A 91713-nucleotide genomic window follows, 5' to 3' on the forward strand; every position below is an offset into this window, starting at 1 on the left:
CGGCAGCCCCGCCAAGGCCTGGAACTTCTGGCAGGCCAACGGCTGGTACTGAGCCGACAGCACACATCACCGCTTCCGCACCCCCGCCCACCCGGGCGGGGGCGCGCGCGTATATCGCCTGCTGGTCCGGTGTGGTGGCTGTCGGGGCGCTCTGGTGGCGGGTGTGCGGGTGGTTTTGTCAGAGCTTGGTGTGGTTGCCTGCCCATATGGGGGGAGTGCGGTCTACCCAGGGGTCCGCCTGTTCGAGTTGGCCGGCGAGGCGGAAGAGGAGGTCTTCGCGGCCGTAGCCGGCGGCGAACTGCATGCCGATGGGGAGTCCGGTTCTGCTGTCGGTGGTCACGGGTACGGACATGGCGGGTGTGCCGGCGGTGTTGAACGGCATGGTGAACGGTGAGCGGCTGAAGACGTGGTCGATCCAGCCGGGACCGTCCGGTGTGTGTGCGCCGTCGGTGTGGGTGCCCAGGGGGGCGGGCAGCTCCGGCAGGGTGGGGGTGAGCAGGATGTCGTGGGTCTCGAAGCAGTGTGCCAGGCTCCGGGCGACGCGGTTGCGGACCGTGAGCGCGGCGGCGAACTGGGCGGCGCTCGTCTGCTGCCCGTAGTGGTAGCCGGCGAGGGTCACCGGTTCGAGGGTGGAGGGGTCGACGGGCCGGCCGAGGGCGGTGGCGACCTCGTCGACCGTGGCGGCGAGATGCGCGGTGAACAGGCGGGCGTGGGCCAGGACGTACTCCTCCCAGCCGGCCCCGAGGGGGACGTCGGCCTCCTCGACCTGGTGGCCGAGGGACTCGAGCAGTCCTGCGGTGCGGGAGAGGGCGTCGGTCACGGGCGCGGTGGTGCGGCGTCCACCCCATGCGTGAGTGAGGACCGCGATGCGCAGCCGGCCCGGGGGGCGGGTGACTTCCTGCGCGTACGGCCGGGACGGCTGACGGGCGGAGTAGGGGTCGCCCGGCTCCGGGCCCAGGATCTGGTCGAGCAGTACCGCGCTGTCGCGCACGGTGCGGCTGACGCTGCCGTGCACGGCCAGGCCGCTGAAGACCTCGTCGGAGTCGGGGCCCATGGAGACGCGGCCGCGGGTGGGCTTCAGCCCGAAGAGGCCGTTGCAGGCGGCGGGGATGCGCAGCGAGCCGGCGGCGTCGGTGGCGTGCGCGATCGGGACGACCCCGGCGGCCACGGCCGCCCCCGCGCCGCCGCTGGATCCCCCCGCGCTGCGCTCGGGGTCCCAGGGGTTGCGGGTCGCGCCGTACAGCACCGGTTCCGTCGTGATGCTGTAAGCCATCTCCGGTGTCGCGGTACGCCCGAACGTCATGAGGCCGGCCCGGCGCAGGCGCACCGCCAGGAAGGAGTCGGTGCGCGCGACGTTGCCGGCCGCGAGGCGGCTGCCCAGTTCCATGCGTCTGCCGGCCATGGAGACCCCGATGTCCTTGACCAGGAAAGGGACTCCGGCCAGCGGCGCGCCGCCGGGGTGGGGTGCCTCGCCGACCGGCCAGGTCTCCACGACGGCGTTGATCTGCGGGTTGACCGCCTGCACGGCTTCGTGTGCGGCTGCCAGCAGCTCGGCGCAGGTCACCTCCCCCTGGGCCACCAGCTGCGCGAGTCCGACCGCGTCGAAGGTCACGTACTCGGTAACTCTCACTGTCACTCCACCAGAAGGAACGATACTGACGAGTCCCGAACGATACCCGACGGTATCGTCCGGGACCGGTTGGTACCCTGCTGGGAGGGGGGTGATGGGCCCCGCACCCGAGTGGACGTCACGGAGAAGTCATGGCATCGACCGCCGCAAGACCGGGCAGGGTGGCGGCACTGCCGCCGCGCGAGCGCATCCTCGACGCGGCGGAGGAACTCTTCCTGAGTGAAGGGATCCGGCGGGTGGGCGTCCAGGCGATCGCCGAGAGGGCCAGGACCACCAAGATGGCGATCTACCGGCATTTTGCGACCAAGGACGCGCTGGTCGCGGAGTGGCTGCGGATTCTGGCCGCCGACTACCAGGCGGCCTTCGACCGGGTGGAGAAGGAGCATCCTGGCCGACCCAGGGAGCAGATCCTGGGTCTGGCCCGCTTCATCGCCGAGGGGCTGCCGGCCGTCTCCCACCGGGGCTGCCCGTTCATCAACTCCCTCGCCGAACTGCCCGACCGCTCCCATCCCGCCCGGCAGGTGATCGAGAACCACAAGGCCCACCAGAGGCGCAGACTGGTGGACATGTGCGCCGAGGCCGGGCTGCCCGACCCGGAGCAGGCCGCAGCCGAGATCACCTTCGTACTCGAAGGCGCGCAGGTCAGCGTGCAGAACGGCAGCATCGACCGGGCGGGGGAGCGCCTGATGAGAATCGTCGAGGGGATCGTGGACCGGCACCGCCCCGCTGGCGCGCTCCGTCCGGCCACCGGCTGACAGCCCCGCATCCGGACTCTCCGGTACCGAAGAGTCCGGCGCGCGGACGTGGGAGACCTGCGCTCTGACCGGCGGCCGGTCGCGCGCGGCGGACGGGGGCTGCGCGGTGCGGTCTGCCCATGCCCACGGAACCCGCCCCCGTCTCTCCCTGCCCGCGGCAGAGGCCGCTCGTGGCGCTGGCGGGGCTGGAGCGTGCGGGTGACCACCCGGATCGCCCCGGTCGGCATCGTTCCGGCTGTTCCGGCTGTTCCGGCTGTGCTGGCGCCGCCACTTCGAGCACCTCACCGGCACCACGCCACTGCAATGGCTCCACGCCCAGTGCATTCGCCACGCCCAGGAACTGCTGGAACCCACCGATGCCACCGTGGACACCATCGCCGCGACCACCGGCATGGGCACCGCCACCACCCTGCGCCGCCACTCCCACCGCAGCGTCGGCGTCCCACCCGACACCTACCGCCGCGCCTTCCGTCCCTGACTGACCGTTCTCCGTCCGTCCGGCCACACGGACGGACGGAGAACGGTCAGTCAGCGTGTGGCGTAGGCGCGGATGAAGGCGCGGACTCCGTCGATCATGATCTGGCGGACCTTCTCCGGGTCGGCGGTGGCGGGGACCGGCTGGCGTTCGAAGGCCAGCAGGACGGTCAGGGCGGTGAAGTGGTCGGCGGCCAGGCGAGTGTCGTCGGTATCCAGGAGTCCGGCGTCCGCGAAGTGAGCGAGGCGGTCCGCCAGATCCTGCGAGGCCGCGTCCGTGGCGAGGTCGTCCGTGGTCGTCGGCGTCTGCAGGCGCTGTTGGGCGACGAGGGCGAAGGCGGCGGCGTAGTCGGCGGAGCCGACGATCGACGTGCCGAGGTCGATCGCGAACGCCGTGAGCGCCTTCTCCAGTTGCGGCACGGTCGTGATCCGCGCGTCCGTGGGAAGGTGTTCGTCCAGTGCCCGGCGGCTCGTGGCCAGCATCGAGTCGGACGCGGCGGTGAGGATGGCAAGGAAAAGCCGCCGTTTGTCGCCGAAGTAGTCGTACACGGTCCGCTTCGACACCTCTGCCCGCGCCGCGACGGCGTCCATGCTGACGCGGTCCACCCCCTGCTGCACGAACAGGTCCCGCGCGGCGGCGAGGATCGCCGTCCGCTTCTCCAGGGACCCTTCGCGGACCGGCTTTCGTTCACCGTCCGTGTCCATCTCCACCTCCAAGAAGACTCTACACGGTGCAGTTTACCAATTGCACTGCACGGTGTAGTGTTCATCGAGTGATCGAGTGATCGAGTGATCGAGTGATCGAGTGATCGAGTGATCGAGTGATCGAGTGATCGAGTGATCGCGGCAGCCATGGCCCCACAGACCGCACGGCCGGTGCGGTCGTACCGGCCGACGGCGAAGAAGGGCCTCCAGCGCCCGCCGGCACGAGTACGAGCCGGACACGGCAACGGACCCGGCTCCAGGCGGCGGTACGACTCCCCGGCCCCGCCATTGAGTACCCCGCAAGACTCCACACGTCCACCATCCGGCCGACCGCCCTATCGGCGCGGCGCGGCGCGGCCAGGAAGGATTCACCATGACCCAGACCCACCCCAGGCGCTCCGCGCTCGTCTGCGGCGCGAGCATCGCCGGCCCCGCGGTCGCCTACTGGCTGCACCGCTACGGCTTCGACGTGACCGTCGTGGAGAAAGCGGGCGCCGTGCGCGGCGGCGGATATCCCATCGACATCCGCGGCACCGCAGTCGAGGCGGTACGGCGCATGGGCCTCCTGCCCCGGTTACGCAAGGCCCACGTCAACACCCACCGCATCACCTTCCTGGACGCTGACGGTGGCACAGTCGCCGCTCTGCGCCCTGAGAGCATGGCCATCGGCGCCGACGGCGACCTCGAAGTACGCCGTGGCGAACTGACGCAGATCCTCTACGACGCCGTCCGGCACTGCGTCGCCTTCGAGTTCAACGACTCCATAGCCGCCCTCGACGACCGCCCCGACGGCATCGAGGTCACCTTCCGCAGCGGCGCCCGACGTTCCTTCGACGTCGTCATCGGGGCCGACGGGCTCCATTCCCACACCCGTCGGCTGGTCCTCGGCCCCGAGGAGGGATTCCACCACTACCTCGGAGCCTGTTTCGCCGGCTTCACCCTCCCCAACCACCTCGGCCTCACCTCCGAGGGAATGTTGTGGAACGTCCCCGGCCGCTCTGCCGCCCTGTACGCCGTCGGCTCCCGCCAGGACGTGTTCGGCCTGCTCACCTTCAGGCTCTCCGACCCGCCGTTCGACGCCTTCCGAGACCCCGACGCGCAGCGCGAGCTGCTCGCCGCCACCTTCCCGGACGACCACTGGGAGATCCCGCGGATCGTCGCCGAGGCGCACGCCGCGCACGACCTGTTCTTCGACGCCGTCAGCCAGATCCGGATGACCCGCTGGTCCGCGGGCCGGGTCGCGCTGGTCGGCGACGCCGCCTACGCACCGTCCTTCCTGACGGGACAGGGCACCAGCCTCGCCCTGGCCGGCGCCTACGTACTGGCCGGCGAACTGGCTGCCCGCGCCGACCACGCCGAAGCGTTCGACGCCTACGAGAGGGTGATGAGGCCGTTCGTCGCCCTCAACCAGGCACTCGCGGGCGACGGCGACACGGAGCTTTTCCCCGCCACCGAACAAGCCCTCCAACGACGCAACACCGCCCTGCGCACCCTCTCCGCCCTCCCCGCCGACCGGGTGCACGCCGAGTACAGCGCACTCACGCTTCCCGACTACCACTGACCCGCGGCCCGCGCTCCACGGGGACTCGGTCGGAGCCACGAACCGGGTCCGCTTCGGAACGGCCGTGACCATCCTGCCGTACCACCACCCGCTGCACACCGCCTGCCACGTGTCGAACATCGGCCAGCTCGGCGGTGGGCACCTTCGTCAGAATCCTGACCACACCCGCTGGCCTGCACCCCACCCCGTCACACGCCGGGCAAACGATCTCCGCAAGTCAAAGGCAACTGCATTGCCCCAGACGGACCCCTGGTTCGGGTAGTGCATGTCGTCTCTTGTGTTGTGTTGCCTGCTTGACGCCCAGCGGATCCGCAACGCTCAGGTCAGTGAAGGCAGTTGGTCGAGTTCGTTGCTGATCGCATCTCGTACTGCGTCGTGTTGCGGGCCGAGTCTGAACCGTTCGTCGCTCCACCGTTCGCGTGGATAAAGCCATACCGGTCTGCCCGCCGCGTCGGCTCCCTCCCACGCGAACCGCGGCCACACATGCGCGTGCAAAAAGGGGTCCGTGTTTCCCAGGATCTCCAGGTTGACCCGGAGAAAGGCCGTATCCAGCCGCCGGCAGGCGCGCTCGACTGCTTCACCGAGCCGGTCCATGTCGGACAGGAACGACAGCCGCTTGGCTCTCGGCAGGTCCGACAGCCGCTGCACGTCCGGCTCGTCCACGAGCAGAACCGAGTAGCCCGGCAGAAACTGGACATCCCCGATCACCGCGAATCCGGACGTCAGCCGCCGTAGCACGGTCGGGTTCTCGCCCCTGAGCGCAGCCCCGATCCGATCCGTGCGCCAGTCACCCGTCATGGCTGTAGCCTCCGTTCCAGCGTGCAAGAACCTCTCTTGGGTTCCCACCCTTCCCGCACCCTTCGAAGACCAAGCGAGCATGGGCGGCTGCAGGGAAGGACTTCTCACCGGCGTACCCATGATCGCCTGAGCACGGCCGCTTCCCTTCCCCCGGTCGGCGCCGCCCTCGCCCGAGGACCCGCACATGCACGACGACGGACTTGGTACTGGTGGGCTCGCATATTCAGCTGTCGCTGATTGCCCAGTCCGAACGCTGTCCTGACGGACAGTGACCGAGACACATGGAAAAGCATTGTTCCGCATCGGGGTGAGGCTGGTAGGAAGTGATGATGATCGGTGAAGCGCTTGACCCCATGGACCGCTTGTTCGCGGAGCGAGCCTGCGAACGTCTGATCATCGACTTCGTCCGCCGCCTCGATCTCGGAGATCCTGGTTCGGTGGCGGATCTGTTCACCGCCGACGGAGTCTGGGAGTGGCCCCAAGGGAGCCGTCGCATCGAGGGCCGGGAGGCTCTGCGTGTGTACTTCGGCTCTCGGCCGGCGGACCGGTTGTCGCGTCGCATGATGACGAACATCTTGGTCACGGTGGACTCCGCGACGACGGCGACCGTGACCTCGTATCTGGCGACTTACCGTGTCGACGGTTATGCCGGCGGCATGCTCCCACCGCGGCTCCCCGCCAACGTCGGCCACTACGAGGACACGTTTCAGAAGGTCGACGGCGACTGGCTCCTGGCTTCCCGAGCCGTGTTCCTGCCCTTTGGCGGAGATACAGAGCACCTGTCCATCTCGCCTCGTGGCGCGTGAACGGACTACCCCCGGCGCGGGGCCCAACCTTTCGGGGATCGCGTGTGGTCGCTGGAGGCGTATCGGCTCCAGGTCCCGCCGGCCTCGTCGTACCTGAGCGTTGTCCCGCAAATGATCTACGGTGTGCCTGTTGACCAGCGTTGTTTTCCGGTCATCCAGCAAGGGTGAGGTTGTGGAGGCGGGCGATGCCGAGCATGGCCTGTTGCACCCCCTCGCCTTTCAGGTGGCGGCCGCGGAGGCCCACCGCCTGACTGTGGTGACGATGCCGGGCAGATCCCCTCCCCTTCCGGGTCCGTCGCGGCCGAAGACCGGGGGACGGCCAGCCGGGATGGTCAGGAATGAGCGAGGGCATCAGCACGAAGGCGCGCGAGCAGGGCCTGCACCCCCTCCGGATCGTCGCGTCCCATGAACGACAGCGGTGCCCGCAGGACGTGGCGGGCGAGGTCACCGCTCGCCCGGACATCCTCGCCCGCGCTCACAGCCCACCCGGACATCAGACCCGATGCCCCACCGATCAGATGCGGAGTGAGGCTCTGCCTGTACTCCGCCACCGCCCGCTCCAGCTCGGTGCCCTCCAGGCCTTCGTCCCCGGTGACGGCCGACACCATCTTCAGCTCCGGCCTCCGCCCGCCGCTATGGCTTCGACCCCCGCCGCCCGGTGCAGTGGGAGGTGGAGGCGCTGGAGTCGGCCGAACTCCAGCGCTTGGTCCTCGCCGCCGTCGCCCCGTACATCGACCGCGACGTCCTCGTCCGGCAGATCGCCCGCGAGGAAGAGCAACGCCGCGCCCTGGCCGCCTTTCTGGACGGCTGGGACGCGGCGGGCGGGGGAGCACCGCCGTAGCGCTGTGCGGACGCCCGCAGGCTCAGGCGGTTGCCGCCGCCGGTTCCGGGCGCAGGGAGGCGAGTGGGGAGCACCGGCCTTTCTCCACGGTACGCAGCTGGTCCGCCAGGTCCTCGCGCCGACAGACCTGGTCGACCTGGCCGGGGTGGTGCAGCGTCCCGGCCGGGTTCGCGCTCAGGACGACCGGCATGCAGCGGTCCACGAACTGGCGCACCACGAACGAACGCAGTCACGGTCGCCTTCTCGCCATACGTGGGCGGGTTCGGAGTGCCGAGCGCGTCGGCGACCCGGTCGGCCGCCGCGCCGCCGGCGATCGGCGGGACGGGCATCACCGACAGGACCGGCCGTCAACATCCCTCAGCCGGGTGAATATCCCAGCCCCGGCCGAACCTGGCGTCACCCTTGGACGTCGGCCAGAGCATGGAGCCGATCAGGGACGACCACATCACGGAACCAGGGCTCGTCGTCGTAGACGGCGCGTCCGCGGACGACGCCATCGCTTCCGCTTTCCCGGACGGTGAGGGCGCCGGCATCGGTGCGGTGCGTCAGGCGGTGATCCTGGCCGGTGGCGTCGGAAGCCGGATGCAGCCGCTCACGCTGACGAGACCGAAGCCGATGGTCGAGGTGCACGGCACGCCGATCCTGCGGCATCAACTCGACTGGTTCGCCGGATCGGGAGTGGAGCGGGTCGTCATCTCAGCAGGCCACCGGGCACAGGTGATCAATGACTACCTTCTCGCCTGCCCGTCGCCCGTTCACACGGAAGTGGTGGTCGAGCCGCGGCCCCTGGGCCGCGGCGGAGGCATGAAGCTGGCCGCCGCTGCGCTGGAGTGGCCCGACGAACCGTGGCTCGCAGTGTACGGGGACATCTGGACCCGGTTCCCGCTCACCGCAATGTTCGCTTACCACCAGCGGCACGCTGCGCTGGCCACGGTCGCTCTTTCCCGTCCCTGGCTGCCCAGGGGGACGGTCCACTGTGACGAACTGGGCCGGGTGACCGTACTCGCCTCGCAGGCGCCTGCGCCGCTGCGGGTCAATGGCGGTGTCTTCGTGTTCGAGCCGCAGGTGAGGGAGATGCTGCCGGACGAAGGCGACCATGAGGGGATTACTCTTCCCAGGCTGATCCGGATGCAGCAGCTGATGGGTTATCCGGTGGACAGTCCGTGGAGGGCTATCAACACGCCACGGGACGTGCACGACATCGAACGCGAGATCGCTGCCCAGGGGTGACGGCGGAGAGGGCCGGTTCGTGCTGACCGGGCAGTGGCAGCCGGCGGCCGGGCAAGCCTGAACAGCCGCCGCAGGCCTCGCCCGTGCGAGGGAACCGGCGGCTTGTGGCTTCGGCCGGTGCTGCCGCGCCGGTTGGCATCCTGCCCGGCTAGTGGCGTACCGCCGATCACCGCCCGCTTCCGGAGGCACGCCGCCGGATGTGGAGGTCAAGGTCCTGCGGGGCCCGCTCCCCACCGTTGTGCGTTCCGTCGTGTCTACGGCAGTCGTACGAGCCGGTGCCGGGGGCTTGGCCCGGTCCGGCCAAGGAGTACGAACCTCTACCACCTGGTCCCTCTACCACCTGGTCGGCGGGATCGCGGCGGCCTGGGCAAACAGTGGTCAGTGGGTCCTGCTCCTCCAGGAAGCCGAGGACTGCTGGCGCTGGACCATGAGCGGCGTGGGGCGCAGCCGGAGCCGAAGCAAGAAGGAGACCGGGCCGGCCGCCCCCGCCGGAGCTGGCCACCAGCACGCTGTGGGCCTCGCCGGACGGTCCTGGCCTCCTGACGCGCCACACCTGCATGTGGAGACCCGCCACCCGGTACAGCAGAACAACCGCGGCTTCCCGCACACCGACCGTAGCCCGCTCGCGGCGGCGGTGGCCGATGCCATCGACGCCCACGACGTGATCGTCCTCCTGCCGAGGCACTGGTCCTGCCCCGAGCGTGAGATCGCGACGGCGCATGCCGTTCTCGGCGAGACCGACATCCTCTCGGACACCGGCTGCAGGACTGTGCTCACTGGCCCCGGAGGTGAGGCCGGCCGCGGTAAGCAGGCCTGGCGGGGGCGTATCAACGTGGGAGTGCCGGGCCTCAGCCTCGCGCTGTTGCGCGGTGGTGCGTCTGACGGGTGACCGTGGACGAAGTCGATTTTCACGCCGTACAGATGGTCAGGCTTCGGGTGCGAAGGCCGTGATCAGGGCCACTAGGTCGGCCGGAGCTTCCAGTGGAATCAGGTGACCAGTGTTCGGAATCACCGCGAAGTCGGCACCGGAGAGGTAGGGCACCAGGTTGGTGACGAGCACGTCGACGGGCTCGACACGGTCGTTCTCTCCGGCGACGACGAGGACGGGGACGTTGATCATGCGGGTGTGCTCGCAGACGTCCTCCGCGATGCCACGCAGCGGCCATTCCGTGCGGGCGGCGTCGGTGCTGGCCCGCGAGTCGGTGGCGATCCGAGACTTGATCGATTCGGGCAACTCGGTCGCGGTGAGGATGTGATCCCGTGCGCCAGCGACGGATTCGTCGGAGTCGTAGGCATGGGAAAGGCCTTCCCGGTACTCAGGAGTGATCCCTGCGGCGGGCTTCGCCGGAGCGGAACCAACGAGGACGAGCCCGCGGAGGCCAGCTGGCCGGGCCGCCGCTATGAGCTGCGCGACCTTGCCACCCATGGAATGTCCGACGAGGACGTAGTCGGTGACACCCGCCTCGGCGATCACGGCGAACGTGTCGTCGGCGAGTTGGCCGAGGGTGTAGGGGCCGGCCAGGTTGATCGAGCGGCTCCACCCGCGGAAGTCGACAGTGAGCATGTCGCGTCCCGCGAGCCCATCGACGACGAGGTCCCAGGTGCGGGCGGACCCACCCCAGTAGTGCAAAAACACCAGGGTCGGTCCGGTCCCCGGCCGGTGGTCGTAAGCGGGCAGTTGCGGCTGCTGCGTCGTGTTCATCGTGACTCTCTCCACCAGTGCTCTGGGGCGGGTTGTTCTGTGTGTGTCCATCGAATCTCTTCCGCTGTGCCCGGGGCATCGGCATGACTGGTCGTCCGATGGTGGAAACTGGACAGATGACCGTGATCCGGCAGATGACCTACCAGCCCGTCGGGCGCCGCGCCGCCACTGTCGAGACCATGACGTTCGACCGCCTTCGCGAGCTGAACGACGGCGGGACACAGCGTGCCGACTTCCACGTACTCGCCGTCGTCGATGCCGGGCACGGATCCGTCACCGTGGACTTCCTCCGACACCCGCTCCAGGAGCGGTCCGCGGTGTGGGTCGCCCCTGGAGCTGTGCACCGATGGGATGACATCGCCGGCGTGGCTGGGCACGTCGTGCTGTTCGTGCCGACCGCGCCGGTCACCCACGCCACCCGGGAACTCGTCGCGACCCCGGACCTGGTCGCACACTGGAGCATTCCCGACGCCGACTGGCCGTACGTCGACACCGCGCGCAACCATCTCCTCCTCGAAGCATCCGCCCCACCCGGGGACATCCCGACGGGGCTGCCCGAGATCCTGCTCTCCGCGTTCATCGCCCGGCTCCGGCCACCCCACGCCGAAGCACGGTCGATCAATCCGGTCTTCCGACGGTTCCGGTCCAGCGTCGAAGCGCACTTCCGGGAACATCACGACGCCGGCTACTACGCCCGGACACTGGGATACGCGCCCCGCACCCTCACGAGAGCGGTGCAGCAGGTCACCGGCCGGAGCGCGAAGGCGTACATCGTCGATCGGATCGTCCTGGAAGCCAAACGGCTCCTCGCACACGACCGCCTCACCGCGGCCGCCTGCGCCAACACGCTCGGCTTCCCCGACGCGTCCAATTTCTCAGTGTTCTTCCGGAAGGCGACAGGTATGCGCCCGGGCGCGTGGCAGGCGACGGTGGCGGGCGCCGGGGACGGGGAGGCACTCCATGAGTAGCTGGCTTCCCTGCGAGCTCACCGGGTGGAAGCCCGCCTTGGCCCAGGCCCGGATGGCGCGGGTGTTGGACGCTTCTGGATCGACGGTCACCCGCGTCCAGCCCAGGACCGTATGGAGATGCCGGATGAGCGCGCGGGCGGCGTCGGGTCCGAGGCCTCTGCCCTGGGCCTGGGGCAGTAGGACCATGTCGATGCCGCCCTGGCGGGGCCCGTCGGGTGCGTACTGGGCATAGCCGACCGGGACGGTCTGAGCGAGGATCAGGAAGGACTCCACCTCGGGGCGGCGTCTTCCTGTGTACTTCGCGGCGACTTCCTCGCGGGTCAGGGGCTGCCCGCCCCAGTTCCGCACGAATTCAGGATCGGCGAACCAGCGGGCGAGCAGAGGCAGGTGTGCATCAGTTGCCGGGATGAGGCAGGTCAGGTCTCCTGCGATGACGCCGTCATCCGGCTTGCAGTGCATTGCTGTGCCTCTTTCAGCAAGGGTTCTTCCGGGTTCATTGTCCCGGGAAGAGGGTGCCTTGAGTGACTTGGAAGCGGTAGGAATCGGTTATGAGAGCCCGCGGCGCCTCACGACGAGAACGGCGAGTGCGACCGTGATCAGCGGCCAGAGCGTGTACACGATCCAGGAGCCAGAGACCGTGGCGGTGTAGCCCAAGGATCCGGGCTCCGGCTCCCAGGTTTGGATCAGGCGGTTCCAGGCGGCCGACACCAGCGCGTGTTTGATGCTCGCCGACCAACGGCTGCTCTCCGAGAACATGGGGGGGCAGCATCACCAGGGTGAAGACGCTGGTGATCACGGTCCCGGCGGCATGCCGGAGCAGAACTCCGAAACCCAGACCGGCTAGGGCACAGACCAGAGCCAGCAACGCGGATGCCACCAGCGCCCGGAACACACCGGGGTGGGTGATTGGAAGGCCGGCGTGGTGCCCGTCCAGGATGGCCTGGGAGACCAGGAGGGAACCGGTGGAAGCGGCCGTGCCGGCCGCGGTCCACGGCGCAGCGGTGACGGCTGCCTTGGCCAGCACGACCGAGCCGCGGGCCGGGACGGCCACGGTAGTGGTGCGGATCAGCCCGCTGCTGTACTCGCTCACGACGGTGAGGGCGCCCATGCTGCTGGCGACGAGGATCAGCGTCCAGTAGCCGGCCGGCGGATAGGCATCGTAGGGCCGGAAGTCAGCGGGGCCGGAGGGCGAGGCCTTGTCCGCCAGCGTGGCCACGGCGGCGGACCCGAGGACGAACAGGAGGGTGAGTGCGATAGGGGCCTTGACCCCGGATCCTGGACACTCGAGACACTTGGATCGTGAGTCCAAGGAGAACGGATGTCCCGTGGTCATGAAGCACTACCCGCCGGAGTTCAAGGCGGACGCGGTCGCGTTGTACGGGTCGCGGCCTGGAGTGACGGTCAGGTCGGTCGCCGCTGATCTGGGGGTCAACCCGGAGACGTTGCGGAACTGGGTCAGGCGGCCGGCGCGATTCGGCCCCGGGGTCGCCGGGCGGAGGTTCCGGTCGAGCCGCCCACACCGCTGGAGGCGGAGAACACCGTTCTGCGCAAGAAGGTCCGCGAGCTGGAGGAAGAGCGCGAGATCCTGCGGAAGGCGGCGAAGTATTTCGCCGGGGAGAGGCGCTGGTGAACCGCTTCCGGTTCGTCGCCGACCACCAGCGCCGCCACGGCGTGAAGCGGCTGTGCATCATCCTGGGCATCGCCCGCTCCAGCTTCTACTACTGGCGCCGAACGGCTGCGGACCGGGCCGCACGGCAGGCGGCCGACGCCCGGCTCGCCGTCCGCATACAGGCCGTGCACCGGGAATCCGACGGCACCTAGGGTGTCCCGAGGATCACCGCCGAGCTCCGCGACGGGGGCGAGCGGGTCAATCACAAGCGGGTCGTCCGCGTGATGCGCCAGGCCGGCCTGGCGGGTCTGCGCTTGCGCCGCAGGCACCGCACCACGGTGGCGGACCCGGCCGCGGCGAAGGCTCCGGACCTGATCGGCCGCGACTTCACCGCGAGTGAACCGAACACGAAGTACGCCGGCGACATCACCTGTCTCCCGCTGGGCGGAGGGAAGTTCCTCTATCTGGCCACCGTCATCGACCTCGCCCCGCGCCGCCTCGTCGGCTGGGCGGTCGCGGATCACATGCGAACCGACCTCGTCCTCGATGCCCTGGCAGCCGCCCAACGGACCCGCGGCAGTCTCACCGGGGCAGTCATGCACACCGACCACGGCGCCCCAGTACACCAGCCGGGCGTTCGCCGACACCTGCCACCAGGCCGGCGTCCGTCAGTCCATGAGCGCGATCGGCAGCTCGGCGGACGACGCGCTCGCCGAGTCGTTCAACGCGACGTTCAAGCGAGAGACGCTCCAGGGCCGAAGGAACTGGTCCAGCGAGCGCGAAGCCCGCCTCGACGCGTTCCGCTGGTTGCACCGCTACAACACCCGACGCCTCACTCCCGCCTCGGACATCGCAGCCCCGATCGCCTACGGGACAACGTTCCGAGCAGCATCAACTACGCTGACACCAGCCGCATAACCCGTGTCCTGGATTCGGGGCCAAGGCCCCCCGACGCCTCACCCGCTATCACGCACCAACTCGTAAGCCGAACAGACCCCGTGAGTGGATGAGGTAGGTCTGCAGCGGCTAAACCTCGGCCTGGGGCGGTCTGCGATGACACGGGCCGCCCCAGACACACGGCAGCAGTCAGGTGATGTTTGTGGCATTGCTGATTCGAGCGGCGATCTGGGTGAAGCTGGGAACGCCCAAGAAATCGGGGAGTCTTTCTTCTTCTGCTGTGTATCGAATCGTTGCCGCCGGGGCCTCGTCGGGACCACAGTCGAGTGGTGCGACAACTCGTTCGATCGGGGCTGAAGACGGTCGGTTACCGTTCGGCTGAAGCGCCGGCGAGGAAGAGAGTGATCGCGTCGTCGATGAGCGCCTCGCTCTGGGGCATCGTGATCCGCCGGGACGTGACGAGCGCCGAGATGCCCTGAACGGTCGCGGACAGCAGCAGTGTGAGCCGGCCGACATCGTGTGCGTCGTACGCGCCGGTTTCGACACCCGCGTTCATGAGGTCGGTCATGGTGGCGAACAGGCGTTCCGCAGCGCTTTGTACCGCCTCCGAGGGCTCGTCGGTCTTGGTCGCGAACATCAGGTCGAGCAAGGCCGGCTCCCGCACGGCGAACGTCACATATGCCGAGGCTGCCGCGTGCAGGGTGCGCGTGTGGTCGTCCTTCACTTGGGAAGCGGCCTTGTGGATCTCGTCGGCGAGCCGGACGAAGCCACGTTCCGCGAGCGCGTCGAGCAGGGCGTTCCGGTCGGCGAAGTGGCTTCGAGGAGCTCCGTGGCTGACACCCGCCTCACGCGCCAGTTCGCGCAGGGACAGCGCGTCGATGCCACGCTCACGCAGCACCGCCTCCGCCTGTTCGAGTAGCACGGCGCGGAGGTTGCCGTGATGGAAAGGCCGATGAGACATGGCTTCATCTTATCCGGAAGTAGACGTTGACTAGTTACTAGGCATTGCCTAGTCTCGGTACGCCGGACATCGTCCGGTTTCACCCGCGGCGTGTGCGGCCGATCCGACGGACGACGCGGCCGAGCGATCCCGACCTGCGACGGAAAGAGGCCCGGAGATGAGCCCTCAGAACACCGCACTGTGGCTGCCGAAGCCGGGCGCGCCCTTCCAGGTGGGGCCCGCGCCCTACACGCCCCCGGCGGCGGGCGAGGTCGTCGTCCGCGTGCGGGCGGTCGCCGTGAATCCCATCGACGGCTTACCGGGCTTCCTGTACCGCCTGGCCCTGCCCTGGCTGTCCTTCCCTGCCGTCGTGGGCTCGGACGTCGCCGGCGAGGTCGTCGAGACGGGTGCGGGCGTGATCGGTCTGCACCCGGGCGATCGCGTCCTCGGGCACGCGTTCGGGGTCGACAAGTCCCGCAACCGTGCGGCCGAGAGCGCCTTTCAGCACTATGTCGTGCTCATGCGGCACATGGTTTCCCCCATTCCCGACTCGCTGACCTTCGCTCAGGCGGCTGTGCTCCCGCTGGCTCTGTCGACCGCTGCGACCGGCATGTTCCAGCAGGACCATCTCGGCCTTGCGATGCCCGGCGCCGAGCCCGTCGACCATGCGGAGACGGTGGTCGTATGGGGTGGTTCGACCAGCGTGGGAAGCAACGCGATCCAACTGGCCCGCAACGCGGGTTACCAGGTCGTGGCCACCGCGTCGCCGCACAACTTCGACCATGTCCGCGCCTTGGGCGCAGCCCATGCCGTCGACCGCAACAGCCCCGGCGCCGTCGAGGAAATCCTGGAACGGATCGGCGGCGGTCCGCTCGCGGGCATCCTCGCGATCGGATCCGGGTCGCTCCCGAAGACGGTCACGCTCGCGGCCCGGGCACCAGGCGGCAAGCGGATCGCCTCGGCACAGCCCGAGCTGTTCACGCGCATCACGCGACGACGTGCTCGGCGGCACGGCGTGCGGGTGAGCAGTATCTGGGGCGGCACCCTGAAGGACAACGAGGTCGGACCCGCGATCTACACCAACTTCCTCCCGACCGCACTCGCCACCGGCGCCTACCGGGCCGCACCGGAAGCGACCGTCGTCGGCCACGGCCTCGCCCGCATCCCCCACGCCCTGCGGGAACTCAAGAATGGCGTTTCCGCGAAGAAACTGGTCGTTACCCTCTGAGCCCCGGTACCCCCAGCACCTTTTCGGGCCGAGCGTTCGATGCCGCCCTTGGGCAGGGTGGCCGCCAGGGCGTCGACGTGGTCCTTGGTGCGGGAGACGAGCGCGAGGCCGAAGCCTTCTCGGCCGAAGCAGCGGGCGACGGCGGCGCTCAGGCCGGGGCCGGCACCGATGAGGGCGAAGGTGGTCACGGGAACGCTCGGGGGAAAGAACGGAGGGGGTGGGGGCTGGTCAGGTCCGGGGGTGCAGGCGCAGGGTGGTGGCGCGGGCCCGCTCGCTGATCACGGGCTCGACGCAGCCGGTGCAGCGGCCGTACTTGGCCCGGTAGGCAGCGTCGACGCGGTCGTTTACCGCCGCGTCGTCGACGGGGGTGAAGGTGACGTCGGTGTCCACGCCGCCGACGCTGATGTGCCCGGCCCGGCGCGCGCGAGCGGTGTTCCACCAAGCGCCCGCGGTGTCGCGCCAGGAGCGGACATACAGGCCGTCTCCGTCGGTGACGACCCAGATGGTGGTGGATCCGCGCAGGGACCCGTCGTTCGGCGCGGGGCGATGCGCAGTTCTTCGGCGTCGGTGACCTTCCGGAATGCCCACGGAGTCCATGTGCTCATGGACCAGACACCTTCACGGTGCCCGCATCGCGGTGGCCGGACGACCGGCCGCCCGTCAGGGTCCTGTGGCTGTTGACCCGCCTGGCCGTCGACTGGCACGACGAGTACGACCTCACCACCGGCCGGCTGGCGCGCCGCTGCCGCCGAGTACTCCCCGGAGAAGCTGCTCCCCTGGTACGAGGAACAACTGGCCGCGGCGACCGACGATGACCAGCGCACGATGCCTGCGGGAGATCCGCGACTGGGTGGCGGCCGGCGAAGTCGAGCCGCATCCGGATCAAGGTGATCGTGTGCATCGCCCGGTTGAGCTGCCGGTCTCCACTGCGGTTGAGCCGGTGCCGGTTGGTGAGCCCGGAGGACGTCGTCAACAAGTGGGCCCTCCTGATCATCGAGGCGCTCGGCGAGCACACCCTGCGCTTCAGCGAGCTGCGCAACGAGGTCGAGGGCGTCAGCCACAAGATGCTCACCCAGAACCTGCGCATGCTGGAGCGCAATGGCCTGGTCGACCGGAAGGTGCACCCCACCGTGCCGCCGCGGGTCGAGTACACCCTCACCGAGCCGGGCCGGGCCCTGCGCACCGCGGTCGACGCCATTTGCGGCTGGACCCACCAGTACCTCGGGCACATCGAGAGTGCACGCGGTCGTTTCGACGCTTGACGGGCCGGCAGCGGCACCCTCGCGCGTTGCGCGATTCCTTGATCGATCTCGCTTCGGTGGCACCGACGTGGCCCGCGCTTCACCTGGTCGCCGATACCGAGCCATCCCGTGCCACAGGGAAGTTCAGCCCATCCCGAACGCACCGCCGAGCTGCGCCGGGTGTTTACTGGGCGGTGTAGCCGCCGTCGATGGGGAGCGCGACGCCGATGACGAAGCCGGCGCCGGGGCTGCACAGCCACAGGACGGCCTGGGCCATCTCCTCAGGTGTGCCGAGCCGGCCTATGGGCTGGTTGGCTTCGGCTGCGGCGCGGTCGAGTTCTCCCTTGGCGATCATGTCGCTGACCATGGGGGTGTCGATGGTGCCGGGGCAGATGGCGTTGATGCGGATGCCGCGCGGGGCGTATTCGAGGGCGGCGCTGGTGGTCAGGCCGATCACGCCGTGCTTGGAGGAATGGTAGGAGGCGCGGCCGGGCAGGCCGACGAGGCCTCCGAGGGAGGAACAGTTGACGATGGCGCCGCTGCCCTGCTCGCGCATGTGCCGCAGTTCGTGCTTCATGGACGCCCAGACGCCGCGCAGGTTGATGGCGTGAACGCGGTCGAACTGGTCTGCGCCTTCGTCGGCGGCGTCGGCGGGCGGTATCTGGATGCCGGCGTTGTTGTAGGCCATGTCGAGACGGCCGAACGTGTCCACCGTGCGGTCGACGGCGGCTGCGACCTGGTCCTCGTCGGTGACGTCGCAGACCAGGGCGAGGGCCTGGTGCCCGGCGTCTGTGAGGTTCTTGGCCGCCTCGTGCACCGCGGCCTCGTTGACGTCGGCAAGGGTGACGGCGGCGCCGGAGGTGGCGAAGGCGCGGGCGGCGGCCAGGCCCATGCCGGAGCTGGCGCCGGTGACGAAGGCGACCTGGCCGGTGAAGTCGTAGGTGGGGTTCACGGGGTTTCCTCCTGGTGGACGGAGTGCCGGATGGCCGGACGGATTCAGGACCGCGTCGATGTCGCTTCGGTGGTCTGCCGTGGTGCCGGGATCTGAGCGTCGGGGCTGTTCTGGGTGACGATCCGCATCGTCCCCCGCTGGGCGGCGGTGGCCAGGGCGATCAGCGGCAGCAGGGTCAGGCCCGTGAAGAGGGCGCCGATCAGCGCCGGGCCGGTCACGCCGAGAGAGGAGGCCAGGGCCTGGCCGGCCAGCGCGGAGCCGGCGGCGATGCCTGTGTTGTAGGCGGATGTGGTCAGCGCCGAGGCCAGGGTGGGCGCGTCACCGGCGAAGCGGACCGCGAGGGCGGTGACGACCGGGTTGATCGTGAACCCGGTCAGGGCCATCAGGAAGATCAGGAAGACGGCAGCTGGCGGAGTGGTGGACAGCGGGATCAGCGCGAGCAGGGCCAGAGCGGTCGCTGCGGCGGCCGGGATCGTCGTAGCCATCGGGCGCCGGTCGCCGAACCGGCCGCCGATCGCGGTGCCGCCCAGCGCGCCGGCGCCGAAGGCGACGAGGACCAGCGGCACGGCCCCGGCCGGGATGCCGGCCCGGTCGGTCAGCAGCGGGGTGATGTACGTGTAGGTCGCGAGGACCCCGCCCATGATCAGGACGGCTGCGGCCAGCGCCAGCCACAGACGGCCCTGGCGCAGTGCCCGGATCTCGTCGCGGACGGACACCTGGGCGCGCTGCGGGGTGCGGGGCAGGAAGCGGCCGATGACGGCGGCGGCCAGGGCGGCGAGGGCGGCCAGGACCCAGAACAGTCCGCGCCAGCCGGTGACGTGTCCGGTCAGGGAGCCGGCGGGGACGCCGACGACGTTGGCCAGGGTCAGGCCGCCCATCATCACGCTCACGGCCCGGGTGGCGTTCGCCGGTCCGGCGGCGGCGGTGGCGATGACGAAGCCGACGGCCCAGAACGCCCCCGTGGCCAGCGCGGTGACGAAACGGGCGGCCAGGACGACGGTGAAGGAGCTGGTGAGGGCCGCGAGGATGTGACCGGCGGCGAAGACCGTCAGGGCGAGAACGAGGGTGAGGCGCTGGGGCAGGCGCAGGGTGGCCAGGGCCATGGTCGGCCCGCCGAGGATCATGCCGACGGCGAAGGCCGTGACGAGCAGGCCGGCGTGGGAGACGCTGGTGCCCAGGTCGGGGGCGATGTCCGGGAGGATCCCGGCGATGACGAACTCGGTGGTGCCCATCAGAAAGGTGCCGGCCGCGAGCATCCACACGACGAAGGGCAGCTTGCCCGGCGTTGGAGCGGCGGGGTGGGGCATGAAGAACTTCTTTCCAGGCTTGGAGAAGGGGTGGTCAGGTGGCGGGCTCGATGGTGATCCGCTCGGCCTTGGCCAGCTGCTCGACGGAGGCGTCGAGGTGGCCGAGGATCAGCAGGTCGGCCGAGGGGGCAGGGCCGTTCTGGTAGAAGATGGCCAGGTTGCCCCATGGCGCGTAGTAGGCCAGGTCGCCTGCCTTGGCCGCGGACGGCCGGGGGGCGCCGTCGGTGGTGAGCTTGCGCGGCGGATAGCCGATCCGCTCCGTGCCGTGGAAGTCCTCCAGCTTCAGCGTGAGCGGCAGCAGGCCGGCCAGGTCGCGGGCGGCGGGGCTGTCGTTCAGGGTGCCGTCGGCCGGCTGGCCGTCGATCGTCAGGCGAATGCGCATGGCGTGGTTCCTGTGGGACGGTGTGGATATTCGCGCGTCGTAGCCGACGGGTGCGGGGACGGCGCAGCAGGCGGCGGCTGATCGTTGCAGGCCGTCATGGGCCCGATCAGGACGGCGAGCAGGACAGTGCGCGGGAAGGCGCGAAGCACGGGCCTGTTTCTCCAAACTCCGCTGGGTCGGATGAGCTGCCGGGCCGCGCACGCGGCAGCGCCGGGGACGGGCGCCGGCAGGGCGTCGTCGCGCGGCGCCGGGTTTCAGGCGGTGGCCGGGGCGGCTGCGTACTCCTCGTCGGTGACGGGGGTCAGCCAGTGCACGAGGGCGTGGTCGTCGTCGCCCTCGTTGATGGCCACATGCACCATCAGCCGGTTCGGGGCGGCGCCGTGCCAGTGTTCCTCGTCGGCCTCGAACAGGACGCGGTCGCCGGGGCGGATGACCTCCACCGGTCCGCCGCGGCGCTGGCACAGACCGATGCCCTCGGTGACGAAGACGGTCTGGCCGAGCGGGTGGCGGTGCCAGTGGGTGCGGGCGCCGGGCATGAAGTGCACCAGCGAAGCGGTGACCCGGGATGGGGCGGGCGCGGCGGCGACGGCGTCGATGTAGACGTCGCCGGTGAACCAGTCGGCCGGGCCCTTGACGGTGTCGATCGAGCTACGGGTGATCTGCACGAAAGCTCCTTGTACGGGTGGCGGGGTAAGGGGCGCGGGTCAGGGCTTGAGGAGGGTCTTGACGGCGCGGCGCTCGTCCATGGCCCGGTAACCCTCGGCGACCTGGTCCAGGGGCAGGGTGAGGTCGAAGACCTTTCCCGGGTCGATCGCGCCGGTCAGGACCCGGTCGATGAGGTCGGGCAGGTAGCGGCGTACGGGGGCGGGGCCGCCGCGCAGACCGACGTGGGAGAAGAACAGCTCCTGCCCGTCGACTGCGACCTCATGGGGGACACCGACAAAGCCGACGTTGCCACCGGGCCGGGCCGAGTGCAGGGCCTGGCTCATGGCCTCGGCGGTGCCGACGCACTCCAGGACGGAGTCGGCGCCGATCCCGTTCGTCATCTCCTTGATTCTCTCGACACCCTCGTCACCGCGCTCGGTGACGATGTCGGTGGCGCCGAACTCCCGGGCGAGCTTCTGCCGGGACTCGTGCCGCGACATGGCGATGATCCGCTCCGCCCCCATCTCCTTGGCCGCGATCACGCCGCACAGGCCGACCGCGCCGTCGCCGACGACCACGGCGGTCGACCCGGGCTTCACCTCGGCGGCGTCGGCAGCCCACCAGCCGGTGCCCATGACGTCGGACACCGCCAGCAGGCCGGGCCAGAACTTCTCGTCCGGCACCTCGTCGGTGGCGACCAGGGTGCCCTGGGCGTTGGGGATGCGGACGTATTCGGCCTGGCAGGTGGACATGAACTCGCGGTGCAGACAACTCGACTGGAAGCCGTTCTTGCAGTTCGCGCAGGTGTTGTCCGAGGTCGCGAAGGAGCCGACGACGAACTGGCCCGGCTTCACCGAGGTGACTGCGGAGCCGACCTCCTCCACGAAGCCGACGTACTCGTGGCCCATCGGGTGCGGGTCACCGATCGGCTCGGCACCGCGGTAGGGCCACAGGTCCGAGCCGCACACGCAGGTCACGGCCGTACGGATGACGGCGTCGGTCGGCTTGAGGATCTTCGCGTCCTCCACGGTCTCGAAGCGGACGTCGCCGGGGGCGTAGATCATTGCTCCGCGCATGAGAGAGGTTCCTTTGCTTGCCGAGGCGTGCGATCCCGGATGCCGGGGCCGTCGCCGAGTGCAGGGCCGGATGCGAGCCCGTCGTGATGACCGGGCGGAAAGCACCACGTCATCCAGGTAACCCGTTCTTCACACCGGTAGCGAGACATCATCAAGGGGTGTACTGCCAGTACATCCCTGCGGACACGGGCAGGACGTACCGTCGAAAGCGTGGACAACCGAGCACAGGTCCGCGAGTTCCTCACCTCGCGGCGAGCGAAGATCACCCCCGAGCAGGCCGGCCTGCCCTCCGGGAACCGCCGACGGGTACCCGGCCTGCGCCGCAGCGAGGTCGCCGCCCTGGCCGATGTGAGCGTGGAGTACTACGCCAAGCTCGAGCGCGGCAACCTCGCCGGCGTCTCCCCGGCCGTCCTTGAAGCCGTCGCCCGCGCCCTCCAGCTCGACGACGCCGAACGCGCCCACCTGCTCCACCTGGCGCAGGCCGCGGACGGCTCCGACGCGCTCACCCGGCCTCGTCGCCGCACCACCCGGACCTGGACCGCACACCGGAGCCTGCAGTGGGTCCTGGACGCCGTCACCACCGGCCCCGCCTTCGTCCGCAACGGCCGCATGGACCTCCTGGCCACCAACCAGCTCGCTCGCGCCTTCTACGACGACGTCTACGCCACGGCCGGCAACCAGGCCAACCTGGCCCGCTTCCAGTTCCTCGACCCCGCCTCCCGCCGCTTCTACCCCGACTGGGGCGAGGCCGCCGACATCGCCGTCGCCATCCTGCGCACCGAAGCCGGACGCAACCCCCACGACAAAGATCTCCACGACCTCGTCGGCGAGCTCTCCACCCGCAGCGACGACTTCCGCACCCGTTGGGGCGCCCACAACGTCCGCCACCACGGCACCGGCACCAAACGCTTCCACCACCACACCGTCGGCGACCTCACCCTCGCCTACGAAGGTCTGGAGATGACCGCAGAACCCGGCCTCACCCTCACCATCTACACGGCCGAACCCGGCTCACCCTCCGAAGAAGGCCTACGCCTGCTCGCCTCATGGGCGGCCACACCCCAGTCCCTCACACCACACTCCGGCGACTGACACCGCGCGCCGGAGCGAACGTCACGCAATTCCCCAGGCGTGCGGTAGCGGCTGTGGCCGATGGGTGCCCGGGCCGTCCGGCGTACTCGGATCGGCGCGGCTTCATGCCGCCTGGCATTGCCTGTCCCGCCACCCGACATCTCTAAACGGATAGCTCATCCGATTGTGTGCTACGGTCCCCGACAAGCGGATGAACTATCCGCATGACTGGGTGGAGGAGCGCATGGCGAAGAGGGCTGTGGTCACGGCGGGGACGGCCGGCATCGGACTGGAGACGGCCCTGGGGCTGGCCGGCGCCGGGTTCTCGGTCACCGTGGTCGGACGCAACGCCGACCGGGGTGCCCGGGCGGTCGACCGGATCAACGCGACGAACCCGTCGCATCCCGGACGGTTCCTGCCCGCCGACCTGGGCTCGCTCGACCAAGTGCGCGCGCTCGCCGACCGGATCGCCGCTGAGCACGCCGCATCCGGCGACCCGCTGACCGTACTGGTCAACAACGTCGGGGCGATGTTCCCGCAGCGGCAGACCCTGGATGGCATCGAGGCGTCGTTCGTCGTCAACCACCTCTCGCCGTACCTGCTGACGGAACTGCTGCTGCCCACACTGACGGGCGGGGCGCCGAGCAGGATCGTGAACGTGACCTCGGGCGCGGTCGGGCTCGCGAAGAGAGCCTTCGACGCCGTCGAGCCCCCCGGCGGCTACTACGGCTTCCACTGGTACGGCCGCGCCAAGCTCGCCAACCTCGCCTACACGCTCGACCTGGCGAACCGACTGAAGGGCACGGCCGCCTCCGTCTTCGCCGCCGACCCGGGAGGCGCCGCGACCGATATGACCAACGGGACCCTGACCGATCCGAAGGTCGTCTCACCAGCCCTGCGCCTGCTGTGGCCGCTGGTGCGTCGCAAGTTCGAACGCTCCACCTCAGGTCCGGCGTCCGTGGCTGCCCGGCCCTCGATCGTCGCCGCCACTGACGAAGCCCTCGCGGGCCGGACCGGCATCGTCATCGGGGCCCAGGGGCACCCGGTGACGCCGCTGCGAGCGGCGACCGACCCCCGCATCGCCCGGGACGTGCGCCGGCTCAGTGAACGGTACGCACCGCTCACGGTTTCCTGACCCGCCAGGCGGTGCGGGTGCTGTCGGCGGCATCATCTGGATGGAGAATCCGGTTAGCATGTCCCCCATGACGATGCCCCTGCGCAAGGACGCGGCCCGCAACTGGGGCCGGATCGTCGCGGTCGCCCGTGCCCTGGTCGACCAGGGCATACCCTTGCAGCTGAACGACGTCGCCAGCCGCGCCGGACTCGGAGTCGGCACCGTCTACCGGCACTTCGCCACCCCCGAGGCGCTACTGGAGACCGTCGCCACTCCCTGCCTGGAAGCCCTGGCCAACTACGGCCAGCAGGCTCTGACCGGCACCGACCCCTGGCGCGCGCTCGAAGGTTTCCTGCTCCGCACCGTCGAGGCGCAGGTCACCGACGCGTCCCTGGCCCCGGTCGCCGCCGCAGCCACCGACACCCTGCCGCGCACCACGGAACTCAAAGAGACGCTTCGGTCGGTCGGCACCGCACTCCTCGGCCGGGCTCGCGATGCCGGAGCGGTCCGACGTGACGTGGCCGACGCCGACCTCGTCCCGCTCATGTGCGGCATCGCCTACGCCGTCAACGTCCACGGCGGCACACCCGCCGACCGGATCGACACCGCCCACCGCTATCTGGCCGCACTCCTCGAAGGACTGCACGCGACCCCACCGCACGCGTGAGAATCCTGCCCGCGCACCAACCGGGATGACCCACACCTGCCGCCCCGACCCGTATGGCGCACCAGTCCGCGATCGCCGTCCCCCTGGGGAACCGTGACCGGGCGGCGGTCATCTCCCGTCCCCGGATCAACCTGCACCGCAAGATCGTCAAGCACGCGGCGTTCACCGGCCAGTACCCCATCGCGATCCTGTCGGACTACGTCGTCTACGCCGCCGGCCCCTCGCCGCTGGACTTCCTGCCCTACCGGGACGGCATCGCGCTGCCCGGCGGCTTCAAGCTCGGCATCAACCCGGGCCTGGTCAAGCACGAGGGCATCCAGTCCGTGCTGTGGGGCGAGGAGGTCCGCGAGCGGTTCAACGCTCCGGAGCTCGACCTCGCCCGGTACATCAAGGACGGCACCGTCACCGACGTCGACAGCGGAGAGTAGGAGCAGACCACGATGAGCCCGTTCGGGGACGGCCTGGAGGGCGCGGTGCAGAAGGCGTTCACCCGCCCGGCACCCGAGAGCGCGCCCGCGCGGATGCGGTACCTGGTCAAGCATCTGAAGGGCACCAGGGCAGTCGCCCAACTGCTGCGGGTCTCCCGGCGCACCGTCGAGCGGTACGTGGAGGACCGGATCAAAAAGCCGCGCCCGGATCTCGCCGCGCGCCTGGAGCGCGAGGTGAAGAAGCGGTGGCAGCCGCAGATCCGGGCCAAGGCCCGGCAGTAGGCGGCCGCCACCGGCGGCATCGTCATCGACACCCGCGGCCGCATGGGCTACACCGCGCCCATCGGGGCGACGGACCAGGACCGCATCCGCCACCTGACCGTCGCCCTGCCCCCGCAGTACGCCGCCCGCCTCTTCGACGCCCAGACGGCCGGCGCCAGCGGCCAGCAACTCCGACAGATCGCGTCCGAAGGGATCAGGAAGGTCTACTTCCAGGACGGCGGCCGCCGCGCCGGCTCCCTGGAGGAGGTGCACTTCACGGACATCGAACACCTCGAGTTCGAGCTGTAGCAGCTGCGCCCCGAACAGCTCGCGAGCCCGGACCGCTGCATGCCGAGTGACTACTGCGCGGTGTAGCCGCCGTCGACGGGCAGGGCGATGCCGGTGATGTAGCCGGCGCCGGGGCTGGAGAGCCAAAGGACGGCTTGGGCGATCTCGTCGGCGGTGCCGAGGCGGTTGATGGCCTGCCCGGCTTCGGCCTGGGGCCGGTCGAGTTCGCCGCCTTCGATCATGGCGTCGACCATGGGGGTGGCGATGGTCGGAACGCTGCTGCTCTCGCGGGCCAGCGACGACGAGGAGCTGTCCCGCGCCTTCCTGAAGGCCGCGCACAACCGGCTGAACGAACATCCCGCTCCGGCGGGCGAGTCCTCCGTGACGCCCGCTCCCGCAGTCTGACATCACCAGCGGGCCCAAGAAGCACGACCGGGTCCGGGGCGAGGGGCCGTCGAGCGTCGCGGTGTCCGGGCGTTGGGTGGGCAGCACGTGAACGGGGGAGGCTGGGCTGCGCGCACTTTCTGCGGAGCCAGCGATCCGGTCTCAGTCAGCCAGGCGGGCGGCGAGAAGTGCCGTGGTCGCGTCCCACAACTCCCGCTGTACGCGCGGATCCCGGCCCGGGGCGGGGCACTGCAGAGGGCGGGCGTCGTCGACGGAGAAATAGCCGCCGGTGGTTTCCGTCAGAGCCGGGTCGGTGGCGAGCCGCACGATGATGCCGGCGCCCTTGCGGGGATCACCTATCCGCAGAGTACGCAGCACCCGCTCCAGGACGGCGGAGCCGGGCAGGTCCCGGCCCAGGCCAGTGGTGTTGAAGCCGGGATCGCAACAGTTCACGGTGACCTTGGCCGCGTCCAGACGGCGGGCAAGTTCCTGCGTCCACATGATGGCCATCAGTTTCGTGCGCCCGTACACGGCCATCGACTCCCGGCGGGTGTAGGGCGCGGTGCGCCGCAGGTCCTGAGCCGGGTCGATCGTTCCGGCCCGCTGAGCGGCTTCGGAAGCGACGTTGACGATCCGGGCCGGCGCCGAGGCGCCGAGCTTCGCGATCAGTGCCTCGGTCAGGACGTACGGGCCGAGGTAGTTCACCGCCGTCATCTCCGCGAGGCCCTCAGCGGTGACGCGCTGCGCAAAGGCGTGAAGGCCCGCGTTGTTGACCAGAACGTCTATGCGCGGGTAATGAGCGGCGATTTCCTCGCCCGCGCGGCGGGCGTCGCAGAGCAGGCCGAGATCGGCATGGAAGACATCGACGGGCTCGTCGGTCACTGTCCTCAGTTCGGTGACGAGGGCCTCGGCCCTGCTGCGGGAGCGGGCCACAGTGCCGATGCGGTAGCCCTGGCGGGCCAGCTGGAAGGCGGCGATGCGGCCCAGTCCGGACGTGGCTCCGGTGATCACGGCGACGGGACGGTCCATCCCACAACCCCTTTCATGAGGTACCTCATGATTGCGTTGTGCGAGGATAACCCGAACCATGGAGCGGCACGAAGCAACAACAACGGGCAGCACTCCGGAGCAGGTGGGGCTGTCCTTCCTCACCCTCGCCCACAGACTGCGCGAACAGGTCGACCAGCACATGCTCGCGACCGCCGGCCTGTCCCTGTCCCGCACCAAGGTCCTTCGGATCCTGGCCGGCCGGGGCGCGCTTCATCAGGCGGAGCTGGCCGCCCTTCTCGGCCAGGCGCCGCGCTCCGTCACGCAGATCGTGGAGGGCCTTGAGCGCCTCGATATGGTCGCCCGGACCGGCGACCCCGAGGACCGTCGCCGCAAGACTGTCTCCCTCACGGACACGGGTCGCACGGCCCTGGACGCCGCGGAACAAGCCGGCTCGAACGCACTTCGACAGTGTTTCGGCTCGCTCGAACCGGACCAACTGCGCACGCTTGACACCCTGTTTACGTGCCTGGAGGCTGCCCTCACCGGCGACAGGACCGGCAGAAGGGATGAGTTCGGTGCAGGAGCAGAATCGCCGTCCCGGCGAGGCCACGGGCCTCGATAAGCGGGGTGCACCATCACACCGCACTCATCCTCGTGACCCGTTGCGATGCGGCATTGTCTGCGACCAGCGCGTAGAGAAACCGGCCGATGAGTGTCAGCTGCCCCAGCCACGGCACGACGCGCGGCGCCACGAACCCTAGTTCTTCCACAGCCCTGCGCAGTTCCCACCGGAGACTTGCCCCTGGGGGGACGGGCATGCCCGCATCGACTTGGCACTGCGGGCTGTGGCCCCCGTGCGGCTCGAGCCGCACCAGTGCCGCACATGCGACAAAGCTGGGTCGGAAAATGCCGGGTGCGAGGCACGGGGGCGCCGCACGAGGGAGGTGCGGCCGCACTGTGGTCGGCCGCGAAGTGCGCGACTCCTGTGACGCGAGTCCCCGCCTCGTGGACGCAGCTCGAGGCGGGGACTCGTTGGCGAATCCTTCGCGATGCGTGCCCCGCTGCCTGATATCGCGGACGGCCGCGAGGAGCACGACATCAACACGAGGCGAGGCGCGCCTCAGTCTCCTCGATGGGCACGTCGTGCCCGGCCTCGCACCGCACCGCGGGCACCAGCAGGGCGCCGCAGTCCGCGTGAGCGAGTTCCACCCCGCCGTGCGCATCACCCTGGATGGTCCGCCCCCACCGCATCAGCGCGACGAGCAGCGGGAACAGCGCCCGGCCCCGTTCGGTGAGCACGTACTCGTAACGGGTGCGCGCGCCCGGCTCGCGATAAGGGCTGCGCTCCATGAGCCCGTCGGCCACCAGCTGCCGCAGCCGCTTGGAGGCCACCGTCTCCGCGAGACCGGTGCGCCGCACCAGGTCATCGAAGCGCCGCCCACCGTAGAACGCCTCTCTGACCAGCATCATCGCCGAGCGGGTGCCGACCACCTCCAGCGAGCGCTCCATGGCGCACCAGCCGGCCGCCGTGAAGGCGTCCCGGTCGGCGAACTCGCCCGCGCGCGTGAACACTGTGCCTTCGTCCTGCTGGTCAACGCGTTCCATGCCCCCATCCTAGCCTGGCTGGTTTTTTGCGCAGTCAGCCTGCTACGTTCCTGGCTATGCAAAACAGCAGTCAGCCGTCCGCGGTGCCGTCCGCGCGCCCGCCAGCCCACGCCGCCGCCTTCCCGACCCCGCTCGCTGAACACAGCGGCACACCCGCCCACCCCTGGCGCGGCGTGCTCACCGTCTGCCTCGGGGTGATGATGGCCTTCGTCAACGTCTCGTCCACGATCGGCGCCCTCGGCGCCATCCAGCAGGACCTGCACCCCTCGGCCAGCACACTGGTCTGGATCACGAGCGCCTACTCCCTGGCCGTCGCCAGCCTGGTGATGTCCGCAGGCACGCTCGCCGACCTGATCGGACGCCGTACCGTTTTCCTCAGCGGAGCAGTCGTCTTCACCGCCGGCAGCGTGCTCGCCTTCACCGCCGACCGCACCACGCTGCTGATCACCGCGCAGGCCGTCATGGGCCTGGGCGGCGCCGCCGTCCTTCCCGCCAGCCTCTCGATCGTCAGCCACTCCTTCACCGACGCGCACCAGCGCACCAAAGCGATCGGCGCCTGGGCCAGCTGCTCCGGCCTCGGCCTCGCCGTCGGCCCGCTCGGCGCCGGACTGCTCCTGAACCACTTCACCTGGCACGCGGTGTACCTGATCGACGTCGCCATCGGCGCGATCACCATCATCCTCACGCCGTTCATGGTGGCCGAGTCCAAGCATCCGACCCGCCGGCTCGACCTTCCCGGCGTCCTCCTGGGCACCATTGCGATCGCCTCGGCAACCTACGCGATCATCGAGGGCGGCTCCTCCGGCTACACCTCCGGCCGCATCATCACCATGTACGCCGTCTTCGCCGTCTCCCTCGCCCTCTTCCTGGTCGCCGAGGCACGCCACCACGACCCCATGCTCGACCTGCGCCTTTTCCGCAACCCCTCCTACACCGCGGTGATGGGCGTCGCGGCAGCGTCCATGTTCGGGTTCGTCGGCACCTCGCTGCTGGCCGTCCTGTACATGGAACGCGTCCAGCAACTGTCCGCCCTGGCCACCGGCGTCCGGCTGCTGGCCATGTTTGCCACCTACATCGTCGTCAGCGCCCTGGCCGGACGCCTCGTCCAACGAGTCGGCTTCACCCTGATGTTGACCGCGGGCCTCGTCATCCTGGGCGCCGGAACCCTCTCCCTGCTGGCCGTCGGCCCTTTCACCGGTTACAACGCCCTGTGGCCCGGCCTGCTGATCGCCGGCGTCGGCTCCGCGCTGCTGACCGCCCCCTCGACCGCCGCCGCTGTCAACAGCGTGCCGCGTCTGCAGGCCGGCATGGCCAGCGCCACGGTCAACATGTTCCGCCAGATCGGATCCGTCCTTGGCCCCAGCATCCTCGGCACCATTGTCACTACTCGGTTCCCCGACTACCTGCAAGATCAGCTGACCACCGCAGGCATACCCGCCCCGGACGCCTCTCGGATCACCGACGGCGCCGTCCAGGGCGACGGCGCGGGCGCACTGCCATCCGCACTCACCCGCACCGTCATCGACGCCGCCGCTCGCGCCTTCACCGACGCCGTCCACCTGGGCCTTCTTGTCGGAGGCATCACCCTGCTCGTCATCGCCATCCCCACAGCGATCTTCGTACGACACCGCCACACGGCAAGCTGACGCAGCGAAGAACCATGGGTTACCGCACGACAAGAACGACTGTCGTGTGCGATGCGCGCGGCGCCGACAAGGGCGAAGCCGGCCCATGGGCTGGGCGAGGGCCCCGTGCTGCCGTAGGTGATCCGCCGGACGGGGGCGCGTCGGTGCGGCCGAAACGCATAGGTGCGCCCACCCGCAAAGTCGATGCGGAGCATCCTGCTGAATGCGGCCCGCGCGCGGGGCCGCTCGAGTGCACGGGGCCAGGGGCACCGGTCAGGCGTTCCTGCGACCATGGCTGACGCACTCCGTCCGGACCAAGGTCACCTGTTGCTCGAGACCGACGGACGCCGACGGTTCATCGGCTGCCACCACCCCGCACGGCACCGACGCCACGGCGACGAACGCGCGCGTCGGGGCGATCCGCGGCTCGCGTCGGTTTTGGGCGCGGCGACGCCGGCGGCGAGCGCCGGCCGGTCTCCATCGCGCGCAACTGCTCTCGCTGATCGTTTCAGAATGAGTTGAGCTGCGGGTCTTGTGCTCGACGATCTTGGTCAGCAGGGTGTCCAAGGTGCGTGCTGATCTTGTCCCGAATGACGTGTGGGAGCGGGTGGCCCCGCTGCTGCCGCCCACTCACGAACGTCGCCGCCGCCACCCCGGGCGGCTGCGTGTTCCGGACCGCGTGGCACTCGCCGGCGTCATGTACGTGCTGCGGACCGGTGTCGCCTGGCGCGATGTCCCCGCGGAGATCTTGGGCTGCTCCGGGGTGACGGCCTGGCGCCGCCTGCGGGACTGGACCGAGGCCGGCGTCTGGCTCCGCCTGCATGCCGTCCTGCTGACCGAGTTGCGCCGCGTCGGCCTGCTGGACCTCGACGACTGCGCGGTGGACGGCTCTCACATCCGGGCTCTCAAAGACATCTCAGGGGGATAAGAAGTCAAGAGGGACCGCGAGTCTTGATCGCTACCGAGGCCGCTGATTGGCTGGCCAACATGAATGATCTCGGACCCGTTGCATGGCCGCCTGCACCCATCAAGACCGAAAGGCTCGTGCTGCGTGAGCCCGAGAGCCGGGACCGTGCTGCGTTCATCGAGCTGCACGCCTCACCGGAGGTGCACACATACCTCGGCGGCCCCCGCCCGCGTGACGAGCTTGAGCATGACATGCCCGAGGTGCCCGGGCGGCGGCCCGGGAGTTTCGTCGTCGATTTCGAAGGGGAGATGATCGGCCAGATCCTCCTCAGGAGAGTAACGGAGCACCTTTGCCCCACTGCCGTGGGGAAGGTCGATCTCGGCTACCTGTTCCTGCCGCGGGCGTGGGGATTCGGGTATGCCGCCGAAGCGTGCGCGGCGGCACTGGACTGGCTCGAAGCCGTCCTTCCGGGTGAGCCGGTGGTGCTCGCCACCCAGACCGCCAACGCCCGCTCGATGCGCCTCGCGGCAAAGCTGGGGTTCACCGAAGCGGAACGGTTCCGAGCCTGGGACGCCGATCAGTGGCTCGGCCTGCGGACCCCGGTCACGCCCTCTGATTGAGTTCGCGCTCGACAGCGTGGCTCTGTCGAAGTGCCGTTGTTCTCGTCGACGAAGTCTGTCGGGTTGGCGGGGCATGCAGGCGCTGGAAGGAGCGGTGCGAAGGCCTGCTGTTCGTCGAAATGCTGCTGAGTCTTGCGACAGGGGTGGAGCTGGCCGAGGAAGCGGTTCAGCAAGTGCCGTTGTGCGGCGGCATGCCGGTCTCCGTGCTCGTGTCGGCGGCGGTAGTGCGCATTCGCTCCCGGTGAGGCGGTGAGGGTGGCGAAGGCCCAGAGGAAGCCGGCGTTGATGAGGCGGTTGTTCTTGACGAAGCGGCGGCCGACGAAGCGCTTCTTGCCGGAAGCCCGGGTGATGGGGGCGGATCCGGCGTACGACTTGAGCGCTCTGGCGTCGGCGAACCGTGCCCGGTCGTCGCCCAGCTCGGCGAGGACGCGGGCGCCGAGCACGGGCCCTAGACCCGGAGAACTGAGCAGGATCTCGCTGTCGGCGTGCTGGTGAAAGGCGGCTGTGGCCGCCTCCGCAAGATCGTCCGCGGCCTGGCAGGTGGCGTCCATCTGCTTGAGCAGGGCCAGGAGCTGGTGGCCGAAGGCGTCCTCGACGCCGGGCAGCTGGTGGGCGTACTCGGCGCGGAAGACGTCCCGCAGCCGCTCGGCTTCCGCGTCACAGCCGCGGAGGCGGCCACTGCCGGCAACGTCACCTCCATCACCGACGCCACCACCCTGGGCGGCACGGCCAGGCCCGACAACCAGTGCTTCACCTGCGACGGCAACCGCCGCCTGACCGAAGCCTGGGCCCCCAAGACCGCGAACTGCGCGGCATCGGGTCGCACGGTCACCAACCTCGACGGCGCGGCCCCTACTGGGCGTCGTACACCTACACCGCCGCTGGCCAGCGCAAGACCGAAACCCAGCACACCACCACCGGCGACAAAACCACCGCCTACACCTACAACGACCCCGCCGACAACAGACCCCACACCCTCGACAAGACCACCGGTACCCGCGCCGCCACCTACACCTACGACGCCGGCGGCAACACCACCTCCCGCCCCGGCCCCACGGCCCAGCAGACGCTGACCTGGAACACCGAAGGCGACCTCGCCAAACTCACTGAGGGCACCAAGGAAACCGGCTACCTCTACGACGCGAACGGCGACCTGCTGATCCGCCGCGCCAAGGGCGACGGCGATACCATCCTCTACCTGGGCGCCGGCACAGAACTCCACGTCACAACCAAGGGCACCACGAAGACCACCTCGGCGACCCGCTACTACACGGCCAACGGCCAGACCATCGCCGTCCGCACCGCCACCACCGGCGTCACCGGCACCAAGCTCAGCTTCCTGGCCGCCGACCACCACGGCACCTCCAGCATCGCCCTGGAAGCCGGCACCTACGCCCTCACCAAGCGCTACAGCACCCCCTTCGGCACCCCACGCGGCACCAAACCCGCAACCTGGCCCGCCGACAAGGCCTTCCTCGGCAAACCCGCCGACGACACCACCGGCCTCACCCACATCGGCGCCCGCGAATACGCCCCACCACCGGCCAGTTCATCAGCGTCGACCCCATGCTGGTCCTGGACCAGCACCAGTTGCTCAACGGCTACGCCTACGCCAACAATGCTCCGGCTACTTTCAGTGATCCGGCCACCCACCTGCCCGGGCATCGGCGCAGCCTGGGCGCGTTCGTCGGCGAGCTGCCCGGTCATCCGTTCGAGGACGCGTTCGGCGACGGCGAGTTCGTCCCGCTCGGCCCGCACTGCCGCCAGCTGTTTGACCAGCTGATCTTCGAGTTCGTCCAGTTCCGCACGCCGCGCGGTGATCCGTTCCAGCAGCTCGGGATCCAGCATGCACCGGATCGTCGACGGCTGCCGGACTACGGCGAGCAAGACCGGACACTTCAGCTACCTACTTCTGCTGACGACCGCCTGTTCAGGGCTCAATCGCCACGAATGTCGCTTCTGGCCGGGCCGACCATGCGCCAGACGCTGAGCTTCGGCCGTGACCTCGGCATCGAGATGGGCCAACGTCCTGTTCCCGTACTCGACGATGTCGTACTCGTCATCAAACTCAGCAAGGCGCTCGGCGAAGGACTACAGCCAGGCCGTGCCGGTCGTCTTCACCCCCCTGGACCAGCTCCAGGAGCACGGCCCGGGCACGGAGCTGTGGCGGCGCCCGGGGCGCCCGGACGAGCAGACGCTGACGGTCGAGCTCAGCAACCCCGACGGTGACGTTCTCTACTGCCACCAGGCCGCCCGCGCCGAAGCGGAGGAAGAACGGCGCCAGGCGGCTGAGCGGGAGGCGCGGCGGCCGGTGGGCGGGTGATGCGGGCAGAAGTTCACCGATCAGCGGTGGGAGAAGCCCACCATGCACGGTGCCGAGGGCCGATGACCGGGACGTGCCGCGCCGACGACATGGCCCGGCAGGAAGCCGCCGCGCGGCCGGAGCCGGCCAGGCCCGGCCGCGGCCGGTGGCGCTGGCGTCCTGACCGGGCAAGCCCGTTGTGCGGCCGGGGTCATCAGGCCGTACGGCGGGACGGAGACCGAAGTGACCGCGTCCCCGGGCGGGGCACCGTGGCGGGGAGCGGTTGGCGGCGGCATTGGCGTTCGGGCATGTGATCGATTTAGGCTGCGTCGGTTCGTGCCGTTCACGGCGGCAGCCCATCGACGGAGGAGAAAGCCGATGATGCAGCATGCGTCGGCCGCCGACCCGGCTCCCGGGCGTCGCCCCGAGCTGGTCCCGGACCCGGATGTGGAGGCGGCCCGTATAGCGGCGGTACGCCGCTACGACATCCTTGACACGCCGCCCGACGGGGCGTTCGACCGGGTGGCGGCGATGGCCGCCCGTCTTTTCGACGTGCCGGTGGCGACGGTCACGATCGTGGACAGCGACCGCATCTGGTTCAAGGCAGCCCACGGCCTGGAAGGTGTCAAGGAGATCGGCCGCGATCCGGGCTTGTGCGGCTCGGCGATCCTGCGCGATGACGCGCTGGTGATTCCCGACACACTTCGTGATCCCGTGGCGGCGGACAATCCGCTGGTCGCGGGAGAGATGGGGGTGCGCTTCTATGCCGCCGCGCCGATCATCACCCCCGACGGGCATCGGCTGGGCACGGTGAACGTCCTCGACACCAGACCGCGTTCCATCACCGAAGACGACACTGCCACTCTGGCTGATCTCGCCGCGATCGTGCTGGACGAGATGGAGCTGCGGCTGTCGGCGCTGCGCGCCCTGCGCGACGAACAGGAGCGGCGGGAGGCGGAAAGCCGTCACGCCGAAGCGGAACGGGCGCGTGCCGAGGCGGAACGGGCGGCACGGGAGCAGGCGGAGCAGGACAAGGCCGCCATCGCCGCCTTTGCCTCCACCCTTCAGCGCACCCTGCTGCCCCCGGCGCTTCCCGTGGTGCCCGGCCTGGAGCTGGCCTGCCATTACCGCACCGCCTCCGTCCACGATGTGGGCGGCGACTTCTACGACGTCTTCCCCCTCGACGGCGGCCGGTGGGCGTTCTTCCTCGGTGACGTGTGCGGCAAGGGCCCTGAGGCGGCGACCGTCACCGCTCTGGCCCGCCACACCCTGCGCGCCGCGGCCCAGATAGACCCGGACCCGGTCAGCGTCCTGAGCACGCTCAACACCGTCCTGCTCACTGACGTCACCGCCGGCAGCCGCTTCTGCACCGTCCTCTTCGGCCTCCTCGAACCTCGGGAGGACGGCGGCTTCACCGTCACCATCGCCACCGGCGGTCATCCGCCGGCCTACCACGTGCGCCCGGACGACAGCGGTGCCGTGTGGGTCAAGGCGGTACGTCCCAAGGGCGGCATGCTCGTCGGTGCCTTCCCCCAGGCGCCCTTCGCCCAGAACACGTTCTCCCTGGCTCCGGGGGAGAGCCTGTTCCTCTACACCGACGGGCTGACCGAAGCCCGCACCGCCGAGGGCGCCATGCTCGGGGAGGACGGTCTGACCGGCTTCCTCCACCAGCACACCGGGCCCGTCACCGCAGCCTCCCTGGTCGAGGACACCGTTACACTGCTGGCCTCGCTGCCCGACGAAGCCGGCGACGACGTGGCCCTGCTCGCCCTGTCCGTGCCCGGCCCTCAGGCCGCACTCGACAGCGGTGTCGCCGCCACCGCCCGCACCGCCGCCGCACCCGAACACATCGGCCAGGAGTGATGACCGACGTGACCGACACGTTCCACCTGACCGTCCAGCACCCTCGCCCCGGCCTTGCCGTCGCCACGGTTGTCGGGGAGGTGGACATGCACACCGCGCTCACCCTGCACTCCGAAGCCCTGGAGATCATCCAGCGCGGGCACCCGCGCCTGGCCCTGGACCTGGCACAGGTCGGATTCTGCGACTCCGCCGGTCTGAGCGCGCTCATCCGCATCTGGCACGCGGCCCAGGCGGCGGGCGGCTTGCTCGGCCTCGCCGCTGTCCCCGACCGTCTGCTGCGCATGCTCAGCATGACCGGCGTCGACTCACTCCTGCCGGTCCATGCCACAGCCGCCGAAGCGGTCGCCGCCATGTCCGCCGGCCAGTCCACGTGCGCAGACGTGCACGGCTCCGTCACCAGCTCCTCCACCGGGGGCGGGCACCGCGACCTGACCGAGGGCGAGCCGGCGGCCATCGACAACGCGCAGCGGCAGGAGGCATCCCGGGCAGGAAACGTCGTACAGGGCTGAGCGGACAGGCGGAAACACAGAGCGGGGCGGCTGTCCGGTCCGGCAGGCGCCCACTCATGCGTACGACATCGACGGCGAACTGCAAGCCGCGAACCGACCGCTGCACTGCACGCCGCCCTGTAAGCAGCTCTCGCACCTCCCCCGGAACCCGCCTCACGGGCTTATGGTTCTGCCGAGACTGCTGGTGTGCTGCGGTACTACGGACAGATGGGCGATGATCCGCTTCCCATAGTGCGCAGGGCGACGACAGCTTTCTTGCTGACGGTCTCGACCAGAGGCAGGGCCATGACCACCATCGCGGCGCGAATCGGCCTTCTTCGGCGTCGGCTTCTCGGTGGAGCTGTCCCACACGGTGATCGCCCAGGGTCTGGTGGCCGCCGCGCAGCTTCTGCCAGGTGTAGCCGCCCCAGTAGTCGTGCCGGTCGCCGTAGAAGGCGGCGTACTGCTCCATCGCGCACTCCTCCCACTCCTGCGCGTCCAGCCAGGCCGCGCGGCCGCGTGCCGCCCGGTGCCGTAACGAGGGTGCTGGGTGAAGTCGACCGTGCCCAGGGCCTGGTGGCGAAGGTGGAGCTCCCACAGCAGCCGGCCGGTGTCGTCCTCCCGGTTGTAGATCACGAACCGGCGCCCGGCGAGGGCCTCGGTGAGGCGGGGGAGGATCTCGGAGAAGGTGGGCGCGCGTTCGGCGTCACGGCCGAACCTACCTGGGGCTGCCCAGCTTCAAGTCAGCGATTGGCTTGAGTGTTGACGGACAGGCAGGTCCGGTGACACCCTAGGTCGCGTTCGGCCCTTGCTGCTCAGCATGCCGGTTGGTTTCCCGGTGAAGCAGTACAGGGCCTACTGGTGTTTCCCCTACCTCTTGGCAAGAAGAGGTAGGGGCTCTTCTGTTTTCGCAGGTGGGCCATGGGATGAGCTCGTTGGGGGACACCCCAGACGGCGAGCTTCGGATGCCAGAGAGGCCAATCGTGAACGGTCAGATGGAGATTCGGACGTTCATCCTTCTTGCTGCGGGCGTCACCGCTGGTGTGATTGCTTTCCGTTCTCCGGCTATTGGCGCAGCTGTCCTGGTGGGGGTGGGGGTGGTGGCTCTGCTTGACGTGCTTCTTCGACGTTGATGAACACAGATGATCCCACCACGCTCGGTTCGGATAAGTCCTGGACCATGGCGTCGGTGATGTGGTGAATCGCCGTGGCCTGCGCCGGGATCGGCTCGCCCGGGTTGAGCAGCGTGTCGCGCAGCACCGTCCCCGACACCGTGCTGACGGCGATCTCCACGATCCGTGCGGTCCCGGTCAGGCCGATCGTCTCGGTGTCCGGGACCGAGTACGCCTCCGGATCGGCGAGGAAGTTCTGCGCCCACGCGATGGCCGGCCTGAGGCCGTCCCACCGGGCACGGTCCGCTTGCCGCTGCGCCTGCGCGCGCTCGCGTTCGATCTCCCGGTCGCATGCGGGGCAGTGCCAGTCGGCCATCGCCTGCTCGCGCTCGCTCATCGCCGCCCACACCGTGAGCGGGTACAGCTGCGCCAGACACCGCCGGCACGAGCGCTCCGCCAGCGACCGCGCCACCCGCCGTCCCCGCTCAAGGCGTTCGTGGCACGCCAGACACATCCCGTCGCCCCAGTTCCTGGCCGGCGTGGGCGTCTGGAAGATGGTGCCGCAGTCCTGGCACGTCCGACTGCACAGATCGGCCCGGTGCCGGACCGCCCGGTCCTCGCACACGCCGCACATCCCCCACACCGGAACGTGGAACACCTCGCCACAGTCGGTGCAGGTACGGCGCTGCCGCATCTGGCGGCGCCGCCGAGCCGACAGGGGCCGCATCTTCACCGACTTCTCCGGATCCCACAGGGCGATCCGGGTCCCGTACCAGCGGGCGTAGACGTACACCGCCGGCTGCTGTCCCGCAGCGGGCCTGCGCCGCACCACGCCCACTGGGTCTTCGTCCGCAGGTACGCCGGCGCCCTGCCGCTTGCGTCCGAGCAGCTCACCCGCTGGTTCGGGCTGCCCCTGGCCGCCACCGGCGTCGCGGCCGGCATCCTCCTCCCACGCCTCGTCACCACCACGAGCGCCCCGGCCCGTGTGGACGACGACCGCAGCACACACATCACCGCCGACGTCTTCGTCACCTCCAGCAAGGAGCGCTACCCCGACCTCTTCGGCCTCACCGACGGCCACCACACCGGAACACCCAGGGCCCGCGACGAGGTCCTCCGGCTCCTGAACCGTCTGCCCCGGCAAGCCATCGACCTCACCACGACCAAGCCGCCAGCACACGACTGCTCACCACGCTCACTCCAGCGCTCGCAACCGTCCAGCCGGCCGAGCAATGACCGGGACGGGCGGCAGGCCCACCCAGGCGGTCACCTCGGCGGTGGTCGCCGGCAGCGCCCGGACGAGGGCGGTTGCCGGCGCCCGTGAGGTGCGGGCGACATCGAAGTACGCGCCGTAGACGGTGTCCGACGGGGCTCGGCCGGGCCCGGCGGGGAGGGCGTTGACCGGGCGCCGTCCCACGGTGCGGCAGGGGAGAAGGGCAGCAGTTCGAGCGGAGTCAGTCATGGGAGGCTCGTACGGGTGATCACGGGCTCCGCGGGTGGGGGTGTCGCAGGTGCCACGTCTAGCGTCGGCGTATGAACGACGAGGTCTTCCCTGCCGCCGCCGCCGACGCCGCCGAGCGGCTCGCGGCCCACTGGCGGGCTCTTGCCGCCGCGGAACTCCCCGTGGTGCCGTCCGGCCCGCCGGGCACCACGTTGAAGGCGCTCCCCGAGGAGGCGCCCGAGGAGGGCGAGGACCTGGCGCAGATCCTCGACGACACCTGGCACACGATCGTGCCGCAACTGGTCCACTGGCAGCATCCCGGATTCCTCGGCTGGTACCCGACCAGCAACTCGCCCGCCTCGGTACTGGCGGAGCTGGTCACGGCGGGGCTGGGCGTGCAGGGCATGATGTGGTCGTCGTCGCCGGGCGCGACCGAACTCGAGCAGCGGGTCTGCGACTGGCTGGCCCGGGCCCTCGCCCTGCCGCAGCGGTTCACCCACGCCTCCGGCCAGGGAGGCGGGGCGATCCAGGACTCAGCGTCGTCCGCCGTGCTCGTCGCGGTGGTCGCGGCGCTCAACCGGGCGTCGAGCGGACGCTGGCGCACGCATGGTACGGAGGGCCGCTGCCGGGTCTACTGCACCGCACAGACCAACGCGTCCGTGCCCAAGTCGGTGCGGATCGCCGGTGCCGGAGAGGCCGTCCAGGTGCCCCTGCTGCCCGGCACCCACGAGATGGACCCGGCCGCGCTCGCCGCCCGGATGGACGCGGACCGGTCGGCGGGACTGGTTCCCGCGGCCGTCGTCGCCACCGTCGGTACCACCACCACCTGCGCCACCGACCCCGTGCCCCAGATCGGCGCGGTCTGCCAAGAGCGCGGGGTGTGGCTCCACGTGGACGGCGCCTACGCCGGCAGCGCCGCCCTCTGCCCCGAGTTCCGCGACGGGAACGCCGGGCTGGAACACGCCGACTCCTACGCGGTCAACGCCCACAAGTGGATGCGAACCGGCATCCCCTGCGACGTCCTGTGGGTCGCGGACCACACGGCCCTCACCGACGCCCTCAGCCTGACCGCCTCCTACCTGCACAATCCGGCCAGCGAGTCGAGGACCGTAGTCGACTTCAAGGACTGGCAGGTGCCGCTCGGCCGCCCGATGCGGGCCCTGAAGCTGTGGTACGTCATGCGTGCCCACGGCCTCGAGGGGCTGCGGGAGACGATTCGTCACGATGTCCGCCTCGCCGCGCTGCTGGCCCGGCTGATCGAGGCGGAAGTGGGCTTCGAGGTCGTCGTGCACCGCCTCGGCCTGGTCGTCTTCCGCCGCGACACCGACGCACGGACCCGCGACCTCGCCGAACGCCTCACCAAAGACCCCGTCGTGCTGTGCACGCCCGCCACCGTCGACGGCCGGCCGGTCCTGCGGGCCGCGCTGGGCTCCCCGTACACCGACGAAGCGGCCGTTCACCGGATCTGGTCGACCATCCGGACCTACGCCGCAGCGCAGGACTGAGCCGGCCGGCACACCCGGCAGCGGACAGGGCCTGCCGGCTCGTCATCCGCCACCGCGCTGGCCAGGAAGCTGAGCCGGGTGTGCGCCGAGGCCGACGCCCGCGCGGGGGCGGACGTCGCTTGGCGCACCAGCTCGGTTCCCAGGAAACCGCTGCCTCCGGTGATCAGCACCGTCATGCCGGTACGCGGTAGTGGGTCCGCACACTGCCTGCGGTGAAACGGGCAAGCCGGCCCGCAGCATGCTCGGTCGCGGGCGCCGCCCCGATTCCACCCGGGACCTGGCTGACGACCACCGGCTCATCCAGCCCGGCGGCCCGATCGACACCTGGTACCTCCAGCACGACCTCGCGGTGACCGACAACCGCACCGGCGGCCAGGTCCTCGCACGCATGCTCACCGGCTACGCCGCCCCCCTCAACGACGCGGTGATGCCGCTGGACGTCCCCGCCGCCATCGAAGGCGCCCGCGCGGCGGTCCGCCCGGAGGGACGCTGGGGGCCTCTGCCGTCACCCAGGGCGATGCGACCGAGTCCCACGTCGCCACCAGGGCCGCGGGGGCCTGCTGGCTCGATTACGTGAACCTGGTGGGCCTGCTCAGTGTCGCCGACGACCTCACCAGTAACCTGGCGGCGCTGAAGATCGGGATGCAGCCCTACGACCGGAGACTGCGCTCGCCCGCAGGGAGAGGGCCCGGAAGAACCCGGAGAGGGGCGAGGCGTCCTCGGCACGGACTCCAGGACGAACTGCTCCAGCGAGCGTGCCAGTCTCCAGCTCAACATCTGGGACGACACCACCGCCGGGACATCATCGAAGGCGGCACCACCGGCTGCGTCACCCACACCGTCGAAGTCGCCCGCCGGGCCGACAGGTTATTGCCGCAGCGATGCCCCATCCGGTTGCGGGCGGTGTTTGCGGTGACTGTCGTTCCGTTTGCGGTCGTGGGGCGTTATCCAGGTGAGGGGAAGAAGGGCACGCAACAGACGCGTGGTCAATGCCCCGATCGACAGGGGAGGTGTTTCACGGGTGCCACGGCGAGAGCGTCCGCTGGATGTCGAGGCCGGTCCGCTGCTGGATTTCGCCGCGGGGCTTCGCAGGGTGCGGGAGGAGGCGGGCAGCCCGACCTACCGGGACCTCGCACGCCGGGCGCACTATTCGATCGCGACGCTTTCCGCGGCTGCGGGGGGCCGTCAACTGCCCACCTTGGCTGTCACTCTCGCCTACGTTCGTGCCTGTGGTGGTGACGAGCGGGAGTGGGAGCGGATCTGGCGCAGGACGGCGGTCGAATGCGCCGCCGGGAGGGCGCCGGCGCGGAGCGAGGAGACGGCCCGTGCGCCCTATGTGGGCCTGAGGCCGTTCCAGCAGGCGGACGCCGGCATGTTCTTCGGACGGAAGGATCTCACCGACCGGCTGGTTGGGCACCTGGAGCGCAAGAGGCTGCTTGTTCTCCTCGGGGCCTCGGGGTCCGGTAAGTCGTCCGTGCTGCGTGCCGGAGTGCTTCCCCGGTTTCCGGCAGCTTTGCCCCTGGTGTTCGCCCCGGGTGCGGACCCTTTGGAGGAGTGCGCGATCCAGTTGGCGGCCAGGGCGGGCATCGCTTCGGGCCCGTTGCGCGCCGAGCTCGCCGCTGATCCGTACACGCTGCACCGCATGGTGCGGCAGATCCTCGCCCGCTCGCCGGAAGCCGGGCAGGAACTTCTGCTCACCGTGGATCAGTTCGAGGAAGTGTTCACCCAGTGTGGCGACGCGGGGGCACGTGATGCCTTCGTGGCCGCGCTCCTGCACGCCGCGCGGACTCCCGACAGCCGCTGCCGCGTCGTTCTGGCCGTCCGTTCCGACTTCTACACGCACTGCACCCGGGTTTCCGGCCTGGTCGATGCCCTGGCCGACGCGAGCGTCCCCGTCGGGCCGATGACCGTCGACGAACTGCGCGCGGCGATCGTCCGGCCCGCCGCCACTGCGGAACTCACCATCGAGGGCGCTCTCGTGGCGGCTCTGACGACCGCCGCGCACGGCCGGCCCGGCACCCTGCCCCTGCTGTCCCACGCCCTGCTGGAGACCTGGCGCCGTCGGCGCGGCAACGCCCTGACCCTGGCCGCCTTTCAGGCGGCGGGCGGTTTCGAAGGTGCCCTCGCGCAGACGGCCGAAGACTTCTATTCCGCTCTGAGCGACACCCAGCAGCGGATCGCCCGGCAGCTCTTGCTGCGGCTCATCGCTCTCGGTGAGGGCACCGAGGACACCAAACGCCGTGTGCCGCGCCAGGAACTCGACGACACCTCGGACGTCGCTCATGTCCTGGAGCAGGCTACTCGGGCACGTCTGCTGACCGTGGACCGGGATCGTGTCGAGATCGTTCACGAGGCCCTGATCGGCTGCTGGCCCCGCCTGGGCCGCTGGTTGAGCGAAGACCGGGTGCAGTTGCGCCTGCAGCGGATGCTCACCGAGGCCACCGCAGTCTGGGAGTCGCTGGAGCACCATCCCGACACCCTCTACCGCGGGGTGCGCCTGGCCGCTGTACGAGAACTTCCCCGGGACGTGCTGACCGCTCGGGAACGTGCCTTCCTCGACGCGAGCCAGGGGGCGGAGGAGGCGGAGGCACTGCGCGTGCGCCGTCATCTGCGTCGTCTGCGCCGACTCGTGGCGGCTCTTGTCGCACTGCTCATCTGCGCTGTGACGGCCGTCGGGGTCGCCGTGTACTTCCAGAGGGTCTCCACGGCGCAGCGTAACCAGGCTGTCGCGCTCAAGGCTGTCGACACCTCGGCCGACTTGCGAAGCCGTGACCTTTCGCTCGCCACCCAACTGGCTCTGACCGCGCACCGCCTGAAACCGGGCATGCACAGCCGCAGCGGGCTGTTCAACGTGATGTCGCGCCGCCTGAGCAGCCACGTTTTCTCGGTGAGCGTCACCCGCGACGGGCGCACAGCGGCCGTTGCATACGACGGCGACCGTCTGGAACTGTGGAATTTCGCAGACCCGCAGGCCCCCGCCGTCCTGGGGAGCTTCGACGGCCACGGGGAGGGTATCGGCCTGGCGATGGTGAACTTGAGCCCGCGGGGAAAGATCATGGCCAGCATCGGCTGGAAGAACGAGATCCGGCTCTGGGACGTGTCCGACCCCCGTTGGCCACGCCCGGGGCGGGCTTCCCCCACCGGCCACAAGGAGCGCATCTTCTCGATGGACGTGAGCCCGGACGGCCGGATGGCCGCCACCGGCAGCTACGACGATACCGTCCGGCTGTGGGACATGACCGACCCGGCCGGCCCCCGACTCCTGAAAAAGCTGACCGGCCACACCAGCGACGTCAAACCGGTCGCTTTCAGCCCCGACGGCACGACACTGGCCTCCGGCTCCAACGACCGCAGCGTCCGCGTGTGGGACGTGAGGAACCCGCGCGACGCGCGACTGATCACCGTGCTCAAGGACGGCCACAAGGACTTCGTCGACGCGCTCGCCTTCAGCCGCGACGGTCACATGCTCCTGTCCGGCAGTGACGACGCAACCGCGCGCCTGTGGGACCTGACCGATGCGAAACATCCCATGCGCGGCCGTCTCAAGGGTCACACCAGCGTAGTCAGCGGCGTGAACTTCCTCGGCCCTGACGGCCGGACCGCCATCACGGCCTCCCGGGACGGAACGGTGCGGATCTGGAACACGACCGACCCAGCGCACCCCGTCGAACGGGACACGCTCCCCCTCTCCTCGGGAGGAGTGTTCTCCGCTCTCCCTCTCTCGGCGCACGGCACGATCGTCACCTACAGCCAGGACATGACCGTCGACATCTGGAACACGGACCTGCCCTGGACGCTTGCTCATGCCTGCGGACAGGTCCGCGCCCCCATCAGCCGTGCCGAGTGGTCCCGCCACTTCCCGGGCCTCGACTACCGTCCGCCCTGCGTCGGCCTGCCACGTCCGGGGCACAGCGTCGTCGGCCGGGGCACGTCCGGGACCGGGTCACCTGCTCACGAAGGGCGGTGACTCAACCTCCCAAGCCCCGCACACGGAACTGCATGACGTGATAGGGCCAGTTCACCTTCCCGTCGTTGTTCCACTGGCTCACCGACAGGTGGAGGTCGTCAAGTGTCGAGCCCGGAATGATGTAACCGCCGTACAGCTGAGCGACGTGGGCATCGTCCTCATGGCCCCAGGCACCGCCGTGGATCAGGATCTCGCGGCGGGCGGTGGAGAGGTTCGATGTGGGGTGGTCCGCGATGATGCCGTCGATACGGTAGTCGCCCTGATTGAACCAGGTCAGCGCCCACTTCCCGCCCAGCGGACGCAGACACAGCTCCCCGAACCTGCCCTCCAGGACAGGAGTGGGCGAGTTCCCCCATCCCCACGCTCCGTCGCGCCGGCCCCATGGCTCGTAGGCGCCCGGATCGGTGATCCGGCCGCGAGGTACGCGGTGCAGGATGATCGGCTTGTCGCGCTGGTTTCCCGTCGAGTACACGTACACGTACCCGTCGTCGCCCAGTCCCCAGGTGAGCATCTGGAACAGGCCGCCGTGCAGGTCGGCAGGGAACTTGGCGCCGGTGTGGGTCCAGGTCGCGCCTGAGTCGTCCGAGCGCCAGATCTCGGTCCACACCACGTTGGGGTAGGGCTTGTTCACCATCACGTGCAGATAGATCGTGCCGCCGATGGTGATCACGTCGGTGGGCAGCACGGTGGAGAACTGCGGGTTGTCGTGCTCGTAGGCCCACAGCTGCTGGGCGTGTTCCCCGCCCACCGCGCCGGTCCATTGCACGCGCTTGGTCAGCGGGACCGTTTTCCCGTAGAGGGCGACGGGCGAGCGCCACCAGCCGCCGCCGGCCCGCGCATGCTCGAAAGTGTCACCGAAGACGAACAGCAGCCGGCCGTCGGGTGTACGTACGGGCACTCCGAGGTCGGTGGCCTCCATGCGGAAACGAGTGGTGATCTCGGGGCCCGTGAGATCGGCGACTTTGCTGACCTGGAGAGTCCCCGCCCGCGTCCGCGCCGGCTGGGCGCCCTGTGCTCCCGGGGCGGAGACCAGGGTTGAGGCGCCTGTGAGCACGGCTCCTGCTGCGGCCCGCAGGAACGTCTTGCGGCTGACTACCGCGTGCTGTGGGCCGGCCGGCATGTTCTGCGATTTTGCGATGCTCATGAACACTCCTTGCGGGAGACGTGAGGATAAGGATCAGCCGCTCGCCAGGGCGGCACGGGAGACAAGACGCTTCAAGATCTTCGGGAAAGTCGCCGGTAACCCGGCGGAACCCCGCGGGTCCCGCGGCCCCGGCCGAGCCGGGTGTTTCCCGGCTCGGCCGGGGCGGGGCCCTGCGGGTCGTGTCCGCGTATCCGCCGTCCGATACGTCCGGGGCGGGCTCGGTGGCGTCCTGCGCCCGAGCCCGTCCCGTCCCCCGATCGGTTGTGGCTGCGGTAACCGGGTTACTGCCAGGCCTGGAAGTTGAGCTGGTTGCAGGCGAAGAGGCGCAGGCCGATGTTGCTGTCGTCCAGGCACGTGCCGCTCGCCTGGTTCTTGAACGTCAGGCCACCGCCTCCCCGGCCCACAAGCCAGCTGACCTCCCGAGAGCTGTCACACCCCCTCATCGTCAGGCCCCCGCCGCCGCTGGCGAGGCACTGGCCGGTGGCGATGTTCCTCAGGCGCCGGGTGTTGTCCTGGAAGACGTGCACCTCCCACTTCTGGAAATCCATCTGGTTGCAGCTGAAGGTGCGCACACCCGCGCTGCTGTCGTCCAGGCACCTGCCCGTGGCCAGGTTCCGGAAGGTCTGGACGGGGTCGGCCGCGCGCGGCGCGGCCTTGGTGACACGGGTCCCCGCGCCGGTGGCCCCGCGCCCGTCGGCCGCGGCCGTACCGGCCGCCGAGGCGGACAGCAGAGCGCCGGTGGTAACCAGTGACAGGAGTGCGGCCTGGAGCAGCTTCACGCGCTGAGTCATCGTGATCGCGTTCCTTTCGTCGTGCGCCGCCGCCGGAGCGCTGATGCCCGGCGGTCATCGCCAGGACCTGTCTAGCCGATCTTCGTTGTTCAGCTTCGGGAGCTTCCGTCCGAACAAACAAAGCCTGAACACACGCGACGCACCCGTCTGGGAGCTGAACGGAGGATCGGATTTGCGGCGTGACGCGGCCCCCCGGTTGCCGGCGGGCTGTGGCGAGACCAGCACCGTCTCCTCGACGCCCTCCCCTTCCTCCAGGACACCGGGGCGGTGCGGGTGCTGCTGATCGGCTCCCGCAACGGGTCCGACCCCGGCTACCTCTGCCGTCTCCAACGGCAGGCCGCCGCGGCCGGCAGCCAGGTCACGCTCCTTGCCGACTGCCCCGACCCGCTGCGCGACCTCGCGCTGGACGCCGGCGACATCCTCACCCAGCCCAGCCCCCACGAAGGGCTCGGCCTGGCCTGCGTGGAAGGGATGCGCCACGCCCTGCCCGTCGTCGCCACCGACACCGACGGGCTGCGTGAAGTCGTCACCGCCCACACCGGCATCCTCACCGACACCGCCGACCCCCGCGGCTACGCCGTCGCCCTGGCCCGCCTCGCCACCGATCCCGGCCTGCGAGACCGGCTCGGGCAGGCCGGGCACCGGCGGGCGGCCGAGACGTTCGGCATCGACCAGTGCGCCCGGCGCACCCTCGACGTCTACCGCGAAGCGATCCGCCGTCGCACAGCAGGAGCAGCATGACCCGCAAGACACTCGGCATCTACGGCCCGCTGCCCGACGACCGCAGCGGCGCGGCCGTCTACATCACCGACTCCCTCGCCCCCTGGCCGCCTACTACGAGCCCGTCCGGGTCACCGAACCCTCAACCGGCCCCCACCAGTTCGACCAGGTCCTCTACCACCTGGGCAACAACGCGATGCACCACCAGGTGTTCCGGGCGCTCGCCGCCCGCCCCGGGCCCGTGTTCCTGCACGAGTACAACAACATCGACTACTACCTCAGCTGCTGGGACCGGCTCCCGCCCGCCGAGCAGGACCGCTTCCTCACCCTGGCCGGCCGGCACCTCGGCCACCGTTTCGACGACCGCGAGGCCCTGAACCGCTACCTCGACGCCCGGCCGGAACTCGACCCGTACAGCATGGACATGGGCGTGGAGAGCATCGCGATCGGCCAGGCCACCGAGATCCTCGTCCACTCCGCCGAAGCCCACCATGTCCTCGCCCGCCGCTACCCGCAGGTCCGCATCCAGTGCATCCCGTTCGGCGTCCACCCCACCACCCCGCCGTACCACAAGGACCTGCTCGCCGCCCACGGCCTACCCCCGGGCGCCTTCGTATCGTTTTCGCGCGGTTCGGGCAGTCGTGGCGGCTGCGCGACATCGTGCACCTCCAAGGCCAAGGTGCACTCGTGGCCGGTGGGCACACCGAGGCAGACGAGGACCCGTCCACCACCACGATCCGCAAGGTACTCGAAAAAACAGGCCACCGAGTGAGGCTGCTGCCACCGCCGCTTCTGCAGGACACTTCACCTCCCGGGAACGTGTCCGTGTGACGTGCCGTGTCGACGCCGGTCGAGGCGGACAGCCGATGTGAAAGGCGGCATGTGCACCAGGAGAGCACGGTCGTCGGAGTGGTGGACAGGCTATTTGCCGCCTACAGGACGGCGAAGTACTCAGCCCGCTGGGTCGAGCGCGGTGAACTCGAACAGCTCCACCTTCCCGCGATCGTCCGGGTGCTGGCACGGGGGCCTGTTCGACGTCATCGATCGGACAGCTGGGGTGCAGCCCCGGCCAGGATCCGACCAGGAACTGCGCGCGGAATTGCTCCGCCGCCAGGCTGAGGACCAGGCCGTCCGTCCGGTGCCGGCGGCTGAGCGTACGCCGGAGCTGTATGAACGATGGCGGGCCGTGGACGAAGCGAACACCGCGTGGCTGCGCGAAGTCATTAGGTCACACGGACGGCCGGGAGTGTCCTTGGTCGGCCCCGACGCGGCGTCGGCCCCGCATGGCTGGTCGCCCAACATGCCGACCAGCGACCGGCCTTCCAGCGTGAGTGCATGGAGCTGCTCACCGCGGTGGTGACCGCTGGGGACGCCGACCCTCGGCACGGCGCCTTGCTGGAGGATCGGGTGCTGGTCGCCCAGGGCCTCCCACAATTCTCGGTACCCAGCTCCAATGCGGTCCTGACGGGAAGCTCACCCAGCAGGTCGCAGCCAGCAGCTCGCGAAGCGCAGTGTGACCTGCGCCCCGGGACGGGTCGGCCGAGGACCTTCTGGCGGCGACGGGCGAGGAGTTTGACGCTTCGTGGGAGCATGGGCGGGGAGTGCTTGGACGTCATGTGCTGTATGGCGACGGAGGGGCACAGCCGCCGCTTCGTTCAGATGACCACGACGTCCTCACTACTCGTCGTCGCAGCCGGTGAGGCGGTTGTGCGCTTGCCGGGTTCGATCGAACGTGTCGCGGTATTCGCTGCGGGCTGTCTGCCAGTTGGTGATCAGATCGTCTGTACCGCGTTCGGTGAGGCCGCAGTGAGAGGGCTCAGTGAGTGCCTTGACTGCAGCAGCACGGTCCATGTCGTCTGCGGCAACACCCGGCCGAAGAACTCGATGTCGTCCGCCAGTGCCATGGTCGGTGTCCTCAGGTCTCGGTGGCGTCGTCGGTGGAGTCGGGGTCCACGAGAGCGGGCGCGGCGCACAGCGGCAAGGGCGTCAGGCAGCACACCCCTCGTCATCAACTTACAGGCGCGTCCTGCCCAACCCGGGGGCCGCCAGCGAGTGTGCCTTTTCAGCCGTTGGCTGGCTATTTCCGGCATCTGGAGGACAGTGCCTGTCGCAGGCCTCACCGTAGAAGGGCCATCTTTCCTGCCGATCTCGGGGAGAGAGCGATGGGTAATCACGAAAAGCCGCCGGCCGACCCGGGTACGGGCACCCCGCCGCCCGGCAACAGCGACGGACAGGTCCCTCCGCCTCCGCCCAGTACCGGAAAACACAAGAAGTAGCAGGTCATGGTGCTGACGACCGCACCCGGCATCGACAGGCTGCGGCGATCGCTGGCCGCGGCCATGGAGCAGCGGGGCGACTGGCCCGAACGGTCCCCCTGGATCCGTGAGGCCGTCGAGGCCCTGCCCCGGCACCGGTTCGCCCCCACCCGCGTCTGGCGGTGGGACGGACACGCCTACGTGCCGGTGGACCAGCGGATCGATCCGGCCGGCTGGGCGAGGGAGGTGTATCCCGGCCCCGACACGGCGACCGTCACCGAGGCCACGGACGGACTGCCGACATCGAGCCTGTCCAGCCAGGCCGTCGTGGTCGACATGCTGGACTCCCTGCTCCTCGAGCCCGGCCAGCGCGTCCTGGAACTGGGAACAGGCAGCGGGTGGAACGCAGCCCTGCTCAGCCGGCGGGCCGGCCCCGATCGCACCGTCAGCGTCGAGGCGAGCCCCGACCTGGCACAGGCGGCACGCCAGATCTTGGCAGAAGCCGGCATGCGTACACGGGTTGAAGTCGGTGACGGAAACCAGGGATGGTCCCCTGCGGCGCCCTACGACCGGGTCATCGCCACCTACGCGGTCGAGCGGATCCCGTGGGCCTGGGTCGCACAGACCCGGCCGGGCGGACGCATCGTCACCCCCTGGGGCCGGCTCGGACACCTTGCGCTGACCGTCGCCGACGACGGCCGGTCCGCGACCGGATGGGTCCAGGGCCTGGCACAGTTCATGCCCGACCGCGGCGCGCTGCGCCGCGAAAGCGACTACGCACAGGTACGCGCCCGCAGCGAACCGGAGGAGGAGCGCCCCTTCCTCCGCGATCTCACCCCGCTCCACGACAACACACACCTGCGGTTCGCGCTGCGCGTCGCCCTGCCTCATCTACGGACGACGCTCGCCTACGACGCTGACGGCCTCAACGCCTGGATCCACGACACCGAGCAGTCCTGGGCCACGCTCTCGGCCATCGGCGGCCGCCGGACGATCGCCACCCAGGGCGGCCCCCGACGTCTGGCCGATGAACTGGAGACGGCCTGGGACGCATGGCTTAGCCTGGGCAGCCCCGACCTGTACGACTTCGGCATGACCGTCACCGACAACGGCGCAACGCAATACATCTGGGTCAACGACCCCACGGCCGGACCCCACTGGTTGACCCCCTGAAGCTGCCCGTGCGGACGATTGACGGGGCGCCGGCGCAGACGGGGGTAACTTCTCCCCAGCAACACCGGCTGGGGCAAGGGCGCGGGGCGACATCGTCGGCAACGGCTACTGATGGGCGGCCCCGGTGTTGGCACGGTTCGAGAAGCCGTACGGGCCTGGGCGTCAGGCGGCCTTCGGCCGGTGGGGTTCGCGTCAGCGTTCAAGCAGGCCAGAGGGGGGACACCGCGGTGCGTGCCGCGTAGTCGCTCAGGCCCGGCAAGTCGGGGCGCAGCTCGGAGACCCGTGCGGTCAGCGCCCGCACCTGGTGCTGAAAGCCGGGGTCGCGGTCGGCGTGCTGGGCCATTTACTAGTCAAGCCCCCTGTCGGACATGGTGTTGTCGGATGCCCGGGGACGTGAGGGACGACGTACGAGCGGAGCCTGCCTGTTCACGGTCAGCCTGCGCGCCCCGCTTCGCAGGTCGCAGGCATGCGCGACAGCAGGGGCCAACGGGCGGGCCGGGTCGGCCCGCCCGTTGATCTTCCTTCACGACGGCATCAGGGACCGGCTTTGGCTGCTGCGTTCCTCGCGCCGTCGCCGCGATCCTTGAGGACGGACCTAGCCTGCGGTCCCGGCTGCCTCGACCAGGGCCTCAGCGGCGAGCAGACCGAGCTTGTGGGAGGCGAGGGGGCTGTCACCCGTCAGGAGCTTCCGGTCCCGGTGGGTCTTGCCGGTCATGTCGTCGTTGATGACGTTCAGTCCCTGCTTGCTCAGCAGATCGGCTACCAGCCAGGGCAGGCGGCCGGGAAGATAGCCGATCTCGATGTTCGGCCCCTCGTCGAGTGCGTCGGGGAAGACGCAGACCGAGTATCCCTTGAACAGCGACTCGTCCCTGTCCAACGAGGCAGCGAGCAGCGCCGCCGGGCCATGGCACAGGGTGATGACGAACTTGTCGTTGGACAGGGCCCACTCAAGCGTCTGGCCCACCGCCTCACTGGCCGGCAGCCCGACGACAGCTCCGTGTCCGCCCGGGATGAAGACGGCGATGTAGTCCGAATCCTCGCCAAGTTCCTTGGCGACGACCTCGGAGAGCTTCTTGGGCTGCTTGAGCTTCGGCTTGAGGGCTTCGTACGTCCCCATGACCGCTCCGTCCTCGCGAGGCATCGCCCACAGCTCGAGCTTCGCCGGATAGCCTTCCAGCGTGGCGACTTCGACCTCGAAGCCCGCCTCCATCATGTGATGGAGCGGAAGCAGCATCTCGACCGGATGGTTGCCGGTGGAGAACATCTTGCCGTTCTCCAGCAGGACGTAGCGCTCCTCCGCCGCGATCATGAGCACCTTCCACCTCCCCTGGGTGTAGGCGCCCTTGTGTCGCACCCCGTCGAAGTCGGTCTTCGCCGACGTGTACTGACTGAGTGAGTACGGCGACGGGAAGTACGCGTTGTCTTCGGCCGGATCCGGCGTGGGGGTCTTGCTCAACTCGTTTGCGGCCTGGGACATGACGACCCACTTTCGTTGATGTTGTGCAGGGGTTGCGTTGCTTCCGGTCGCTCTGACGTCGACCCTGGGGCTCCGCCAGGATGCGCCGTCCCCCTTGCGGGGGTCCGAGCACGGGGGTTCACCGCTGCGCGGGGGCGAAAGGCACCCGTTTGAATTGACACTTCACATACTGCCCAGCGGCCCCGCCCGACGCGACCGGGCCGCTGCGGTCGGTTTCCCCGAGGCGGCCTCTCACCAGGGCTTTCCCCGATCCCGTTGGCGACAGCGACAGCGAATTCTGTGTCGGCCCACAAGCCGCCGGAGCCTCCACGGCAGATCGCCGTCGCCTAGAGCGCCGGGCCCGGTTGCCGTCGGCGTGGGCACGGAAGAACCGGAAAGCAAAGAAGTTTGCTTTTACAGGATCCCGGCGTTAGCGTGAGAGCTAAAGCAATGATCGTTGCTTTACAGTCCGTCGCGCAGCGTCCCTTCAGACCCCTGGCAACGCCTCGCCAGCCCCCATGGGGAGGCCTGCGAAGCGCCGGCTGTCCGTCATGGAAGAGAGACTTCCCGTGCCCCCCGCCCTCCCCTTCGTCCGTGCTGCCCGGTGGCCAAGGCTGTCCCGCGGCACATCGTTCTGGCTGCTCGGCGCGATCCAGTTGCTCCTGCTGTTCGCCGCCGGCGCCCCGTCCCCGCTCTATCCCCTCTACCAGGCCGAATGGGGTTTCGGACCCACTGCGGTGACCCTGGTGTTCGCCCTGTACGCGTTCGGCCTGCTGGCCGCGCTTCTCGTCGTCGGATCGCTGTCCGACCACATCGGACGGCGTCCGGTGCTGATCGCTTCGCTCCTGGTGGAGATCGCGGCGATGGTGGTCTTCACCGAGGCCGCCGGACTTGGCTGGCTGCTCGTCGCCCGCGGCATACAGGGCCTGGCCACCGGCGCCGCGATGGGCGCCATCGGGGCCGGTCTGATCGATCTGCAGCCCTCGGACAAGCCGCGCCTGGGCCCCCTGGTGGGCGGCACTTCCATCTTGCTGGGGCTGGCGCTGGGCGGCCTCGGTACCGGCCTGCTGGTGCGGTACGCCCCGGCACCGACCACGCTGGTCTACCTCGTCCTCATCGCCGCGTTCGCCGTCACCCTCGCCGGCGTGGTGTTCATGCCGGAGACGACCGAAGGACGGCCCGGCGCTCTGAACTCGCTCCTCCCCCGGGCGTCGCTGCCCCGTCGGCTGCGTCCGCATGTCCTTGTCATCACGCCGAGCCTCGTGGCTCTCTGGGCGGTCGGCGGCTTCCACCTCTCGCTGGGCCCCGCACTGACCACCTCGGTGCTGGGCGAGCGGAGCACCGTGGTCACGGGTGCGGTGATCGCCGTACTGACCGGCGCCGGTGCCCTCGGGCAGTTGTTCCTCCAGCGTGCGACACCGCTGCGGATCCTGTCGTACGGATCGGCGACGCTGATCGCCGGCATGCTGATCACCTTGATCGGCGTGGCGGCCACGTCTGCGGCGGCTTATCTGATCGGCACGGCCCTCGCCGGCTTCGGATACGGTGCGTCGTTCCTCGGTGCCATGCGCTCCCTGGCCGCGCGGGCCGAGCCCACGGAACGAGCCGCGGCCCTCTCCGTCATGTTCCTGATCAGCTACCTGGCGTTCGGCCTGCCGGCCGTCGTCGCGGGAGTGTCGGCCACCCGACTGGGACTGGCCCGTACTGCCGACGGGTACGCGGCGGCGGTCATCGCGCTGGCACTCCTCGCACTCATCGGCCTGTACGTGCAACGCCGCCGCGGCACACCCCAGCCCGAAGAGCTCTCACGCCCCCACTCGGCGCATCAGAGCGTCTGATCGTTCGGGACAGGGCTCGCCACAACCGGGCGTCCGCGCGGAGCGGGCGCCCCGCCCGCAGGCCTCGCCTCAGCCGGCGCGGTCGTTGCGCACGGCTTCCATGGCCACGACCAGGTCGGCGATCGCGCGGGGTTGGGTGAGCGAGCGACCGGTGAGGTCCTGCAGACGGCGAAGCCGGTAACGAACGGTGTTCGCGTGAACGTACAGCCGTTCGGCGGCACGCTCGGCCGAGCCGTCGTGGTCGAGCCAGGCTTGCAACGTGCCCAGCAGTACGGCACGTTCCTCACCGGGCAGGTCCAGGACCGGGCCGAGGACCTGCCGGGCGATGCGGCGGCCTTCGTCGGGATCCCGGGCCACGAGACCGGCCAAGGGCCCGGCTCCCAGGACATTCACCCCGGCGTGGCCCGCCGGCAGGCGGTGCAGCGCGGCGCAGGCCAGGCGCAGCGCCCTCGGTGTCTCCCCCCACGCCCGGAAGACGGGACTCACACCGGTCCGCGCCGACGCGCTCTGCCGTACCAGCTCGATCACCTGGCTGAACTGCTCCGGACGCAGCGACACCACCCCCATCTGCGCGGTAGGGGTCAGCTGCCACGCAGAGGGGATGCCGCGTTCCGCCAGCCGCTGCTCGATGCCCGGCAGGCTCGGGTCGGCCGGTCCGACGGTCTCCGCCGCGACGACGATGTGGTCCGCGTCCGAGGGTAGCCCCAGGAGCTTGGGTACCTCCCAGGGCGGGGCATCGGGGCCCGGTTCTCCCGCGAACAGGGCCTCGACCAGGGCCGAGCGCCGATGCTCGCGCTCCACGAGCATCTCCGCGGTGGTCGACCGGTACGCCTCGGTGAGCGCGATCGCGTACTCGTCGCTGAGCTGCCATACCCGTGTGGCCGCCGAGAGGACCGTGTCGATCACCGCTCGGTCCGGCATGCGGCGGCCCCACTCGGCCAACAGCTCCCACAGCGCAGCGAACCCCGTGCGGTATGCGCGCAGAAGCTCCGGCAGCGGCGCACCCTGCCGTGCGCGCCGCCGACCGGTCAGTTCCGCCATCGAATGGTCCTGGCGGTGGGCCGGTTCACGCAGGGCGGCGACCATCGACCGCATGTTCTGGTCCACCGACTGCCGGAGGTCGGCGCGGGACACGACTTCACCCTCCCGATAGAAGTCGATGTCCTGGGCAATGCGGGCCGGCACATCGTCGATCAGGCGCGGGAGCTGTGACTCGACCCACTCGGACAACTTCATCAGGTTCGGCTCTGTCACCGTGCCCACCCGTCCATCGATGCCGCGCCCGTCACTCGCCTGGGCCGCCGTCCACGGCCGGGGCGGTGGCGAGGAGAGAGTCCACCAGGGCGCGGGCACGGGCGGCGTCCGTCGGTTCGATGCCGAACAGGACACGGAAATGCAGCGGAGCCACGACCTGGTCCATCACCTGCTCGGTGTCCGGAGGCATCTCGCCGCGGGCACGGGCGCGAGCGCGGATCGAGTCGATCTGATCCACCCGCCTGCGCAGGCAGCGGTCCCGGACCTCGCCGTCACCGATCGCTTTGACGACGGTACGCAGGGACGCGCTGCCTTCAGGCGTGCTGATGTGCTCCAGCACAAGCTCCGCCCACCTGCTCAGATCACCGCGGAGGCTGCCGGTGTCCGGCGGCAAGGAGTCCGACGTCAGGCGGCTCTCCGCGACCCAGGTGAGCAGCTGATGCACATCGCCCCAGCGCCGATAGACGCTCGTCGGGTTGACCCCCGCGCGCGCGGCGACAGCGGGGATCGAGACCTGTTCGAGGCCACCCTCGCAGATCAGTTCAGTGGCAGCCTGTTCCACTGCGGCCAGGACACGAGCGCTGCGCCCGCCGGGGCGGCTCGCGGTCCGCTGCTGTTCCGAGGTGGCCATGAAACAAGTGTAGAGCAAAGATATTGGCTTTAAGGTGTCGTCTCTTCTGGAGAGTCGAAAGTCGGTGGTAGCAGATCAGGCTGCGGACAAGGGTGTGGTACCTCCTTGGCGTCCGCACTGAATGAACCGAGGGCGGGGCGGCGGCCAGGCGACAGGTGATCATGGGCATGTGAAGTCGTCCGGGCTCTGTCGGGCGGTGAGCGGGGTGACGCGTCGCTGTGCGGGGGCTGGTGGCCGCGTTCGATGACGTTGAGGTCCCCGGCCACGATGACGGGCATGCCGGGGAAGGCGGCGCCGAGCTGGGGCAGGGCCTTGGTGACCGCGTCCTGGAAGGCGCGCTTGGCGACGTTGCGGTGCGCCTTGGGGCCGTGGGAGGGGACGTACAGGCCTACGACGCCGATGTCGTGGCCGCCGACGGTGACGCGGGCGGCCGGTGCGCGGTGGGGTGTGACGAGGACCGGGCTGTGCACCTGCTGGGCGGGAGTGCGGCAGGCGATGACCGTGCGGTAGTCACGGTCGGGCGGCTGCGGCGCGATTATGGTGGCGTATCCGCGGTCGGCGAGTGCGGTGACGAGGGCGTCGCCTCCGCGGGTGGGGGAGACCTCGGTGAGCACGGTGATGTCGGCGTTCTCCTGGCCGGCGATTCAGGCCGGTGCCGCGGTAACCGCCGTCGGCGATCACCGCGGGGGTGGCGTCGACAGCGGCCTTCGCACCGGACTCCGGCCAGGCCCGGCAGTCGTTGCGGTTGCCGGGCAGCGGTTTGCCGACGGCGACGACCAGGCGGGTGCCGGCGTCGATGACGACCTGGTGATTGGTGGAGTAGCGGTAGTTCTTGCGGGACGGCAGGCACGGTCCGGTCGCGGGCGGGCACCAGCGTGCCGTCCACGATGAGCACGGTGTCTTTGCGGAACCGCCCTCGGGGCTGGAGGGCGAGAGCCGGCCCGAGGGTGCCGACGATCCGGTCGGCCGCCGACTTGGAGACGCCGAACAGCGGGGGCGAGCTGGCGCAGGGTGAGGTTGGTGCGCCAGTACGCGGCCACCAGCAGCACCCGGTCCTCCAACGCAGCGACCACGGCCGGCCCCTGCGGCCCGGATCGGCTCCCTGGCGCCGCAGCGCGGTGATCAGCTTGTTGAACTGCCGAGGGCTCAGCCCGGTGAACGGGCCTATCCAGGAGGGCTCCGAAGCCGTGATCACACCAGCCACAGCAAGATCATCGCACCTCCACCAGCAGTTACGGGACGACCTCTACCCGCCAGCGACGCCGACCTCCTCCGCCAGCTCTTCAACGAACACACCGAACTGGCCTGGCCGCGTCCTCTTCCACCACTCTGCCTGACCCCTGGCACGGTGACGCCACCCCACCCGCCGGGGAGGGGCGGCGTCACCGGGCAGCGGTACAGGTCAGGCCGGGGCGGCCTGCTTCGCCGACGTGGCGAGCGGGGAGCGCCGGCCTTTCACCACCGCGCGCAGCTCGTCCCAGTCGGCTTCCGGGTGGGCGGCGGGGATCGCGTCGACGGAGGCGGTGGTGGTAGTTGCGGTGGGGCAACTATGGGGGCGCGACTGATGTCGGTTGCGGGGCAGCGGCTGTGGTCAGGCTGTGGTGCAGGTCCTGCCGTTGAGGGTGAAGGTGGTGGGGGCGGTGTTCGTGGCGCCCCTGTTGGCGATGAAACCGAGAGTGACGGAACCGCCGGCGGTGATGGTGTCGGTGTAGGAGGCGGGGGTTACGCTCACGGAGCCGCCTGTCTGGGTGGGGGTACCGCCCCACATGTTGTTGATGGTCTGGCCGTTGGTGAAAGTGAAGCCGAGCTTCCAGTTGCTGACAGCTGCGGCACCGGTGTTGCGGATGGTGATTTCGCTCTGGAAGCCGCTTCCCCAGTCCCCCACCAATCGGTAGCCGACGGAGCAGGCGCCTGCCGGGGTGCCGGTGGTGGTAACGGTGACGGTGGCCGAACGGGGGGAGCGGTTGCCGGCCGCGTCCTTGGCGTAAACGGCGAAGGTGTAGGCCGTGTTGCCGGACAGCCCTGTGACTGTGGCCCGGTTGGACGCCGAGCCGGTCACCTGCGTCTCAGTGCCGCCGGTGACACGGACGACGTCGTAGCCGGTGACACCCACGTTGTCCGTGGAGGCCGCCCAGCTCAAGGTCGCGGAGGTGGCCGTCACCTCGGAGGCGGTGGGAGTCCCCGGAGCGGTGGGCGCAGCGGTGTCACCGCCGGGGTCACCGGGGTTCTGGCTGAGCAGGTGCGCCTTGAACCCCTCACCGTAGGTGCTGGTCGGTGTGCCGTTCCAGTTCTCGATGAGCACACTGCCACCGCTGCAACCCCAAGGGTTCCAGGTCCAGGCGGTGTACCCGACCTTGTTGGCGTCCGCCCAGGCCATCACCTGGTCGATGTAGTCATGGGCGCAGGTGTCCTGACCGATCTCGCCGGCCTGGACCGGCACCTGGGCGGCGACCGCTCCGATGCTGCTGTCCCAGCATGAGGTGGTCACGCAGCCGTTGAAGTTGTAGGAGTGCCATGAGGCCATCAGGTTGCCGGTGGGGTCGGTCGGCTTGAATTCCAGCCACCGACTCAGGTTGTTCGTCCACTCCAGACCGCCCGACATGATCACGTTGGTGGCACCGGTGGCGCGTACCGCGTTGACGAGGGTCTGCATGCCGGCGACCGGGTAGGTGATCCCGGCGCAGGTGCCGCCGTCACGCAGACAGGTCCATGCGGCCGTGGCATCGGACCAGTTGTTGGCCGCGTCCGGGTACGGCTCGTTGAACAGGTCGAAGATGACCGCTCCGTTCCCCTTGAACATCGTGGCTACCTCGGACCAGAACGTGGGGGTGTAGCGCGCGTCCGGCATCGGCTTCTGACAGGTGGCCGCGACATCCGGGCAGCCTCCACCGGGACCGGTGTACTCCCCCCAAGTCCAGTGCAGGTCGAGGATCACGTTGATGCCGTTGGCCACCAGGAGGTCCGCGTAGGTCTTGACCGCCTGCTGGTACGCCGCCGCGCTGGGCGCTGTCGGAGGTAAGTTCCCGGTGCCCAGCCAGCACTCCTCGTTCAGCGGGATCCGGACAGTGTTGATCTTCCACGCCTTCATCGCGTCGACGGCCGCCTGGTCCGTCGGCCCGTCGAATATCTCCTTGCCCTGGACACAGCCGAACTCCCCGCCGGACCGGTTGACGCCCAGTGGGCGGAACGTGGAATTGGACCCGGTGACCAGACGGTTGCCCGACACGTGCAGTGCCGGCGCCGCGGCGACTGCCGATGCCCTGCCGTCTGCGGCGGACTGACCGGCCGCCGGCGAGGCGACCGCCGAGGCCGGGCCGCCGAATCCGGTCACAGAACCCGCCATAAGCACTCCAGCAACGCCGAAAGCCCGAAGGGCTCTTATGCTCATCGCACTCTCCCTCAACGCACGTATATGACCGATCACTCCAAATGGCACCGCCTGGCGAGAGACCGGCCTCGAAGCGGGGTCCACAGTGGGCGATGCGTCTCTACCTGGCTGGATGACCTTCGCCACTGCGCATAACGCTGATCCGACGGTCATGGGAGCGCTCCCATAAGTAGTGAGCCTAGATGCGCCGGGCAACCGGACGGAAGCTCTCTGCAGGACTTGTTTCTGCCGCCGGACCCTGAGGCTTCGGAAGCGGGCAGAGGAGGGAGGTCTAGGATCCGTCTTCAAAGATCATCGGGTGGTGGATCATGGTGGGGTGATGCGCCGCCATGAACTCAAGGATCAGGAGTGGGAGTTGCTAGTTCCGCTGATATCACGGGTCTCGACAGGCCCACCCCGGGTGTCAGACCGTCAGGTCGTCAACGGGATGGTCTACAAGATCCGCACCGGGATCTCCTGGCGTGACCTGACCGAACGCTACGGGCCGTGGCAGACGGTCTACGCCCGCTTCCGTCGCTACGCCCTGGACGGCGTGTTCACCCGGGCCCTGCAGCAGATACAGGCCCGGGCCGACGCCACCGGTGACATCGACTGGCTGGTCCGGATCGACTCCACCATCGTCCGCGCTCACCAGCATGCTGCCGCCGCCGGCCGGAAACGGGGAAGCGCCGGCCGGACGAACCGGACGGTCACGCCCTCGGCCGATCCCGAGGAGGACTGACAACCAAGGTCCACCTCGCCTGCGACGGAAGGGGCCGCCCTCTCGCGCTCCTCATCACACCAGGCCAGCGCCACGACAGCATCTGCGCACAAGCGCTGCTGGACAGGATCCGTGTTCCTCGCACCGGCCCGGGCCGGCCACGCCGCCGGCCTGGCCATGTGATCGCGGACAAGGCATACAGCTCTCGCGGCTTCCGCAGCTACCTTCGGCAATGCGGCATCCCGCACACGATCCCCGAAAAGGCAGACCAACTGCGGCACCGGCGCAATCGCGGGAGCGGCGGTGGCCGGCCGCCAGGTTTCAACCGGGAGACCTGCCGCCGACGGAACGTCGTCGAACGCTGCTTCAACAAGCTCAAGGGCTTTCGCGCATCGCCACCCGGTATGACAAGACCGCTACTTCCTACGAAGCAGCGGTCACACTCGCGTCACTTCTGCTCTGGGCAAGATCCCTTTGACGAGAGGACCTAGTGGCGGTACACACCGACCGGGCCCGGGGCCGCATTGTCCGAGCGCCGGCCTCGCTCCGAGCGCCCCGGCCAGGCCCCTGCCGCCCTCCAGCGACCGGTAGGGACACTATCCGCAGTCAGGCACACGGATCCCTTCCTCCGCCATCTGTGTCGCGTCCAGGAACGCTCGATGCCGTGCCGTCCCCGCGGGGTGCCGAAGCTCGTCCGCGACCTTCCGCCGGGTCTGGGCGGCGTCCCAGCCCTCCTCCGTGAGGCCCAACTCCTTGGCGAGGTGAACGGTCAGCGCGCCGATGATGGGGAGGAGCAGTTTCTCGTCCGGGTCGTCGATCCGCCAGGTGGACCTCTCCAGTCCCTCGCGGGCCGCGGCGAGCATGGCGTCGATGCGGCGAGTTCGGGCCAGTTCGTCCGGGACTGGTTAGCCCTGGAAGAGGGTGCAGTACTCATCCAGGCGCCAGGAGACGAATGCGCCGATTCACGATCGGTGCGCTGGCCAAGGACATGGCCTTTGCTGGCCGCCGTATCGGGCATTCTCTTGCGCAGCGCAGCGCAGCGCAGCGCGGCCGGCCTGGTCGACACTCCTGCCGCCCCCGAGCGCGCACCTAGAACTGCCGGACGAGGCAGGCCTGATGTCCGCCCCGATGGCTGTCGACACAGCACGCCACTACGACCAGGCCACCGAGGTCCAGATGGTGTCCGCCGCCCCGAGCTGTGTCTGTCCTTCATCACCCGTACCGGCGAGGTATTGCCGCTGGAGCTGCAGGCGAGCACAGCCGGAATCTCTGTCCAGCGGGTCCTCCTCGCGCAACGGCCGGCCCCGCCTATCGCAGGCGGACCCATGCCTGCACGGGTAGGTGATCGCTGGGAGCCAGGCCGTCCTTGGAGAAGACGTTGGTCTCCGTGTGATCGGTCGTGACCTTTGGATCGGAGAGGATCCAGTCGATACGGGGGCCGGGTTTGGGTGCCTTGTGTCCCGTGTGCGTGCCGTACTCATTGGCGCGTGTAGCGGCGGTTTTCCAGGTGTCGACGAGTCCGCTGCGGTTGAGCAGTCGGGTGTAGACCTGAGTCTCCTCTGCGGCGGAGTTGAAGTCGCCGGACACGAGAACTGGTTTGGAGGCGGGGAGGCGGGCGATCCACTTTCCTACGAGGTTGGCACTCTTGAGGCGTACGTTGTCCGGGTGCTGTCCCTTTCCGTTGTCGAAGTGGGTGTTGAGGACGTAGAAGTCGCGGCCGCTGTCTTGCTTGTCTTGGAAGTGGATCCAGGTGGCGGTGCGGATGTGCTTGGCGCCCCACGTGTTCGAGCCGACCTTGGTGGGTGTGGCTGAGAGCCAGAACGTGTTATGCCCGAGGACCTTCAGTCGGCGCTTGTCGAAGAAGATCGCGTTGATGATCCCCTTGTGGCCGCCGTTCTGTCCCTTACCGATCCATCCATAGTTCTTGCCGAGGTCAGCGGCGACCTGCTTCACCTGCGTGTGGTCGCCTTCCTGAGTGTCCACGATCTGCGGCTGCGCCTGCCGCAACATCGCACGCTCGATCGGCCTGCGGTGCTTCCAGCTTGGCCCGGCGGTCCCTCGACCCTCGAGGTTGTACGTCATGATCTGCAGCACCGGCGAGTCTGCTTCGCCGCCCGACGCGGTCGGCGCTATCAGAGTTGTGCTGACGAGAGGTGCGAGGACAGCCGCTGCCAACACGGCTCTCCGGCTAATACGACGGGTGGAAGGACGTAAGTCTTCCATGCAAACGCTCCTTGGCTAGCATAATCCTCTTGCAAGAGAGGCAGAGGTTACCCGCAACTTCACTTGACCAAACGGGAATCAGACGCCACGTCATTGTCAAATTTTATTGATCGGTTGAGGCGATTCAGGCGACGCTGAGCTCGGGCGCTCAACGAGCTGGCCGCGTGCGATGCGGGCTCCGCCCGGGCCAGGGCGACGAGGTGGTCCGGAGCCGAGCCGCGGAGAAGGCCGACTCGCCTTCCGGGAGCCCAGGGGCGCCGTCCCCGTCCCCGTCCTCGTCCCGACGGCCGGGACCAGGGACGTATGCCTCGGTGCGCGCGATCGCGCATCAGGCCGGGCCGCGATTCGGTAGACTCACGGTAGGAGTTGTCGTCAAATGTCACGCCCACAGCAGCAGGGATGTGAGGGTGATGGCTGCCTGGTAGGACTCGGCCGTCTTGTCGTAACGGGTGGCGATGCCGCGCCACTGCTTCAGCCGGTTGAAGCACCGTTCCACCACGTTGCGCCGCTTGTGGAGCTGCTGGTCGAAGGCGGGGGGCCGGCCACCGCAGCTGCCACGGGGAGGCGGTTGCCAACCTGGTCGGCCCGCTCGGGGATCGTGTGAGCGATGTCCCGCCGCCGCAGCCAGATGGGGATCGCCTTCGAGCTGTAGTCCTTGTCGCCGATGACATGAGACGGCCTGGTCCAGGGCCGGCCAGGGCCGTTGCGGGGCACCCGGATCGCCTCCATCACCGTGGTGAACTGGGTGCAGTCGTTGGTGTTGCCGCCGGTGACCACCAGCGCGAGCGGGTGACCGAAGGCATCGCAGGCCAGATGAATCTTGCTGGTAAGGCTGCCTCGCGACCGTCCGAGTGCCCGGCGCCCCCCTTTTCGGGCTCCGGCGGCGTGGTGGTGGGTCCGCACGACCGTGGAGTCGACCGATACCAGCCAGTCGATGTCCCCGGCCGCGTCTGCCTTGGCCTGCGCTGCCCGCAGCATCCGCTCGAACGTTCCGTCCTTGGCCCACCGGCGGAAACGAGTGTGCAGCGTGGCCCACGGTCCGTACCGCTCAGGCACCTCCCGCCAGGCCACCCCGGTACGGAACTTCCATACGATCCCGTTGAGGACCATCCGGTCGCCCAACCGCTTGCGGCCCCGCAACGAGACTGGCAGCAGCGGCCGAACGAACTCCCGGTCCGGTGGTGCTGCGGCTGCGCCGTACCGACCAGATGCCGGCCGAGCGGGATTCCGAGGGCGGGTTCATGCCGTACGTCCAGTCCGAGCCGGACACGCTCGGCGCGGAGCTGTGCGAGGTGCGGCCGGGCAGTGCGCTGAGGGAGCTGCTGCGCCAGGTGCGCCCAGCGTTCACGGACGCGCCCGCTGCTCGCGCCGCGTTGCAGGGACTCCTCGGGGCCCTTCCGACTTCGCCGTGCCCATGGGGCAGCGCGCCATCCTCGCGCCGTTACGCGGCCGGCGCTGGGTGATCGGCGCCGCGCTGTTCCTGCGCCGCCCGGACCGGCTCGTGTTCGAGACGGAGGACCTGCTGGTGGCGGCGCAGCTCGCCACGCACAGCGCGCTCGGCGTAGACCGGACGATGCCGGACAGGTACACGGCGAATATCGCCGGAAAATCAACTCGGAATCGTCAGGAGCGGTCTGCCCGCAGTGCGGCTGCAGGTCGGCAACCTGGAGCAGAAGGTGGGGACCTTGACGAAGATGAGCAGCCTCACCGAGGAGGTCCGGGGCCTGGCCAAGAAGATCGGCCGGAATCAGGCACGGACCGTGGAGTTGCTGACTCAGCTCGTGGGCCGGAACCCCGCCGCCGACTGAGCCCTTCCTGCGGGGCTGTGGCCCCGCCGGATGCGGGCGGGTTTCACGGCAGGCGGATGCCGAGATGGTTCCGGCGTTCGGCGACGAGCGTCTCCCACCGCCTGAGTACGGTCTCCTCGGGCTGGAGCCATCGGGCGATGGGGGGTGGGGGAGGGGCTGTCCGGCCATGAAGTGGACGTGTCGGCGTAGTAGGCACAGTCGCCGCTCCGGGTGAAACCGCGTAGCCGGCCGACGGCTGTGCGGTCCTTGTCGTGGTCGCCGAGGACGGCGTGGCGGAACGGCGGAGCCCGCGACAAGCGCGACCGCCGTCCCGACGCTGAGTGCGTGTTTCTGAAGGTGCGGCGTTGCGGATCAGGGGTTGGTTGGCGGCCGATTCCAAGAGCTGTCCAGGCTGAGGGGCAGAGGATCGTCAACAGCCAATGCCGTCAGATCTGGCATCGGCTGCTGTTTTGGCGGCTCGCTCGATCTTCGCGTGTTGCGCTTCCCAGAAGGCCGCGTCGTGGTCCGGGGTCGCGTATTCGGCCGCTGTCCCTGTCGAGCCGTCGAGGTGTTCGCGCAGGATGTCGGCGTGACCGGCGTGCCGGCTGGTCTCGGTGAGCATGTGGACCAGGATGTTGAACAGCTTCACGTTGGGGCGTGGCCACCAGGGCACGTAGCCGGGGGAGTCAATGACGAGGGCATTGATCGTCGCGTCTGAGTGCTCCCATACGCGACGATAGCGGTTGGTGATCTGCTCGCGTGTCTCCTGTTCAGTGGCCCACATGTCGGCGCCACGCGCCTCGGCGTCGTCCCACCGGGGCAGGGGCTCGGGAAACGGTCGGTCGAAGACCTCGCCGAAGTACCTGGACTCCCAGAGCGACAGGTGCTTGACCAAGCCAAGAAGGTTGGTGCCCGTCGAAGTCAGGGGGCGGCGGACGTCGTACTCGCTCAGCCCGTCGAGCTTCCAGAGCATCGCTTTGCGAATCTCTCGCAGATCGTTGTGCAGATACTCTTTCGCGAAGTCATCGATCATGGGCCATGAGCCTGTCATGTGCGGCTAGTGCACTCAAGTGGTGGTCAGCCGCTGGCTGGTGCGGGCTTCCTCGGCCAGCTGGGGGTGGCGCCTCTTCGGGCAAGGCGTCTGGTCATGAGGGTGATGGCTGCCCAGGTGATCAGGGTCTCGGAGTGCTGGATGAGCCGTTCGTAGTCCCTCGCGTGGCGGCGGGCGTGCATCATCCACGCGAGCGACCTCTCGACGACCCAGCGGCGGGGCAGCACGACGAAACCGGAGGCGTCCTTGGGACGGCTGACCGGCTTGATGGTGAGGTTGAGGTGCTGTTTCGCCCAGTCGACGAGCTTTCCGGCGTAGGCCGAGTCGGCCCACACGATCGTGATCTCGGGGTGCATCAGGCGCAGGCGGAACAGGACTTCCTTTGCCGCGGCGGCGTCGTGCAGGTCGGCGGGGGTGACCATGACCATCAAGGGCAGGCCGCGGGTGTCGACGACCAGGTGGCGCTTGCGGCCGTTGATTTTCTTGCCCGCGTCGTAGCCGCGGGTGGCCTTGGAGACGGTCTCTGCGGCCTTCACGCTCTGGGAGTCGATCACGATGGCCACCGCCCGGGGTCCTTTGCCCATGTCGCGGCGGATCCGCCCGACGAGGTGGTCGCAGATCTGGCCGATGATCCCGGCTGCAGCCCAGCGGGCCATGAACCCCCAGACCGTGCGCCAGGGCGGGAAATCCGCAGGCAGAGCCCGCCATTTGCATCCGGTATCCACGACGTAGCGGATGGCGTCGACGATCTCTCGGCGGGGGTGCTTCTCCGGACGGCCGCCTTTGCTGGTCTCGCAGGCCGGGGTGGGCAGCAGCGGTTCGAGCAGGGCCCATTCGGCGTTCGTGGTGTCCGAGGGATAGCGGCGTCGACGCATGACGAGGGCCTTCGAGCGTGGCGGGACCGCCCTGCAGGGCGGTCCCGCCGCAGGTCAGGAGCTGGCAATGAGGTCGAGGGTGGATTCGATGGAGTTGAGCTGGGCGACGATGTGCTTGACCCACTTGTCGTTCAGGTGGGCGGCTGCGTGTGGGGCGACTGTGCCGGTGATGAACCGGCGGAACTCGGTCAGCTTCTCCCTGACCACCGCCCGTTCGTACGCCTCCAGCACCGGCCGCTCGGCTCCGAGCTGGTAGCCGGCTGCCCTGTTCCAGGTCAGCGGGTGCCAGCCCCGCTCGGCGGCCTGGTCCTTCAACGCGGCCAGTCCCGAGCGGACCTGGCTCGGGCTCAGGTCGCTGGCCCGTACCAGCTGATGGAATTCGAGGCCGGCGGGTCTGGCCTCGAACAGAACGAACCGGAGGGTGTCCGCGTGGCGTCTGGCTGCATCGCCCCGGCGCCGTGAGGCGCGGGGCATGCCTACTCGCCCTTCAGTAGACGGGCCAGCTCGTCGTCCATGTCGACCTTGCCCGTGTCGACGGCCTGTTCGATCCAGTCCAGGGTGGCCCGCACCTTGGCGACGTTCTGGTGCACGATCGTGCGTTCGTCGTCGTTCAGGGTGCGGTCGCGCAGGCCGGGAACGGTCCGGCCGGCCGCGGCGACGAAGGCGTGGCAGGCGGTGACGAGGTCCAGGAACTCCACCGACCGGTCGATCGCGCGGATCGCCGGGGCGACGGGGCTGGTGCGGTCGAAGTCCTCGCGGGCCTGCCGGCCGCGTTCGGCCTGGGCCTGGTTGACCTGGAAGCGTGCGGTGTCATCGCTCATCGCCTTGAAGGCGACGTCCGGCCTGCGCAGCAGTCCGGTCACCGCAGTCGTGGCCACAGACTCGTCCCGGGTGAACTCCTCCACCACCCGGACCTTCTCTGCGGCCGGGACCTTGGCCGCGACCGTCGGCCGTTTCAGGAAGTCCGTGGTCACCGTCGCGGCGACCTCTTCGTCCCGGGCCAGGGAGTGGATCGCCGTAATCTTCTCCTGCGGCGACGTCGGGCGTTCGACCTGGCGGCCCACCCTGCGGTTGGCCTCGTCCACCGTCCACCGCGACTTGCCCGCGGGAGGTTTGGCGATGGTCGCGAATCGCTCCGCTTCGTTCTCGATCTGCCCCAGGATCCGGTGGACCCGGAACGACACCCCGCCTGGCGGTGTTCGTCCGGCCACCGCGACGCCGTCCACCTGGCACTTTCCACCGTCTTGTAGGCCAGGCCGATGTCCTCGGCCAGACGGAACAGCGTCTCGCGGACCGTGAACAGCTCCTGACCCGGCGCCGCATGCTGGCCACCGCGCTCACGCATCGGCTCGATCTCCAGTGCGCGGTCCCCGATCGTGAACGAGCCCCGCGTCTGCTGTTCGACGACCTGCCGCAGCTCGGCCACGATCTCGTCATAGCGGGACTGGCTGACGGAACCGACCTTCTCGGTCTCCTCGGACATGGCTCTCACCACCCCAAGTGCGGACCCGGGCACGGCACTTCGCCGCGACGGGACAGGGCCCGCGTCCGCAACCGAGAGTCAGACCGAAAATCCTAAGATCACAACGAACGACCGAAAATAACCACTTCGTGACCGGAGTTGGACTCACGATGCGTTCGCTCAGCAGTCACTGTGACCGATCCACGAACGCTTCCTTCCGACGCCGCCAAGCCCTCACCACACACCGCCGGGAGCAGTACACGGCATCCGAACGGCGATCGACGCCAGCCACCCAGCGGGCCTCGCACTCCGGGCACACCACCTCGCCGGCCTCGCCCCGGACAGCCGCCAGGCGCTTGCGCAGCCGCCGTTCCTTCCGCCACTGCCTGGACCGACACACCGACGAACAGAACACGGCCCCAGGCCGGGCGTCCGGCCTCAGCCGTTCACCACAAGCCCGGCAGTTCCTTTCCTCAGCCCGACCGGCGCCCGCGGACACCACGCCAGCGTAGGGCTCCAGGCTACTCAGAACCGGGGCTTAGAAACACGCACTGAGGGTCGCCACGGCGAACACACAGCCCAGGACGAGCCTTTGCATGGGCACGGGACCGTTTGCCGGGTCGACGAACTGTGGGAGCACGGCGATGAAGAAGACCGCGGACTTCGGGTTGGTGACCTCGACGACGAAGCCTTGGCGCAGGACAGCAGTCGCGTGTGTTCTCGTACGGACGCACCTGCGGACGCTTCGGTGCCGGCTATGGCGGATTCTGGGCCTGGGAGCCCTGCCCGCCGGTGCCTGATCGCCTGCATGCCCAACCAGGCTAGTGCTGTGACCGCATAGGTTCACCGGGTTGCTCGTTGTGCTGGTTGGAAGCGATGTCGCTTCCAACCAGCAGGGGGAGGCGGGATGGCGCAACCAGTCAGGGTCCGGAGGCTGACGGAGCAGGAGGGGCAGAAGCTCCAGCGGATTGTTCGGCGGGGCAGTACGAGCTCGGTGCGGTTTCGGGCGGGCGATGATGCTGCCGGCCTCGGCCAGCGACAGCACGGTCCCGGTGATCGCGCGGCTGATCCAGGCGGACGAGGGCACCGTCCGAGACGTGATCCACCGCTTCAACGAGATCGGGCTTGCATGCCTCAACCCCCAGTGGGCGGGAGGCCGTCCCCGCCTGCTGAGCAGTGACGACGAGGACTTCGTCATCCAGACGGCCACCACCCGTCCGACGGTGTTGGGCAACCCCTTCACCCGCTGGGCGGTCCGCAAACTTGCCGACCACCTGCGCCGGAACATAGCCAGGCCCGTCCGGATCGGCCGCGAGGCCCTGCGGTGCTTACTGGCCCGCCACGGGATCACGTTCCAGCGAACGAAGACCTGGAAGGAGTCTCCGGACTCGGCCTTCGACGCCAAGCTGGCCCGGATCGAGTACGCGGTCAACGAGCGTCCTGTCCACACGTTTGCCTTCGACGAGTTCGGGCCACTGGGCATCCGTCCCACCGCCGGCTCCTGCTGGGCCGGACAGAGCCGCCCCGACCGGCTGCCTGCCACCTACCGCCGCACCCACGGCATCAGCTACTTCCATGGTTGTTACCCCGTCGGCGACGACAAGCTGTGGGGTGTCGACCGGCGCCGCAAGGGCATCGCGCAGCTGCTCCCTGTCGGCCTTGGGGTGTTCGGCGGGTAGCGGGGGACCGGCGTCCGCTCCGGGTCCTCCGTTCAGTCTCCGCGGGGTCGCATGCTCGGCGGCTGTGAGTGTGGGTGACCTCCCAGGTGACCCGCGCGGCAGAGGGGCAGGCGTGTCGGGTCCGGGGGCCAGCGGCCCTGCTGCGGGACCGCGGAGAATGTAACGGGGGGCGCTCGTTATGGGTGGGGTCGGGCATTGTGCGCTGGCCTGATCGGGCTATGGCGTCTGGTGGTCGGGGTGCTAATCATCGGTAGCCGCGACTCACGATTTCCAGCTATCCGCCCCGGCACAGGGAGGAGTGGCTCACGGTCTGGGGCGGGTTCGTTCCAGCCCGTCTTTCACCGGAGGTAAGTGAAATGCGCAGTTCTCTCCGCAGGGCGGTCTCTGCGACCGCCGCGGTCCTGTCGGTGGGCTCTCTGGCAGCGTTCGGGACGACGTCCGTCGCAGCCGCCGATACGCCGTCCGTATCCACCTCAGCCCAGGCGCTGGTGGACATCACCTGCACCTTGGGCGTCCAGGTGACCAAGTTCAACCCCGGCCTGACGTTCGTACCGCAACAAGTCGATTTCACCGTCAGTGGCACGTTGGGCGGCTGTGTGTCGCTGACCAACCCGCAGATCGTGGGCGGCACCTTCTCCGGTGCCGGTCAGGGAGTGCTCAGCTGCACGGCCGGCAGCAGCACCTCTCGCAACACCATCCGGTGGAACACGGGTCAGAGCAGCGTGGTGGAGAGTGAGTTCGTCGTGAACGTCAAGCCTGACGGCACCACCGTGCTGGTTTCTGAAGGAAGTGTCGTGGGGGGCCTGTTCCAGGGCTCCACAGTGGTGCAGACGCGTGCTTTGCCCAACACCGATCTGACGGCGTGCGCGGAGCCGGGCGGCCTTCAGGCGACTAGTGGCGCGGTCACCACCACCATCCTGCTCTGAAGCCGGCGGGGTGCCGGTGCCGGGCGCAGCGATGCGAGCGGGGAGCGCCGGCCCTTCTCCATCGCGCGCAGCTTCCCGCCGATCGAGCTGATGACGGCGGCGACGGGACCGGGCCCGTCCAGGTGTGTGATCTCCCTGCCCACCACGATCCCGGCCCCGCGACCGGCGCGGCAGGAGGTGCCTGTTACCTCTTTTCCCGCAATGTCCGCCGCGCCAGGCAGTACAGGGCCGACCAGACCACACGCGTGCGTCGCCACAGGTCCGTGACCGGCATCTGGGGGATGGCGGGGCAGCGCTGACCGAGGGTGACGCACCGCACTTCTGTGTCGTCTGCAGGCCATGCCACACCGACGGACTATCGCACCACTCATCGCCGCCACCGCTGCCGCCTGGGCCTGCCTGGCGTCTTGCCTGGCGTCTGCTACGCCCGCAGCAGCGGGCGGCGTCATCGTCCTCGGATCCCCGTCTTACAACAACACCTGCGGCAACGGTCACAGCAGCGCCCCCCCCGCGGCGCGACCACAGAGGGCCCGGGAACAGCCAGCGGCCTGCTCGGCCAACTCCCGATCAGCAGTCCCTTCAACAACCGCGGAGGAGCCGACCTCCCCCTCCCTCAGAACCCCCTGCTCCGGAGTGACCGAGAGCTCGCCGTTGTAGGGGGTACCGGAATCTTTCGGGAAAGTCGATTTTAGGTTACCGGGTCCCGCGCACTGAGAGCGACCGGAGCGCCCGCCGGACCCCGGCCAGCACGGCCGCCCGCTGTCCAGCGCGTCATCCCTGTGCTCGGGTTCTGCGCCGGACGGCAGGCGGCCACCGGCCCCGAGTCCTGCGAGCGGCTGCTCGCGGCTGCCGACGAGCTGGCGAGCGTCCTGGCCCGCGTCGCCCCAGAACAGCACTGAGGGCCGTGTCCCCGGCATCTGCCCTGCCGGGGACACGGCCCCCTTTCAGCGCGCGGGTCCTGGCCGTCACTGTCCAGGAGCGGTGTTTGTGATCATAGGTGTGTGGTCTGGCCTGGGCTGATTAGTTTGGTGCGCGGCTTTGGTTGCTCGTGGTCAGGCCGAGCGGGTGCCTCGGTGGCAGTGCGTTTATGGGGTGTCAGGTCGTTCGTGGTCTTCTGACGTGCAGTTTTGTCACGTAGCGGGCGGTGCTGATCAGGTTGTGTCTTCTGCGCTGGCGCATGGCTCATGTTCAGTGAGCGTTGAAATGCGGCGGCACCTGGCCGACCCGCGCCGTGATCCTGGCGCGGGTCGCCGTCCTTCGGGACCACCGCCTGGTGAGGATCGAGTCGATGCAGGAGGACCAGCGGCAGGTGTGTGTGCTGACCCGGCGAGGACACGGAGAGGCGAAGAAGCTGCTGGAGCCGAAGGGCATACGGGTCTCGGCGCTGCGGGAGAAGAAGTACGACCTGGTCACCGGGAAGCTGCTCGGTGCCGGCTACGACGACCACGCCGCGGCGGTCACCTCGACGGCCGCCGAACTCCACCGCGCAGGGATCGGCCATCGACCCGGCTTCCAGACCGAGGTCGGGCACCAGCTCGCAGGCGGCTACGTGCAGCGGCGGATCTGGTGGTGCGGGCGCCGGAGGCCGGGGTGCCGGTGCTCCTGGTGGAGATCGACCGCCGCTCCGAGGACGCGCACAGCCTGGTCGTCAAGCTGCGTCGGTACTGGGAGTGGGGCCGGCTGCTGCCGAAGGACGCGGACAAGCGCACCGTGGACCTGGTCCGCTCCCGGCCGGACGCGATCGACCAGCTGGTCGACCACGAGCAGCGGCTGTGGCTCCGGGTCTACCCGCCGATCGGCCGGGAGGGGCTGGTCCCGGTGGCGTTCGTGTTCGCGGACACCACGACCGCGAAGGTCGCCAGCACGGTGCAGGTCCTCGAGGAGGCCGGCCGCCGTTATTGGGCGCCGCGCCGGTACGACACCCTCTATGCGAAGGCGGTCACCGCGCGGGACTACCGCCAGGCGGTGCCGATCGTCGTCACCACCCTGGAGCAGCTGACGGAGCACGGCGCCGGTGCGGCGGTGTGGCGGCGGCTGGGACGGACCGGGGAGCAGTCGCTGACGGACGCGCTCGACAACCCAGACGGCCACGCCCTCTACCGCGCCCAGGAGGCCCGCGCCAGCGCGGAGGACAGGCGGCGCCGCGCCGCACAGCGGGAGGCGCAGCGCCCGGTGTGCAGGCGCTGCGGGCAGAAGTTCACGGACGAACGCTGGGAGGAGATCACCGTGCACCGGACCGCCGTACGAGCCGGGGACAAGTCCGTGTGCGGCCCGTGCCGCGCCGACGACGTCGTCCGCGAGGAAGCCGCCCGCCTCGAGTCCGCCGCTCCGCCGGAGCCGCAGGACGAGCCCGGGCCGGGCCGGGGCCGCGGCTGGTTCCGTCGGCGGGCCTGACCGCACAAGGCCGCTGTGCGGTCGGCAGCCGCCAGGCCGCACAGCGGGACCGGTACCAAAGTCATCGCTCCACCGGGCGGGACGGACGGGACCAGCGGACGGCACCAGCCCACCGCAGGCCCTACACAGGCCGTATGAGACGCGGCCCGAGAAGAGACCGCACCCCAGGATCTGCCGGGCGAGTTGTGGCACGCCCTGTCCCAGCTCCAGCACACCCCCGCCCCCGTGGGCCACCTCGGGCCGCTCGCCCGCCCGGTCGCACTGCTGTCCTTCGCCGCGGCCACCGACACCGTCCTCGTGGCCCGCGTGCAACTGTCCAGCGCGGAGACGATGCACGAACTGAACGAGACGCTCAGCTCGATCACCGGGGGCATGCACGCCCACTTCACCGGCCCCGGCGTCGCGCTGGAGGTCACGCTCGGCAGACGGCAGGAGCTCCCGATCCACGAGGCCCACATCATCGGCCTCACCCGGCCCTTCCGCCACGCCGCCGGCATCATCGACGCCCGCAGCACGCCGGGAGGCGGCCGGTGCTTCCACTGCGACGGCACCGGGCGCGCCCGACCCCTGTGGGAGCCGGCCGGGCAAGCCTGAGCGCCACACAAGAAGAACGCCCGCGCCCCGGGCCGCCCTTCTCCACGGCGCGCAGCTGCTCCCAGTTGACCTCGCTGCCTCGATAGCTGTGTCTGAGGCCGACATCACAGGTCTCCGCTGGCAGGATTGGAGGCGTAGGGCAAGGGGGCATGATCCGGTGGCCGAACCACTTCAGGGCGTCGGTCAGCGCACGCTGTGACGCCGCAACACAGCAGACGGAGGCAGGGCGATGGCACAGGGCACGGTGAAGTGGTTCAACGCTGACAAGGGCTACGGTTTCATCGCCCAAGATGACGGGGGCCCGGATGTGTTCGTGCACTTCAGCGCCATCCAGGCCAGTGGCTACCAGTCACTGGAGGAGAACCAGCGGGTTGAGTACTCGATCACCCAAGGCCCGAAAGGGCCCCAGGCGGAGAACGTGGTTCCCCAACGTTGAGGCGTGCCGGACTTACTGATCGTTTCAGAATGAGTTGGGCTTCGGATCTTGTGGCCGGCGATCTTGATCGGCATGGTGTCCGGGTGCGTGCTGATCTTGCTCCTGACGACCTGTGGGAGCGGGTGGCTCCGCTGCTGCCGCCTGCTCCCGAACGGCGCCGCCGGTATCCCGGACGGCTGTGTGTTCCCGACCGTGTGGCGCTCGCCGGAATCCTGTTCGTGCTGCGGACCGGTGTCGCGTGGCGCGATGTCCCGGCCGAGACGGTGGGCTGCTCCGGGGTGGCGGCCTGGCGTCGGCTGCGGGACTGGACCGAGGTCGGCGTCTGGCCTCGCCTGCATGCTGCTTTGTTGACCGAGCTTCGTAGCGTCGGCCTGCTGGACCTGGACGACTGCTCCGTGGACGGCTCGCATGTCCGGGCCCTCAAAGGGGGGATCACGTCGGCCCCTCGCCCGTCGACCGGACCCGTCCCGGTTCCAAGCACCACCTGATTGTCGACCGCCACGGAACCCCGCTTGCCGTCACTCTCACCGGCGGCAACCGGCACGACGTCACCCGGCTCCTGCCTCTGCTGGACGCCGTCCCGCCGATCCGGGGCCTGCGGGGACGCCCCCGCCGCAAACCCGGGCATCTGTACACCGACCGGGGATACGACTTCGACAAGTACCGCCGCCTGCTGTGGAAGCGCGGCATCAAGCCCCTGATCGCCCGGCGCGGTGTCTCCCACGGCTCCGGACTGGGCAAGGTGCGCTGGGTGGTCGAGCGCGCTTTCGCCTGGCTCCACCAGTTCAAACGGCTCCGTACCCGCTACGAACGACGCGCCGATCTCCACCAGGGCCTGCTCGACCTGGTCTGCAGCCTCATACGTCTGCGTCGGCTCCAGCGGGCGGTCGATCGCGCCAGAAGCGGAGACGGGCCGCGGCCCCGTTGATACGCACGATGCGGTCCTTGAAGAGGTGCTCCGGCATCAGGTCGGGCCGGATCTGCTCGACGTACTCGCCGCCCGTGCGGCGGCGGAGCCGAAGTAGTGATCTTCAGTGATCGAGTGCCCGGCTGTCGGTCGGCAACCGAGCCCGCTGGAGGTGTTTCGCGTGGCTGCCGGGCGGTCCGCAGGAGGACCTGGGAGGTGGTGCGTCAGTCCGAGGCACCGCCGCGCCGGGCGCGGGCGGCGCGGGCACGGTCGCCGCAGCGTGTGGAGCACCAGTGGCGCCGGCCGTGGGTGCGCAGGAGGAACCGGTCGCAGGGGGCTGATCCGCAGGCGGCGAGGATGTCGGCGTCGGGACCGGTGAGCAGGTCGGCGGCGTCGGCGGCGAGGGTCGCCAGTGCGTGGTTGACGGCCTGGTCGGTGGGGTGCGCCTGGACGCGGCGCAGCCCCCGGGCCCCGTCCCAGGCGAGGAGGGGAGCGGTGGGCACGGCCGTGAGGGCCTCGTTCACCGCGCGCAGGGATTCCTCGGGCGGGGTGGTGGTGTCGACGCGGGCGGCGAACAGGGCGCGGATGTGGGCGCGCAGCGTGCGCATCCGCTGTGCGCACACCTCGTACAGCTGCACGTCCGGGGTGGTCAGGTCGTGGGCGGCGAGCCAGCGCATGGCGGATTCCGGGGCGGCGAGCAGGTCGTAGCTCTGGCTGGCGGGCAGGGTGGCGGCGGTGTCGGCGAAGGCCAGGGAGCGGTACCGGTCGGCACCCGGTGCCGGGGGCAGGGCGGTCGGTGCCACGTCGGGGGCCAGGGTGTCGTCCATGCCTCTCATGGTAGCGCTTGCGTTTTTCCGTGACGCCTGCCTAGCCTGGAATCACGCTAACCGCAGGTTTTTTTCGTGACAAACGGAGATGTGATGTCCCAGCTCAACGCCAACCAGTTCCCGGTCCGCACGTTCGGCGGTCCGACCGCCCTGTTCGAGTACGGCGGCCTGCGCTTCCTGACCGACCCGACCTTCGACGGCCCCGGCGACTACGCCTCGCCCGGTGGCCCGACCCTGACAAAGACCGCCCCCTCCGCCACTTCCTCTGCCGAGCTCGGCCCCATCGACGTGGTCCTGCTCTCCCACGACGAGCACGCCGACAACCTCGACACCTCCGGCCGCGCCCTGCTCGCCGACGTCCCCCTCACCCTCACCACCCCCGGCGGCGGCGAGCGCCTCGGGGCGAAGGCCAAGGGCCTGGCCGACTGGGAGTCCATCGAGCTGGAGCGACCGGGCGGCGGCACCATCACCGTGACCGGGGTCCCCGCCATCCACGGCCCCGGCGCGCGTGAGCAGATCGAGCCCTTCGCCGGCCAAGTCGTCGGCTTCGTCCTGACGGGCGAGGGCCTGCCGACGGTCTACGTCAGCGGCGACAACGCCTCGCTCGACGCGGTCAGGGAGATCGCCGACCGCTTCGCCCCGATCGACACCGCCCTCCTGTTCGCCGGAGCACCCCGCTTCCCCATGCTCTTCGACGGCCGACCGGTCGTCCTGGACAGCGCCCAGGCCGCCGAGGCCACCCGGATTCTCGACGCCCGCCGCGTCGTCCCGGTCCACCACGACAGCTGGGCCCACTTCACCGAGGGCCGCGACGAGTTGGAGGCAGCCTTCGCCGCCGCGGGCCTGACCGACCGCCTGGACCAGGACTGGGTGCAGCGCGCCTGAGCCCGGACCGCCACTCGGGAACCGAGACCTCGCACCAGGGTCGGGGCTCCCCACACGCCCAGCCCCGACCCTGGGAGCAACCCCCCGCGGCGTCCCCTGCGCCGTGCCGGAACGACAGAGAAGGACCCGATCACATGTCCACCGGAACCAACGCCGGCCTCGTGCACCGCTTCTACCAGGCCCTTCAGCAGGGCGACTACGACACGCTCACCGGCATGTTCCACCCGGACTTCGTCTTCTACCCCCAGATCGACAGCCCCCGGCCCGGTGCCGCAGGGTTCATCGACGCGGAGAAGAAGCACGTCGACGCCTTTCCCGGCATCCGCCTGACGGTCCTCGACACCGTCGCCGAAGCCGACAAGGTCGGCGCCTACGTCGTGGTCGAAGGAGACCAGGGCGGCGACTACTACGGCATCCCCCCACGCGGAGCGCACGTACGTTTCTCCATGTTCAACCTGTTCACATTCAAGGACGGGAAGATCATCGAAAAGCGGGCCCACTACAACCTGGCCGACATCATGAACCAGCTCACGGCCGGCTCCACCGCCTGACGACACGGCCGTGACAGGGCCACACCCTGCGCCCCTCCACCGCCGCACACCAACGGCGCGCGCGTGGAGCGAAACGCTCCGGCTGCCCACACCGAGACCCGCGGCGTCCCCTTCTGGCCGATGCCGCATCGCCCGGCGGGCCGCGCGGGCCGGGCACCGCCCTGGCCGTAACGATCACGCAGCGCTACATGTCCTTCGCCGCAGCTATACGAGCGCGATGACCGAGGGCCTCGGCGCTCTGCCGTCGTCCTCCTCGGGCACCCAGACACCGAGACCGTCACCGGCACACGTCTTTACGGCACCGCCAGGGCCCGAGCCTGGGACCGGGCTCACCACCGCCCCTCCTGGGCAGTCGCCGACGGCACCCTCCCCGTCGTCGAGGGGACGGTGGTCCGCCTGGACATCGACCACCTGCCCAGCGGAGCGACATCGAAGCCGGTCTGGCTGTGGTGGTCAGGCACCGACGCCACCGCGGCGGACGCCGCCGACCGCCTCTAGCAGGCCTACCTGCGATGCTTCGACATCGAACACACCTTCTGGCTGTTCAAGCAGACCCTCGGCTGGACCACTCCAAAGATCCGCACACCCGAGGCCGCCGACCGCTGGACCTGGCTCATCCTCGCCGCCTACACCCAACTCCGCCTCGCCCGCCCACTCGCAGCCGACCGACGCCACCCCTGGGAGAAACCCAGCCCTGCGGACAGGCTCACTCCCGCCCGCGTCCGCCGCGACTTCCGGCACATTCGCCCACAGACCGGATGCGGCGGCCGGCCACCGCGGGAGCCGAGCTTCTGACGGCCGCGTGCCTGGTCGGTCTTGTCGGGAATGGCGCAGCGGATCCCCCGGCGGCGCAGGTAGGCACGGTTCTTGCGGGAGGCGTACACCTTGTCCGCGCGGACCCTGCTGGGGCGGACGCGTGGCCGGCCCGGCCCGATGCGAGGCACGCGGACCTTCTCCAGCACAGGCTCGAACTGCGGCGAGTCGCCGCGCTGCCCAGCCGTGACCACGATCGACATGGGCTTTTGACCTTGCTCGACAGCCAGGTGCAGCTTGGTCGTGAACCTGCCGCGCGAGCGTCCCAGCCCGTGGTCTCCGGGCTCCGTGAACACACCGCTCGGCGGCTCTTTCTGAAGGTCGCCCTGATTGCGGGCTCCAGCCGCATGCTGGTGGCACGGCAGACCGTGGAGTCGACACTCAGGTCCCATGTGATCGCACCGGCCACGTCGGCCAAGGACTGGAGCCGGGTGAGGATCCGGTGCCAGGTGCCGTTGCGCTGCCACCGGCGGAACAGATCGTAGATCCGGTTCCACGGTCCGTACTGCCGTCACCCGTTTGGCCTGGTTCCAGATTCGCTCGGGCTGAGCGGGGCGTGCTTCAAGGAGGTCGGCGCGGGCCTTTCGGACAACGGGAACGGTGCCGACACCCCGGCGACAGATCGGCGTCAGCCGTACGGCGGAGCACGTCGGCATGCCCGGACATTACCCTGTTCCGTCCGTCGGAACTTTTGCCGAAGGGCCTGACGAGCCCTACATCTCGACGGAGCTTCTGACATCGGTGGTGGAGGAGTTGGCCCGGCCCGGGGGCAACTGCGGCGGAGGCCCGTTGGGGTGTGCGCTTGATGGATCACGGAGGGCTCGGTACCGGCTTGTCCGTGGACCGACTGGTGGGCGCTGATCCACCTCCGGCACGATCCGCCGCACGTGGTTCTGGGTGTCGAACGCTAGACCGTCACCCGGGCCGTCGGCGAGATGCACCGGCTGTTGGCGGAGCGGGGCCTTGTTGTACCGACAGGCATGGTCTGCGGCTTCGGGCGCTGGAGACGCGTTCACCCTGCTCAGTCCGAGGGTGTCGAACTGCGGCTGGACGCCACCGAGCTTCGAGTTGGACGGCCGACCGCCGGCCGCGACGGCAGGCGGGCATTCATGTCAAAGCGAGAAGGGCAGAGCGCGATGAAAGCCACCGTCATCGCTGACCACCGGGGGAGGCACCTTGTGGGCCGATGTCTGCGGCCGGATCGCACGCACGATGTATCACCGCCCCAGCTGCGGGGATCACCAGATGCTTCCGCCACTTCGACCTGGTCGATGTGTGCTGCCCCCTACGCACCTTGGACAGCGCCATCGAGCTTTGAGGAAGCCCTCCAGGCCGCAAGGGACGAATGCGTCCTCGACCCGTACGAAGTGCGTTGCTACAGCGGCTGGATGAGGCACATCACCTGGCCGTGTTGGCGCATGCCCACCTCGCGGCCATGGCCGCCGGAGCCGGGTGAAAAGCGGCAGAATCGGTCCCCTCCTTGCACCCCTCATCGTGGCAGAAGTTCGGCATCTCCTGGCGGCTGTCCCTCACCGTCGCCGCTCAGTAGCCCTTCTTCAGCGCACGCGCACAGAGGTGGCCACACTGGCGCAGACACCGCCAAGCCGACACCTAAGCTTGTCGTTTAACGTCCGGCGTCGAACGCGGCTCGAACTTGATCAACGCTTTCGCAGTTCGGCGGACGTGTAGGCGGTCTTCGTCTGATCCTGCGCTCCGTCACAGAGTGGATCAGCGCGGAGGCCGTGGTCGTGAGTTCGGTACATCAGGGCGTCCTGCGGCATGCGTTCGCGGAAGTGTCACACTTCCGGTCGGAGCTCTACGCGTGTCTGACCATGTGGGGCGACGCCTTGTTCGAGTTATGCGACGCGCTGCTGTGCACAGACGGGCCGGTGCGGACACTGGTCGATCTCGCACTCGCGCCCGAACACCGCCGTGGGCACGGGGCTCTGTACGGCGGTCTCAACCAGGGCCGGATCGACGTCGCCCGGCTGCGTCGTGCACTGGTCGGGATGCCCTTGCCACGGGCGGCGGACGGTCGGCTCGTACTGGCGGCGGATGTCTCGCCATGGCTGCGACCGGACGCGAACACGTGTGCTGTCCGGGCCTTTTGCCACACCTTCGGGCGGGGTGAGGGCAAGCACCAGATGGTGCCCGGCTGGCCATACTCGGTGGTGGCCGCGCTGGAGGCCGGCCGCACGTCCTGGACGGCGGTTCTGGACGCGGTCCGCCTGGAGCCCGGCGCCGACGTCGCCGCGGTGACCACTGTGCAGATCCGTGAGGTAATCGAGCGGCTGGTAGCCGCCGGCCAGTGGCGGCCGGGCGATCCGGAGGTCCTCGTCGTGCTGGACGCCGGATACGACGCCCCGCGCATCGCCCACCTGCTGGGTGACCTGCCCGTCGAGGTCCTCGGCCGGCTCCGTTCAGACCGGGTGATGCGCCAGCCGACACCCTCCCGCCAAGAGTTTCACCTGGCCAACCCCAAGGGGGGCCGACCACCCAAGCACGGCGGCGAGTTCGTCTTCGGCGACCCCGCAACCTGGGGCACCGAGCGGGCCGTGACGGTCACGGACACCCGGCTCTACGGGAAGGCGACCGCGCAGGCGTGGGACCGGCTGCACCCGCGGCTGACCCGACGGGCCGCATGGCTCGACCACGACGGCCCGCTGCCCATCATCGAGGGCACCGTCATCCGCCTGGCCGTGGAGAAACTGCCCAGCGGCGGGGTCAACAAGCCCGTCTGGCCGTGGTGGGCACGCACCGGCGCCACCGAAGCGGACGTCAACCGCTGCTGGCAGTCCTTCCTCCGCCGCTTCGACAACGAGCACACATTCCGCCTGTCCAAGCAGACCCTCGGGTGGACCAAGCCCCGGCTTCGCAACTCGGAAGCGGCCGACCGGTGGACCTGGCTCGTGATCGCTGCCTATGCCCAGCTCCGGCTCGCCCGCCCGCTGGCCACCGACCTCCGCAGGCCCTGGGAGAAGCCGATCGAGCCGAACAAGCTGACACCCTCACGCGTCCGCAGAGGGTTCAGGAACCTACGGGCGAAGGTCGGCACCCCAGCTGGTGCTGGTGTACCGAAACGCTCCCGCCCCGGACCAGGCAGGCCACCGGGCTCGAAGAACCGCCGCCCGGCCACCCGACACGACGTGGGCAGAGTCCTCGCCACCGGCGAAGCGTTCAGCCGACCCGCTCACCACAAAGTCGGTACGAAACCCCGACGCACCAGCGGTCTGTTGCTTGACAGTGAGGCAGTGAGCAGTGGGTGATGTGACTGCAAACGGCTTCGAGGGGGATCTGTGGATCTTGGTTCGGTGATCATCGCGGTGGCAGGTGTGGCTGGGACATTGGGGGGATCGTTCCTCACCCAACGCGCCTCCGAACGGGCAAAACGTCGTGAGATAGAGCTGCTTCGAGACCACGAGGCGGTCCGCGAGAACCTACTCCTCCGGCGCACCTGCTACATGGAGCTCAATCGGGATGCACGCCAGTTCACCACGGCACTCAACCGCCATCTGCATGTCATGCGGGAACGCGGTGTTGAGGAGGCAGACAGGGAGGCACTCGATGACGCAAAGAGAGTCCACCGCGACAGACACTCCGAAGCGCAGATGATCGCTCCCGACGGGGTGCTCGCACGCGCGAGTGAAGTTAATCAAGCCCTGAACAAGGTCTATGGCCAGGTCAAACGCCTTGAGCGACAAGAGCCCGAACCTGGGGAGACGATGGCTACTGCGGTCCAGGCTCAAGCGGAGATCTGGGACATGCTCCGGGCCATGAGGACCGCTATGCGCCATGACCTCGGGGTGGCTGCCCAAGAGTGACGATGCGCCGATGGGCCCACCTACCCAGCTGGCCGAGCACCGGACAGACGTTAAATGACAAGCTAAGAGGCTGTTCTCTTTCCGAACCTCGTGTGTTTGTTTTCGCTGGTCAGGCGTGAAGTGGCTGCTGCTGCGGGAGCCTGGACGTGTTGCCGGACGAGGAGTCGTGGAGGTCGTGGATGCCGTCGATGCGGGCGGTGCTGGAGACGCGGCAGAAGGCCGCAGCCGCGCAGGTGAAGCAATTTCAAGCCGAGTTGGGACGGGTGCGGGCGGCTCTGGCGGAGGCGGAAGGAGGTGCACCGGCACCGGGTGATCGGCCTGGAGCAGTATCTGGAGGCGCTGGCCGAGGAGAATGCACCCGCCGATGTGGTCGGCGAGGTGTCGCAGAGGAAGGCGGTCGGACCGCGCCGGGCGGTGCCTCACCGGCGACACGCGCGCGAGGTGACGGAGTTGTCGCCGGACTATCAGGCGTTGATGGCCGCCGCGGCCGAGGCGGGAGACGACGGGCTCGGAGCCCGACGGGCGGCGGTGGTGCTGGGCTGGGACAGTGCGTCCGCTTCCCGCGTCGAAGGCGCCAGGGCACGGCTGAAGCGGCTGGCTGGTCGAGGCGAGACCGGCCAGGTTCACGCTGCCTGTCCCGCCTTCGCAGCGGGACACTGATGCCGGGCGGCCAGGCGGCGGCTCATGAGCATGGTCATCGACCACAGAACGACGGCTTCGCTGATGTCGGGGCGGCGTTCGTAGTCCCGGACCAGGCGCCGGCTGCGCAGAAGCCAGGCGAACGATCTTTCCACGACCCACCGGCGGGGCAGCACCTGGAACCCTTGCGTGTCGTCGCTGCGGCGGACCACGTCGAGGGCGATATCGAGCTGGGCTGCGCTCCAGTCGACGAGGTGGCCGGTGTAGCCGCCGTCGGCCCACACTCGTGCCAGCCGCCCGAAACGGTCCCTGGCCGCCGGCAGGAGGATGCGGGCGGCGTCCCGGTCGGTGGTCGACGCCGGTGTGACCAGCACGACCAGCAGCAGTCCGAGGGAGTCGGTGAGCAGGTGCCGCTTGCGTCCGTTGACCTTCTTTCCCGCGTCGAAACCGCGTGTGGCGGGCCTGACGGTGGCGTCCGCCTTCACCGACTGCGAGTCGATGACCCCCGCACTCGGCTCCCGGTCACGGCCCTCGGCCCGGCGGACGGTCTCCCGCAGCCGGTCGTGCAGCTCGGCGACCAGTCCCGCATCCCGCCAGCGGAAGAAGAAGGCGTACACGCGCGGCCAGGGCGGGAAGTCCGCGGGCATCGCCCGCCACTTGATGCCGTTGTCGACGAGGTAGCGCACCGCGTCGATCATCTGCCGGTGGCAGTAGCCCTCCGGCCGCCCGCCTCGGCCGGCCAGCCATCCCGGCACCGGCAGCAGGGCCTCTTGCTCCTCGCTGGACTCGACATCCGCGAGCTACCAAGAGGCCCTTCTTCCATGCGTCCACACCGACAGACTCACCCGAACCAGGCTCCTGTTCGAAACCGTCGACCACCCAGCCGGATAGAGAACAGTCAGTTACTGAGGTTGAACTCGTGGTGTCGTAGGGGCTGACGGGCGGCAGTCGCCTGCGGCATCACCGGGGCATGCGGTATCCACAAGGGGGCGGGCTGACCGCCGAGCGGCAGCAGTTCCGCGAGGAGTTACGGCTTCAGGCGGCCGAGCGGTTCGCCCGGGGCGAGGCGAGTTCGGTGATCGCCAAAGACCTGCGCGTCAGTGACCGGTCGGTGCAGCGGTGGCGGCGGGCGTGGGACGAGGGCGGGCCGCGTGCTCTGCGGTCACAGGGACCGGCGTCGCTGCCGAGGCTGAGCGAGAGGCAGTTCGCGCAGCTGGAGGCGGAGCTGGCCAAGGGACCTGTCGCGCACGGCTGGGAGGACCAGCGCGGGACCCTGGGCCGGATCAAAACCGTGATCGGCCGGCGCTTCCACCTGACTTACACCATCCAGGGCGTGCGCAAGCTGCTGGTGCGCAACGGCTGGTCCTGCCAGGTCCCCGCCCGCCGGGCCCTGGAACGCGACGACGATGCCGTGGCCGGCTGGGTGAAGGAGACCTGGCCCTGCGCGGAAGACTCGCGGCGGCCCATGGAGCCTGCCTCGCCTTCGAGGACGAAGCCGGGCTTCTCCATGACGCCGCCGCACGCGAAGATCTGGTCGCTGCGTGGCCGTACCCCGGTGGTGCGGGTCCGCGGCCGCTCCCGCAGGCGCATCTCCGTCGCCGCGTTGACCTGCTACAGACCCGGCCACCGCTCGAGGCTGATCTACCGGCCCCGCCGCGACGACGCGATCGCGACGGACGCAAGAGCTTTTCCTGGCGCGACTACCGCGACCTGCTGACCGCAGCACACCAGCAGCCCGACGGCCCGATCCGCTCGTCTGGGACAATCTCAATGTCCACAAGACCGCCGACCTGCGGGAACGGGCGGCATCCCAGGACTGGCTGACCATCTACCACCTGCCGCCCTACGCACCCGGCCTCAACCCCGTCGAAGGCATCTGGTCCCTGCTACGGCGCGGCTGGCTCTCCAACGTCGCCTTCAGCACTCCCGAACACCTCGTCCAGCGCATCCGGCGCGGTCTCCGCCACATCCAGTACCGCAGCCACCTCATAAACGGCTGCCTTGCCGAGACAGGACTGACCATCAACCCCTGATCACCGAAGACGACATCACGAGTTCAAGCTCAGTAGAAGGGGGTCCGTCCCGCTTTGCGTGAGAACGGGTTCTGGGAACGAATCCGGGTCCGATGAGGGTTCGGTGGCCTGCTGTTGATCTTGCTCGTACAACGGACCGTTCATGCGAGATCGGATTGTCCGCGAATGGCCTGAAACATCCCTGTTGCGGTGAACGCGTTGGTGATCGGCGCGATCAGCGAGGCGAAGCGGCGGGCGCCTGCGTTGCCGATCGGTGCCCATAGCGCGGCGCAGTGCTCGTCTGTCTCCACTTCGATGCGCTCGCGTGCCGCGCTGCCAGCGTCGGTGACCACGCCGTGGGAGTCGAGCCAGCCGCGCGCGACGAGGCGTGCCGTCGCCGCGCTCCACTCCTCGTCGTCCCACCGGCGGGTTGCTCGCGCCAGAGCTGTGGGGAGGCCGCCGGTTGCGGTGTGCAGAACGAGGCAGTCGCAGGGCCCGAGGCCGTTGTCGGCGAGTACGACGAGATGGGCGTCGCCGCGCCACTCGCGCGCCACCGTGATCTGCTGCCAGAGTGCGACGAGAGGATCGGGGGGAAGCGCGACCGAGGCGTTCGCGGCGGCCAGCACCTTGCCGGCGTAGTCGGCACCGGCGACGACCGGGTCGATCAGCGAGCGCGCCTCGGCAAGGTGGTCATCCGTGAAATGTACGTTGACGCGCCGCATCGCGCGGCCGGCGGCAAGGAAGCGGGCGGCCTGCCACCGCTCCGGCGGCGCGGCGTCCCACACGCCCGCCATGGCCCGCACGGCCTGCGGGCTGAAGTTGTAGAAGGCCGCGAGCGTGACCTGCCACGGAACCGCGCCCATCGCGGCCGACCGGAAGGCCAGATACGCCGGCCCGCGGTCGGTCACGCCGAGCTCGGCCGCCTCCTCGGCTGTCTCGGGGACGAGATAGATGAACAGATGGGCGGCGCTGACGGCGCGGCTGACGTCGCGGACGGCGTTCAGGTCCATCGGGCCGTCGCCGGTGGGGGCGTCGTCGGGAAGAGTGTCGAGGTGCATGGCGGTGGTGTCTCCGGGAGTCGGGCGGCGCTGTCAGGCGAGTGTTTCGGCGGTGGCGATCAGCACGGCGCGTCCGAGGGTGTGACCGGCCATGGTGAAGCCGAGTACGGCCGGTGTGGCGTCGGCCGGGACACCTGTCGCGGGGATGTCGAGGGCGTGCGCGACGACGAAGTAACGGTGCGGGCCGTGTCCGGCCCACGGGGCGGCGCGCCGATGTGGCGGGCCATGCGGGCGTCGTTGGGTAACTGGTAGGCGCCCTCGGGCAGTTGTGAGCCGGTGTCGTCGCCGGCACCCTCGGGCAGCTCGGTGACGACGGCGGGGATGTCGGCGACCGCCCAGTGCCAGAACCCGGACCCGGTGGGGGCGTCGGGGTCGTAGACGGTGACGGCATAGCTCTTGGTGCCGTCCGGGGCGCCGCTCCAGGACAGCTGCGGGAATGTGTCCTTCCCGCCGGGCAGGCCGGAGGAGTGCTGCTCGGGCGGCCACGCGGCGCCGTCGGTGACGGTGGTGCTGGTGACGGTGAACGAGACCGCCTGGGGGAGGCGGGCGAAGGGGTCGTTGGCAGGCACAGCTGTCGTTCCTTTCCGGACGAGGACGTCCCTCATCGGCTCCTGAATCGACCGTAACACGAATAATCGATTATCTTGAGATCGTCTAGGATGGGCTCATGAATCAGACGGCGCACTCCTCGACCCCGCCGGGGAAGCAGATGCTTTCCGAACAGGTCTACGCCCACCTGCGGGATGCGATCATGCGCGGGGACCACCCCCCTGGCGCCCCTCTCAAGCCGCAGGATCTTGCCAAGGAGCAGGGTGTGAGCCTGGCCGTGGTGCGCGAGGCGCTCGTGCGGGTGGTCGGTGAGGGGCTCGCCGACCGGCTGCCCAACCGCGGTTTCGCAGTCCCGTCCTTCTCCGACCGCCGCTGGCAGGAGATCGCGGAAGCCCGTAGGACCGTCGAACCGGTCGTACTGCGCATGTCCGTCGAGCGCGGCGACGTCGAATGGGAGGCCCGGGTGCGGGCCGCCCACCATCGTCTGGTGCGCACTCCGGCATACGCGCCGGAGGAGGGTGAGTACTACACCGCCGCGTGGGCCGAAGCTCACAGAGCCTTCCACCGCACGCTGCTGGAGGGGTGTGGCAACCGCGCACTGCTGGAGACCTTCGACCGATTGTGGACCGCGAGTGAGCTGGCCCGCCGTTGGTCGGCACACCGCAACCCCGACCGGGACGGCGCCAAGGAACACCGCAGGCTGGAGGAGGCGGTGCTGGCCCGCGACGCCGACACCGCAGCCGCGGTCCTGGTCCAGCACCTCAGTTTGACCGCGGCTGCTCTGACCGACGATTCAGGCCAGGCCACCTAGGCCTAGAGTGCATCTGATCTATGTAGTTGGTAGTTAGGGATGGTTTTGTGACTGCTGGTGTTGGCGGTCGTTGGGCGGTGCGTGAGTGCTCGTCGTCCGTACCGCAGTGATGTCTCCGACGCCCGCTGGGCCTTGATCGAACCGGTCTTCGCCGCCTGGCGAGCCAGGAGAACCGGCCCAGGCGCTGCGGCTCGGGTGCACGACCTTCGGGAGATCGTCAACGCGATCCTCTACGTCAACCGCACCGGCATCCCGTGGGAGTACCTACCCCACGACTTCCCGCCGTACAAGACCGTCTACGACTACTACGCCAAGTGGGAAGCCGACGGCACCACCCAGCAAGTCCACGACCTGTTATGCGACAGGACCCGCCGGTCCCACGGCCGCAGCACGGAACCCACCGCGGCCGTGATCGACGCGCAGAGCGTGAAGACCTCGGCAAACGTGGCCGAGACCAGTCAAGGCATCGACGCCGCAAGATCAAGAGACGCAAGCGGCACATCATCACCGACACCCTCGGCCTGGTCCTGGCCGTGCTGGCAACCGCCGCGTCCGTGCACGACACCAAAGGCGGCAAGCTCCTGCTCGGCGTCCTGGCCGCAGCCCACCCGACCGTGTCGAAAGTCTGGGCCGACGGTGGTTACCAGAGCAGCATCCTCAACCACGGCGCCAGTCTGGGAATCGATGTGGAGGTCGTACAGCGGTCACGGACGAAGGGGTTCGAACCCTTGCCGAAGCGATGGATGATCGAGCGCACCTTCGGCTGGCTGATGCGGCATCGCCGCCTGGTTCGGGACTACGAAGCCCTTCCACAGAGGTCCCGAGCGATGATCCACTGGGCGATGGCTGACAAAATGTCCCGCGAGCTGACAGGAGAATGCACACCAACAAGGCGAATCGAAACGGATATGACCACTAGTGACCTGAGTCGGAGATTCTTTGGCAGTAGGCGGCGACCTTGTCGAGGATCTCGTCGGCGGTTTTCGTCCAGACGAAGGGCCGGGGGTTGTCGTTCCAGCCGGCGGCCCATGCCCTGATGTCGCGTTCAAGGGCCTGGACGGAGCGGTGGACACCGCGGCGGAGCTTCTTCTGGGTGAGCTCGCCGAACCACCGTTCCACCAGGTTCAGCCACGAGGAGCCGGTGGGCGTGAAGTGCAGGTGGAAGCGGGGATGTGTCAGCAGCCACTTCTTGGGGGCGGGTGTCTTGTGAGTGGCGTAGTTGTCCAAGATCAGGTGCACATCGAGGTCTGCGGGGACCTCCTTGTCGAGCTTGGCCAGGAACTTCTTGAACTCGGCGGCCCTGTGCCTGCGGTGGATCGGCCCGATCACCTTGCCACTGGCGACTTCCAGGGCTGCGAAGAGGGTGGTGGTGCCGACGCGGACGTAATCGTGGCTGCGGCGTTCAGGAACGCCAGGCATTGTCGGCAGAACCGGCTGAGAGCGGTCCAGGGCCTGGATCTGGGACTTCTCGTCCACGCACAGCACCAGGGCCTTCTCCGGCGGGTCGAGGTAGAGGCCGACCACGTCGCGGACCTTGTCGATGAACAGCGGGTCGGTGGACAGTTTGAACGTCTCGGAACGGTGCGGGGCCAGGGCGAAGGCACGCCAGATCCTTGAGATGGCCGACTGGGACATCCCGGTCGCCGCTGCCATTGAACGGGTCGACCAGTGTGTGGCGTTCGCCGGTTTCTCTTCCAGTGTCTTGACGATGACCCGTTCCACATCCGCGTCGGTGATCTTTCTGGGGACACCCGGCCTGGGCTCGTCGGACAGGCCGTCCAGACCGCGGTCGAGGAAGCGCCTTCGCCAGGTGCGGACCGTGTCCGGAGCGACCTGCAGCCGCCGTGACACCTCCATGATTGAGTGTCCCTGGGCACACTCGAGCACGATCCGGGAGCGAAGGGCCAGAGCCTGAGCCGTCGAGCGACGACGCACCCATCCCTCAAGCACAGCACGCTGGGCATCCGTTACCGACAACGGTGGGATCTTCGGTCCACGATGATGCAGGCGCACTTGCCGGCCGGCCTGGGCTTTTTGGTGGTCGAGGGCTACCGTCCTCCGAGGCTGCAGCGGCGCTACTTTAAGAAATACGCGGCCAGACTGCGAGCTGAGCAACCTGGATGGACCGACGAGCAGCTCCGGTCGGCGGCGAGCCGCTTCGTGTCACCACCGGAGATCGCGCCGCATAGCGCGGGAGCAGCGGTGGATCTGACACTCGTGGATGCGGACGGCCATGAGCTGGATCTCGGTACGCCGATGAACGCGACTCCGGAGGAGAGCGCCGGTGCCTGTTACACCGACGCTGCTGGGATCAGCGCGCAGGCGCGTACCCACCGGGAGATCCTGGGGCGCGTGCTGACGGCCGTGGGTTTGGTGAACTACCCCACGGAGTGGTGGCACTGGTCGTTCGGCGACCGCTATCGGGCGCTGGCCACTGGAGCGGCAAGCGCCTGTTACGGACCGAGCCAGCAAGGCGTGTACGAATGACGCTCTCGGCTGAGCCGCGGTAGCCCGTCAGGCTATCGCGGTGAGGGGGCGTCCGCCCCAGCGGATGCCTTTCTCGCTGCGGATGCGGGCGCGATCCTTGCGCTGGGCGGCGAGCACGTCGGGGTGACGGGCGTTGGCGTTGCGCCAGCGCAGATACGCGTGTAGTGCCCGGGTCTGCGCGGGGTGGCTGCGATGGTTTGAATTGGCCAGGGTGAACTGCCTCAACGGTCCGAAGTGGGCCTCGATCGGGTTGGCCCAGGAGGCGTAGGTCGGTGTGAAGCACAGCTCGACGCGGTTCTTCCTCGCCCAGCGCCGGATGGTCTCGCCTTTGTGGGCGGAGAGATTGTCCAGGATGACGTAGATCGGGGCGCCGTCGGGCCGGGCGGCACGGATCGACTTCAGCGCGGACAGCGTGTTCATGGCGCCCTTCTTCCTGCGGTTGACGCCCCACAGCCTGTCGTCGCCAATCGAGTAGCAGCCGTGGAAGTACCGCACCCCGTGGGTGCGGTGGTAGGTCGCGGGATGCCGCTCAAGGTGACCGGCAGGAGCCCAGCACGAGCCGGTGGTGGGCCGGATGCCAAGCGGCCCGAACTCGTCGAACGCGAACACGCGATCCGGGAATCGCTCCAGCACGTACTCAATGCGGTCGAGCTTGGCGTCACGCTCCGGGTCGGGTGACGCCTTCCATGTCTTGGTGTGCTGGAAGGTGATGCCGCGGCCTCAGCGCTTGGCAGCCCGGTCGCCGACGTACTCGTCCCGGCCGGCCGTTCGCCGGACATCTGGCCCGTCCGGCCGAGAACGGCCCCAGGCGCGAGGACCCGGCCTAGGGGTTCGCCGACTGGCTGGTGCTCGCCATGCACCATGTGCTGACCGTCCCCCTGACCGGACCTGTTCCGGCCGCGCCACGGGTCTCCTTGGCAGCTGCCCGTCCCCGCTCGACCACGACCCCTGCCAGGGCGGCGCCGGGCGGGCAGGTCCCGGCCAAGGCCGCGGGTCCCAGCCCACCGGCAGCAGGCTGAGCCCCGCAAGGGGACGGGACGGAGGAGCTGACGTGGCGTGAGGGGCGGGGAGGAAATGGGGAGGAAAGAGCGGGATGACGGCTGGTGCCCGGCGGAACGCGGACGTTCACGATCTGTTGGGGGACCGTTGCTACTTCCTCGCGGCCTTCAAGAGCTCCTCGATGGGGCGCTCGGTATCGACCCTTTGGATCGCGACGCCGTATGATTCCGCCTCTTGTCCGCTGATGTGCTCCTCGCCGTCCGGGACACGTGTGACGGATGCCGACAGATACGGGAGGGTGTCGTCTTTTGCGAAGGGGCGCCCTTCGTGCCATTTCGGAATTGTCCACCAAACGGTGACATAGTCCGAGGCGTGAGTAAGGTTCGCCATTTCACTTGAGTGGCTGATCGTGGAGTAGTGCCGGTAGACCTCGTCTCCGCTCTCAGCCACCCATTTCGGCGCGTCCCACTGGTGCTTCTGCTGCTGGGATTCCGTGTCCCAGGACGCTTCAATCGTCCTCATATAGTGGTTCACAGGCAGCCTGACCCTGTCGGCCCGGATATAAGAGATCGTCGCTGAGATGGTGACGCGGCCCAGTCCCGAGCGCAGGGGTACGTCCACGTTTGTATCGCTGGACTCAGCGTCTCCTGGATCGATGGGGGACCCCGGTGTAACGAATTCCCCGGCTCCCAGTAGCCGCGAGGGGCTGTAGCGCACGTGTGTGAGCGTGCTGCCGTGTTCCAACATGTCACGCTTCCACTCGTCCATCCCCTTGCCTTGAGGGTCGAATGTGGCCGGGTTTCCCGTGACGGTCCACAAGGTGCCCAGAACGTAGATCCGCACCGAGCTGGAATTCCGGAGTTCCACATGCGCCGGAAGGTGGAGCGAGGCCCCGTCCGCATTCATCGTGGGAGCGCCGAACGACACAGTGAAGGGGACGGTGACAGGAGTCACGTAAGGCACGTACATCTGCGAGTAGGAGAGACTCGCTGCTCCGACAACGCCGGACACCATCACGCTCAGGGCGACGCTCTTGGGATGCGGGACCCCCCGCCATACCCGCTGCCGGGTCAGGCCCCAAAAGGCCCAGCCCATCCAGAGCAGCAATCCGATCCACAGCCCTCGATTTGCGTGATCAGGAACATCAAGTCCGTTGCGGTCACGGTCCCGACGCCGATAAGGACGGCCGCGCCCGAGTACCGCACGGCTCGCTTTCCCCAGTAGTCGAACACCGACAGGGCGGCGATCACCTCCACCAGCGCTGCTGCGATGAAAGCGACACCCAGGACCCGTCCGCCAAATGTCAGCGCATTGAAAGCGTCAGTGAACCTCCTTCATCCTGCGCTGGAGGGTGAAATGGGCTGGTCAGCGGGTGTGGTAACGAGGCAGGGCCCCTCGTCGTTGGCGTGGTGATTCCACTCAACACACCGGCGACTGAAGGGGCCCTGTTGGTTCCATATCCCTCGGCTGCTTCAATCAGGCGTTGCTCACGCTGGTCCATCTACGTAAGAACGAGACGTTCTCGCAGCTCGGAGCAGGTTTCGGGATATCCCAGGCCACCGCCTGGCGATACGTGGACGAGGCCCTGGACGTTCTGGCCTCCTGGGCGCCTGGACTCCACGAAGCCCTCACCGGTCTAGGTGAGGGCGACCATGTCATCGTTGACGGCACCCTGATCCCCACCGACCGGATCCGCGCGGACGAGCCGTACTACTCGATGAAGCACCGCAAGCACGGCATGAACGTGCAGGTCATAGCCCGCCCGGACGGCACTCCGCTCTGGTTCTCCCGCGCGACGCCGGGCAGAACCCATGACCTGACCGCGGCTCGTGCCCACGGCAACGTCCAGGCCTGCCTCACCAGGCAGATCCTCGTCCTCGCGGACCGCGCCTACCAGGGTGCCGGTGCCACCGTCCGCACCCCGTACTACCGGCACCGCGACCTGCCCGAGCACTACCAGCAGTACAACCGCGACCACGCCCGCCTGCGCGCACCCGGCGAACGCGCCTTCGCCCGGCTGAAGTCTGGGCGAGCACCGCGCAGAGCGCGCTGCTTAACCCGACGTGTCGGTCGTACCGTCCAAGCCGTCCACACCCTCTAATGGGGGGTGAAGCCGGTGGATCGCTACCCGTTACCCGGTCCGCGAGACCTCGAAAAAGATCGCGGCCACCGGCTTCTCCTCGGTGGCGATC

77 protein-coding genes and 25 pseudogenes are annotated in these 91713 nt (G+C 69.2%); 54 read left to right on the forward strand and 48 right to left on the reverse strand.

Annotated elements, in window-relative coordinates:
• Window positions 1-178: 178 nt before the first annotated feature.
• Window positions 179-1630: an amidase gene (locus AB0E62_RS31330; RefSeq protein WP_362201397.1), complete on the reverse strand. Its 1452-nt coding sequence runs from the start codon at window positions 1628-1630 to the stop codon at window positions 179-181.
• Window positions 1631-1761: 131 nt separating this feature from the next.
• Here AB0E62_RS31330 and AB0E62_RS31335 point away from each other — a divergent pair, with 131 nt between their 5' ends.
• Both AB0E62_RS31335 and AB0E62_RS31340 read left to right on the forward strand, forming a co-directional pair.
• The gene (locus tag AB0E62_RS31335; protein WP_362201400.1) at window positions 1762-2385 is read left to right on the forward strand and encodes a helix-turn-helix domain-containing protein; all 624 of its coding nucleotides are present in this window, start codon (window positions 1762-1764) and stop codon (window positions 2383-2385) included.
• Between the two features lie 265 nt (window positions 2386-2650).
• Window positions 2651-2863, forward strand: a pseudogene (locus tag AB0E62_RS31340) (helix-turn-helix domain-containing protein); the annotation flags it as partial.
• Window positions 2864-2913: 50 nt separating this feature from the next.
• Here the strand turns inward: AB0E62_RS31340 and AB0E62_RS31345 are convergent.
• Window positions 2914-3564: a TetR/AcrR family transcriptional regulator gene (locus AB0E62_RS31345; RefSeq protein ID WP_362201403.1), complete on the reverse strand. Its 651-nt coding sequence runs from the start codon at window positions 3562-3564 to the stop codon at window positions 2914-2916.
• A 373-nt stretch (window positions 3565-3937) separates the two neighbouring features.
• Between AB0E62_RS31345 and AB0E62_RS31350 the strand changes: the two genes are divergently transcribed.
• Window positions 3938-5125, forward strand: coding sequence for an FAD-dependent monooxygenase (locus tag AB0E62_RS31350; protein ID WP_362201406.1), 1188 nt, complete (start codon window positions 3938-3940; stop codon window positions 5123-5125).
• 318 nt (window positions 5126-5443) lie between these two features.
• Here AB0E62_RS31350 and AB0E62_RS31355 read toward each other — a convergent pair whose 3' ends face one another.
• A complete protein-coding gene (locus AB0E62_RS31355) occupies window positions 5444-5923 on the reverse strand; it encodes a diadenosine tetraphosphate hydrolase (protein WP_362201409.1) in 480 nt (159 codons plus the stop codon).
• A gap of 329 nt (window positions 5924-6252) precedes the next feature.
• Between AB0E62_RS31355 and AB0E62_RS31360 the strand changes: the two genes are divergently transcribed.
• Complete coding sequence (locus AB0E62_RS31360) at window positions 6253-6729, forward strand: nuclear transport factor 2 family protein (protein WP_362201588.1); 477 nt, start codon at window positions 6253-6255, stop codon at window positions 6727-6729.
• 332 nt (window positions 6730-7061) lie between these two features.
• Here AB0E62_RS31360 and AB0E62_RS31365 read toward each other — a convergent pair whose 3' ends face one another.
• Window positions 7062-7337 carry a hypothetical protein gene (locus tag AB0E62_RS31365; RefSeq protein WP_362201411.1) on the reverse strand — a complete coding sequence of 92 codons (276 nt, stop codon included), beginning with the start codon at window positions 7335-7337 and terminating at the stop codon, window positions 7062-7064.
• Between the two features lie 50 nt (window positions 7338-7387).
• Here AB0E62_RS31365 and AB0E62_RS31370 point away from each other — a divergent pair, with 50 nt between their 5' ends.
• Window positions 7388-7570, forward strand: a complete 183-nt coding sequence (locus tag AB0E62_RS31370) for a hypothetical protein (RefSeq protein WP_362201413.1) — start codon at window positions 7388-7390, stop codon at window positions 7568-7570.
• A 22-nt stretch (window positions 7571-7592) separates the two neighbouring features.
• Here the strand turns inward: AB0E62_RS31370 and AB0E62_RS31375 are convergent, their stop codons facing one another.
• Complete coding sequence (locus AB0E62_RS31375) at window positions 7593-7787, reverse strand: hypothetical protein (RefSeq protein WP_362201416.1); 195 nt, start codon at window positions 7785-7787, stop codon at window positions 7593-7595.
• 185 nt (window positions 7788-7972) lie between these two features.
• Between AB0E62_RS31375 and AB0E62_RS31380 the strand changes: the two genes are divergently transcribed.
• Both AB0E62_RS31380 and AB0E62_RS31385 read left to right on the forward strand, forming a co-directional pair.
• Window positions 7973-8800, forward strand: a complete 828-nt coding sequence (locus AB0E62_RS31380; protein WP_362201419.1) for a nucleotidyltransferase family protein — start codon at window positions 7973-7975, stop codon at window positions 8798-8800.
• 559 nt (window positions 8801-9359) lie between these two features.
• Entirely contained in the window at window positions 9360-9689 is a 330-nt protein-coding gene (locus AB0E62_RS31385) for a hypothetical protein (protein WP_362201421.1), read from the forward strand.
• A gap of 36 nt (window positions 9690-9725) precedes the next feature.
• On the opposite strand, the gene AB0E62_RS31390 is transcribed toward AB0E62_RS31385, so the two are convergent.
• Entirely contained in the window at window positions 9726-10502 is a 777-nt protein-coding gene (locus AB0E62_RS31390; RefSeq protein ID WP_362201424.1) for an alpha/beta hydrolase, read from the reverse strand.
• 116 nt (window positions 10503-10618) lie between these two features.
• Between AB0E62_RS31390 and AB0E62_RS31395 the strand changes: the two genes are divergently transcribed.
• Window positions 10619-11470, forward strand: coding sequence for an AraC family transcriptional regulator (locus AB0E62_RS31395; RefSeq protein ID WP_362201427.1), 852 nt, complete (start codon window positions 10619-10621; stop codon window positions 11468-11470).
• Here AB0E62_RS31395 and AB0E62_RS31400 read toward each other — a convergent pair.
• Together AB0E62_RS31400 and AB0E62_RS31405 are read right to left on the reverse strand one after the other, a co-directional pair.
• Window positions 11378-11929: a GNAT family N-acetyltransferase gene (locus AB0E62_RS31400; protein WP_362201430.1), complete on the reverse strand. Its 552-nt coding sequence runs from the start codon at window positions 11927-11929 to the stop codon at window positions 11378-11380. The two genes, AB0E62_RS31395 and AB0E62_RS31400, sit on opposite strands and share 93 nt — an antisense overlap.
• A 34-nt stretch (window positions 11930-11963) precedes the next feature.
• Window positions 11964-12686 carry a hypothetical protein gene (locus AB0E62_RS31405; RefSeq protein WP_362201433.1) on the reverse strand — a complete coding sequence of 241 codons (723 nt, stop codon included), beginning with the start codon at window positions 12684-12686 and terminating at the stop codon, window positions 11964-11966.
• Window positions 12687-12795: 109 nt separating this feature from the next.
• On the opposite strand from AB0E62_RS31405, the pseudogene AB0E62_RS31410 reads away from it, so the two are divergent.
• Window positions 12796-13910, forward strand: a pseudogene (locus tag AB0E62_RS31410) (IS3 family transposase); the annotation flags it as partial.
• 433 nt (window positions 13911-14343) lie between these two features.
• Here AB0E62_RS31410 and AB0E62_RS31415 read toward each other — a convergent pair.
• Window positions 14344-14898 (reverse strand): TetR/AcrR family transcriptional regulator, encoded by a 555-nt coding sequence (locus AB0E62_RS31415; RefSeq protein ID WP_362201436.1) that lies wholly within the window; start codon window positions 14896-14898, stop codon window positions 14344-14346.
• A gap of 196 nt (window positions 14899-15094) precedes the next feature.
• On the opposite strand from AB0E62_RS31415, the gene AB0E62_RS31420 reads away from it, so the two are divergent.
• The gene (locus tag AB0E62_RS31420) at window positions 15095-16144 is read left to right on the forward strand and encodes a zinc-binding alcohol dehydrogenase family protein (protein WP_362201438.1); all 1050 of its coding nucleotides are present in this window, start codon (window positions 15095-15097) and stop codon (window positions 16142-16144) included.
• Between the two features lie 38 nt (window positions 16145-16182).
• Here AB0E62_RS31420 and AB0E62_RS31425 read toward each other — a convergent pair.
• The 3 genes and pseudogenes from AB0E62_RS31425 to AB0E62_RS31435 all read right to left on the reverse strand — a co-directional run.
• Window positions 16183-16332 (reverse strand): annotated as a pseudogene (locus tag AB0E62_RS31425) (dehydrogenase); the annotation flags it as partial.
• 40 nt (window positions 16333-16372) lie between these two features.
• Entirely contained in the window at window positions 16373-16741 is a 369-nt protein-coding gene (locus tag AB0E62_RS31430; protein ID WP_362201439.1) for a DUF2255 family protein, read from the reverse strand.
• Between the two features lie 268 nt (window positions 16742-17009).
• A pseudogene (locus AB0E62_RS31435) lies at window positions 17010-17108 on the reverse strand (transposase); the annotation flags it as partial.
• Between AB0E62_RS31435 and AB0E62_RS31440 the strand changes: the two are divergent.
• The gene (locus AB0E62_RS31440) at window positions 17095-17406 is read left to right on the forward strand and encodes a helix-turn-helix domain-containing protein (RefSeq protein ID WP_362201441.1); all 312 of its coding nucleotides are present in this window, start codon (window positions 17095-17097) and stop codon (window positions 17404-17406) included. The pseudogene AB0E62_RS31435 and the gene AB0E62_RS31440 sit on opposite strands and share 14 nt — an antisense overlap.
• 163 nt (window positions 17407-17569) lie before the next feature.
• On the opposite strand, the gene AB0E62_RS31445 is transcribed toward AB0E62_RS31440, so the two are convergent.
• The 5 genes from AB0E62_RS31445 to AB0E62_RS31465 all read right to left on the reverse strand — a co-directional run bounded on the left by AB0E62_RS31445 (window position 17570) and on the right by AB0E62_RS31465 (window position 21747).
• Window positions 17570-18337 (reverse strand): glucose 1-dehydrogenase, encoded by a 768-nt coding sequence (locus tag AB0E62_RS31445; protein ID WP_362201444.1) that lies wholly within the window; start codon window positions 18335-18337, stop codon window positions 17570-17572.
• 44 nt (window positions 18338-18381) lie between these two features.
• The gene (locus AB0E62_RS31450; RefSeq protein ID WP_362201447.1) at window positions 18382-19644 is read right to left on the reverse strand and encodes an MFS transporter; all 1263 of its coding nucleotides are present in this window, start codon (window positions 19642-19644) and stop codon (window positions 18382-18384) included.
• Window positions 19645-19678: 34 nt separating this feature from the next.
• Complete coding sequence (locus AB0E62_RS31455; RefSeq protein WP_362201450.1) at window positions 19679-20026, reverse strand: cyclophilin-like fold protein; 348 nt, start codon at window positions 20024-20026, stop codon at window positions 19679-19681.
• A gap of 254 nt (window positions 20027-20280) precedes the next feature.
• On the reverse strand, window positions 20281-20691 hold the full coding sequence (locus AB0E62_RS31460; protein WP_030794003.1) for a cupin domain-containing protein: 411 nt from the start codon (window positions 20689-20691) through the stop codon (window positions 20281-20283).
• Between the two features lie 39 nt (window positions 20692-20730).
• Window positions 20731-21747 carry a zinc-dependent alcohol dehydrogenase family protein gene (locus AB0E62_RS31465; RefSeq protein ID WP_362201453.1) on the reverse strand — a complete coding sequence of 339 codons (1017 nt, stop codon included), beginning with the start codon at window positions 21745-21747 and terminating at the stop codon, window positions 20731-20733.
• 210 nt (window positions 21748-21957) lie between these two features.
• Between AB0E62_RS31465 and AB0E62_RS31470 the strand changes: the two genes are divergently transcribed.
• From AB0E62_RS31470 to AB0E62_RS31490, 5 genes and pseudogenes are all read left to right on the forward strand, one after another.
• Window positions 21958-22839, forward strand: a complete 882-nt coding sequence (locus AB0E62_RS31470) for a helix-turn-helix transcriptional regulator (RefSeq protein WP_362201456.1) — start codon at window positions 21958-21960, stop codon at window positions 22837-22839.
• A gap of 223 nt (window positions 22840-23062) precedes the next feature.
• Window positions 23063-23953, forward strand: a complete 891-nt coding sequence (locus tag AB0E62_RS31475; RefSeq protein ID WP_362201459.1) for an SDR family NAD(P)-dependent oxidoreductase — start codon at window positions 23063-23065, stop codon at window positions 23951-23953.
• A 67-nt stretch (window positions 23954-24020) separates the two neighbouring features.
• Window positions 24021-24599 (forward strand): TetR/AcrR family transcriptional regulator, encoded by a 579-nt coding sequence (locus tag AB0E62_RS31480; protein WP_362201462.1) that lies wholly within the window; start codon window positions 24021-24023, stop codon window positions 24597-24599.
• Between the two features lie 98 nt (window positions 24600-24697).
• Window positions 24698-25027, forward strand: a pseudogene (locus AB0E62_RS31485) (transcriptional regulator); the annotation flags it as partial.
• 12 nt (window positions 25028-25039) lie between these two features.
• Window positions 25040-25597, forward strand: a pseudogene (locus tag AB0E62_RS31490) (XRE family transcriptional regulator).
• A gap of 50 nt (window positions 25598-25647) precedes the next feature.
• On the opposite strand, the pseudogene AB0E62_RS31495 reads toward AB0E62_RS31490, so the two are convergent.
• Window positions 25648-25845: pseudogene (locus AB0E62_RS31495) on the reverse strand (SDR family oxidoreductase); the annotation flags it as partial.
• On the opposite strand from AB0E62_RS31495, the gene AB0E62_RS31500 reads away from it, so the two are divergent.
• A complete protein-coding gene (locus tag AB0E62_RS31500) occupies window positions 25817-25981 on the forward strand; it encodes a hypothetical protein (protein ID WP_362201609.1) in 165 nt (54 codons plus the stop codon). The pseudogene AB0E62_RS31495 and the gene AB0E62_RS31500 overlap by 29 nt on opposite strands.
• 141 nt (window positions 25982-26122) lie before the next feature.
• Here AB0E62_RS31500 and AB0E62_RS31505 read toward each other — a convergent pair whose 3' ends face one another.
• Window positions 26123-26971, reverse strand: a complete 849-nt coding sequence (locus AB0E62_RS31505) for an SDR family NAD(P)-dependent oxidoreductase (RefSeq protein ID WP_362201465.1) — start codon at window positions 26969-26971, stop codon at window positions 26123-26125.
• A gap of 76 nt (window positions 26972-27047) precedes the next feature.
• Here AB0E62_RS31505 and AB0E62_RS31510 point away from each other — a divergent pair, with 76 nt between their 5' ends.
• Window positions 27048-27572 (forward strand): MarR family winged helix-turn-helix transcriptional regulator, encoded by a 525-nt coding sequence (locus AB0E62_RS31510; RefSeq protein WP_362201468.1) that lies wholly within the window; start codon window positions 27048-27050, stop codon window positions 27570-27572.
• 476 nt (window positions 27573-28048) lie between these two features.
• Here the strand turns inward: AB0E62_RS31510 and AB0E62_RS31515 are convergent, their stop codons facing one another.
• Window positions 28049-28555 (reverse strand): helix-turn-helix domain-containing protein, encoded by a 507-nt coding sequence (locus tag AB0E62_RS31515; RefSeq protein WP_362201471.1) that lies wholly within the window; start codon window positions 28553-28555, stop codon window positions 28049-28051.
• Between the two features lie 56 nt (window positions 28556-28611).
• Here AB0E62_RS31515 and AB0E62_RS31520 point away from each other — a divergent pair, with 56 nt between their 5' ends.
• The 3 genes and pseudogenes from AB0E62_RS31520 (at window position 28612) to AB0E62_RS31530 (ending at window position 31707) form a co-directional block, all read left to right on the forward strand.
• Window positions 28612-30201, forward strand: coding sequence for an MFS transporter (locus AB0E62_RS31520; RefSeq protein ID WP_362201474.1), 1590 nt, complete (start codon window positions 28612-28614; stop codon window positions 30199-30201).
• 547 nt (window positions 30202-30748) lie between these two features.
• Window positions 30749-31090 (forward strand): annotated as a pseudogene (locus AB0E62_RS31525) (transposase); the annotation flags it as partial.
• A 77-nt stretch (window positions 31091-31167) separates the two neighbouring features.
• Window positions 31168-31707, forward strand: a complete 540-nt coding sequence (locus AB0E62_RS31530; protein WP_362201591.1) for a GNAT family N-acetyltransferase — start codon at window positions 31168-31170, stop codon at window positions 31705-31707.
• A gap of 74 nt (window positions 31708-31781) precedes the next feature.
• On the opposite strand, the pseudogene AB0E62_RS31535 reads toward AB0E62_RS31530, so the two are convergent.
• Window positions 31782-32387, reverse strand: a pseudogene (locus AB0E62_RS31535) (transposase); the annotation flags it as partial.
• Here AB0E62_RS31535 and AB0E62_RS31540 point away from each other — a divergent pair.
• The 4 genes and pseudogenes from AB0E62_RS31540 to AB0E62_RS31555 form a co-directional block, all read left to right on the forward strand.
• Window positions 32388-33351 (forward strand): annotated as a pseudogene (locus AB0E62_RS31540) (RHS repeat-associated core domain-containing protein); the annotation flags it as partial.
• A 355-nt stretch (window positions 33352-33706) separates the two neighbouring features.
• Window positions 33707-34030, forward strand: coding sequence for a hypothetical protein (locus tag AB0E62_RS31545; protein WP_362201612.1), 324 nt, complete (start codon window positions 33707-33709; stop codon window positions 34028-34030).
• A 357-nt stretch (window positions 34031-34387) separates the two neighbouring features.
• Window positions 34388-35872 (forward strand): GAF domain-containing SpoIIE family protein phosphatase, encoded by a 1485-nt coding sequence (locus AB0E62_RS31550; RefSeq protein WP_362201477.1) that lies wholly within the window; start codon window positions 34388-34390, stop codon window positions 35870-35872.
• Entirely contained in the window at window positions 35872-36381 is a 510-nt protein-coding gene (locus AB0E62_RS31555; protein WP_362201480.1) for an STAS domain-containing protein, read from the forward strand. The genes AB0E62_RS31550 and AB0E62_RS31555 overlap by 1 nt, the downstream gene beginning before the upstream one ends.
• Window positions 36382-37425: 1044 nt before the next feature.
• Here the strand turns inward: AB0E62_RS31555 and AB0E62_RS31560 are convergent.
• Window positions 37426-38304, reverse strand: coding sequence for a 3'-5' exonuclease (locus AB0E62_RS31560; RefSeq protein ID WP_362201483.1), 879 nt, complete (start codon window positions 38302-38304; stop codon window positions 37426-37428).
• Between the two features lie 153 nt (window positions 38305-38457).
• Here AB0E62_RS31560 and AB0E62_RS31565 point away from each other — a divergent pair, with 153 nt between their 5' ends.
• The 4 genes from AB0E62_RS31565 to AB0E62_RS31580 all read left to right on the forward strand — a co-directional run bounded on the left by AB0E62_RS31565 (window position 38458) and on the right by AB0E62_RS31580 (window position 44385).
• The gene (locus tag AB0E62_RS31565; RefSeq protein WP_362201486.1) at window positions 38458-38796 is read left to right on the forward strand and encodes a hypothetical protein; all 339 of its coding nucleotides are present in this window, start codon (window positions 38458-38460) and stop codon (window positions 38794-38796) included.
• Between the two features lie 209 nt (window positions 38797-39005).
• Entirely contained in the window at window positions 39006-40418 is a 1413-nt protein-coding gene (locus AB0E62_RS31570; protein WP_362201489.1) for a pyridoxal-dependent decarboxylase, read from the forward strand.
• A 238-nt stretch (window positions 40419-40656) separates the two neighbouring features.
• Window positions 40657-40995 carry a hypothetical protein gene (locus AB0E62_RS31575; protein WP_362201492.1) on the forward strand — a complete coding sequence of 113 codons (339 nt, stop codon included), beginning with the start codon at window positions 40657-40659 and terminating at the stop codon, window positions 40993-40995.
• A gap of 444 nt (window positions 40996-41439) precedes the next feature.
• The gene (locus tag AB0E62_RS31580; RefSeq protein WP_362201495.1) at window positions 41440-44385 is read left to right on the forward strand and encodes an XRE family transcriptional regulator; all 2946 of its coding nucleotides are present in this window, start codon (window positions 41440-41442) and stop codon (window positions 44383-44385) included.
• Window position 44386: 1 nt separating this feature from the next.
• Here the strand turns inward: AB0E62_RS31580 and AB0E62_RS31585 are convergent, their stop codons facing one another.
• Together AB0E62_RS31585 and AB0E62_RS31590 are read right to left on the reverse strand one after the other, a co-directional pair.
• On the reverse strand, window positions 44387-45529 hold the full coding sequence (locus AB0E62_RS31585; RefSeq protein WP_362201498.1) for a DUF4185 domain-containing protein: 1143 nt from the start codon (window positions 45527-45529) through the stop codon (window positions 44387-44389).
• 281 nt (window positions 45530-45810) lie between these two features.
• The gene (locus tag AB0E62_RS31590) at window positions 45811-46320 is read right to left on the reverse strand and encodes an RICIN domain-containing protein (protein ID WP_362201501.1); all 510 of its coding nucleotides are present in this window, start codon (window positions 46318-46320) and stop codon (window positions 45811-45813) included.
• A 207-nt stretch (window positions 46321-46527) separates the two neighbouring features.
• Here AB0E62_RS31590 and AB0E62_RS31595 point away from each other — a divergent pair, with 207 nt between their 5' ends.
• Both AB0E62_RS31595 and AB0E62_RS31600 read left to right on the forward strand, forming a co-directional pair.
• Window positions 46528-47061 (forward strand): glycosyltransferase family 4 protein, encoded by a 534-nt coding sequence (locus tag AB0E62_RS31595; RefSeq protein ID WP_362201594.1) that lies wholly within the window; start codon window positions 46528-46530, stop codon window positions 47059-47061.
• A 175-nt stretch (window positions 47062-47236) separates the two neighbouring features.
• Window positions 47237-47812, forward strand: a complete 576-nt coding sequence (locus tag AB0E62_RS31600; RefSeq protein WP_362201504.1) for a hypothetical protein — start codon at window positions 47237-47239, stop codon at window positions 47810-47812.
• A 1000-nt stretch (window positions 47813-48812) separates the two neighbouring features.
• Here the strand turns inward: AB0E62_RS31600 and AB0E62_RS31605 are convergent.
• A complete protein-coding gene (locus tag AB0E62_RS31605) occupies window positions 48813-48944 on the reverse strand; it encodes a hypothetical protein (protein ID WP_362201506.1) in 132 nt (43 codons plus the stop codon).
• A gap of 378 nt (window positions 48945-49322) precedes the next feature.
• On the opposite strand from AB0E62_RS31605, the gene AB0E62_RS31610 reads away from it, so the two are divergent.
• On the forward strand, window positions 49323-50468 hold the full coding sequence (locus AB0E62_RS31610) for a methyltransferase domain-containing protein (protein WP_362201509.1): 1146 nt from the start codon (window positions 49323-49325) through the stop codon (window positions 50466-50468).
• A 199-nt stretch (window positions 50469-50667) separates the two neighbouring features.
• Here AB0E62_RS31610 and AB0E62_RS31615 read toward each other — a convergent pair whose 3' ends face one another.
• Both AB0E62_RS31615 and hchA read right to left on the reverse strand, forming a co-directional pair.
• Window positions 50668-50811 carry a hypothetical protein gene (locus AB0E62_RS31615; protein WP_362201512.1) on the reverse strand — a complete coding sequence of 48 codons (144 nt, stop codon included), beginning with the start codon at window positions 50809-50811 and terminating at the stop codon, window positions 50668-50670.
• Window positions 50812-51063: 252 nt separating this feature from the next.
• Window positions 51064-51945: a glyoxalase III HchA gene (gene hchA / locus AB0E62_RS31620; RefSeq protein ID WP_362201515.1), complete on the reverse strand. Its 882-nt coding sequence runs from the start codon at window positions 51943-51945 to the stop codon at window positions 51064-51066.
• A gap of 530 nt (window positions 51946-52475) precedes the next feature.
• Between hchA and AB0E62_RS31625 the strand changes: the two genes are divergently transcribed.
• Window positions 52476-53762, forward strand: a complete 1287-nt coding sequence (locus AB0E62_RS31625; protein WP_362201518.1) for an MFS transporter — start codon at window positions 52476-52478, stop codon at window positions 53760-53762.
• Between the two features lie 69 nt (window positions 53763-53831).
• Here AB0E62_RS31625 and AB0E62_RS31630 read toward each other — a convergent pair whose 3' ends face one another.
• The 5 genes and pseudogenes from AB0E62_RS31630 to AB0E62_RS31650 all read right to left on the reverse strand — a co-directional run bounded on the left by AB0E62_RS31630 (window position 53832) and on the right by AB0E62_RS31650 (window position 58990).
• Window positions 53832-55115, reverse strand: a complete 1284-nt coding sequence (locus AB0E62_RS31630) for a helix-turn-helix domain-containing protein (protein ID WP_362201521.1) — start codon at window positions 55113-55115, stop codon at window positions 53832-53834.
• Window positions 55048-55647: a TetR/AcrR family transcriptional regulator gene (locus AB0E62_RS31635; RefSeq protein WP_362201524.1), complete on the reverse strand. Its 600-nt coding sequence runs from the start codon at window positions 55645-55647 to the stop codon at window positions 55048-55050. Before AB0E62_RS31635 ends, AB0E62_RS31630 begins: the two co-directional genes overlap by 68 nt.
• A 29-nt stretch (window positions 55648-55676) precedes the next feature.
• Entirely contained in the window at window positions 55677-56261 is a 585-nt protein-coding gene (locus tag AB0E62_RS31640) for an endonuclease/exonuclease/phosphatase family protein (RefSeq protein ID WP_362201526.1), read from the reverse strand.
• A gap of 31 nt (window positions 56262-56292) precedes the next feature.
• Window positions 56293-56851 (reverse strand): annotated as a pseudogene (locus tag AB0E62_RS31645) (transposase family protein); the annotation flags it as partial.
• A gap of 387 nt (window positions 56852-57238) precedes the next feature.
• The gene (locus AB0E62_RS31650) at window positions 57239-58990 is read right to left on the reverse strand and encodes a cellulase family glycosylhydrolase (protein WP_362201529.1); all 1752 of its coding nucleotides are present in this window, start codon (window positions 58988-58990) and stop codon (window positions 57239-57241) included.
• Window positions 58991-59354: 364 nt separating this feature from the next.
• Here AB0E62_RS31650 and AB0E62_RS31655 point away from each other — a divergent pair.
• Window positions 59355-60213, forward strand: a pseudogene (locus tag AB0E62_RS31655) (IS5 family transposase).
• Between the two features lie 118 nt (window positions 60214-60331).
• On the opposite strand, the gene AB0E62_RS31660 reads toward AB0E62_RS31655, so the two are convergent.
• From AB0E62_RS31660 to AB0E62_RS31670, 3 genes and pseudogenes are all read right to left on the reverse strand, one after another.
• Entirely contained in the window at window positions 60332-60598 is a 267-nt protein-coding gene (locus AB0E62_RS31660; protein ID WP_362201532.1) for a hypothetical protein, read from the reverse strand.
• Between the two features lie 445 nt (window positions 60599-61043).
• On the reverse strand, window positions 61044-61958 hold the full coding sequence (locus AB0E62_RS31665) for an endonuclease/exonuclease/phosphatase family protein (protein WP_362201535.1): 915 nt from the start codon (window positions 61956-61958) through the stop codon (window positions 61044-61046).
• Between the two features lie 379 nt (window positions 61959-62337).
• Window positions 62338-63113, reverse strand: a pseudogene (locus AB0E62_RS31670) (IS5 family transposase).
• A 5-nt stretch (window positions 63114-63118) separates the two neighbouring features.
• Between AB0E62_RS31670 and AB0E62_RS31675 the strand changes: the two are divergent.
• Together AB0E62_RS31675 and AB0E62_RS31680 are read left to right on the forward strand one after the other, a co-directional pair.
• A pseudogene (locus AB0E62_RS31675) lies at window positions 63119-63528 on the forward strand (serine/threonine protein phosphatase); the annotation flags it as partial.
• Window positions 63529-63601: 73 nt separating this feature from the next.
• Entirely contained in the window at window positions 63602-63766 is a 165-nt protein-coding gene (locus tag AB0E62_RS31680) for a hypothetical protein (protein WP_362201538.1), read from the forward strand.
• Window positions 63767-64175: 409 nt separating this feature from the next.
• Here AB0E62_RS31680 and AB0E62_RS31685 read toward each other — a convergent pair whose 3' ends face one another.
• From AB0E62_RS31685 to AB0E62_RS31705, 5 genes and pseudogenes are all read right to left on the reverse strand, one after another.
• A complete protein-coding gene (locus AB0E62_RS31685) occupies window positions 64176-64778 on the reverse strand; it encodes a DinB family protein (protein ID WP_362201541.1) in 603 nt (200 codons plus the stop codon).
• Window positions 64779-64822: 44 nt separating this feature from the next.
• On the reverse strand, window positions 64823-65671 hold the full coding sequence (locus tag AB0E62_RS31690; RefSeq protein WP_362201544.1) for an IS5 family transposase: 849 nt from the start codon (window positions 65669-65671) through the stop codon (window positions 64823-64825).
• Between the two features lie 54 nt (window positions 65672-65725).
• Window positions 65726-66145: a RacP protein gene (locus AB0E62_RS31695; RefSeq protein WP_362201547.1), complete on the reverse strand. Its 420-nt coding sequence runs from the start codon at window positions 66143-66145 to the stop codon at window positions 65726-65728.
• Window positions 66146-66147: 2 nt separating this feature from the next.
• Window positions 66148-67154, reverse strand: a pseudogene (locus AB0E62_RS31700) (DUF6192 family protein).
• 541 nt (window positions 67155-67695) lie between these two features.
• Window positions 67696-67980, reverse strand: a pseudogene (locus AB0E62_RS31705) (LysE family transporter); the annotation flags it as partial.
• 60 nt (window positions 67981-68040) lie between these two features.
• Between AB0E62_RS31705 and AB0E62_RS31710 the strand changes: the two are divergent.
• The 6 genes and pseudogenes from AB0E62_RS31710 to AB0E62_RS31735 all read left to right on the forward strand — a co-directional run.
• Window positions 68041-68770: pseudogene (locus AB0E62_RS31710) on the forward strand (helix-turn-helix domain-containing protein); the annotation flags it as partial.
• Between the two features lie 398 nt (window positions 68771-69168).
• Complete coding sequence (locus AB0E62_RS31715) at window positions 69169-69738, forward strand: hypothetical protein (protein WP_362201550.1); 570 nt, start codon at window positions 69169-69171, stop codon at window positions 69736-69738.
• A 1569-nt stretch (window positions 69739-71307) separates the two neighbouring features.
• A complete protein-coding gene (locus AB0E62_RS31720) occupies window positions 71308-72132 on the forward strand; it encodes a hypothetical protein (RefSeq protein WP_362201553.1) in 825 nt (274 codons plus the stop codon).
• Between the two features lie 183 nt (window positions 72133-72315).
• Window positions 72316-72726, forward strand: coding sequence for a hypothetical protein (locus AB0E62_RS31725; protein ID WP_362201556.1), 411 nt, complete (start codon window positions 72316-72318; stop codon window positions 72724-72726).
• Between the two features lie 229 nt (window positions 72727-72955).
• Complete coding sequence (locus AB0E62_RS31730; RefSeq protein ID WP_362201559.1) at window positions 72956-73162, forward strand: cold-shock protein; 207 nt, start codon at window positions 72956-72958, stop codon at window positions 73160-73162.
• An 83-nt stretch (window positions 73163-73245) separates the two neighbouring features.
• Window positions 73246-74090, forward strand: a protein-coding gene (locus tag AB0E62_RS31735; protein ID WP_362201562.1) for an IS5 family transposase whose coding sequence is annotated in 2 segments (ribosomal slippage) — window positions 73246-73585 and window positions 73585-74090 — 846 coding nt in all. Because the reading frame shifts where the segments join, the coding sequence is not laid out codon by codon here.
• A gap of 203 nt (window positions 74091-74293) precedes the next feature.
• Here AB0E62_RS31735 and AB0E62_RS31740 read toward each other — a convergent pair.
• Window positions 74294-74896: an ABATE domain-containing protein gene (locus tag AB0E62_RS31740; protein ID WP_362201565.1), complete on the reverse strand. Its 603-nt coding sequence runs from the start codon at window positions 74894-74896 to the stop codon at window positions 74294-74296.
• A 93-nt stretch (window positions 74897-74989) separates the two neighbouring features.
• Between AB0E62_RS31740 and AB0E62_RS31745 the strand changes: the two genes are divergently transcribed.
• The 3 genes and pseudogenes from AB0E62_RS31745 to AB0E62_RS31755 all read left to right on the forward strand — a co-directional run.
• Window positions 74990-75781 (forward strand): MBL fold metallo-hydrolase, encoded by a 792-nt coding sequence (locus AB0E62_RS31745; RefSeq protein WP_362201568.1) that lies wholly within the window; start codon window positions 74990-74992, stop codon window positions 75779-75781.
• Between the two features lie 134 nt (window positions 75782-75915).
• Window positions 75916-76332, forward strand: a complete 417-nt coding sequence (locus tag AB0E62_RS31750) for an ester cyclase (protein ID WP_362201571.1) — start codon at window positions 75916-75918, stop codon at window positions 76330-76332.
• A gap of 261 nt (window positions 76333-76593) precedes the next feature.
• Window positions 76594-77085: pseudogene (locus tag AB0E62_RS31755) on the forward strand (transposase); the annotation flags it as partial.
• Between the two features lie 11 nt (window positions 77086-77096).
• Here the strand turns inward: AB0E62_RS31755 and AB0E62_RS31760 are convergent.
• A pseudogene (locus tag AB0E62_RS31760) lies at window positions 77097-77414 on the reverse strand (transposase); the annotation flags it as partial.
• Window positions 77415-78938: 1524 nt separating this feature from the next.
• Here AB0E62_RS31760 and AB0E62_RS31765 point away from each other — a divergent pair.
• The 3 genes and pseudogenes from AB0E62_RS31765 to AB0E62_RS31775 all read left to right on the forward strand — a co-directional run bounded on the left by AB0E62_RS31765 (window position 78939) and on the right by AB0E62_RS31775 (window position 81654).
• Window positions 78939-80411, forward strand: coding sequence for an NF041680 family putative transposase (locus AB0E62_RS31765; RefSeq protein WP_362201574.1), 1473 nt, complete (start codon window positions 78939-78941; stop codon window positions 80409-80411).
• Window positions 80412-80456: 45 nt separating this feature from the next.
• On the forward strand, window positions 80457-80966 hold the full coding sequence (locus AB0E62_RS31770; RefSeq protein ID WP_362201577.1) for a hypothetical protein: 510 nt from the start codon (window positions 80457-80459) through the stop codon (window positions 80964-80966).
• 188 nt (window positions 80967-81154) lie between these two features.
• Window positions 81155-81654: pseudogene (locus AB0E62_RS31775) on the forward strand (hypothetical protein).
• On the opposite strand, the gene AB0E62_RS31780 reads toward AB0E62_RS31775, so the two are convergent.
• Entirely contained in the window at window positions 81590-82366 is a 777-nt protein-coding gene (locus AB0E62_RS31780; protein WP_362201597.1) for an IS5 family transposase, read from the reverse strand. The pseudogene AB0E62_RS31775 and the gene AB0E62_RS31780 overlap by 65 nt on opposite strands.
• A gap of 209 nt (window positions 82367-82575) precedes the next feature.
• Between AB0E62_RS31780 and AB0E62_RS31785 the strand changes: the two are divergent.
• Both AB0E62_RS31785 and AB0E62_RS31790 read left to right on the forward strand, forming a co-directional pair.
• Window positions 82576-83067 (forward strand): annotated as a pseudogene (locus AB0E62_RS31785) (winged helix-turn-helix domain-containing protein); the annotation flags it as partial.
• Between the two features lie 229 nt (window positions 83068-83296).
• On the forward strand, window positions 83297-83638 hold the full coding sequence (locus AB0E62_RS31790) for a transposase (protein WP_362201600.1): 342 nt from the start codon (window positions 83297-83299) through the stop codon (window positions 83636-83638).
• 140 nt (window positions 83639-83778) lie between these two features.
• Here AB0E62_RS31790 and AB0E62_RS31795 read toward each other — a convergent pair whose 3' ends face one another.
• Window positions 83779-84675, reverse strand: coding sequence for a hypothetical protein (locus tag AB0E62_RS31795; protein ID WP_362201580.1), 897 nt, complete (start codon window positions 84673-84675; stop codon window positions 83779-83781).
• A gap of 33 nt (window positions 84676-84708) precedes the next feature.
• Window positions 84709-85244, reverse strand: a pseudogene (locus AB0E62_RS31800) (YbhB/YbcL family Raf kinase inhibitor-like protein).
• 98 nt (window positions 85245-85342) lie between these two features.
• On the opposite strand from AB0E62_RS31800, the gene AB0E62_RS31805 reads away from it, so the two are divergent.
• Entirely contained in the window at window positions 85343-86035 is a 693-nt protein-coding gene (locus tag AB0E62_RS31805; protein WP_362201583.1) for a GntR family transcriptional regulator, read from the forward strand.
• 81 nt (window positions 86036-86116) lie between these two features.
• Window positions 86117-86931 (forward strand): annotated as a pseudogene (locus tag AB0E62_RS31810) (IS5 family transposase); the annotation flags it as partial.
• Between the two features lie 19 nt (window positions 86932-86950).
• Here AB0E62_RS31810 and AB0E62_RS31815 read toward each other — a convergent pair.
• Window positions 86951-88042 carry an IS630 family transposase gene (locus AB0E62_RS31815; RefSeq protein WP_362201603.1) on the reverse strand — a complete coding sequence of 364 codons (1092 nt, stop codon included), beginning with the start codon at window positions 88040-88042 and terminating at the stop codon, window positions 86951-86953.
• Here AB0E62_RS31815 and AB0E62_RS31820 point away from each other — a divergent pair.
• Window positions 87992-88522 (forward strand): M15 family metallopeptidase, encoded by a 531-nt coding sequence (locus AB0E62_RS31820; protein ID WP_362201606.1) that lies wholly within the window; start codon window positions 87992-87994, stop codon window positions 88520-88522. The genes AB0E62_RS31815 and AB0E62_RS31820 overlap by 51 nt on opposite strands.
• Window positions 88523-88549: 27 nt before the next feature.
• Here the strand turns inward: AB0E62_RS31820 and AB0E62_RS31825 are convergent.
• Both AB0E62_RS31825 and AB0E62_RS31830 read right to left on the reverse strand, forming a co-directional pair.
• Window positions 88550-89239 (reverse strand): annotated as a pseudogene (locus AB0E62_RS31825) (IS630 family transposase); the annotation flags it as partial.
• Window positions 89240-89671: 432 nt separating this feature from the next.
• Window positions 89672-90535, reverse strand: coding sequence for a hypothetical protein (locus AB0E62_RS31830; RefSeq protein ID WP_362201585.1), 864 nt, complete (start codon window positions 90533-90535; stop codon window positions 89672-89674).
• A 392-nt stretch (window positions 90536-90927) separates the two neighbouring features.
• On the opposite strand from AB0E62_RS31830, the pseudogene AB0E62_RS31835 reads away from it, so the two are divergent.
• Window positions 90928-91622: pseudogene (locus AB0E62_RS31835) on the forward strand (transposase family protein).
• Window positions 91623-91713 lie beyond the last annotated feature (91 nt).

Source organism: Streptomyces sp. NPDC038707 (assembly GCF_040636485.1).
Taxonomy (GTDB): domain Bacteria; phylum Actinomycetota; class Actinomycetes; order Streptomycetales; family Streptomycetaceae; genus Streptomyces.

Bases quoted from the DNA above. Each gene is read 5' to 3' on its own strand.
- AB0E62_RS31335 (WP_362201400.1), top strand. From the start codon at position 1,762: ATGGCATCGACCGCCGCAAGACCGGGCAGGGTGGCGGCACTGCCGCCG.
- AB0E62_RS31345 (WP_362201403.1), bottom strand. From the start codon at position 3,564: ATGGACACGGACGGTGAACGAAAGCCGGTCCGCGAAGGGTCCCTGGAG.
- AB0E62_RS31350 (WP_362201406.1), top strand. From the start codon at position 3,938: ATGACCCAGACCCACCCCAGGCGCTCCGCGCTCGTCTGCGGCGCGAGC.
- AB0E62_RS31355 (WP_362201409.1), bottom strand. From the start codon at position 5,923: ATGACGGGTGACTGGCGCACGGATCGGATCGGGGCTGCGCTCAGGGGC.
- AB0E62_RS31360 (WP_362201588.1), top strand. From the start codon at position 6,253: ATGATCGGTGAAGCGCTTGACCCCATGGACCGCTTGTTCGCGGAGCGA.
- AB0E62_RS31365 (WP_362201411.1), bottom strand. From the start codon at position 7,337: ATGGTGTCGGCCGTCACCGGGGACGAAGGCCTGGAGGGCACCGAGCTG.
- AB0E62_RS31390 (WP_362201424.1), bottom strand. From the start codon at position 10,502: ATGAACACGACGCAGCAGCCGCAACTGCCCGCTTACGACCACCGGCCG.
- AB0E62_RS31395 (WP_362201427.1), top strand. From the start codon at position 10,619: ATGACCGTGATCCGGCAGATGACCTACCAGCCCGTCGGGCGCCGCGCC.
- AB0E62_RS31400 (WP_362201430.1), bottom strand. From the start codon at position 11,929: ATGCACTGCAAGCCGGATGACGGCGTCATCGCAGGAGACCTGACCTGC.
- AB0E62_RS31420 (WP_362201438.1), top strand. From the start codon at position 15,095: ATGAGCCCTCAGAACACCGCACTGTGGCTGCCGAAGCCGGGCGCGCCC.
- AB0E62_RS31430 (WP_362201439.1), bottom strand. From the start codon at position 16,741: ATGGACTCCGTGGGCATTCCGGAAGGTCACCGACGCCGAAGAACTGCG.
- AB0E62_RS31450 (WP_362201447.1), bottom strand. From the start codon at position 19,644: ATGCCCCACCCCGCCGCTCCAACGCCGGGCAAGCTGCCCTTCGTCGTG.
- AB0E62_RS31455 (WP_362201450.1), bottom strand. From the start codon at position 20,026: ATGCGCATTCGCCTGACGATCGACGGCCAGCCGGCCGACGGCACCCTG.
- AB0E62_RS31465 (WP_362201453.1), bottom strand. From the start codon at position 21,747: ATGCGCGGAGCAATGATCTACGCCCCCGGCGACGTCCGCTTCGAGACC.
- AB0E62_RS31475 (WP_362201459.1), top strand. From the start codon at position 23,063: ATGGCGAAGAGGGCTGTGGTCACGGCGGGGACGGCCGGCATCGGACTG.
- AB0E62_RS31480 (WP_362201462.1), top strand. From the start codon at position 24,021: ATGACGATGCCCCTGCGCAAGGACGCGGCCCGCAACTGGGGCCGGATC.
- AB0E62_RS31500 (WP_362201609.1), top strand. From the start codon at position 25,817: ATGGCGTCGACCATGGGGGTGGCGATGGTCGGAACGCTGCTGCTCTCG.
- AB0E62_RS31510 (WP_362201468.1), top strand. From the start codon at position 27,048: ATGGAGCGGCACGAAGCAACAACAACGGGCAGCACTCCGGAGCAGGTG.
- AB0E62_RS31515 (WP_362201471.1), bottom strand. From the start codon at position 28,555: ATGGAACGCGTTGACCAGCAGGACGAAGGCACAGTGTTCACGCGCGCG.
- AB0E62_RS31520 (WP_362201474.1), top strand. From the start codon at position 28,612: ATGCAAAACAGCAGTCAGCCGTCCGCGGTGCCGTCCGCGCGCCCGCCA.
- AB0E62_RS31530 (WP_362201591.1), top strand. From the start codon at position 31,168: ATGAATGATCTCGGACCCGTTGCATGGCCGCCTGCACCCATCAAGACC.
- AB0E62_RS31550 (WP_362201477.1), top strand. From the start codon at position 34,388: ATGATGCAGCATGCGTCGGCCGCCGACCCGGCTCCCGGGCGTCGCCCC.
- AB0E62_RS31555 (WP_362201480.1), top strand. From the start codon at position 35,872: ATGACCGACGTGACCGACACGTTCCACCTGACCGTCCAGCACCCTCGC.
- AB0E62_RS31570 (WP_362201489.1), top strand. From the start codon at position 39,006: ATGAACGACGAGGTCTTCCCTGCCGCCGCCGCCGACGCCGCCGAGCGG.
- AB0E62_RS31575 (WP_362201492.1), top strand. From the start codon at position 40,657: ATGCTCGGTCGCGGGCGCCGCCCCGATTCCACCCGGGACCTGGCTGAC.
- AB0E62_RS31585 (WP_362201498.1), bottom strand. From the start codon at position 45,529: ATGAGCATCGCAAAATCGCAGAACATGCCGGCCGGCCCACAGCACGCG.
- AB0E62_RS31590 (WP_362201501.1), bottom strand. From the start codon at position 46,320: ATGACTCAGCGCGTGAAGCTGCTCCAGGCCGCACTCCTGTCACTGGTT.
- AB0E62_RS31600 (WP_362201504.1), top strand. From the start codon at position 47,237: ATGCACCACCAGGTGTTCCGGGCGCTCGCCGCCCGCCCCGGGCCCGTG.
- AB0E62_RS31605 (WP_362201506.1), bottom strand. From the start codon at position 48,944: ATGGCACTGGCGGACGACATCGAGTTCTTCGGCCGGGTGTTGCCGCAG.
- AB0E62_RS31610 (WP_362201509.1), top strand. From the start codon at position 49,323: ATGGTGCTGACGACCGCACCCGGCATCGACAGGCTGCGGCGATCGCTG.
- AB0E62_RS31615 (WP_362201512.1), bottom strand. From the start codon at position 50,811: ATGGCCCAGCACGCCGACCGCGACCCCGGCTTTCAGCACCAGGTGCGG.
- hchA (WP_362201515.1), bottom strand. From the start codon at position 51,945: ATGTCCCAGGCCGCAAACGAGTTGAGCAAGACCCCCACGCCGGATCCG.
- AB0E62_RS31625 (WP_362201518.1), top strand. From the start codon at position 52,476: ATGGAAGAGAGACTTCCCGTGCCCCCCGCCCTCCCCTTCGTCCGTGCT.
- AB0E62_RS31635 (WP_362201524.1), bottom strand. From the start codon at position 55,647: ATGGCCACCTCGGAACAGCAGCGGACCGCGAGCCGCCCCGGCGGGCGC.
- AB0E62_RS31650 (WP_362201529.1), bottom strand. From the start codon at position 58,990: ATGGCGGGTTCTGTGACCGGATTCGGCGGCCCGGCCTCGGCGGTCGCC.
- AB0E62_RS31660 (WP_362201532.1), bottom strand. From the start codon at position 60,598: ATGCTCGCCGCGGCCCGCGAGGGACTGGAGAGGTCCACCTGGCGGATC.
- AB0E62_RS31665 (WP_362201535.1), bottom strand. From the start codon at position 61,958: ATGGAAGACTTACGTCCTTCCACCCGTCGTATTAGCCGGAGAGCCGTG.
- AB0E62_RS31685 (WP_362201541.1), bottom strand. From the start codon at position 64,778: ATGATCGATGACTTCGCGAAAGAGTATCTGCACAACGATCTGCGAGAG.
- AB0E62_RS31690 (WP_362201544.1), bottom strand. From the start codon at position 65,671: ATGCGTCGACGCCGCTATCCCTCGGACACCACGAACGCCGAATGGGCC.
- AB0E62_RS31695 (WP_362201547.1), bottom strand. From the start codon at position 66,145: ATGCCCCGCGCCTCACGGCGCCGGGGCGATGCAGCCAGACGCCACGCG.
- AB0E62_RS31715 (WP_362201550.1), top strand. From the start codon at position 69,169: ATGCGCAGTTCTCTCCGCAGGGCGGTCTCTGCGACCGCCGCGGTCCTG.
- AB0E62_RS31730 (WP_362201559.1), top strand. From the start codon at position 72,956: ATGGCACAGGGCACGGTGAAGTGGTTCAACGCTGACAAGGGCTACGGT.
- AB0E62_RS31740 (WP_362201565.1), bottom strand. From the start codon at position 74,896: ATGGACGACACCCTGGCCCCCGACGTGGCACCGACCGCCCTGCCCCCG.
- AB0E62_RS31745 (WP_362201568.1), top strand. From the start codon at position 74,990: ATGTCCCAGCTCAACGCCAACCAGTTCCCGGTCCGCACGTTCGGCGGT.
- AB0E62_RS31750 (WP_362201571.1), top strand. From the start codon at position 75,916: ATGTCCACCGGAACCAACGCCGGCCTCGTGCACCGCTTCTACCAGGCC.
- AB0E62_RS31795 (WP_362201580.1), bottom strand. From the start codon at position 84,675: ATGCACCTCGACACTCTTCCCGACGACGCCCCCACCGGCGACGGCCCG.
- AB0E62_RS31805 (WP_362201583.1), top strand. From the start codon at position 85,343: ATGAATCAGACGGCGCACTCCTCGACCCCGCCGGGGAAGCAGATGCTT.
- AB0E62_RS31830 (WP_362201585.1), bottom strand. From the start codon at position 90,535: ATGGTGTCCGGCGTTGTCGGAGCAGCGAGTCTCTCCTACTCGCAGATG.